We start from the raw sequence: 115343 nt of genomic DNA, 5'->3' as shown, positions 1-115343 counted from the left end.
TGCCGCCGAACATGTCCGTCAGGATAAGCACGCCCGCACCGGTGTCGGTCCGCTGGACGGCCTCTCGAAGATTCTTGAGAATCTCGTCCATCTCCTGGGCGACGTCCACACCGATGGCCTCACAGGCCTTCTGCGGGCCGAGGATAACCTCGGCAGCCTTAAGCAGATGGGTGCCGTAATCGGTATGCGTGACGATAATGACGCCGACGTTCTTTGTCTTCTTGTCCGTGTTCATGTTCCTGCTGGGAGTGTGTGCGGGACCGGACGGCCCGGTTCTGCGGTGCTCTAATCCAAATCGAGATGCCTGTGTTCCAGAAAGACTGCATAGTCCGACTCGCGCAAGGAGTCAAAGACAGCCTCAGCCACGGCCACGGAGCGATGCCGCCCGCCGGTGCAGCCGATGGCCACAGTCAGCCGATAGCGGCCCTCCCGCGCGTAGCACGGCAGGACATAATGCAGGAATTCCAATTGCTTTTCCAGATATTCCCGCCCCGCTGGCGAGCCAAGGACGAAATCGGCCACGGCCTTGTCGCGCCCCGTAAATGGCCGAAGCGCCTTCTCGAAGTACGGATTCGGCAGAAACCGCAGATCGAAAACGAGGTCCGCATCCGTGGGAACGCCGTGCTTGAACCCGAAGGTGACGAGATAGACATGCAGGCCGTAGCGCTTGTCCTGCAGAAAATTCCACTTTTCTTGCAAGGTGCGGCGCAGGTCATGGATGGAATAGTCGGAGGTGTCGACCACGATCTCCGCAACATCACGCACGGGAAACAGAAGCGCCCGCTCTTCCACAAGCGCCCGATCAAGGCCGATGCCCTGCTCCAGCGGATGGGGACGGCGCGTCGCCGCGTAACGCCTGCGCAGAACCTCTTCCGAGGCTTCCACGAAGACCACTCGCGGTTCGACGCCGCTATTGCGCATGGTGGCAAGCGCCCCGGTCCATTTCTCGCGAAAGTCGGAGTGGCGGACATCGAGGCCCAGCGTGAGACCACGGTGATAGACCTCGCGCTGGCGCTGGAAAAGGTCCACGAGTTCGGGGATGAGATTCGGCGGCAATCCATCCACCGTAACGAATCCGAGGTCCTCGAAAACCTTAAGAGCCGTCGATTTCCCCGCACCGGACAGGCCGGAGAGGATGATCACCGGGAAGCTGTTTTCCGCTCCGGATGCATCACGGCCCAACATGGCTCACGCTCCCTCAAGTAGCTTGGCCAATCCCTCGCGCCCCTCGGCACAAAGGAAGGCCTTGCGAAATGCGTCATCCTTGAGCATACGCGAAATGTGGGCGAGGATGCGCAGATGCATTCCGGCCACCTTCTCTGGCGCGAGCACGAGGAAGAAGATGTGGCAGGGGCGGAAATCCAGCGCATCGAATTCCACACCCTCGGCGGAGCGCCCGACCACGAGGACGATGTCCTCCAGCGCGTCGAGCTTGCCGTGGGGGATGGCGATGCCCTCGCCGATGCCGGTGGTGCCGAGCGCCTCGCGCTCCAAGAGCACCTTGTGCGCGGCCTCCACATCGATTTCCGGCCGCCTTTCAGCCACGGCTGCCACAAGTTCGGCCAGGACCCGAGATTTGGTCCTGGCCGAAAGTTCAGGCAAAATCAGTTCGTTATCCAGGAAATCACCCAGCTTCATTCGTACATCCCGGGATCAATGAGACCATAGTCTCCCGTCTTGCGGCGGTAGATCACGTTGACCCGCTCGGTTTCGGCGTTGAGGAAAACGAGAAATTCGTAATTGAGGGTATCGAGCTGCATGGCAGCCTCGTCCACCAGCATGGGCTTGGGCTTGTAGGTCTGCGCCTCGACAATGGTCGCCTCGCGTCCGGCTTCGCCTTCTTCGAAGCTGATGACTTCGTCGCGGACGGTGCCACGGGAACGACGACGGTCCTTGCCCTTTTCGCGGAGCTTGCGGACCTGCGACGTCATCTTGTCGTACACGAGGTCGATGGAGGAGTACATGTCCTCGGACTCCTCCACGGCGGACATGTTCATGTTGTCACCGGAAAGCGTGACCTCGGCGATATGGCGGAACTTCTCCACCCCGAGATTTATCTTCAGCTCCGTATTGCCGGTGTTGGCATACTTGATCAGCTTTTCGAAGCGCTTTTGCGCGTACTTCCTCAGATGATCCGACGGTTCGAAATTCTTGAACGTCAAGCTGATGTTCATCGACGATCCTCCTTGTGATGCTGTTGGATCGATATCACTCCGTAATTTGGAGTGTACGTGCATTCAGCCCGAAAATAAAGAGTTCCGTCACGCCACCTCTAGAAAATCTCCTTGCGTTTCGAAGAGGAGAGTATGCCGAGCGCGCCGCGATACTTGGCAACGGTTCTTCTGGCAATGTTGACCTGAAGCCGTTCCTTCAGAATTTCCGCGATGCGCTCGTCCGACAGTGGATGGTGGGGGTCCTCCTCACCTATCAGGCTCTTGATCTGCGCCTTGACGCTCTCGGAGCCGACCTGACTTCCGTCGTCCAGCCCAAGGGCGCTGTTGAAGAAGAACTTCAGTTCGAACAGGCCGTGCGGCGTCGCCACATACTTGCTGGTGGTGATGCGGCTGATGGTGGATTCGTGCATCTCGATGTCGTCGGCCACATCCTTGAGAATGAGCGGCCGAAGACTGGTCACGCCGTTCTCGAAGAAGCCGCGCTGGAAGCGCACGATGCTCTCCATGACCTTATAGAGCGTGCGCTGACGCTGATAGAGGCTCTTCATCAGCCACTGTGCGGAGCGCAACCGCTCGTGGACGTAGTCCTTTTCCGGTGCGCCGCGGCCGCTCTTGAGGGAATCGAGATAGAAATCGTTGAGCGTGAGGCGAGGAAGACCGTCCTCGTTGAGCACGATGATGAAATCGTCCTCGTACTTGTAGACGTAGACGTCCGGGCTCACGTACTGCGGCTCGCTGCTGCCGTAGGCGGCACCGGGCATTGGATCGAGGGATTGGATGAGATCGAGATACTCGCGAAGTTCCTCCATCGAGATGCGGAACTTGCGGGCAAGCGGCTTATAGCGCTTGGTTTCGAGATCTTCGAGGTGCTCGCTGACGAGTTCGATGAGGATGGGGTCCTCGTAGCCGTAGGACTCGATCTGGACGAGCAGACACTCGCGCGGGTCACGCGCGGCAACGCCGACTGGATCGAAATTCTGAATGCGACGCAGCACCACCTCGACCTCTTCGGAAGTACACCCGGCGTCGGCGGCAATTTCCTCGGCGGTAGCCTGCAAATAGCCCTGCGAGCCGATGTTGCCGATGATGACCTCGCCGATGTCCATCTGGCGGGGCGTCATGTCCGACAGCCGGAGCTGCCACTCAAGGTGGCCCTCCAGCGAGGGCTTGGACGACAGCCGGGCCTCGAAGGACATCCCCTCCTCGGGGATTTCGGCCTCGCGGGCGGCGGAATTGCGGGATGTGCTCGAAAACTCGCCGAGGTAATTTTCCCAGTCCGCGCCCTGAACGGCGTCGTTCTCGCGAACGCCCTCGTCCATGACCTCGGCCGTCTGCGCAGCCTCTACGGCGCGGGCATTTTCCTCGGCCTCGGCCTTCTCCTGAGCCTGTTCGGGAACGGCCTCCTCGAGAAGCGGGTTTTCGAGGAGTTCCTGCTGGACCATATCAACCAGTTCAAACCGGGAAAGCTGCAGCAGTTTGATGGCCTGCTGCAACTGCGGGGTCATGACCAGTTGCTGGGAAAGCTTGAGCTGTTGTCTGAGTTCGAGTGCCATCGGGGCTGTTCGTCTTCTTGCGAAATGTTGGCGGTTGGGATTCCGGCGAACGGGGCACGGTCAAACATGTGTCTGAACCAACGAAAATGCCCGTCGCTCAAGGTGAAATCCATGCGGCATGAGAATGTTTTCTCAACCGCATTTGCAACATGCCACATCCGGAACAAGCTTGCAACCGAGGATGGCAAGGATTTTGAATATCGAAATTGATATAGTGATTTCGGGATGTTAGAGACTGAAGCTCTCTCCCAGATACACCCGGCGGGCCTTCGGATCGGCACAAATTTCATCCGGAGTGCCACTCAGGATGATTCGTCCCTCGTAGACGAGATAGGCTCTGTCGCAGATTCTCAACGTCTCTCGAACGTTGTGATCGGAAATGAGTACTCCGATACCTTTTTCACGAAGTCCGCTCACGATGCCCTGAATATCATCCACGGCGATGGGGTCGATGCCCGCGAAGGGCTCGTCGAGCAGCATGAACTTGGGATTGAGGATGAGGGCACGGGCGATCTCCAGCCGACGGCGCTCGCCGCCCGAAAGATGCATGGCCTTCTGGTCCGAAAGTCGGGTGATGCCCAGTTCGTCCAGAAGCTGATCCGCCCTCGCCTGCTGGGTTGCGCGGTCGAGACCGCTCTGCTCCAGCACGATCTCCAGATTCTGCCGCACGGTGAGCTTCTTGAACACCGAGCTTTCCTGCGGGAGGTAGCTCATGCCCAGCCGCGCCCGCTCGTGCAGGGGCAGCATGGTGATCTCCTCGTCGTCCAGCCGGACTGAGCCGCCTGTCGGCTTCACGATGCCCGCCAGCATGTAGAACGTGGTGGTCTTGCCCGCGCCGTTGGGGCCGAGCAGGCCGACCACTTCGCCCTGCGCGACGTTGACGCCGATGTCGTGCACGACCTTTCGCTGGCCGTACACCTTGCACAGATCGGAAGCGGAAATGACGGACATGCTACTTTCCCGCCTCGGCACCGGGGGTGAAGAATATGGCTTCCACGGGCTTGTCGCCGCCCTCGACCTCGCTGCGGTTGTCCTTGAGCCACAGGCGGATGACCTTACCGGAGATGCTGTTGTCGCCATCGGCGAGGCGCGGGTCTCCGCTGAGGGTCAAAAGGCCCTTGGCGGCATCGTACACGGCCTTGGCGCACTGGCCCTTCTTGCCCTCGCGCTCAAGGCGCACATTGCCGGTGGCCTCGATACGGGAGATGGTGCCCGGCTGCCCCTGCTTCGCGGAGGCGTCGAGGCGCACGGTCATAACGTCCGCCCATATCTTCATGTCGGGGCGCACCACCAACACGTCGCCACGGAAGACGACGGTCCGGCCGTCCTGATCGTAGACGGTCTTCTGAGAGGTGATCTTCGTCGGAACGGACGTGGACTGCGCGACCGCAAGAGGTGCGGTCATAAGCGTGGCGGCGATGGCGAACGCGGCGATACGGGGGAAGGTCTTCACGGCTTGTCCTCCATGGTCGGCTCCGCATGGCCCGTCAGTTCGGCCCGGACGCCGCCGGTGGCTGTAATCACATTGGTATCGAGATCGAAAACGACTTCCGGCGCGTCGAGAGCAAGCCCTCCGCGCACGATGCGGACGTCCTCGCGCAGGTGGATGGATCGCTTCTGCTCGCTGTATTCGAGGCGTCCGGCGTGCACTGTGGTGTCACCGGAGACGATGACCACGTCGGGCCAGAGCTGGGCGTTGCCGCTGCTCTGATCCACGGTTCCGCTCGCGGACGTGACCGTCACGGAATCATGGTCGGCGCGCTCCCACTCGATGCGCGGGGAACGGACGCTGACCACGCCGTCCTCCTGCTGATATTCGGCACCCTCGGCCTTGAGCGTCCAGCGCGAACCGTCGCCGGAACTGCGCGTCAACTCCACCCCCTGCATGGACATGTCCACCGGGGGTGCGGTGATGACGTCGTCGCCGTCCGGCCCGCCGCTGCCGATCCACACGAGATACGCCGCGCCCAAAATGGCAATCAACGAAACCGTGATGACAAGGACGAGACGCGAACGGTTCATCGGATTTTCCATTCCTCCCAGAGGATGCCCAGCTTGTCCTGCGCTTCGAGGATGAAGCGGATGCACTCGCGTACGGCACCATGTCCGCCGGGAACGGTGGACACCCACGCGGCCATGTCGCGAATCTCGGGCTGGGCGTTACACACGGCCATGGGCAGACCAACGCTGCGCAAAGGCCCGGCGTCAACCCAGTCGTCGCCAAGATAGGCGACCTGCGACATCTGCACGCCATGGGCGTCGCAAATCTGTTGCAGCAGGGGAATCTTGGCCGTGTGTCCAGCGTGGTAGTCCTTGATGCCGAGTTCGCGCACGCGCTTCTCCACAGCCTTGGACTTCAGTCCGGTGATGACGGCCACGACGAGACCGGCGGCCTGGGCGAGCTTGATGCCCAGCCCATCCTGCACGTTGAAGCGCTTGGAGACATCTCCCGCCGCGTCGTAGTACAGCCCGCCATCGGTGAGCACACCGTCCACGTCGAGCACGAGCACCCGCACCTGACGAGCTGCGGCAATGGCGGCTTCGCTAGCACTCATGGCCGACATTCCACAGGGCGACGAGATCGCGCAGCAGCGCGTCGAGCCGATCGAGGGGCCAGGAGTTGGGACCGTCGCACAGAGCCTTGTCCGGATCAGGATGCGTTTCGAGGAACACGCCGTTGGCACCGGCGGCAACGGCCGCACGAGCCAGCACGGGCACGAACTCGCGCTGCCCGCCAGAACATCCACCCTGCCCGCCCGGCAACTGCACGGAATGCGTGGCGTCGAACACCACGGGGCAGCCGAACCCGGCCATGATGGACAAAGCGCGGAAATCCACGACGAGATTGTTGTATCCGAAGGATGCGCCGCGCTCGGTGAGCCATATCTTGCCGTTGCCGGTGGAGCGAATCTTCTCCACCGCGTGGCGCATGTCCCACGGAGCGAGGAACTGACCCTTCTTCACGCTGATGATCCGCCCGGTCTCGCCCGCGGCGACCAGAAGGTCGGTCTGCCGGCAGAGGAAGGCGGGAATCTGGATGACGTCCGCCACTTCGGCCACAACGGCGGCCTGCTCGGGGGCGTGAATGTCGGTGATGACGGGAAGGCCGGTGGCCTCCTTGACGCGGGCCAGCATTCGGAGTCCCTCCTCCATGCCGGGGCCACGGAAGCTGGTCACCGAGGTGCGGTTGGCCTTGTCGAAGGAACTCTTGAAGACGGCCGTCAGCCCAAGCGCACGGGCGGCCTCGGCCACCCGCTCGCCGGTACGCAGTGCGATATCGAGACTTTCGAGGGCGCACGGGCCCGCTATGACAAACGGACCCGTGCAGGAAAGCTCGTAGAGTTCAGTGGAATTCATTCCCTACTTGCCCTTCCTCTGCTCCTTGGCGGCCTTGATGAAGTCCCGGAACAGGGGATGGGGCCGCATGGGGTTGGACTGGAATTCGGGATGGAACTGGCAGCCGAGGAACCACGGATGGTCCTTGACCTCGACGATTTCCATCAGCTCGCCATCCGGAGAGGTGCCGGAGAACACGAGACCCTTCTCGCGCAGGCGCTCGATGTAGGCGTTGTTGAACTCATAGCGGTGGCGGTGACGCTCGCTGATGTTCTCCTCGCCGTAGGCGCGGCTGGCATTGGTGTCCGGCACGATCTTGCAGGGGTACGCGCCAAGGCGCATGGTGCCGCCCTTGTTGCTGGACTCGTCGCGGCGCTCCACGCGGCCGGTCTGGAAGTCGTACCACTCCTTCATCAGGTAAATGACCGGATCGGGAGTGTTCTGATCGAATTCCTCGGAGTTGGCGGCCTCAAAGCCAGCGACGTTGCGGGCGAACTCGATCACGGAGCACTGCATGCCGAGGCAGATGCCGAAGAAGGGCACCTTGTTCACGCGGGCGTACTCGATGGCCTTGATCTTGCCCTCGACACCACGGGAACCGAAGCCACCGGGAACCAGAATGCCATCAAGGCCGGTCAGGCGCTCGGCAACGTTGTCGGCGGTGATTTCCTCGGAATTGATGTACTTGAGGTTCACGGTCACGCGGTTGGCGAAACCGCCGTGCACCAGCGCCTCGTGCAGGCTCTTGTAGGCTTCCTTGAGGTCCACGTACTTGCCCACGATGCCGATGGTCACATCACCCTTGGGATTGTCGATGTTGTGCTCAAGGTCATACCACGGGGTGAGGTCCGGGTTCTTGGCGGGCAGACGCAGCATGATGGCGATCTTCTGGTCGATACCCTCCTCGTAGAAGGCCAGCGGGAGCTTGTAAATATTGTCGATATCCTTGGCGCAGAAGACGGCGTCGGGATCGACGTTGCAGAACAGCGCAATCTTGCCCTTGATGTGCTCGTCCAGCGGCACTTCGCTGCGGCAGATCATGATGTCGGGCTGGATGCCGATGGAGCGCAGCTCCTTCACGGAGTGCTGGGTCGGCTTGGTCTTCACCTCGCCAGCGGCCTGCAGGTAGGGCACCAGCGTCAGGTGGATGTAGAGGCAGTTTTCCTTGCCGAGGTCGATGCGCAGCTGGCGAATGGCTTCGAGGAAGGGCTGGCCTTCAATGTCGCCGACGGTGCCGCCGATCTCAATGAGGGCCACGTCCAGATCATCGCTGGCGAGGCTCAGCACGGCGCTCTTGATTTCGTCGGTGATGTGCGGAATCACCTGCACAGTGCCGCCGAGGTAGTCGCCGCGGCGCTCCTTGGTGATGACGCTGTAGTAGATGCTGCCAGAGGTGTAGTTGTTGCGCTGACTCATGGGCACATCGAGAAAACGCTCGTAGTGCCCCATATCCAGGTCCGTCTCGGCTCCGTCGTTGGTCACGTACACCTCGCCGTGCTGGAACGGATTCATGGTGCCGGGGTCAACGTTGATATAGGGGTCAAGCTTCTGAATGGTGCAGGTGAGGCCCCTGGCCTTGAGCAATGCGCCGATGGAGGCGGCGGAAAGCCCCTTCCCGAGGGAAGACAACACGCCACCAGTGACAAAGATGAACTTCGTTTTCATTCGCCGGACCTGTCCTCTTTTAGTCTTGATTGAATTATCGAAAAGATGCGGGCCGGGGCCGTTTTTCCCCGGACCCGTCTCGCGGAGCATACATCAAATGTCGACCCGCCGAAACTGGTGAGATCCGGCGGGTCGAAACGAGGCACTACTGCCGTAGTTGGCTAATACTGCATATTTTTTCGATAGGTTGGGTCCCATAGTCAGGCCATTTGAGCGGTTGACGGCACATGTGAGTGTCATTATGGTCCCACAGACCTTGGACACGCTAGTCGACACCCCCCTGGGTGTCAAGACAATGGGAGGAATTTATGGCGGAGGTCAGAACCCTCGTCATCACCGGCAACGGTACGAATTGCGAGAAGGAATCGGCCTATGCGGCCGAGTTGGCCGGTGCCGACAGCGCCACTATCGTCTACTTTTCGGATCTCATCGCCGGGCGCTGCCGCGTTGAGGACTACAACTTCCTGATCTTCCCCGGAGGATTTCTGGACGGCGACGACCTCGGCGCGGCGCAGGCCGCTGCGCTACGGTGGAAGTTCGCCGAAACCCGCGAGGGCACGCCCCTTGTCGATCAGCTCCGGTCGTTCTTCAATGCCGGGGGTCTCATCCTCGGCATCTGCAACGGCTTCCAGCTTCTGGTGAAGCTCGGCCTGCTGCCCGCCGTGGGCGGCAAGTACTTCGAGCGACAGGTTTCCCTGTCGCACAACGACTCCGCCAAGTTCGAGGACCGCTGGGTCCACCTCAAGGCCAATCCCAAAAGCCCCTGTGTCTTCACCAAGGGGCTGGACATCCTCGAAATGCCCATTCGCCACGGCGAGGGCAAGCTCACCGCGAAGGACGAAGCCACGCTGACCGCCCTCATGGACGACGAACTCGTGGCCCTGCAATACGCGCACCCCGCCACCGGTGAGCCGACGCAGGAGTACCCCTTCAATCCCAACGGTTCGCCCTTCGGCATCGCCGGACTGACCGACCCGACCGGTCGCATCCTCGGCCTCATGCCGCACCCCGAAGCGTTCAACCATCCCACCAACCATCCCGCATGGACCCGCGGCGCGCGGCCCACGCTGGGAACGGTGCTCATCGAGAACGCCGTCAAGTACATCAAGAGCCGATAGGTTTTTCCGGAGGCACCCCGATCCACTACGCGAATACGTCCCGGCGGACGACTCGGACAGGGGTGCCTCCGGCGATCGGACACAGAGCAGACATCATGAAGACCTCAAGCACGTTCCCGGACGTCCCCCAAGGTTGGGAAAGCTGGGAACAGCTCATGGAACGCGCCCTCGTGCTGGCTCACCACGCCGCCGACTCGGGCGAAGTTCCCGTTGGCGCACTCATCATCGGCCCGGATGGCGACATTCTTGCCGAGGCGTCCAACGCCCCCATCACCCGCAACGATCCCAGCGCCCACGCGGAAATGCAGGCGCTGCGCATCGCCGCCGAAAAAATCGGCAACTATCGGCTAAACGGCTGCACCGTGGTCGTCACGCTCGAACCGTGCCTCATGTGCCTCGGCGCGTTCATCCACGCCCGCATCGCAGGCCTCGTCTTCGGCGCTGCGGACCCGAAGTCCGGCGCGGTCATGTCCTGTATGGACGGAGCGCACCTCGATTTCGTCAACCACCACTTCCCCGTGCTCGACGGCATTCTGGCCGAGGAGTGCGGCAACATCCTGCGCGACTTCTTCCGCGCCAGACGCGGCAAGAAATAGCCCGACACAGCCACGGAAACGACACGGGGCGAGCCACGGCCCGCCCCCTTCATCACCTGCACATCCCCCCGCGCTTTCCTACCCATTCCCCGCCAAGTGTGCCATGATGGCTCTCCGGCATCAGCCGCTCCGTCACCGCCACAAGCGAGGAACCGCCATGCGCACACCGCGTGCCCTATACGCAATCCTTGTCGCCCTGTTGACTGTCCTTCCCTGCGCCACACAAACCGCCGCACAGGAAGCGACCTGCTCCGACATCTACGAAATCTATATGACCTGCTACAACGGCGGGAAGCAGATGGACCAGTCCGGATGCGACTACCTCGTGCAGGCACTCGGTCCCCGCCTCATTGGCGAGGACGGCATCAGCGGCTTTTCCGCAGCCCTCTCCACAGCCATCTGCAAGCGCGGATGCGAGGACGGAGCCAAGCGCAAGCCCCCCATGACCATGAACCAATTCCGCCGCGAATTCTGCGGGAAAATGCTCAAATAGCCCGACCATCCGCAGGCAAACGCCCCCACGCTGCCCGCCTTGGCACCACACCTTGCGACGTTTTTGTGGCAAACATGTCGCAATGCGTGGACACTCCTGTTCTTTTTGTTGTATTACTCATGCCAATACTCGAATTGCGATAGCATCAACGGGATGTTTTCGCTGCACTTTCGGCGTATCGTTCAACATGAGCCGACCATCCCATTGACATCAGCATGCGGCAACCAGCAACAAGACCATCGGGACTTCACGCGACATGACAATGAAGAGATTTCGCACGACCATGGCGCTCGCGATCATCGCCTTCTGCGCCCTCCTTGCCCAGGGCTGCGAGCAAAAGGACCTGCTTCCGGCCAACCTGCTGCAAAACGGCTCCTTCGAGCACGGATTCGACGGCTGGACGCTTCGCGAAGGGTTGAGGCCCGCATTTGCGAAATCCTTCCCCGGTGATCCCTGTGCCACAAAGATGCGCCCCATCACTTTCGCCCTCAAGCCAAAGCATTTCGATAGTCCCATCGCCTTCGACTACTTCATTGAGGAAATGAAGGGGAATCTCGCCAAGCTCGTCGTCCGCTTCAAGGTGAAGACGAAGGACGACAAGGAAATCATCCTATCCTATCTCCTCTATGGCACCAACGACTTCTGGGCAGCAGAAAACGTCGTCAACCACGGCGTGCTCTGCATCACCCACCACGTTCAGGGCGCACCGAGGCAGGCCAACACGCTGTCCATCGACGGCATTCAGACCGAGATTGCCCGCTTCATCGCCAAAAACCACCCGCCGGGATTCTCGCCGCCACAGATCAAATCCGCTTCGGTTTCCATTGAGATATGGTCGGAAAAGGGCGAGGAGCCGCTTCGGGCCTACTTCTCGGGATTGCGTCCATACATGGGGCCGCAATGGAAGGCGCTCACACAGCGCTCCATTACAGCCCCCCTCTTCGACATCGCGGACCACAGCCCCGCGAACGCCACCGCGCTAGACACGTTCTTCTTCCAGCCAACGGACGGCGCACGCTGCTTCAACTCGAACATCACCGTCGCCCGCCTCGACCAACGTGTCGAAACCACCCCCGGCGCGCAGTATCTGCTCGTCTTCGACACCAAATCGCTGCTTGGCATCAACGGCCCGTACGTCGAAATCCGGACGCCTGACGACGAGCTTGCGGCATGGACCAAGCTCCCCATATCCATCACCCAGCATGGCTGGACACGCGGCGGACTGCTCTTCACCGCCCCCGGTGAATCCGTCACCATTTCCATTCCAACCACAGCGGCGGCCCACCGCCAATCCCGCTTCGCCAACCTCTACGACAACATGCGCCTGTATGGCGTCTCCGACGAAACCATCGACCCACTGCTCCAGCACTTCGGACTCACGCGCTCGCCGAGCGGCCTGGCCTGCCACCCCATCCCGTTCGAGGAGTTTTTGTCGCCTGAATTCATCACGGCCATGAACACCGAGATCGAAACCCTCGGCCTGCCCGTGTACGACATCATCGTCGATGAAAACGCCCTGTGGGACGAAAGCCGCATCGCCCAGCGCCATCAAGACGCCGTGACGAAAATGCAGCCCGGCTACGCCAACATGCAGCCCGCGCAACTCGTCATCGACGGCGGACCACCGGTGGACGTGCGCATCAAAACGCGCGGATTCGGCATTGGGCACCACATCGCACGCACCCGGTCATGGCGGGTGAACTTCAGCAAGAATTCGCGCATCGACCTGATCCGTCCCCTGTGCCGCTCCTTCATCGGCGAGGCGTGGGCACAGCGGGTGGCAGGCGAAATCGGCCTCGCGCCAATGCTCAACTCCTTCGTCTACCTGAGGATGAACCACAAGCCCGTGGGCCTCATGTGGCGCATAGACCGCTCCCGAAAGAGCCTCGAAGTGGCCTGTCGCCCGGACGGCAGCGTGACCGACCTCACCGTGCTTTTATCCGATGACCTGACGTACGTCGCTGAGCCCTACCCCATCGACACCATCGCCTCGTTCGACATCAAGGCGTCGAAAGACTTCCGCAACCGCTACGACACGGGTCAACTCATCGACGCGATGAGCCAGACCGTCACCAATCACGACTTCGAAGCATTCTCGCTACTCGTCGACACCGACAACCTCGTCGATATCGACGTGCTCTCGACTCTGCTTTCAAGCTCGCATATCGACTGGATGCACAACGATGTACTCTACTGGAACACGGCCTGCGGACGCTTCGAACTGCTGCCCTACGACGTACGCATCCAGAACATCAAGGTTCCGGAGATGTTCCTCCGCCACAACCCGTTCATCGACTTCGTCACCCTGCGCCCGGAAGGCTACCTCGCCAAGACGCGCAAGCTGTGGAATCTCGTTTCGTCCGAGGCCTTCCTGAACTCCGCGCTGGCCGAGCTGGACACCCTGCACGCCGCCACGGCCCCGGCGCACGACAAGTCCGTCACCTACGGCTACCGCGGTATGGAATTCATGGAGCCCAAACTCCTCACCCGCACCTACGGCAACCAGAAAGCCCTCTTCAGCAAACGGACACAGACGATTCGCCATGCGCTTGAGACCACCCAACCCCACGGATACACGCTCCGTCACATCGGCAGGGACGAACAGGGCCGCCTTCGCCATCTGCTGACGGTGACGCCACGCGCCCCGCTCACGCTACCCACGCAGGGCCAGATCAACGTCTACTATCAGGACGCGTTCATCCTCTCGGACGCGGATGGCATGAGTCCGTCCATCATCAGCGAAATCCGCACTCCCTCGGGCAGCCGTTGCACCGTCGCCCCTGCCTCGCGAACGCTCCCCACAGCAGATGAGGCAAGCGCGCGGCCCATGGTCGACGGCATCGCCCGCCCCAATGCCCTCCTCCTGCCGGATCTGCACCGCCAGCTCGGCATGATCATCCTCTGGAAATACCAATACGAGCACATCCTGCGAACCATCACCGACCCGCAGGACAAGGACCTTTTCAACACCTGCTACACGCGGAAGGGTTTCCCCTATCATCCGAAGCCCATGCCCTTCCTCTGGATGCTGACGGATGAAGTCAGAAACGACCCGACCCGCCTACGCAGACTGAACACGCTGCTGGAGCGTTACGGCATTCTGCCGCCGCGCGCGGCGTCGTTCATCATCACCAGCGACACGCCACTCTCGCCCCGCGACGTGAGCGTCGCCATGGTCAACGCCGTCAACGGAAACGCCGTCCCCTGCCCAACGCTAACGACTCCGGCCATAGCAGTTGCGCAGGACTCACCAGAAGCCGAAACCAGCAGTTCCCGCAAAGGCGACACAGCCCACGTCTACAGAACGCCGCTGAAGCACTTCGCGGACATCACGCTCAATGTGAACGCGTTCGTGGCGCGGCATCCCACCTTCACCATGATTGACGAGCGCACGGTGACTCTGGACGCTGGCATCCATCGTCTCGGCGGCGTGATCGTCGTCCCCACGGGCATCGAGCTGGTCATCGCACCCGGCGCGACGCTGGAGATGGACGAAGGCGCATCTCTGGTCGCCTATGGTCCCATCACGGCGAAGGGTACGGCGCAGCGCCCCATCGTCATCCGCAGGCTCGACCCCACGCGCCCATGGGGCACGCTGGCCATGCTGCGGAAAGCGTCCGGAGGAGCGTTCGAACACTGCCACATTTCCGGCGGAACAGAGGCCTACGTCAACGGAACCTACTTTTCGGCGATGGTGGCCGCCCACTACGCAGACGCCACCTTCCGCCACTGCACCTTCGAGGACGCCAGCAAGGGCGGCGGCGACGACTCCCTCAACGTGAAATTCGGACACGCCGTCGTGGAATCGTGCACCTTCGCCAACAACGGTGCGGATGCCGTGGATCTCGACCTCGTGCGAGCAGGATCGGTCATCTCCGGCTGCACGTTCAGGGACAACGCCAACGATGGCGCGGACATTTCCGGTTCCCACGTGCGCATAGCGGACACGCTCATCGAAGGGCACGGCGACAAGGGCATAAGCGGCGGCGAGGCATCGACGCTCACCGTGGAGAACTGCGTCATCCGCAACTGCTCGCAAGGCATGGCCGCAAAGGACCGAACCCGACTGACGGCGACGGGCACAACGATCGCGGACTGCAAGACGGGTGCGACGGCCTACCAGAAAAAGGCCATCTTCGGCGGCGGCACGCTCGTGCTAGAGGACTGCACGCTTGCCGGCAACCGGATGGACATCGGCGTGCAGGACTTCAAGAGCGACAACGCCAAGCCGTCCCATGCCTACCTCGTGGAGACGGACTTCCGCCGCACCGGCCGCTCCACAACGGAAATCATCCGCGAACCGAAGCGCAAGCTCAGCAAGAAGAAGTTCATTCTGGCCAGCGCCGAGGGGACGCTCGGCGAGTACGGCTACCGCTTTGCCACACTCACCGACCGCGTCAACATCACCAGTGCGGCCAGCCGTTCGGACATTCCGGACCTCGAAACCATGCATGCGGATGGCGCATGGCGCACGCGGAGCACGCCATGATCGACAGAATTGAATACAAATACTACGTCCCGGCATGGATGATCCCCGCCATCATCGCCGATCTGGAGAAATTCTGCATCCACGACGAGCACGCCACCCGCGAGGACCACGCCTATCGCGTCGCGTCCGTCTATTTTGATGACATGGGCATGCGGGCCTACCATCAGAAGTTGTCCGGCCTGCCGCACCGGACGAAGGTACGCGTGCGGTTCTATCCGGACTGTGGCTCCGACGCCTGCTTTCTGGAGTTCAAGCACAAGGTCGCGGACCGAATCCGCAAGCGCAAGACACGCGTCGACGGCATCGAGGACGTCCTTGATGCCGTGCAAGGCGGCACCAAGGACTGGTTGCTGGAAAACGTGCACGCGCTCGCGCGGCACTCGGGCCTGAAGCCCATCGTCCGCATCGACTACGACCGCATCGCCATGGCATCAAAAACGGACTCGCAGGTCCGCATCACGCTGGACACAGCGATCCGCTGCGCACGGGTGGACAACGAACTGCGCGAAACACCGCGCATCCCTGTCACGCCGGAGGATGTGGGCATCCTCGAAATCAAGTCGCCATCCTACATCCCCTTCTTCGCGTCGATGATCATTGGCAAGTATCGTCTGCAAAGGCGTGCGATAAGCAAATACGGCAATGCCATTCAGAATCTCTCTCTCAACAGCGCATTCACTTTTTAAGGAGGCGACATGCTGGACTCATTGCAAGATCTCGTACTGGTTCCCGGCGGAATCACCCTCGAGCAAATACTCGCACGGCTTGCCGCCTCGCTGCTGCTCGGGCTGGCGATCAGCTACATCTACAGGCTCAACTCGCGCTCGCTTAGCGTGGAGCATCAATTCGGCTTCACACTCGTTTCCGTGACGATGGTCGTGGCGACGGTCATGTCCGTCATCGGCTCGAACATCACGCTGTCCCTCGGTCTCATCGGCGCACTGTCGATCATCCGCTTCCGCGCGGTCATCAAGAACACCGCAGACATGGCCTACCTGTTCTGGGCCATCGCGGAAGGCCTCGCCGTCGGGTCGGAGAACTTCACCGTGGGCTGGGTAAGCACCATCGTCATCGGACTGGTGATGATCCTCATGACGCGCTACGGAGCCTTCAACCTGTCGAATCGGAACTTCATCGTGACCTTCACGCTCCCGCGCGACACCATCGGCCTCGAAGAACTGAAGACTCGCCTCGGCTCCTACAAGGACCTGCGGATGGAGCTCAAGTCGTCGCACTCTCACTGCCGCAATGGCCTGTGCGAATACACGTTCGAGGCAAAGGGCCGGAAGCCGGAAAGCCTCCAGACGATGCTGGCCGACCTCGAAAAGGAAACTGCCATCGCGAGCATCTCTGTGCTGAGTCCGGAGACGAACCTGTATGTCTAGCAGCCAAAGGCTGGGGAATTGCGGCAGGATGAAAATTTTCCTTGCATCCCCCCACGTTTTTCCCTAGATATCCCTCGTCCCTGCTTGGAACTACACCATTTCCAAGCACCAAACGGCGCGGAGAGGTAGCGAAGCCCGGTCGTAACGCGCTCGACTCGAAATCGAGTTACGGGTTAATAGCCCGTACGTGGGTTCGAATCCCACCCTCTCCGCCAGCGCACACAAGCAGCTGCAATAGCTGAATTTTTAGCAGGCTTATATCCCAAAGCACCGTCTGATACACAGCGGTGGCACACAAGGGGTATAAGTCTGTGTCGTTTTGTTCTCCTGCCATTGGTTCAAATTCGGCTTCAAACGCAGCCGCACCTGCCTACTTGCTTCCTCGTCCAAGCGGATTATATTTCCGCATACGTATTCCAGCCGACCTTCAGCCGACACTGGGAAGGACTGAGTCTCGTCTTTCCCTTGGCACTTCGCACCTGAAGGAAGCCCGTCCAAAGGCTATGCGGCTGGCATCCAAGGCGCATGACATCTTTTCGGAAATCCGACGACTGAAAACGAAATCGACCACTTTTGAAAACAGAAACCGAAAGGCCATGACTGAAGCGAATGAAACACTCCAAAACCATCTTACCGACGAAAAGATTCGGGAACTTGTAGACAGGGAAATGAAGGAGACGCTCAACTATGAATTTGAGTTGCGCGTCAATCGGGAAAGACCTTGGCAGGACAATGAGCTTGAAAAGCACTTAGCTTCCCGCCAGCGCATTGCCTCGGACATTCGCGAACAGGCGGCACATGCCGATTATCGCGGCGTGAAAAATCTTGTCAGCGGGATTCTGGAGCAGGAAGGCATCAAGGTCTCGGAGAAGTCCACGGACTACAAGAAGCTGTGCGACGCCCTTATGAAAGGCATTGCCAAGGCATATGACGAAGCTGGCTCCATTGACTTTTCACCACTCGCCAGCAAGCTCTCGGAAGCTGAAACTGGCAAGACGGTTGTCGTTACGCAGCAACCTGCCGTTCCTTCCCGCAAATCGCCCACCATCACCGAAGCCGTTGAGAAGTACATCAAGACCAAGACGGAAAGCGGTGAATGGAAAGTCACCAGCGTGAAGGACTTGGCTCCGCAGCTTCGGCAGTTCGCGGAAATGGTTTCCAATGGCAAGAAACTGCCGACACACGAGATCACCCGCGACCACATGCGGAAATACCGCGAGAAACTGGTCAAGCTGCCCTCGCTTCGCTACCGCTCCCATTACAAGGGCAAGAGCAAGGCTCAGCTCCTGAAAATGGATATCCCTGAGAACCACCGTCTCAAGCCAAAATCCATCAAGACGCGATTTGACAATGTGCGCTCATTCATCAACTGGGCAGAGCTCGAGGGCTACGTGGACAAGGCAAAGCCTCTCAACGTGGCGTTGGCCTTCAAGAAAAACACCCTCAAGGCGAAGCAGGCCAAACGTCGCGCCTTCACCAGCGATGAACTGAAAGCCCTGTTCCACAGCGCACCTTACCAAGGCACAGCCACGGGCAAGCAGAAGGTCACGAAAGCATGGCAGTTCTGGGCACCGCTTATCGCCCTGTTTACAGGCGCACGTGTTGAAGAAATATGCCAGCTCCATCTGGACGACATCTGCGAAATCGACGGCGTTCCCTGCATCGACATCAATAACGAAGGCGACAAGGAACTCAAGACAGCCGCAGGCAAACGCATTGTCCCGGTCCATCCGTTCCTTATCAGGCTCGGCCTGCTTGAGCGCGTGAAAACACTTAGGTCAAAAGGCGAACAACACTTGTTCTCCCGCAAAACTTTGAGCAAGCGTGAAGGAAACGTCTCCGCCAACGTGACGCAGTGGTTCACGCGCTTCCGTCGTGATTGCGGTGTTGGCGCGGGTGAAGGCGAAGTCAGCAACGTCACCTTCCATTCCTTCCGGCACACGTTCATCACATGGGCAAAGCTCCACGACATTGACCGCCGCAAGCTAAAGGAAGTCGTAGGCCATGAGAAAGGCGAGTTCGACGACATCACGTCAATCTATGAAGGTAGCTACCCCGCATCCACGCTCTTCCGCGATGTCATCCAGCCTGTGGACTGGGATAGGGAAATCACGCTTGACGCCCTTGTGCCGCATGGAAAGCAATGGATTAAAGGCCGTTAGAGTGCCTTTTTGAGGCCGTCATGATGGATTCCCTATGGACGAGGCGAAACGTGCCTTAGAAACGAAATATGCAGAAAAAGCTCTGAAATCTTTAGGGGGTTGGCTTTGGTCTCACGGTCGGAGCCTGTTCCCCTAGCTTTTTCTGCATCATTTGCAATGATGAGCCTCGTTTTCCCTTGACCTTCTTAGGTAATTCGATACTGTCTTCATCATGCCCAATGGAGACAAAATCATGAAGCTGTCCGATGCTGTCAACATACTCCCAGCCCACCCCTTTCGGGGAAGCATTGAGGAAGTTGCCGACGGCACGGCCAGAGCTGTCCAGATGAAGGACATTGAGGACGACGGAGCCGTTGCGTGGCATTCGCTGGTCCGGACCGAGGTCGCCGGACGGCGTGAACCGAACTGGCTCCAGCCACAGGATATTCTGTTTCTGGTCCGTGGCAGCAGGAACATTGCCGTGTTCCTCGACTCCGTCCCATTCCCCGCCGTCATCTCTCCCCATTTTCTGCTTCTGAGAGTCGCGCCCGGTGCGGGCGTCCTGCCTGCGTTTGTGGCGTGGCAGATGAATCAGCTTCCCGCACAGCGCTACTTTGAGGCGTCGGCAGAAGGTTCCGTACAGCGAAGCATCCGCAAGGCGGTACTCGCGGACCTGCCCCTTGTTATCCCGTCCCCAAGCACACAGCAAGCCGTTGTCCGCCTTGCCGCCGCAGCGCGGCAGGAAGCCGAGACCTACAGGAAACTCATTGCCAACCGCGAGCAGGAGCTTCGCGCCGTGGCATCAACGATACTTAACCGATAAGCCCTTTAATGAGGTAACAACGTGACACCCCGCATAAGTCAAAAAGAAGTCAACGACGCCGTATGGAACGCCTGTAATACGTTCCGTGGCGTGGTCGATGCCAGTACATATAAGGATTATGTGCTGACCATGCTCTTCCTGAAATACATCAGCGACGTATGGCAGGATAATTACGACACCTACAAGGCTGAATACGGCGACGCGCCCGAACTCATCGAAGAAATGATGAAGAACGAGCGCTTCGTGCTGCCAAAGGATGCCAACTTCTATGCCTTGTATGACCGCCGCTTCGAGGCAGGCAACGGCGAGCGTATCGACAAAGCTCTGCACGCCATTGAAGAAGCCAACATGGGCAAGCTGAACGACGTCTTTCAGGACATCAGCTTCAACTCCACCAAGCTCGGCGACGACAAGCAGAAGAACGACATCCTGCGCCACATGCTGGAGGACTTCAGCAAGCCGGAACTGAACCTGCGTCCCTCGCGTATCGGCAATCTGGACATCATCGGCAACGCCTACGAATTCCTCATCAAGCACTTTGCCGCTTCTTCCGGCAAGAAAGCTGGCGAATTCTACACCCCGCCCGAGGTCTCCCAGCTCATCGCGGAGCTTGTGAATCCGCAGGAAGGCGATGAAATCTGCGACCCTGCGTGCGGCTCCGCATCCCTTTTGATGAAATGCGCCAAGCTCATCAAGGATCGCTTCGGCAACCGGAAATATGCCCTGTACGGACAGGAAGCCATCGGCTCGACATGGTCGCTCGCCAAGATGAACATGTTTCTGCACAGCGAGGACAACCACCGCATCGAATGGGGCGACACCCTGCGCAACCCGATGCTTCTGGACGGTGACGACCATCTTAAGCACTTTGACATAGTGGTGGCCAACCCGCCTTTTTCGTTGGACAAGTGGGGATATGAGTCAGCAGAGGCCGACCGTTTCGGGCGTTTTCGTCGCGGCATTCCGCCCAAGACCAAGGGCGACTATGCATTCATCCTGCACATGATTGAGACCCTGAAGCCGGGAACCGGACGCATGGGCGTTGTTGTTCCGCATGGCGTCCTGTTCCGCGCATCCTCCGAAGGGCAAATCCGCAAGCAGCTCATCGAGGAAAACCTGCTGGATATGGTCATCGGCCTGCCGGAAAAGCTCTTCTACGGTACAGGCATCCCCGCCGTCATCCTCGTGTTCCGCAAGAATAAGAAGGACAACAACGTTCTCTTCATCGACGCCTCGCGCGAGTATCAGGACGGCAAGAACCAGAACTTCCTTCGTGACGAAGACATCAAGAAGATTCTGGATACCGCCAAAGCACGCGAAAGCGTGGACAAATACGCCTACCTCGCAACCCTTGAGGAAATCCGCGAAAACGATTTCAACCTGAACATCCCCCGCTACGTGGACACCTTTGAGGAAGAAGAGGAAATCGACCTTGAGGCCGTTCTGAAAGAGCGCAAGGAACTGAAAGCAGACCTCGCCAAGCTCGAAGTGGAGATGGAAGGCTACCTGAAGGAACTGGGCTACGAACTGCCGTAGCTGGGAAATAGAAGGCGTTACAACGGCTATTCCTATGAATACATGGAACGTAAACACACGCCGGAACAGAGAGGCCAGACCATGAGCAACGAGCAAGGCCTGCCGCCTTCGGTCCGGGAATCGGAATTGCTGCTCTACACCGCGCCCAGTGGCAAGGTGAAGGTGGAGTGCCTCTTTCACGGCGAAACCATCTGGTTGCCGCAAAAGAAGATCGCCGAGCTGTTCGGTGTTGGCGTTCCCGCCATCTCCAAGCATCTGAGCAACATCTTCGAGAGCGGTGAACTTGTTGAGGATTCAGTTGTTTCCATTTTGGAAATAACTGCCGCTGACGGGAAAACCTATCAGGTAAAGCACTTCAACCTCGATGCCATTATCTCCGTGGGCTATCGCGTGAACTCTTCCCGCGCCACGCAATTTCGCATTTGGGCGACGCAGCGGCTGAGAGAGTTCATCATCAAGGGCTTTGTGCTGGATGATGAACGCCTGAAAAACGGGCAGCACTTCGGCAAGGACTTCTTCCGCGAACTGCTGGAACGCGTCCGCTCCATCAGAGCCAGCGAGCGCCGCATCTATCAGCAGATTACGGACATCTTCGCGGAGTGCAGTATCGACTACGATCCGCAGTCCGAAACCACACGCAAGTTCTACGCTCACGTGCAGGACAAGTTCCATTTTGCCATCACCGGACAAACCGCTTCGGAAATCATTCATGACCGAGCAGGCGCGACCAAGCCACAGATGGGGCTGACCACCTACAAGAATGCCCCGAACGACCGCGTGCTGAAGTCTGATGTCGTGATTGGCAAGAACTACCTGAGCGAAGAGGAAATCAAACGGCTGGAGCGCACTGTCTCCGGCTTCTTCGACTATATTGAAAACATACTTGAAAACCGTACCAGCTTCACTATGGAGTCATTTGCCGACAGCGTGAACCGCTTTCTGGAATTCAACGAATACCGAGTTCTCGAAGGCTACGGCTCCATCTCGCGCAAGCAGGCCGAAGCCAAGGCGTATGCCGAATACGAAAAATTCAATCGCACGCAACACATCGAGTCGGACTTTGACCGACAGGTGAAGGCGCTGAAACGCGCCGGAAAGTAGCGGACAGGATATACAACGATGATGAAATATATTGTGATGGGGTGGGGTTATGGTGCCTGAGGGATGGAAAGAGAGAACAATTAAGCAATCAGAGATAGAGCTTATTGACGGAGATAGAGGCAAAAACTACCCCAATTCTAAAGAATTTTTCAATAAGCAATATTGTCTTTTTCTAAGTGCAAAAAACGTAACAAGACAAGGCTTTAAATTCGAAGAATGCCAATTTATTACTCAGAAAAAATCAGAATCCTTACGAAAAGGGAAGCTAAGGAGAAAAGATATCATCATCACTACACGAGGAACTGTTGGCAACTGTGCCCTGTATTCTGATGATATTTTATTTGAGCATATTCGAATTAATTCAGGAATGCTAATTGTACGAAATAAGGACAAGGGTATTGACACAGAATTTCTTTATATAATTTTTAAATCGCCACTTATTGAAAAACAAATTGATAAATTCACATTTGGCAGCGCACAGCCTCAGCTAACAGTGAAGACAGTTGGCTCGATTAAGGCACTTCTCCCCCCTCTCCCCGAACAAAAGAAAATCGCCCGCATCCTGTCCACGTGGGACAAGGCGATAGAGACCGTGGACAAGCTGATAGAAAACAGCAAGCAGCAGAAAAAGGCACTCATGCAGCAACTGCTGACAGGCAAAAAACGCCTGCCGGGGTTCAGTGGGGAGTGGAAAGAGGTGCGGCTGGGGGATCTGTTGTCTAAAGCAAGCAACGGCATGACTTATGATGCTAATGCAACTGAAGGGCTTCCGATTTCACGTATTGAGACAATCTCAGATTGGAAAATAAACCACAAGAAGGTGGGATACGCACCTAACTGCGTTGAAACTCAAAAATTCAAACTGAAAACAGGTGATATTCTCTATAGCCACATCAACAGCTTGTCTCACATCGGCAAAGTTGCAATATACAATGGTGACAGAGATTTATATCATGGAATGAACCTGCTACTACTCAGATGCAAACCTGAGGCAGCAGACCCTTCGTACATATACTTTTTTTTGAATTCTTATCATGGGAAAAAACTCGCCCTGCGATTTGCAAAAAGAGCGATTAATCAAGCAAGTATTAGTTCTACTGATCTGAAATCATTCAAAATGATAGTTCCTCCAAAGGAGGAGCAAAAACAAATTTCTCAAGTCTTGAAAGCGGTAAGCGGTTCGCTATCCAAGCAAAACGAAATCAGGACAGTGCTTATTAATGAAAAGCAAGCCCTCATGCAACAACTGCTAACAGGAAAACGCCGCGTGGAGGCGTAGAAAAAATGGAAGACCACTTCTCCGTCAGATATTACCAGGTAACAAGCGGCTCGCGAGGAGATATTTATGCGAATTAAAAGCTTAGAACTAGAAAATTTTAGGTTGTTTGAAAAAGTCAGCATCCCATTCGTCAGCTCAGATTCAGATAATGGAAACGTTGTTGTTTTTGTCGGCAATAATGGAAGTGGCAAAACCACCATTCTTGAAGCTCTTTCTCTCAGTTTAAGCTGGCTTGTTGCTCGCATTAGTAGGGGGAGTGGCGGTCAAGGGACTGGGATAAAAGATTTGGCGATCACGAATAAAAAGAATTTTTCTACAATCACCATTGATGGAAATTATAAAGAATTCGACTTTTCTTGGAGAATAGCCAAAAACCTAAAAGGACGAAAAAAAGTTGCTGAAAGCGATTACACCCGTTTGTCAGAACTTGCAGAATTTTTCCGCGAAAAACTCACCGAGGATGAAAACGCTTCCTTACCTTTACTTGCCTACTATCCTGTCGAGCGTACCATTCTTGATATTCCTTTAAAAATAAAAACTAAACACTCCTTTGGACAACTGGATGGCCTTGACGGTTCACTTGTTCAAGGAGTTGATTTCCGACGTTTTTTTGAGTGGTTCAGAGAACGTGAAGACAGTGAAAGTGAGTTGCGTTCACGTCATAGTGATGATGTTCTTGCTAAGCTTAAAGCGTTACTTAGTGAAGACAGAGAACTCGACACGATCAGCAGAGAAGATATTGATAACATCGTAGGAAAACCTTTACGCGATAGACAGCTTGATGCTGTTAGAAATGCAATATCAACTTTTATGCCAGGCTTTGAGAATTTGAAAATCAAGCGCAAGCCAAGATTGCGAATGATGGTTGATAAAGATGGCGTCCCACTCAATGTTGAACAACTCTCTCAAGGTGAAAAATCACTGATGGCCCTTGTTGGAAGTATTTCCAGTAGACTTTCAATGATGAATCCTATTCTTCCTGACCCACTCAAAGGGCGAGGAATAGTGATGGTCGACGAAATCGACTTGCATCTACACCCCAAATGGCAAAGAGATATCATCGACAGGTTGCGCAACACATTCCCGAACTGCCAATTTATATTGACAACCCATTCTCCGCTTGTGATTAGCAACTCGCCCAATACACTAACATACATCCTTAACAATGGAGAAATCGAGCGAGTTGGGAACTTGTACGGTATGGATGCTAACCAAGTCTTATTGCAAGAAATGGGTGTTGAAATTCGCAATTCTGAAATTCAAAACAAACTTGATGACTTGATGGACTTAATTCAGGAACGGAAATTTTCCGAAGCCAAATCGATTACTTCCGAGTTGGAGCAAATTCTTCCTGCGGACCACTGGGAACTCAACAAGGTGAAGATTCTCCTTCTTCGAAAGGAGGCGCAGTGTGCGAAAAATAGTTAAGGGGCAAGAGCCGGATGAGCTGTCAACATGGAAACGAGCGAATCCAAACAGACGCTATGAGCATACGACTGGAATTGTTAAGCAAGCAATTAGACACGCCTGCATAGATGAACAATTTGGACTCTGTGCTTATTGTTGTAAGCCGATAACTCCGAACAGCGATAGCAGCCATAACGAGCACGTCGAGGCGCAACACATCGCACCAAATCGAACAGTTGATTTTGGAAACATTGTGGCCAGTTGTGAAACAAGAGGACAATGCGGAAAGGCGCATGGAAATCAACAATTACCACTAACGCCATTAATGGACGAGTGTGAGACTGAATTTAAGTTCAAATACTCAGGCAGAATAGAAGGTGTAACTCCACGAGCTAAGACATCAATAGATGTCCTTAAATTAGACAACAAAGTTCTAAAAGAGGCTCGAAGGGGGGCTATCGAGGCTCTCCTTTATGAGTTTGGGTGCCCCCCCAAAGAAACAGCAGATCTTGAAGCTGATACAATAAGCATACTACTTGACGACCTTGCTCCCAGCGACGGCTGCGAGCTAAAGCCATATTCCCCTGTGCTTACCAACATTCTACAACACGAATTGAGAATATTACAGGCTATGTGTGATTAGTATGCACCACCTACCGGAAACCAAGGAAGAATACAGCGCCAAGATTCCGGCCTTGCAGGTTCTCATGAATCTCGGCTGGACGTATATATCGCCCTCGCAGTGCCTGACCAAGCGCGGCACGAACCGTGACGTTTTGCTGAAGGATGAACTCATCCGTTCGCTCCAGGCACGGCGCTTTGAATGGGACGGCAGGGAGCACGCGCTTTCGCCCAATGCCATCGAGCATATTGTGCGCGAACTGTCATCGCCGGGACTGCACGAGGGGCTACGCACCGCCAACGAGCGCATCTACGACAAGCTGACCCTCGGCATCACGGTCAAGGAATTCATCGACGGCAAGCCCGTTCAGCCGACCATCCCCATCATCGACTGGGAACACCCCGAAAACAACCTGTTCCACGTCACCGAAGAGATGGACGTGCTGTCTTCGGCTGGCACGCATAGGCGCATCCCTGACATTGTGTGCTTCGTCAACGGCATCCCTTTTGTGGTCATCGAGGCAAAGCGGCCTGAATCCGGCAATCCGAACAAGTCCATGCTGGAGGAAGGCGTCAGCCAGTCCATCCGCAATCAGAAGAACGACGAAATTCCGCACCTCTTCTGCTATGCGCAACTGCTCATGGCCATCAGCAACACCGAAGGACGCTACGCCACCACCAAGACGCCTAAGAAGTTCTGGGCCACGTGGCGCGAGGAAATCTTCGACGACGCTACCTTCCACGCCATCAAGAACACGCCGCTTTCAGCGGATGCCAAGGACTCGCTTTTTCAGGGCCGCCCCAAGGCCATGCGGAACTACTTCGAATCGCTGTGGTCCGGCGACGTTCTGCCCACACAGCAGGACAAGCTGCTTGTCAGCCTATTGCGAAAGGACCGCCTGCTGAAGCTGGTGCAGTATTACATCCTCTTCGATAAGCGCGTCGGCAAGATTGTGGCGCGGTATCAGCAGGCATTCGGCATCAGAGCCATGCTGGAGCGCGTGAAGCGACTGGACAAGGCCGGAAGCCGCGAGGGCGGCGTTATCTGGCACACCACAGGTTCCGGCAAGTCCTTCACCATGGTCTTCCTCAGCAAGGCGCTTCTGCTTGAGCCGGACCTCAGGGACTGCCGCGTCATCATCGTCACGGACCGCGTTGACCTTGAAAAACAGCTCTCCAGAACGTTCCTCACGGGTGGCGCGTTCGGCTCCGCCGTTGCCACCAAGAAGGAAGGCGAACGGGCAAGAGCGGGTTCCGGTCGTGACCTCGCCCAGCGCATCGGCAAGGGCGACGACCGCATCATCTTTTCCATCATCGACAAGTTCAACACCGCGTCCAAGTTGCCGGAGTGCTACAACCCCAGCGACAAGATCATCGTGCTGGTGGACGAGGGCCACCGCAGCCACGGCGGTGAAACCCACGAGCGTATGCGCAAGGCGCTGCCGAATGCGGCGTACATCGCCTTCACCGGAACGCCGCTCCTCAAGGACGACAAGACGCAGAACAAGTTCGGCCCCATCATTCACGCCTACACCATGCAGCGCGCCGTGGAGGATGGAACGGTCACGCCACTGCTCTACGAGGAGCGCCGGCCAGAGCTGGCCGTGAACGAGGCCGCCATTGACAACTGGTTCGACAAGATAACGGCGCGACTGACCGAAGAGCAGAAGACCGACCTCAAAAAGAAATTCGCAAACAAGGGCGCGGTGTATGGCTCCGAGAACCGCATTGAACTCATCGCGTGGGACATTGCCACCCATTTCTCGGACCATATCAAAACCCTCGGCATGGGACTCAAGGGCCAGCTCGCCGCAGATTCCAAGCTCTCCGCAGTCCGCTACAAGAAATATCTCGACGCCACGGGGCTGGTCACGAGTGCGGTGGTCATCTCGCCGCCGGATTCCCGCGAAGGCCATTCGGACGTGGACGAATCCGCGCTGCCGGAGGTGCAGCAGTGGGCCGAGAAAACCGTGGGCAAGAGCGCCAGCGCCGAACAGTACAAGCAATACGAGCAAGGCGTCATCGAGGACTTTGCCACCGACGACGGCGTGGACATCCTTATAGTGGTGGACAAACTGCTAACGGGCTTTGACGAACCGAGGAACACGGTTCTGTACATCGACAAGCCGCTGAAGGAGCACAACCTGCTTCAGGCCATCGCACGCGTAAACCGCCTGCACGAGGCCAAGGAATACGGCCTGCTCATCGATTATCGCGGCATCCTCAAGGAACTGGATACGACACTCAAGGAGTATCAGGACCTTCAGGAGCGCACGCAAAGCGGCTTTGACGTGGATGACATCGATGGGCTGTATCATCAGGTCGGCACCGAATACAAACGGCTGCCGGAGCTGCACAAACGCCTGTGGGGAATATTCAGGGACGTCCAGAACAGGCAGGACCTTGAGCAGTACAGGCAAATCCTCATGCCGCAGTACACGGAGGACGACGACGGAACCAGCATCGACCTGCGTCAAAAGGTGCGAGAGGACTTCTATCAGGCGCTCACGGAGTTCGGCCTGTGCCTCAAGGTGGCGCTTTCGTCGCGCTCGTTCTTCGAGGATGGCAGCTTCAGCGAAAAGGACATCGCCAAGTACAAAAGCGATCTGCGATTCTTCACGAACCTGCGCAAGATAGCGCGTCAGGACGCACAGGAAACGGTTGACTACAGCGCCTACGAGGAGCAGATACGCCGACTCGTGGACAAGCACGTGGTCGGAGAATCCATCGAAGATCCTGAGGGCGTTGTGCTGGTGGACGAGATCGGCAAGGAAGATCCGGAAGACTGGTCAAAGGAAAAGACGCGCAACGAGACGGACATCATCCGCACGCGCGTCCGAAAGACCATCGAGCAGGAACTCAGTGATGACCCGTATGCGCAGAAGGTCTTTTCTGAACTGCTGAAGGACGCCATTTCGCAAGCCGAAAAGATGTTCGAACATCCTTTCAAGCAATACACTCTCTTCAAGGAATTCGAGGACCAGCTGAACAACCGCGCCGTGTCAGGAATACCGGACGAGCTTGATGGCAACGAGACTGCCAAGGCGTACTACGGCACATTCCGGCTGGTGCTGGGCGAAGACCACTTCAAAGCCATCCCGCCGGATGAAGAAAAGAAGCTCATTGAGGAAGCCAAGGCCATCGACTCCATCGTCGGCACCGCCGTTGTGGAGCACTCATTGAGTCCGCAGGCGATGGAATCCACCATTCACAAGGGCATCCTGCCGCGCCTGTTCAAGCTCATCGGGCTTGAAAAAGCAAAGGATGTCATCGAACACGTTATTCAGATTACCAGAGTGCGTCTGGCTCATGGAAACAGATAAGACAATCATGCAAACACTCACCTATGGCGATGAATGCATTCGCTATCAAGTGTGCCACGTGCCGGGGCGGAAGGCGAAAGTCGCCATCCATGTGCATCCGGACGGTTCCGTTCAGGTCGATGCGCCGCAGGACGCCGACCTCGTGAAAATAAAAGAGGCCGTGCAGAAACGCGCCAGATGGGTTCTCGACCACATGCTCCGCGCGCGGGAGCTTCGCAGGTACGTACTGCCACGTGAATACGTGAGCGGCGAAAGCTACTTCTATCAAGGCCGCCGCCACCAGCTCAAAGTCATCACGATACAGGAACAAAAGGCGCAGGTGCGGCTCTATCGCGGAAGGCTGGAAGTGAGCACGGAAGACAGCTCACCGGAACGCGTCAGGAGCCTCTTGAAGGACTGGTACAGGCAACGCGCCAAGGAATACTTTGCGCAGCGTCTGGAATCCATTGTGGAGAGAACCCCGTGGAAGGATGATGTGCCACAGTGGCGACTCCTGACCATGAAAAAACAATGGGGAAGCTGCTCGCCAAACGGCACTCTCTCCATAAATCCGCACCTTATCAAAGCGCCGCGAGAGTGTATCGATTACGTGCTGACGCATGAGCTGTGCCACCTTCAGGAACACAACCATAGCCCCCGCTTCTACCGCCTGCTGGCGGACCGGATGCCAGACTGGAAGTCCGTCAAGGCAAAGCTGGACGGTATGTCGGAGCTGCTGCTGAATGAATAGCTGAGGCGCGAGCCGCTCATATAGTAAAGCTCATAAAAGGCTGGTTGAGGAATATTCCTTAGCCAGCCTTTTTTGCGTTTAGAGAGGCGAAAGCAGAGAGATTAAATCTCAATAAAAATCGGAATGTTATCATTTAGGTTGCACTAACAACCGGAACAACCCCCAAACTCAAGGAGGACATAATCATGGGTGAAATCAGCACACTTACCCTCAACGGCATAGCCGATGCCCGAACCATCGTGGATGATGACGGTGAACTCTGGTTTATCGCAATGGATGTTTGCAAGCACCTTGGTCTCAAGCCGAGGGATTCAGTGCGCTACTTGGACGACGACATGAAAAAGCATCTTCCAAGAACCGCCCTCGGAATAAAGCCCGGAAAGCCGCTACTGATTATCAACGAACCTGGTCTGTACCCGCTCATATTCCAAAGCCGAAAACCTGAAGCCATGGCTTTTCAAAGATGGGTGCGGAAGGAAGTCCTGCCCTCGATCCGGAAGCATGGTGCGTACTTCATGATGAAGCCCACGGACACGGATGAAAGCATAATCCAGAAGGCAAAACAAATCATTGAGCTGGCGCGTGAAGATGACGGCATTGAATGCCCCGACATCTTGCGAGAGTTGGCAGACAAGCTTGAAGCCGCCCTGCAAGGTCAATTCATGCCGACATTCACGACCAGCACGTGCAAGGCTTATCCGAATGACGCCAACGACTTAGGCCCCATCATTGACGTCTAACCCAAAGGAGAAAAGTATGACACGCAGTCAATTACGCATCAAAGCTAAGTGTTTTTAAAACGGACTATCACCGCCGCATGACGCCCCAAGGCAAACGGCACTGCGGAAACACTTAGGAAAACCCAAAACATGAAGGCTGGTTGAGAGAAATCTCGCCAGCCTTTTCTTATTTCAACATTCCATTCGAAAGGAGAAGTTAAGATGGCTAACGAAACCCTCATCCCTGTCCGTCATGAAGAAGTAGCTGTATGCGGTGAATACGTCCTTGCCGCTGTCACCGAGGATGGCAAGGCGTACTTCTCGCCGCGCCATGTGTGTGATGCGCTCGGTATCGACTGGCCTACCCAGTTCAGAAAGATCATGGCTGATGAAGTCTCGAAATCAACCGTTGGCGAAATGACAACGGTTGCCGCTGACGGCAAGAAACGTGTCCAGACCATGCTCCCCATTGAGTTCGCCAATGGATGGCTGTTCACAATCAAGAAGGTCCGCCCTGAACTCCAAGCCAAGCTGAACCTGTTCCGCGCTGAAGCGTTTCTCGCGCTCGACGCATGGTTCCGTCAGGGACACTTCGTAAGGACGACGAATACGTTCAAAGGCGTGTAGCCTCTCCTGTATTCCTGCGGGAGATGGCTGACGTGATCGAGAAGAAGGACCGTGAGCTTGCAGAGGCGCGTCCATCGCCTTCCACGAACGCCGCACCCACAAGAAAACCCTGTGGACTATCAGCATGGCGGCGAAGGAACTGGGTGTAACCCTCAGTCGCCTTCAGGTCGTCCTGCTTAGTGTCGTATTCCCAATTTCAAGTAGTGGGACTGCGTTTTAGGTTGGTGCTTTAGGCGGCCTCAATGTCAGCTTCTTATTGTTTATCTTCATGCATCATCATTCGATAATGCTCCCCGTGCTCATTTTTGATAAATATTTCTCTAAATACCCTTAAATAGTTGTCGCGAACTTCAACACTTGGCGTAACGAAAAGGTCGTCAAAGACACAGTGTGAACCGTCGTTTGTCCACTGCAACAAAGAATGACATATCACTTTATCATCACCGTCAAATTTTTCTGCAAGTTTCCATTTTTTGATATTCCCAAACAGTTCGAAATAATTTTCGATAATCCTGCGAAGGGTATTTCGTACATCCATTGTAGGATTATCTTTTGCTTGAATAACCTCTTCCCACAACATTTGATAACTTGTGCGAACTGGATTTTTTTCATGCCGTTCGAGCTGTGAACAACCACCAATTTTTCGAATAATCCAGAACAGAGAGCGCGCTGTCTCTGCATCTTGTTGATTAGTAACTTCCTTAAAAAAATAAACGTTGTGAGTTAAAATAAATAATTGATGGATTTTGTATTCTTTTCGTTCTTTAGCAAGGCTTTTTATGAGAGTGCTAACCACATAAAGTACCTTACTATCGAGACTAGAAACAGGGTCGTCAAAGATAACTATTTTGTCTTCAACCGTGCTTTGGCTTTCCGAAATTCCTTTTACCTTCTGGTAAAAGTACAAAAAGGCGATGAACGTTTTTTCCCCTTCACTTAGTGTCTCATTTGCTTTTTGCCCGTCTTCACGAATTATTGAGTAGTGCGCTTGGTCATCTTCTTTTTTAAGGGAAAAGTTTGTAAAGCCAAAAGAACACAATACCTTGTTGATGTCGTCTACAGGTTTTGCAGCGTTTTTAAGACTTGCCCCTATTTCTGCAACTTTTGCCCGATGTTCTCGAAGTTCTCCATGTAATGTGGCCCGTTGTTTATTAATGTTGTCGATGCCACTATTAGACCCGTCTATGCTTTTCTTGTAGGCTTGGTACTGAGGGGATATTTCATCGCCCAAGAATGTCCAAATGTCATTCGTGAGTTCTATTTTTCCTCTATCGAATTCTTCAATTTTTTTGTTATAGTCAATAACGGATTGTCGCGATTCAGATATGACACCTTCTATCTTCTTTAGGAGATCATCAATTGAGTCAATTTCTACGCGTTCACTCAGCTCTTTTTGTTTTCTAGACAATTCCAACTTGTTCTTTTTTAATACAGCTTCGAGAGCATCGAGGTAATTTTTTACGTTTTCATACCGTAAACATTTACTGCTGTATGTTTTATACTCATTTATACGCTCTACTAGTTGCTCAGCTTGAGTGTTGTACTTGGCAATGTATTCAGCAAGCGAATCTTTTTTGTCTTGATACGTAGCATCGAAGTAGTGTTCCAAGTTCATCTTAAAATCTACAGGCGCGTCCTGTTGACAAAACGGACACTTCTTGCCGTCAAAGAATGCTCTTCCTTGGTCAACCCAATCATTATTCCCTAACTTCTCGATTAACTCAGCAACAGTCGTCTCTTCTTTCCCTTTAATTGATTCCCCCAAAAGATGAGAAGGTTCTAAGCCTGTTAAATCTGCCCAAGCAAATTGAGGTGGAAGGATCAGCTTCTCTGGTTTTCCTTCGGGGTTGAAGTAAAGAGAGGCTGATTGTTCAATCTCTTCCAAAGATTTTGCCGGCATTCCTTTTTTGTGCGATTCTATACACTTGTCTCTAAATTTTGCGCGTGATTTTTTGAAACCAGTATATGCTGGATCAAAAGTATCGGAGTGTTTTTTACCTACCTGCCAACATTGCTCTGCTAGTTCTGTTTTGGCTTTTTCAATATCACTTTTGAGACGTTCTAGCGTGTTGTCATGTTTTTGTATTAGTTCTTTTTTTCTCGCTATTTCAGCTTCGTGTCGCTTAAGTTCTGCTTCTAATTCAGGGGCATCTTCGCCCATGACAAACACCCCTTCAAGAGAGGATTGGCTTATCGTTCTTCTCACAAAATCAGCATCATACACGAATAGCTTTCGCTGCTCATTTTCTTTCCACCCTGTTTCAAACGAGCAGTCTGAAAACCGTTCGCTACTTTCGGCGCAATTCATTTTGCAATTAAGGAATTTGGCGATGGTGCTCTTCCCACAGCCGTTTTCTCCGTAAATAAAGTTCAATTCCTTTAATGGCTCTAGAGTCTGTTCGCCTTTGTAGCTGGCCGTATTTTTGAGCTTGATTGAGGTAAGCACAATAGTTCTCCAGATGTAATAACGGTTTTCAATATCAGAATATGAAAATAAATATTGGAACAATATTTGTTGAAGCGGGAGAGGTCAAGAGGGGGGGGGGAGGGAAAGCATTCAGACTGAAAGGCAGAAGGAATTTATTCACAAAAATCTGCGCGGGTTTACAACGTTATGAAAAGCGACCCCCCCCATGCCCTTTGGTGTGCGCTGAATGGGCGAGGCGTTTCAACCGCTGAAGACTGCAAGGCGTACTTCTCGCCGCTCCATGTGTGTGATGCGCTTGGTATCGGATGGAAGTCTCAGTATGTGAAGATCAAGGCTGATCCGGTGCTTCCGTCAACTGCGGTGGAAATCACCACGGTTGCCCGTGATGGCAAGAACTACAAAATTTCCATGCTCCCCGTTGAGTTCGCCAATGGTTGGCTGTTCATCAAGATCAGGAACGATCCGGTCCACTCTCAAGTCGTCACGGAAATCGTGACACCTTCGGCGGGAGGCGATCAGAAGACCGCCGTAACCGAAATGGTGACGATGCGTCTTGACAGTTGGCAGGTGCATTCGACCTGTGTGGGCGAAATGACCACGCAGCTTTCCGGCTCCGGTTAGTCTACAGAAAACAAAGAAGAGGAAGTGCTCTCAACCTGCGTAGTGGAAATGGCAACGCAGCTTCCGTTTTTCTTCTCAAAAGGTATACCTTGTGGAACACACATGCCATTGCCTGAAAAGCCGCTTTGTTCCGTGTCTCAAAACCTCGCAATCATATTTCTTGACACGCCTTCTCGAAATGTCTAATCCTTCTGTTACACGATGGGCACAGAAGGAGGAAACAGGAATATGGCTCATGTTGGATACATCCGTGTTAGCTCAATCGACCAGAACACTGACCGCCAGCTTGCTGACCTTGATTGCAACTTGGTGGAAGTATTTGAAGAGAAGGCGAGTGCCGCAACGTCTAAGCGGCCTAAGCTGGAAGAGTGCATGAGGTTTGTCCGCAAGGGCGATACGCTCCACGTTCATTCAATAGATCGCCTTGCCCGTAACCTTGACGACCTGCTCTCGCTCCTAAAGAAGTTCATAGGCAAGGGCGTCGCCGTTCAGTTCCACAAAGAGGGGTTAACCTTCACAGGCGAAGACAACCCATTCCAAACGCTCCAGCTTCAAATTATCGGAGCCGTCGCCCAGTTTGAACGCTCCATCATCAAGGAGCGGCAAAGGGAAGGTATTGCCAAGGCACAAGCCAAGGAAAAACACTGTGGCAGAAGGGCCAAATTGACGCCAGAACAGGCCGAAGAGCTTCGACATAGGGCAACAGTCATGGGCGAAGAAAAAAAGGCGTTAGCGGCTGAATATGGCATAAGCAGGCAGACCTTATACCGCGTCATCGCTGAACCCAATTAACATACCGAAATATATAACTTTAATTAGGTTGCACTAACAAGGGGAAAGCGGTCTAGCTGCACCCCTCAATTCTTCACATCCCTGCGACAAATAGACGACCTCTCTCCTACACTTTCTTTCTTGGTAAGGCCGGAGAACACTTGCACGACAAAGCAGTGTTCTTCGGCTTTTCATATTGTGACGGCTTGTGACAACGACAAGAAGGAAAGAGCTGAACTTAAGATCAACTATAGTGACAGCTAAGGTGCAAGGGGAAGTAGGCAGACAAAGAAGAAGAGGAAAGAAGATACCTAAGTCATACAGCAGTGAACATAACGTGAACTGAAGTGACGACAGTGTAACCTAGGTTTCAACCTACCCAATGGACCTACCCACTCCAACAAGTAAGGCATCTTAAGTATAACTTAAGAAGCAACCTAAGTGTGCAGACAGGATTGATGGAAGTAGTAGGATAGGAAGAAGAAGAAAGAGTGAAGACTTAAGTTAATCCTAAGACAGCTATAGTACATATAGGGGAGTGGTCAGATATCAAAAATGAAGAAATTTGTCAAGACAAAACGTAGTAGTTTTGAATTTTTGTGCACGTCTTCACAGCTACCTACATTATAGCAACCTTTTAACAGTGTATCAAGATTGAATAGGAGACAGGTCTATGTGTGAACCAGCTTCAGTAACTGCCGGAACAGCCGCAGTAGGTGGAACCACAGCAGGCACTACTGCCGCAGCGTCTACGATTACAGCGTCGCAGATGTTCATGTACTCCCTAGCCATTGCCGCCGCTTCTACAGCCGCCAACATGGTCGCTCAAAGTGAACAGGCGAATGCCATGAATTCATATCAAAGCGAAATGGCAGACAATTACAACAAGACAGCGGTCAAGAACGCCGAACTCGCCAACAAGGATTACATTGAACAGACAGCCGCTGAAAGCATCGCGCTCATGCAGAAGCAAGAGGCGGCAGCACAGGAGGTGCAACGGATTCAAAGGGAACGTCTTGAAAAGCAAGGGACGGCTTTGGCTTCAAGTGAGGCGGCTGGTCAGTCACTCCAGTTCCTCATGGACGACTATCACAGACAAGAAGCCCTCTAATGGATAAATCCAGACATCTTCCAACCACCTGCAACAGGACAAATTCAACGTCTCTTTGCAATTTCCATCTTCGACATGCGATTGGGATTTCGGTTCGAATTCCGGCAAGGAAGACATGAGCTAATTATGCCTAACGCAGTGGAATCAATTTCAACTATGCAAAATCTTGACCAAGCGTGATTCATTAGCTACAAAGGCATGGTACACACTCTTTCACTGAAAACAGGATATAACCCTGTATTTTCAGCATGTTGGAGATTTTGGGATTCCCACCAGTGAAATCCCACCCTCTCCGCCATTGAGATCATACCCCCCTGATTCGTCAGGGGGTTCTTTGTTTTCAAGGGCTTTCGGCTTCCCAACTGTTACACCAAGGTGCTACACTGGGAGCTATGAAAGACATGCCGAAACACACCCACCTTCACCGCCGCAAGGGGTCGAACAGCTACTACTTCCGGGCCAAGGTTCCCGTCGATTTGCAGGAGCACTACCGGAAGCAGGAGATCACCTATAGCCTGCGGACCAGTGATCACAAGAAAGCCCTCGAACTGGTCAGGGGCGCCGCCGTGAAGCTGGATCAGGAGTTTGCCGAAATACGCCGCCAACGCGACGCAAAGCCTATCCAGACCTTGAGCAAGATGGAGATGGACCGCCTTGTCTTGATGCTCGAACATAGCGTTCTGTCTGCGGACGATGAGTTACGCATGGCAGGGAGCTATGCCCCGAATGGCTGGCTTAAAGACCATGCCGTCGCTTCGCCCGAAACAGCAGTTCCGCCACTTCCTCGCCGGTCATTGCCCGCCAGTCCATCTTGTCCAGTTGCGTCTGCGGTCGGCCCATGGTCGTTCTCCTCACGATGTCTATCTGGCGCTCAACCCAATTAAACACGGCACCTGATGAATTTTTACGAAACCGCATAAGCTCTCAGCGCGACTTGGACACTTAGTTAGTCTACAGCAACGCAAAACGTTCACACTGAGGACATAGAAACAAACGACGTCATCCCATAGGCATAATTTACGAGCATCTCATACGCCATCAAAGGAGAACACAGCTAAACAAAGCAAAAACCGCAGCGACACCATTGACAACATCACAACATTTAACAATAATATACAACTTAAGGTCAGAAAAACAGCAACAAGACCTCTCCACCAACTGAAAAATTATGACATATAATCATGCGACAATCTGTCTCATCACTTTCGGAAATGCTTTAACAACAACGCACAAGAAACCTAGTCAATAATTTTGCTTAACAACACTCTGCAACAAAACTATACACAAACACCATGCTTTCACCCACTGAACAGCAAGCAATATGGGAAAAGTTATTACATCCACACCGTTTTTCTCGTAAAGAAAACAGTGTTTTTGAATTTAACCCGCAACGCAACCCTTTCATTATAGACTACGACCGAATCATTTTCTCGAGTTCTTTCAGACGACTTTCAAAGAAAACGCAAGTTCATCCACTAACTCGAAACGACCACATCCATAATCGCCTAACACACTCTTTGGAAGTCAGCTGTGTTGGCAAAACCCTCGGCACTCGCGTGGGTTATTTTTTAAAAGGCATTCAAGCGCTTCCAAATCCTTTTCAACCGGAAAACATCGGTGAAATTGTACAAGCTGCATGTCTAGCACATGATATCGGCAACCCTCCGTTTGGACACGCAGGCGAATCCGCGATCCAAGATTGGTTCAAAGACCCGATAAACTATCTATATATCGAGCCACTCACTGCCGCCCAACGAACAGATTTTCAGGCGATAGACGGAAACGCACAAGGATTTCGAGTTATAAACTCTATCGAAAACAATAAAGATTCTGGAGGGTTGAGACTAACATATCCGACGATTGCGACAATGGTTAAGTATCCCAACTCATCGCACCAAGCAGCGGGCAGAAATTCTACGAAATTCAACTACTACCAAGCCGAGCAAGATATATTCAACAATATATTTTCCAGCCTCAACCTCATATCAGGCAACGATACTTTTCGCCATCCCCTTTCATACCTGAGCGAAGCAGCTGATGACATATGTTACAGAATTATTGACATGGAAGACGCAAGAGAACTTAACATTATCAATTTAGACGACATCATCAAAATTACAGAACCATTATGTGGCAAAAACAACATCGACAAAGGGAAATTATCATCTATGGACTCTGACAGGCGACGGACCAGCATGGTCAGAACGCTAACGATTGGAGCCCTTATGGACTCAACCATTGAGGCCTTCAAAGAGCAGTACGAGTCCATAATTTCCAACACCCACAAAGGGCCAATCACCAAATACGCAGATGATGATACGAAGAAATACATGTCAGATGCCAAGGATATTTTTTATACAAAAATAATTAAAAACCCCCAAAAGACAGCCCTCGAAATTGGATCTTATACTCTGTATAAACGGCTCCTTGATGTCTTCATTCCTGCGTGCTACAATCAAGTCTTCAACAAGACTCTTACCTACAGACAATCGCAGGCTCTTTCCCTCATGGGCGTTAATGCCCCCACGGATCAAGACAAAATTTACAACTCTTACCTAAGAGTCATCGATTTTATTACGGGCATGACAGACTCATATGCCACATTCATATCTAAGCAATTTTCTGGAACTGCACAGAATTAAGCTTTCAATCCCCCCGCAAATACCTGTCCAACTAACCATATACAATTGATTCCAGCCTGCCGACAACTTACCGAAGAATAATTATCAAACACCCAAAAACTGACAATGATTCCAGTCTGTCAACGTCAAAGCTCAGACCATCCATCGCCATTCGCCAATAAGAACGGGCCTTTAGATGAAAATCTGAAGGCCCGTTTTTCGTTGGGTTACGACTCGGCAAGAATTCGTGACTCGATTTGTGACTCGATTCCGGAAGCCCCGCCGCTACGCCCCCGCCTCGGCCAGCGTGTTCTGCTCGGGCACGTTCTCCGGCTTCGGCCACGCGGCCTTGACCGCCTCCATATGGGCCTGCCATGTGCCGTGGTATTGCATGTCGAGCTGCTGCTCCCACGTGCCGTAGGCTCCCTCGCGGAACATGGCGTAGTGGGCGCGCTTGAAGGCCTCCACCTCGGTGGTGGCAAGCTCCGGCGGCGCGAAGGTTTCGCCCTGCATGCGTTCGGCCAGCCATGCGCGAAAGGCCGCCTCGTCGATTGACGCGACGGCATCCGGGCCTGCACCGCGCACGCCTTCGGCACCAGCCGTCTCGCCTGTAGCCCCCACGCCGTCGGCACCGGCCGTCTCGCCCGCGCCGCCCGCGTCGCCAGTCTCCACCTCGCCCTCGACCAGCGTCACGCGATAGAGCGCGCGCAGGGCTTCGCCGCGTAGGTATGATTCCACAAACATATCCAGAACATGCTCGGGCTTTCCGGCCCGCGCCACGCGCTCCACATCCTCGAATGTCTTGAACATCCTATCCTCCTAGGCCACGGCGATGCCGGTGTCGTAGCTCATGTATCCACACAGGACGGTGTTGCCGTTGTCGTCGATCTTGGTGATGACGTTACTGATTGCGGACAGCAGACCGCCGAACCCGAGGCGGGTATTATCAATAACTAGCTCGCTAAACAGGACGCCCACACGATATGTCCCGCCCTGCGCATAAAGATGTACGTGTAACAAAACGGCGTTGTCGTTAGCCGCCCCATCGCGGACGATTCCATCAACATACACCTTACCCACATACTGTGTAGGTTCACGAACATCAATTCGCTTTGCTGCATACCGCCGGGTTGCATTACTGTTGAACGTCTGCACGGAATTAATGAGGTTCCATGCGAACTGCGCCACGGTAGGTTCGGCGCTGCCATTAACGTACAGCGCGTGCCACGGAACAACGACAGGGGTGTATGGGTAATGTATTGGTTGTAGCACCCGTGCTCTCGTCTTGTACCGTACGCGCACAGCGCTATTGAGGCGCATATCCTCGGCGGATGCATACCCGAGAGCGGCGTACACCTGCCCGGCATCAAAGAATATCTTGTTCTGGACGTCGTCCTCGGTGTGGCCCACGCCGCTAGGCGGCCACACGCACTTCGGGGATGCCAGCCACGTTCTATCGGCGGTGAGAAACTCCACCGCCATGGCGTTCCCGAATTTCTTCCGTGCCAATTTCAGACCGACGATGCTGGCACTAAAAATAGCATCCCCCAGCAACTGGCTTTTCCACGTCTTGCCCTCCCAGTAGGCCGGGTTCAGCACTGCGTCGTCCCCGACGGCGAGCAGACTCAAATCTGGCGCGTCAACAAGCCGGAATTCGATCCTGTCGATGCGGAGATGATCAACGACGCTTTTGATATTCGAGAACAGGTAGAAATATTCAAAAACAATCGCGGTAGGCAGCGTAATCTCAACCGTGGTTGTGGAGCCTTTTGACCACCCTGTAACGCCGTATCCGCAGTGCAGATCAGGCCCGTTTCCGATTATGTTGATAGACCCGGCCCCGGAGGTCGCGAGGAGTTCACCCGTGATGCGGACCCGGTTTGCCGTCACTGGTGTGGCGAGTCTGTAAATGAACGTCTTTCCGGAGTCCTCGTCGGACGCAGTTGGATCGGTCGTGACAACGTTCGTCGCGCTGTCATATGTGTTGTTGTATGCGGTTCCGCCAACGGCCCAACCGCTGCAGCCGGATGCATACACGCCCGCGACGTACTCATCATTGTACAGCGACTCGATCCGCCCACCGAGGAAAATGTCTGCGACATCAAGGTCTCCTGACTGCTGATCATCGGGAGCGGATGACGAGCGGAAAATCATGACGGTGTATTGCTTTCCAGCGGTGAAATCCGAGGCCACGTCCCCGTGCTTTGGGTGAATGTGGAAGGTTGTGGGTAATGCACGGAACACTTCATACATAGCCCCACTGTCCGATGTTACATACCCAACAGCAACACCGAACGAATCCAAGTAGTCGAGCACCTTACCCATTGTTAAATCGGGGTGAGTTCCAACGATCCTCATAGATGTGAATGGCCCCACCGAGTAATGATCAATCCATGCCATAAAGTCGCATACCACCGTCTCCATCGCCACCAGCCGCCACTTTCCTTCCGTGCCCACCGCTCGCCCCGCGATGAGGTCGGCGAGGGCGGTGTTGAGGATGGTCTGGCGGTCCTGACAGGCGGATTCGGCGTTGGCGATGGCCCGTTGCGCGGCGGTGGACTCGGCCTTCACCTGCCCCACCTGCGCCGTGCCTTCAGCCCTCACCTGTGCCGCCGTCTGATTCCCGGTCTCGGTCACATCCGCCTTGGCCGCATCGCGCGTGGCCTTCACGGCATTCTCGGCCTGCGTACGCAGCGTGGCCACCGCGTTCTCTGCCTCGCCCCGCGCGGCGAAGATGTCGCCCACGGCCTGCCCGCGCAGGGTCGAAACGGCATGTTCCGCCTGCGAGCGCGCATCCGTAATCGCCGCCTTGCCCGCATCGGCCACGCTCTTCGTCTCGGCAAGGGCCGCCTGCGCGGCCGTGCGGTGTGCGCCCGCCGCATTTCGCGCGCTCACGGCCTCCGCGCTCGCGCTCTGCGCCGCAATGCGTGCCGCCACAGCCTCGCCGCGCGCCGCCCATGCATCCGTGGCGGAAGCCTGCGCGCTGCCGCTGGCATTTCGCACCTCGTCGAGATAGTCGGCGGGGGCGGTGTCCGAGGTCACGGCAACCTTCACGCATCGGCCGACTTCCTCCTTCAGCTGCTGGCAGATGCGCGTCAGCTTGTCGTCCGCCTTCTCGATCTCGCGCACGTCGATGGCGTCGGCGTTGGACCAGCTCCGTTCCTGCGTCAGCGGCACGTTCTGCACGATGGTCAGCGTCCAGCCCTCGGGCATGGGCGCGCCGGAACGCGGATAGCGCACCATACCCTCGCCCGCCGCGCCGTCACCGGTGAGCAGGAAATCCACGTCAGGCACGAGGTCCACATCCTCCATGGTTCCCGGCACCGTGGCCGAAGGCCGACGCAGCACCACCCGCACATGCGCCGGGTCGTCAAAGGAAAACCCCACGGGAAACCCCGTGGCACTGCCGTTCCCCTCATACCGGGTCCGGCCCACTGTCGATTCAACACTCATCCGTCACTCCTTGCGTTTGGGATCGCTCATCACGAAACGGGATAGAGACACAGCGTTACGCAATGCGCGGCACGCACGAATGGCAGGGATGCAGAATGCGCGTAAAATTACATAGCGCTAGCGATTACCGACTTTATCCTTGATAAGCAGAAAATGGAAAAGCATGCGGCGTTGGACTCATGCCTTGATCTAACGATTGACCACGCAGTTCAAGAGAGACTAGATTGACCTCACGAAGCCTTGACGTCGGCCAGGACGGTCCGACCCTCTTTGAGGGAACCCCCCGGAGATACCGTTGAGGCTTCCTCTCGCGGAATGTGCTCGATGTGAAGCCCGTGGCGTTCTCACCAACGAATGGTACGAACGAATTCCATCGGGCACATTCCTTTCATCACACGTGACACACGCAAGTAGCATTCACTTTCAATGCGTTCACCGACGCTACAGACAAAAAAAAGGAGGGGCACGCCCTCCTCTCTCTTTGGTTCACCATCGAACCCCTTTGCACCGCCTAGCCTTGAGTCTGCGCCAGCGTCTCAAGTGAAGCCAATGCCCGCGTCGCCTGTTCGCGAAAGCGCCCGGTGTTCGCGGCAATGCGGAAGTTCTCTCGCGCGGCGTCCCAATTGCGACGCTCCCATTCCACGAGCCCGAGCAGATAATGGGCCTGTCCGGACCTCTCACCGTGGACCGCAGCACGGGTCAGCGCGTCGGCAGCGGCATCGTAGCGCCTCGCCGCGTAGAGGATGCGCCCCTTCTCCAGCCAGCGCCTGCCGCAGGGCTTCTGCCGCAATCCGACATCGAGCATCCTCAAGGCCTCATTGCGTCGTCCGGCACACAGATAGGCCCGGGCCATGCGGTCGCAAAGCTCCGGCGACGGCGCATCCGAAAACGCGCCCTCCAGCGCACGCGCGGCCATAAGCGGCGCCCCCACGTACATGTAAAGCTGGGAAAGCGTCTCGCGCTCCTTCTGGGTGGGGGGCTTGAGACGATAGGCAATTTCCAGCGCGGCGGCCGCCTGCCGATAGCGCTGACGTTCCGAGCGCACATTGGCGAGTAACTTCCAGTAGCACGCGTCATCAGGGTGCATGCGCAAAAAGCGCAGCAGCACCCCTTCGGCCCTGTCCCAGCGTTCGAGCTGAACAAGGCAGTGGACCATGAGTCGCACCCACGGAGCCTTCGCACCCGGCAGATCGACCAGCGGAGCGAGCACGTCCACTGCGCGTGCCGCATCGCCCCCCTGAAACAGACATGCGGCCGCCTGATGCCGCAGGCCAAGGCGCGGCCTATCGCTCTGGTCCGCAGCCCGCAGAAACAACTCCCCAGCCTCCGCGAAGCGCTTCTGCCGATAGCGTGCCACGCCGAGGTTCATGAGGATGTCCGCACTACCGGGTTCGTCAGCCAGCGCAGCCTCGTAGACGGCGGCGGCATCGTCCACGCGCCTCGCCTCCATGAGCCAGTTCCCGTAGATGAGACTCCCAAGCGGATGCGGGCGCTCGCGACCCTCCACATACCCGGCCAGAATCCGCCCGGCACGCTCAGTCTCTCCGCGTTGCATCAATTGCTGCGCCTCGTGCAGAATGCGGCCCGCAGCGGGCGCAAGCGGACGCGACCAGTCCGCCATGGCCTGCCCAACGCAGACAAGGCAGACCATCATCGTGATCAGAAAAACGCGCATAGGCCTACTCCCTGTCGAAAGTCACAGGCACAATGGCCGTCCAGCACACGGGACGACCATCCTTGCTGCCGGGACGAAAGCGCCAACGCTCAAGCGTGATTCTAACGCTCTGCGCGAAGACGTCCGAATTCTCTCCATCCACGATCTCCACACGCGCCACGTTGCCCCGCTCGTCCACCAGAAGCCGCGCACGAACGCATCCGGCCAGCCCGCGCCGTTTGGCCTGCATGGGGTACGGCGGTTCCGGCGCGAAGAGTAGCGCCGGACGCTCGTCCAATTCGCCGATGGCCAGCGCTCCCCCGGCGGGAAGCGCCGCAGGCGCGGCAAGCTCCGCTCCGGCGGACACGGCGGGAACGGCCATGCCCTCGGCCAACGCGGGATTGATGTCGAACTCCACCTGCGGCAGATCGAAATCGAGCTTCGGCTGCTCCACGGCCTCGGCCGTGTCGAAGGTCTCGCGGGGCATGATCTCTTGGAGCGTTTCCGGACGAGGCGTATCGGCGGCGTTCTGCTCGCTGGTCTCGGTCCGTGGCGTCGTCAGGGCCGAAAGCCGCACAGCGCCCAGATTGTCCGGAGCTTCATCAGGAAGTTCCGGATTCGCCACCAGAAGCGGCAGGATGAACAGCGCCGCGTTCACCAGCAGAGCGCACAGCCCGCAGGTCGCCCAGCGCATTCCTTTTGCAGCGGTCAACTCGGCCTCCGCGCGGCAACGCTCACGTTCTTCACTCCGGCCTCGCGACAGGCGTCCAGCACACGGATGAGCACGCCGGACTCCGCATGCGCGTCCGCAGCCACCATCACCGCGCCCTCGGGAGTCTGCGCGAGGAAATGCTCCATCCACGGACGCACGGAGCGAATGTCCATGCTCTTCCCGTCCAGCCAGACCACGCCCTGCGCATCCACGCCCACCACCACGCTGACGTTCTCCTTGCGAACGGCGGTGTTGGCCACGGGGCGCTCCACGTCCACACCGGATTCCTTCACGAAACTCGTGGTCACGATGAAGAAGATGAGCAGGATGAACACCATGTCGATGAGCGGGGTCATGTCGATCCCGGACGGCTTTCCGCGCCGTCTACGATAGGGGGAGCAGTAGGCGCTCATGCCGTCACCTCCCGCGCGCAACCGCGCTCCACGGCACCGAGGAAAAGTTCCATGCGCCGCCGCAGCCGTACGGACATGCGATACAGCAACCCGCCCGCCACCATGCCCGGCACGGCCACCATGAGCCCGCTCTGGGTGGTGATGAGCGCCTGCGAGATGCCGCTTGCAAGCCCTCTGGCGTTGCCGGTGCCGAACTCCGCGATGACATCGAAGGTACCGATCATGCCGGAGACTGTCCCCAGAAGCCCCAGAAGCGGAGCCACCGCGGCAAGCACGAGGATCGTGGGAATGCCCTTCTCCGCACGCGCGGCGTGGCGGGAAACCAGCACCCGACACAGTTCGACGTCCAGCTCCTCGCAGCCGGAGCGGCTACGGAGATAGTCGCGTGCGATGGCCTTTTTCCAGCCCGCGCCACCATACCCGCACCCGCCGCGCGACGTGCAGCGCGGCCGCAGAAACCCGAACAGTTCACGCGCCTTGAGGAAGATGAGCCACCACATGACGAGGGAGAGCGCCACAATGGGCACCATGACCACACCGCCGCTCGCGAGGTGTGCCTGAACCAGGCCGACGAGGCTCATCGTCCACCTCCGGCGGAAACGAGACGCGCCACCAGCGTGGTGCCCTTCTCCTCCATGTCCGCGACGATGCGGTCCACCTTGCGTTCGAGGAAATGATGCACCAGCGTCAGCGGCACGGCCACGGCAAGGCCAAGCTGCGTGGTGATGAGCGCCTCGGAGATGCCACCGGACATCATCCGCGCATCGCCCGCGCCGAACACGGTGATGACCTGAAAGGTGTCGATCATGCCGGTCACCGTACCCAGAAGGCCCAGAAGCGGAGCCACGGCGGCAAGAATGCTCATGGTCGGCAGGAAGCGTTCGAGCTTGGGCAGTTCCTGAAGGATGGCCTCCTGAAGGCCCTTCTCCATGCTGACGAGGGTTCCGCCAGAATGCAGGATGACGTGGCTGAGCACCCGGCAGGTGGGCGTGCTGCCCTTGGTGCCGAGGCACGACGCGCACTTCTCGATGTCGCCGCGTCCCGCCCAGACGAAGGCCTTGTTCATGCGGCATTCCCGACACACGCGAATGCGCCACAGCGTCCAGAAGCGTTCGCAGGCCAACCCCAGCCCCAACACGCCGACGAGCAGGATGGGCCAGACGAGGAATCCGCCGCTCCCAAGCATGGCAAGGATGCCGTTGCCGGTCTCGAAGCGTCGAAAGACCTCGCCACCGGAGAAATCGAGCGGCGCGTCCGGGCGCTCACCTTCGGCGAAGCGCCGCATGGCTCGCACCGCGCCGTCGAGGTCGCCGGGTACGGCCTCAAGCGCGCCGTCCGCGGCGGGACGCAGAAAGCCCGCGCCGTCCTCGCCGAGATAGGCCGCGCCAAGCGCGCCCAGCCGGACCACGGTTCCGGTTCGCTCGCTGCCGTCCTCGGCTATCCACGCACCCTGCCGCTTGGTCACCTCGCCGGCGGCCTTCATCTCGTCCAGAAACATATCCGCGAGGCTCCGGATACCGGCAAGGCCGGGAAAGCGCCCGGTCTCAAGCAGGGAATCCAGAGTGGGCAGGCGCTCGGGCCGCTCGGCGGTAACCGGGCTATTGAGCGCGCGCTCGCGCATCTGCCGCGCCGCACCACGCACCGTGCCCTCGATAAGCTGCATCTCCTGACGACGGTCCTCCAGGGCGCGACGCATGGCGTCCTCGCGCTTCACGAGAGCATCGAACTCCGCCACGAGCGCATCACAGGCCCGCTCCCGCTCGGCATGCTCCGCACGCAGACGGGCCAGTTCCGCAGAAAGAGCCTCGCGCTCCTCGCGCACGGTCCGTTTCGTCTGGTCGGCGTCGGCTCGGGATGCGTCGCGCAGGACGGTGACCTCGCGCACAGCTTCATTCCATTTTCCGGCCTGACCGGCGGAGTTCACAGGCTGAGCCATGGCGGGCAATGCCAACAGCCAAAGCGCCATGCACATGATGACAGCACGCATCAGCGCACCTCCTGAAGCGGCAACGCCACGAGTTCCGTAAAGCGGCCCGTCCCGATCATGTCGCGAAGATGCGCCACGCTACGGGCGTATCCGTCGGGAAGCGTCACAAACCCACCCTTGGCCGCGTCGTAACGACCGGCGCTTTCGCCGTCAGGCGTCAGGCAGTACAGGCCAAGGCGTCCGGCCCGGACCACCGTGACATGCGCGGGGCGACCATCGAGGCTCACGCTCTCGGTCGATACCTCGGCGCTACGGCCATAGGCGCTTTCCACTTCCAGCGCCTCGAATATGCGGCGCAGCTTCTCGCCGAGGCTCAACTCATGATCGTCGAGCGTCGCCTGAAGGAAATCCACACGCCGGGTGCGTTCCTCCCCGAGGAAGGGCAGGTCGTCCCGCACGAAGGCGGCGAAGCCGTCCACCAGATCGTAGAGATACGGTTCGAGTCCGCGCTCTATGGTGTCCAACTCCTCGCGGGTGCGCTCCAGTTCCTCCAGCCGCCCCTTGAGCTCGCCGACCTGTCGCTCGTACTTCCGCTCTTGGAAGGAAAACCACAGGTTCTCGCTTTCCAGCCGTCTGATCTCGTCAACCATGGCGGCGCGGCGCGCCTGCCAGCGTTCGTTGTCCTTCTGCGCGGCCACTTCCACGTCTATGGCCTCCCGAACCATGCCCTCCGCGGCGTCGGACGAGGCGTGCGCGAATCCGCACGCTCCCGCCACAAGCCCCGCGCACAGCGCGATGGTTCGGATGGGTCCAACTATGTCTCTCTTCATTTCGTATTCCTTGATGTCTACGCGGTGCGTCGTGATTGCAATTCGTCGAATCCCCCGCATACGGCTGCAGCGTCCACGAGGGTCCGCGTGTACTGGTGCCGCGGATTGGCGAACACCTCGCGCGTCGCTCCGGATTCGACAATCCGTCCGTCGCGCATCACGAGAACCCTGTGGCAGAACGCCTGTGTCAGATGCAGGTCATGCGTGATGAAAAGGTAGCCCAGCCCCCGCTGGCACTGAAGGTCACGCAGCAGGTCGATGACCTGAAACTGCACGCTTCTGTCCAGTGAGGACGTCGGCTCGTCCAGTACGAGCAGTTCCGGCCGCAGGACCAGCGCACGGGCAATGGCGATGCGCTGACGCTGACCGCCGGAAAACTCGTGCGGGTAGCGATGACGAAGAGCGGGATCGAGCCCCACCTCGTCCAGCGCGGTGCAGACCCTGCGCGTGGCCTCCTCGTGCGTGGGGTGACCATGGGCAAAAAGTCCCTCGGCCACGATGTCCTCCACACACATACGCGGGCTGAGCGAGCCGAAGGGGTCCTGAAAGACGACCTGAAGCCTCCGCCGCAGAGGCCGCATGTCCCGCTCGGCGAGGGCGGTCAGTTCCTCCCCGCGAAAGCGCACGCGGCCCTGACCGCGCAGCAGACGCAGCACGGCCATGCCAAGGGTGGTCTTGCCGGAACCGGACTCGCCCACCAGCCCGAGGCACTCGCCCCGGCGCAGTTGGAAGGACACTCCGTCCACAGCCTTCACATGGCCCGCCGTGCGCCGCAGAAGCCCCTTGCGCACTGGAAACCACACCTTCAGGTCGCGCACGTCGAGTATCGGCTCCGGCTCGCTGCCTAGGACGGCGGGCGCACCCTGCGCACCAGCGGATACGAGGCTTCGCGTGTACTCGTGCCGGGGCGCGGTGAAGAGGCGGTCCACGCCGCCCTCCTCCATCACGCGCCCATGGCGCATCACGTAGGCGCGGTCCGCGTAGTGATGCACCAGTCCCAAATCGTGACTGATGAGCAAGACACTCATGGACAGCCGCCGGGTCAGATCGGCCATGAGGTCCAGAATCTGGCGCTGCACGGTCACATCGAGCGCGGTTGTCGGCTCGTCGGCGATGAGGAGCTTCGGCTCCCCGGCGAGAGCGGAGGCGATCATCACACGCTGGCACTGACCGCCCGACAGTTCGTGGGGGTAGGCGGTGAGGTAGTTACGCGGCTGGTCCATGCCCACCATGTCCAACAGTTCCAGCATGCGCGAGCGCGCGGCGGCTCCGGCAAGGCCCTTCTGCCAGCGCAGGGTTTCGCCGATGAGCTTTTCCACGGTGTGCAGAGGGTTGAGGCTCGGACGCGGCTCCTGAAAGACCATGGCCGCCACTCCGCCGCGCAGCCGCCGCAACTCGGCCGCAGAAGCCGAGAGGACGTCCACGCCATCAAGGGAGACCGCCCCGGACACCACACGCGCCTGCGGAGGCAGAAGCCCCATGACCGCACGCGCGGTGACCGACTTGCCCGAGCCGGATTCGCCAACAAGGGCCATGGTTTCGCCGGGAAGGACGTCGAGGGACACGTCGTCCACGGCCACTGAGCGGCCGAAACGTACGCCAAGCCCGCGCACGCTCAATATTGAGGAATGCTTCACAGATCTGCGCTCCTGTTGGGGTCGAGGGCGTCGCGCGCGGCCTCGCCGATGAATACGAGAAGGGTCAAAAGGGTCGAGAGCACCACGAAGGCGGACAGCCCAATCCACGGCGCATGCAGGTTCGCCTTGCCCTGCGAGAGAAGTTCCCCGAGGGACGGCGAGCCGGGCGGCATGCCGAAGCCGAGGAAATCCAGCGAGGTAAGCGTGCCGATGGCCCCGTTGAGAACGAAAGGCAGGAAGGTCAGGCCCGCGACCATGGCGTTGGGCAGGATGTGGCGGAACATGATGATGGAATCGCTCACGCCCATGGCCCGCGCGGCGCGGACGTAGTCGAGATTGCGCCCGCGCAGGAACTCCGCGCGCACCACACCGACGAGGGACATCCAGCTAAACAGCAGCATGATGCCAAGGAGCCACCAGAATCCGGGACGGATCATGTCCGCGAGGATGATAAGCAGATAGAGCACCGGCATGCCGGACCATATTTCCATGAACCGCTGGCCGATCATGTCCACGCGGCCGCCGTGGTAGCCCTGCACCGCCCCGGCGCAGACGCCGATGACCGTGCTGAACAGCGTCAGCAGCAGCCCGAAAAGCACCGACACGCGAAAGCCGTACAGCAGCCGTGCCACAAGGTCGCGTCCCTGATCGTCCGTACCGAGCCAGTGCCGGGCCGACGGCGGCTGCGGCGCGGGACCGGGCAGGTCGAAATCGATGGTGTCGTCGGCGAAGCGGATAGGCGGCCACAGCATCCAGCCCTGCGCCTCAATGTTTTCGATGATGTAGGGGTCGCGGTAATCGGCGGGCACGTCGAAGTCCCCGCCGAACTGACGCTCCGAATAGTCGACGAAGACCGGCATATGCAGTTCGCCCCGGTAGGAGACGACAAACGGCCTGTCGTTGGCGACGAATTCCGCCCCAAGGGACACCGCGAAAAGCACGACGAAGACGACAAGCGACCAGAAGCCGCGCCGATTGGCCCGGAAATTCGCCAACCGCCGTCTGCACAGAGGGGAAAGCCTAGGCATGGGCACCCCCTCTGCGTTCGAAGTCGATGCGCGGGTCGATGAACATGTAGGTGAGGTCGCAGGCGAGCTTGGTCACCAGCCCGATAAGGGTGAACATGTACAGCGTCGCGAACATGACTGGATAGTCGCGCTGCATGGCGGCCTCGAAGCCGAGAAGCCCCAACCCGTTCAGTGAGAATATAACCTCGATGAGCAGTGACCCCGTGAAGAACATGTGCACGAAGGCCGCCGGGAAACCCGAAATGACGATGAGCATGGCGTTGCGGAAGATGTGCCCGTACAGCACGCGGCGCTCCGTGAGCCCTCGCGCCCGGGCGGCCACCACGTACAGCCTGCCTATCTCGTCGAGGAAGGAGTTCTTGGTCAGCATGGTCAGCGTGGCGAAGCCGCCGATGACCATGGCCGTGATGGGTAGCGCCAGATGCGATGCGTAGTCCGCGATGCGGCCCCATGTCGTCATATCCTCGAAGCCGGGCGAAACCAGCCCACGCAGCGGAAACCACTTGAAGTAGCTCCCACCGGCGAACAGCACCACCAGCGCGATGGCGAACAGAAACACCGGCACGGCGTTGCCCACCACCACGGCGATGCCCGTGACGGCGTCGAAGCGGCTGCCGTGGCGTACGGCCTTGCGGATACCAAGCGGGATGGACACGAGATAGATGATGAGCGTGCTCCACACCCCAAGCGACACGGACACGGGCAGGCTGTCCCACAACAGCCCGGTCACGCTACGGCCCTTGAAGAAGCTATCCCCGAAGTCGAAGCACGCATAGTCGCCGAGCATCTTCACGAAGCGCTCGTGCACGGGCCGGTCGAAACCATAGAGCAGTTCCACCTTGCGGATCAGCTCCGCAGACACGCCCCGCGTCACGGTGTGCACTGCACCGGAAGCGTCATCGACAGCGGTGGCGATACCATCGCCGGATTCGCCGCCAATGCGCTCCATGACGCCCGAGTCCTCCCCGGAGAGCCGTGCGAGGAACTGGTCCACCGGCCCGCCCGGTGCGGTCTGGATGATGAAGAAATTGAGGGCCATGATGCCAAGCAGCGTGGGCACCACCAGCGCCAGCCGTCGCAGCGCGTACGCGGTCACAGCGTCGCCTCCGCGCCGAATCCGGCCTCGGCGATGCGTTTCGCGCGGCCTTCGTCGTACCACCATGAGAAGATGTCCACACCGCGCGAGGGGTGGCGTTCGAGCATGCCGAACCTGTCCCAGTACGCGACACGGTCCACAGGGCAGTACCAGCCCGGCACCGCGTAGTGTTCCCACAGCAGCACGCGGTCCAGCGCGCGCACAGCGGCGACGAGGGACTGCCTGTCCCGCGCGGCGATGATGTGTTCCACGAGGTCATCGACCACGGGGCTCTTCACTCCGGCCAGATTGCGCGAACCCGGAGTGTCCGCGGCGGCGGCGGTCCACATGAAACGCTGCTCGTTGCCCGGGGAATCGGACTGGCGCATCACGGAGACGATCATGTCGAAATCGAAGGAGCGGGTGCGCCGCACATAGCGCGAGGCGTCCGCCATGGACACCTCCATGCGGATGCCGAGCGTGGCGAGGTTCTTTGCGTAGGGCAGCACCACGCGCTCCATACTCGGCGAGCGCAGAAGCATCTCGAAAACGAAAGGCCTGCCCTGCGCGTCGCGCAGCACGCCGTCCTCAAGCCGCCATCCGGCCTCGGTCAGGAGGGCCAGCGCCCGGCGCAAGCGCTCGCGGATACGGCCGGAGCCGTCGCCCGTGGGTGCCACGCACGGCTCACCGAACACCTCGGGGGCAAGGCTTCCCCGCCACGGTTCCAGAAGCGCCAGTTCGGCCCCGCTAGGCACCTCGCGCGAGGCAAAGGCGGAATTGGAGAAGTAGCTGTCGCAGCGCGTGTACTGACTGTAAAACAGTGTCCTGTTCGTCCACTCGAAGTCGAAGGCGAGGGTCAGGGCCTCGCGCACGCGGCGATCCGCGAACTGTAGCCTGCGGGTGTTGAACACCAGCCCCTGCATTCCGGCCGGGCGCTCGTGGGCGATGGTCTCGCAGCGGATAAGGCCAGCGTCGATGGCCGGACCGCGATAGTCCTGCGCCCACGCCTTGGCGCTGTTCTCCATCTGGTAGTCGAACTCGCCACCACGGAAGGCCTCGGCGGACACGGTCCTGTCACGGTAGTAGTCGTAGCGGATGCGGTCGAAGTTGTAGCGGCCGCGATTCACAGGAAGCGCTGCGCCCCACCAGTCCCCCACGCGCTCGTATTCAACGCTGTAGCCCGTGCGCGATTCCCGCACACGGTACGGACCGCAGCCCGGCGGCACATCGAGGGTGGGCGAGCCGAAGTCCCGCCCCTGCCACCAGTGACGCGGCAGAACCGGCAACTGCCCGGCGATGACGGGCAGCTCGGGATTTCCACGCTCGCGGAAGTCGAAACGCACCGCATGGGCCGAAAGCTTCGTCACCCCGGACACGCCCTCGTAGTACTTGGCGTAGGTGGGGCTGCCCTGCTTCACCAGCGCATCGAAGGTGAATATCACGTCGTCCGCGGTCACCGGCTCGCCATCGGAAAATCGCGCCGAGGGGTCGAGATGGAAGACGACATGCGAACGGTCCTCGGGCACGTCGAAACTTCTGGCGACGTAGGGATACTGGGTGAAAGGCTCATCGCGCGAGGACGTGGTAAGCGTGGCCGCAAGCAGTCCGTTCCCGGCGGCGGCAATGCCGCGTGCGATGTAAGGATGAAAGCTGTCGAAGGTCCCTATGGCCGCAAGCCGCAACGTCCCGCCCTTAGGCGCGTCCGGATTGGCATAGGGGAAATGCGTGAAATCCGCAGGGAGCGCGGGGGCACCGCCGATGGCCAGCGCGTGGAGCCCCATGCCCCACGCCGCCCTCGGCTCGGGCGCGGGCTGCGCATGGGCAATGGACGCGGCATTAGCAAGAAGCAGAATCGCAAGAAGAGGGCCGAGAGTTCTCGAAATCATGTCATGTCCCAGTGGCTGTTTGATTTTCCATCCGCAGGATGCGGCTTTAGGCCCTTTAGGCGAAATTGAAAATCAAAGTCAAGTTCAGAAAATCGTCAACCATGCCGGGGCATCACGAAACACCATCCAAAGCACCATCACAACCATCTGATTTCCCGTGAAAAATTGAAAACGTGCGCGACTCGCCAAGTCACAAATATTGAAATTGAGATTGAATTTCATTCTTGACGACTCGCACCCGGTCAACTATTGACCGCCAGATACGCTTGGGAATTCAGGAAAAAGCATCTTCAACAGGTATGGTTCATCACATGCTCCACTCCCCCACCCTCCGCGCAGGCTTGCGGCGGACTTCAGGACTGCGCCTCGCATGCGCCGCCCTCGTGGCGATGCTGACCGTCGCCGCGCTCCAGTCCCATGCCCTCGCGGCCGAGGCCCCATGGCTCGATGGCCGCTGGCCACACGAGAAGTGCGACCTCGCCCCCCATCCCGACGCCGTCTTCGGACGGCTGGACAACGGCTTTCGCTACGTGCTCCTTCGTCACGACACCCCGAAGGGGCGCACCGCCATGCACCTGGACGTTCAGGCCGGTTCGCTCATGGAGCGCGACAACGAGGCGGGCATCGCCCACTTCATGGAACACATGGTCTTCAACGGCTCGCGCCACTACGCTCCGGGAGAACTGATCAAGTACTTCCAGCAGAACGGCATGAGCTTCGGCGGAGACACCAACGCCCATACGGCGCTCACGGAAACGGTCTTCAAGCTCGACCTGCCCGAATCCTCGGACGAATCCATCACCATGGGCCTGAGCGTCCTTTCGGACTTCGCCACCGGCGCACTCATCCTCGAAGAGGAAGTGAACCGTGAACGCGGCGTCGTTCTGGAAGAAAAGACCGCGCGCGACACGGCGCGCTCCCGCGCCCGCCAGCGCGAGCTGGACGACGTCTTCGCCAGCACGCGCTTCGTCAACCCGGTCATCGGGCGCGAGGACGTGCTCATCCCGGCCAACGCGGCTCTGCTGCGCGGCTTCTATGACGCATGGTACCGCCCGGAGTTGACCATCCTCGTCGTGGTTGGCGATTTCGACCCCAAGGCCGTGGAACCCATGGTCCGCTGGGCCTTCGCGGACTTCCGCCCCCGTGCGCCGCGCCGCAATGTCCCCGCCTGGGGCGAGTTGGCGTTCACCGGAACCCGCGCCTACCACGACGCGAAAACCGGAACGACGCCCATGGTCACGGTGGAGGCCTTGCACCAGCGCCAGCACGAAGAGGACAACCGCGCCCTCCAGCGCCGGATGCTCGCCGAACAGCTTGGAATGAAGATCCTGCGCGAGAGGCTCCTTACCCTCGCCTCCAGACCGGACGCGCCATGCAGCAAGGCCTTCGCGCACATGAGCGACAGCTTCGGCCTGTTCCGACAGGCGGGCATGATGGCCCTGTGCCGCGATGGCCGCTGGAACGAATCCCTCACTCTGCTCGAAAACGAACTGCGCCGCATCCTCGACCACGGCATCACGCAGGCCGAATTCGACAGGGCCAAGGCCTTCTACGCCACCTCCATCCGCCGCAACATTAAGCGCGAGGCGGCCACGCCCTCTCGCGACATCGCCGCGGAGATCGTCATCTGCCTGAACGACGATCGCGTATACCAATCCGCGCGGCAGTCCCTCGAACTCTACGGTCCCATGCTCCAAAGCATGACCCGCTCCGAGGCCGAGGACGCGCTTCGCGAGGCATGGAACACGAAGCGCCGCGTCATCTCCGTCACCGGTATCGAAATCGACGGTCTCGGCGCAGGCCAAACCCCGCACAAGGCCATCCTTGCCGCGTGGGACGCCGCCGGAACCAAGACCGTGACCGAATGGACGCAGGATCGCGAAATCCGCTTTCCGTACCTGCCCGTTCCGGCCAAGCCCGCCACTGTCGTCAGCCGCGAACATGAAAACTCCCTGCCTGCGCCCTACGACTACGACAGGGCCCGCCTCGACAACGGCGTCACTCTGCTCATGAAGACGAGCGACGCGGAGCCGGACAGCGTGGAAATCTCCCTGTGCTTCGGCACGGGCACCGCACGTATGAGCGAGCGCGAACAGCGCGTCGCCCGGCTCGCCACCGAGGTCCTCTCCATGTCCGGAGCAGGCAGGCTGACACGGATGGAACTCGTGCAGGCGCTTGGCGGCAGGAACATCCGCACCGATTGGCAGGCCCGGACCGACTGCATGAGCATCTCCGCATCCTGCCTGAAGGAAGACGTGGAGACGGCCCTGCACATCCTGCGGGCCATGCTCCTCGACCAAAAGATCAGCGAGGCCGACTTCGCGGCAGCCATGGCCAAGCTCGAAAACGAGAACGAACGTGTCACCGGCACCGCCTCGGGCGTACTGGGCAGGGGCGGCATGCGCTTCCTCACGGGCGGCATGGGCCACCTCTCCCCGTTAGCTCTCGACGACGTGCGCGACATCACCCTCGCCGAACTGCGCGACTTCCTGCGCAGGCAAACGGCCCTCGGCCCGGTCACCATCAGCGCTACGGGCGACTTCGCTCCCGACGCCTTCGTGACGCAGGCAGCCCAGCTGTTCGCAGGCCCCGCGCGTCCGGCTTCCGAGGCCACGCCCGGCGTCGTCCTTACCTTCCCGGCTGGCCAAACTGCCCAGCAGTCCCTTGAAGGCGTGCTGGATCAGGCCGGTGTGCTCGTGGCCTATCCGCTGCCCGGAGCCATTACCGGCCCCATGGGCACAGATGACCCGCAGGTGCGGGACGAAATCCGCTACATGCTTCTCAGCCGCGTGCTGGGGGACAGACTGCGCGTACGCGTGCGCGAAGAACTCGGCGCGTCCTACTCGCCTTCCAGTTCGACGCGGCAGTACGCGGACTTCCCGGGCTACGGGCTCCTCGTCGCCACTGTCGCCACCGACGGCGGGCAGCTCGATCTCGTACAGCGGGAAGTGGAAAAGGTCTTCGCCGACCTCGCGAAGGACGGCGTGAACGCGGAGGAGCTCGAACGCGCCCGTCGGCAACTCATTGCCGGACGCGCCAAGGCGCTTCGCCGCAACATGTACTGGCGCATGCTCCTTGAGCAGGAGCATCACTCCCGCCCGGGCATCATCGCCCGCATGGCCGCCACGGACGACGTCCTGCGCGCCACCACCGCAGCGGAGCTCTCGGAGCTTGCCAGGCGGACATTCGTGACGGACAGGGCCGCCGTCTTCACGGCCACGCCCGCTGCCTCCGAAAGCAACTAACAGAACCCCCGGCATGGCTGACGGCCATGTGCCGTCCTGCCTGCCGGGGGTTCTTTCGGCCTAACTATTGAGAATGAGAATCAGCCTCACACAAGAAACAGAACGTCATGCGTTCACGATGCACAACAGGAAGGAGAGCATGAACAAGACGAAGAAGAAACAGGACAAGGCACGCTGGAAACGACGCAAGGCATTGCGTGCGGCCCTCGCCGCACTGGCGCTGGCGCTGTGCATTGGCGTCGGCCCCGCCCTCGCGCAGGACGAATCCGCCAAGACAAGCGAGCAGGACGAGCGCGTCATGGTGCTGGACAAGGTCTCGGTTCAGGCCCGCCACGACGAGCCCGGCAAAGCCACCATCACCCGCGAGCGCCTCGAACACCTGCCCTCCGCCACAGGCAGCATCACCGAAACGCTGCGCACCCAGCCAAACGTCCAGTTCGACGAGGGCTTCGGCACGTCCCTGAACGGCGGAGAAATCACCCCGCCGGACATTTCCATCTCCGGCGGCAAGGCCTACGAGAACAACTTCACCATCGACGGCCTCGGCAACAACAACCGCATCGACCCCTCGGGCTTCGACAACGGCGAACCCACGGCCTTCCCCTCCGGCGCACCGCAGTCCATCTTCCTCGACACGGAACTCGTGGACGAGGTGGAGGTCTACACCTCCAACATTCCAGCCAAGCACGGTCTCTTCACGGGCGGCGTCGTCAACGCCAAGACCAGAACCCCCGCCGACGAATTCGGCGGCAAAGTGAAGATTCGCCACTCGCGCGACAAATGGTCCAACCAACGCCCGGCGGACAACGAGGATTTCGAAGACTCCTCCAGCGCGTCCTCGCAGCCGCTCTTCAGCCGCTACGACGGCAGCGTGACGCTCGACATCCCCATCACCGACTCCACGGGGGCCATCGTGGCCTACAGCGCGCAGCACGCCACCATCCCCCTGCACTACATGGACGGCGAAAAGGACCAGATCCGCCTGAACCAGAACCTCTTCGGCAAGCTCGTACACGAGCTAGACGACAGGACCAGCATAGACCTGACCATGGTCTATGCCCCGTACACGGCGGAAAATTTCACTGCGAGCGCCAAGAACTCCGGCTTCGACATCCATGCTGGCGGCTACGACGTGAAGCTCGGCTTCACCCGTGAGATGGACCTCGGCACCCTCGAAATGCGTACGGCCTATTCCGAATCGCAGACCCATCGCGACGCCGAGGAAAACATCCACACCACCTGGACGAAAAGCGGCGCATCCACCCAGTGGGGTACCAACTCGAAATTCGCCATGGAGGGCGGTTTCGGCGACGCGAAGACAGAACAGCGAAGCCTCGCCACCATGGTGGACTTCACCACCGCCGCCGCGCAGTTCGGCCCCACCTCGCACGTCTTCAACATGGGCCTCTCGCACGAGAACGTCTTTGGCTCCTACGAGCAGTCTGACGACCAGATCGCCTTCTACAACCCCACGACCAGCACCACCGTCGTGGACAACGGACAGGGCGGCGTGATCGCGGGCGAGCAGTACGCCCGGGCCAAAAGCGTACGCGCCGCGACCTCCCGCTCGGCGAACATGAACCTGCTTGCGGCCTACCTCGATGACACCATCACCCTCGGACGGCTGACCCTCACCCCGGGGCTTCGCGTGTCCTACGACGACCTCACGCAGAACACGAACCTCGAACCGCGCTTCAGGACCACCTTCGACATCCTCGGCGATGGACAGCTCAAGCTCATTGGCGGCGCAAACCGCTACTACGGCGCACCACTTCTGAGCTACGCCCTGCGCTCGGTGGAACCTCTCGTCCGCTACAGCCGCAGCATTGACGGAGCGGGCAACCTCGGCGACTGGCAGCGCACCACCTCCAGCGGCAACAATGGCTACGACCTCTCGGGGCTCGACACCCCCTACTCCGACGAAATCTCCATCGGTGCCGAGGCGCAGGTCTTCGGCGGCGTGGCGAGCATCGAATACCTCCAGCGCGAAGGGCGCGACCAGTTCGGCACCAAGACGGTAAAGAACGGAAAAGACACCTTCTACACCCTGACCAATGACGGCCGCACGGACTACGAGGGCTACACCCTGAAATTCGAAAAGACCGTGGACGGGCACTTCTTCAGCCTCGGCGCCACCTACGCCGACCAATCGAGCAACTTCAGCAGCTTCATCGACTCCTCGAACAACGACTGGCTGCCCGGCTACAACTTCGACAAGGTCTACTACGAGGGCGAACTCATCGACCGCGCGGACATGCCGCGCAGCAACTTCAACCGTCCGTGGGTCGTCACCTTCGTCTACTCGGGCAAGGTCCTCGACAGGCTGACCTTCACCAACACCACCCGCTACGTCTCGAACACCGAGGCCATCGTCAAGAAAGGCAAATACACCGATACGGACGGCGTAAACTACTACAAGTACGAGAAGTCCCACCTCGACGACAACGTCACCTTCGACTGGCAGTTGGACTACGAGGCATGGCGGCACGAGAACCAGCTGCTGACCCTGAACCTGACCGTGAAGAACGTCTTCGACTCCACGGGCATCGTGGACAGCGAGGGCAACCGCCAGATCGGCCGCCAGTTCTGGGCGGGCGCGACCTACGAGTTCTAGCCATGGCGGAAACGGTCATCTCCTGCCGCGAATTGCGGCACAGCTACGGCGAGAAGACAGTGCTCGACGGCCTGAGCTTCTCGGTGCCCTCGGGCAGCATCTTCGGACTGCTGGGCAAGAATGGCGCGGGCAAGACCACCACCATCAACATCCTGATGGGTTTCCTGCGCCCCATGTCCGGCGAATGCCGCGTGCTCGGCGAACCGAGCAACGACATCGCGCCCCTCACCCGGCGCGACATCGGCCTGCTACATGAACGGTTCATCCAGTACGACTTCATGAGCATCGCCGAGATCGAGCGCTTCCACGCCGCGTTCTACCCGAAGTGGGAGCGCGACGTGTTCCGCGACCTCGTCGGCAGGCTCGACGTCCCACAGGATCGGCGTATCTCGCGCATGTCCTGCGGGCAGCGCTCGCAGGTGGTGCTGGGGCTGATCATGGCGCAGAACCCGCGCCTCATGCTGCTCGACGACTACTCCATGGGGCTCGACGTGGGCTATCGCCGCCTGTTCCTCGACTTCCTTCAGGAATACGTGCGCGAACGCGGCACCACGGTGCTCGTCACCTCCCACGTGGTGCAGGATCTCGACCGCCTCATCGACGAGATGGTCATCATCCAGAACGGCAAAACACTGGTGACGGGACGTAAGGACGACTTCCTGCGCGCCTTCCACCGCTTCACCCTGCCCAGAAGCGACGCCACGGACCGCCTGCGCCCCGAGGGTGCGCTGGCCAACGTGGAGCACAGCCGCAGGACGACAACCCTCCACGCCTTCATGCCCCTTGCCGAGACGACCGCGCACCTCGCGGCCCTCGGCGTGGAGACGACGGGCATGGTGGAGCAGCCCATGGACTTCGAGGACGCCTTCATCGGCATCACCGGGAAATACTGAAACCGACGGCGGGGGCGCTACGCGTCCCCGCCGCCTTCTGGAGAACGGATGCTTTCCGCATTGGCCTACAAGGAATGGCTCAAGCTCAGGCGCGTGTTCTGGGTTCCCATCGCCGCCGCGGCGGTGGGACTCGGCGACACGCTGCTGACCTACCGCCACGTCAACGAGATAATCGGTCCGGTCATGCTCTGGCTGGACGCCGTGTACTACGACAAGGTCTTCTTCTCCGGCGTCATGTTCGCCGGAGTCTTCGCCGGGGCGTGGTTCGCCCTGTTCCAATTCGTGCCCGAATGCGCTGGAAACCGCCTCCGCCTGCTCTTCCACCTTCCGGTGCCGCACAGGCGGTCCGTGTACTTCATCGCGGGGACGGGACTGTGCGCCACTGCCGCCGTGGCGGGTGGAACGCTCCTCGGCGTGGCGCTCATCGTGGGGCGCTACATGCCCGCCGAAGCCGTAGCCCGCGCCATCATCACCTGCGCGCCGTGGATGCTGGCCGCCCTGCCCGCCTACATGGGCACGGCGCTTGTCGTCATGGAATCCTCGTGGGTGCGCAGACTGTGTCTGGGCATCACCACCGCGCTTTTCATCATGCCCCTTTTCGCCTCGCAGGTTCCCGGAGCCTACGCCACGGGCCTGCCCGCCTTCGCGGCGGCAAGCCTGCTGTGGCTGCTGCCCCTCGACGTGCAGGCCCACCGCTTCAAGAGGGGGACCAGATGGTAGCCTTCGCCCGCGCCGCAACCATCGCCATCATCGTCATCGTGCTCGCCGCCACGCTGCCGGATCTGCTGCGTCGCGCCACCAGCGTAAAGTCCGGCGCGCCCGTGGTCTTCTACAGCCCGGTCCAAAACGTCTTCATGATGCAGGAAACCACCGAAACAGGCATGAAGCGCACCGACGAACACGGCAACGTTCTGGGCTACAGGGACTACTGCCGCGCCCTGCCCTTCATGTTCCACGGCAACCTCATGAAGTGGGGCGAATACCCCGAGAGCATCGCCGGTCACCACATCCCACCCGAACGCGCCAAGCGCGACGTGCAGTTCGCCCGCGTAACCCCGCGCGACGTGAACACCCCGGAGCCGCCCCTCGCGATGCTCATGGAATCCGAACCGGAGGGCGCGAACCTCGCCTACCCCACGGACATGTTCCGCCTGACGGATCGCATGGAATTCATCGACTGCGCGACCAACCGCGTGGACGAAGCCAAATCGACCCGCTTCAGCGCGGCGCTTGCCGAGGCGGGATTCACCTATCCGGCCATGCGGGTTGGCATGAACCCCACCACGCAGAAACCTTTCGACGACGGCGCATTCATCGTGGACGCCACGGGCAGGCTCTTCCACCTGCGCATGGTTCAGGGCATGCCCGTGTGCATGGATACGCGCCAACGCCTCGACTCGCCGGTACGCAAAATTCTGGTGATGGAGAACGAACGTCGCGAATTCCACGCCCTCATCGTCACGGACACGGCTATCCTCGCCCTGTCCTGCGACGGCTATCGTCTCATCCGACTGCCGCTTCCGGGCTTCTCGCCGGATACGGACTCCGTGATGCTGCTGGCCACCCCGCTCAACCGCGTGGTGCAACACCGCACGGACGACGCGCTTCTCTGCACGGCCATGGATGAGCACTGGCAGCCCGTGCGCGACTATTCGCTCACCATCGCCAACGCCAAGCGAGAACGAAACGAGAGACTCGCCGCCTTCCTGTTCCCTTTCAGGATCGAAACACGTAGCGGTACAAGCAGGTTCGTCTCGCCCGAAGTGCAGGACGCCTTTACGCGTCCGGCGCTGTCGATCGCAGGATGCCTGCTGGCAGCGCTCGGCTATCTCGCCGTGCACCATCGTCGCTTCCGCCGCCTGCCCACTGCGGTGGACGTGGCACTTCTTGGCCTCACCGGGCTTTACGGCCTCATCGCCATGATTCTGGCGGGTCCGTTGCGCGAACCAAGGGACTGACCACCCGCGCGTTCCAGACCCGCCCGACGGGTGCGCCCGTACCCGGCCAGTCGGCGCGGCCCGGCGTCAGCCTCCTTCGCCGGGCCGCGCCCAACGCGGAAAAGGCCCCGGTCGATGACCGGGGCCTTTCCACTCGAATAACGCAGACACGGAGACCGATTGGACTCACGGCGCAAAGGGCTTCACCCACCCGCCGCACCAGCCTCGGCAACGACAATTCCGACACGCTTTCCTTGCCGTTGAAAACATTCCGTGATAGCGCAGGCCTGCTTTCGACTGCGCCCGCATTGCGAGTGCAGCCATACGACAGGAATCAACCGACCAAACGCCACGGTGGAGACCATGCCTACCGACTTCAGAACTCTCTTCTCCGACGAACGGCTTTGCGCCATCTTTCCCCCGGAACGCACCAACGACTTCTTCGAAGCCCTGCTGGGCGACAGTGACGATGGCGCATACGACATCCGGCTCAAGTTCATGCACGAGCACAACGGGCTTTTCGACTTCGAATTCCAGCTGCATCAGCGCCCGGGACGATGCCTCGCCTGCAACCTCACCTACGGCCTGCCGCAGGTCTTCGCGCGGCACCCGGTGATCAACGCAAAGGGCGTCGCGCGCGACATCGCCACCGCTCTGGGCAAAGATCCGGAACGCGCCAACTGGGACATCGGTTCCACCCGCGAATACTCCGCCGCCCTGCACGCGGTGCCCTTCACCGTCACCCTGAGCTAATCATTCACGCTTGAGACACAACAGTCCGGCAACGGACTGGAGCCATAAAATAGAAGCGGGACCACAGCATTGCTGTGGTCCCGCTTTTCCTTTGCCGCGCCGACCGCCTCGGAACGGCACCGCCAAAGGTTCTGCGCACCGCCCGCGAAGGACTGGCACGTCTTATCTGCTCATGGTTCAGCCGTGGGCATCCCACGGGAAATGGGCACGCGGCAGAAACCATCCACTGGCCCTGTCGATGCGGGAGAAATATGTCTCCCCAAGCACCCACTTGTAAAGATTTATCTCTTCATTGGGGAAGATACGCAGACCAGCGCCGCCCACAAGGCCAGCCTTGTTGCGCAGCAGGAGCGGCTTCACTTCCTGGAACAGGCGATTCGTATCGCCGATGACACCAGCGACCTCGCAGGCTGTCACACCGACGACGATGCCCGCCAACTGCAACAGGCGCACGTATTCGAAACGCGCGGCCAGCGCGTCGAGCAGGATGCGCTCCGGATGGGAGCAGCCCTCGCCGTCCCGAGCAGCACGGAAACAGGTACGCAGTGCGCCGTCCTCGGCTTCCGGACCTTCGGCTCCACCGGCAACGACCAGCCCGTAATGCTGACGCTCGTCCAGCGAACGCGCCACGAGATCAAGCGCACAGGTGGCGCACTCGTTGCGGGCTTCGCAAGCATCGGTCTTGGCGTGTCCGCCGTCCCAGAGGGCGACCACGCCACGCACGCCATGTTCCGCCGCATGGGCAAGAATCTGCGAGCAACAGACGTCGATGTCCCACGACATGCCACCCTGCGGAGGCCACAGGTCACGCTGCCCCGTCACACCGTGCGACTCGCACACGGCCTTGATGTTCTTCTCCAACGCACCGAGGGATTCCTCGGGCACAAGGACGCCGCCGACACACGTCAGCTGGCCCATGCCTTCGCGCAGTCCGTCAATGCACATGTCGGACGCAAAAAAGATATCCATTTCCATTCACTCCCAGACCTTTTGCCTACGCGATGCAATCGCGAAAACGACTCCACGCATTCGGCGCGGCCTGTTCAACTTCTGTTAAAACGCAAACGGCCGAACGTTACTCCTGCCGGACGGCTTTGGCAACAATCCTCCCAGTTGCGATGCGTATGCAATTTCTTGATAATCAAACATCATCCATGCAACGGACTGCCCACGCTGCAGAATCCCACCCATGCGTCGCCTCGCCGTCGTCCAAACGACACGGCGCGAAGCCCTCCAAAGCGCACAGCCAAAAGAATTCCGCATCTGCATTCCAGACGAACACAAAGGGAACGTTGCGACGAACGCCGACAGCCGAGCCCTGCGTTCTGTCTATCCTACAGGCGGCAGTATCGCTGCGAAAATGCCGCACAAAAGTTACTTCAGACGAAAATTCCATACGCAGAGCATCTTGCCTCATGCACGACGAATGGCTAGCTGTATTCGAAAGGAGTTTCGCCATGAACGAAACCGTCACGGTTCCCTGTCCGAACTGTCTCGCCACGAACCGAGTCATCGTTGCGAAGCTGCGCAATACGCCTGAATGCGGCCGTTGCGGCTCCCCTCTCCTCCCCAGCGTCCCCGTGCGCCTTGGGAGTGCCACCTTCCGCGCCTTCATGGAACGTAGCGGACTTCCCGTCATCGTAAATTTTCAGGCACCGTGGTGTCCGCACTGCCGCCGCATGGCTCCGGAATTCGAACGAGCCGCCCGCGTGCTCGGGCCCGCCATGCTGCTCGCCGTCGTGGACACGCAGCGCGAGGAAGCCCTCGCCGCCCACCACCGCATAGAGTCCGTGCCGACAACCGTCATCTTCAGGAACTCGACGGAACTAGCCAGACTGGCCGGAGCCATGGACGCGGAACAGCTCGCGTCGTGGGCCATGCGCTTCGCCTAGGCTTGCGGGAACGCACTCCCACGGCTACCATGCCGCACTCCGCCGCTGCCGGAATCTCCGGCGGCGGCGTTCACTTCATCCTCACGCAAGGAAGCACGCCGTGGCCATCACATACGACTTCGACACCCCCGTGGACAGACGCGAAACCGGCTCCGTCAAATGGCAACTCGTGCGGGACGGCATAGACCCGGAATCGTGGCACGTGGGCAACGACTGCTTCGAGCCGAACGGCATCATTCCCATGTGGGTGGCGGACATGGACTTCCGCTGCCCCGACGAAATCGTGAATGCGCTAGTCGAGCGCGCCAGACACGGCGTATTCGGCTACACGCTGGCCACGGACGACTACCGCGCCGCCGTGTGCGACTGGATGCGCCGCCGTCAGGGCTGGGCCGCACGCCCCAAATGGATCGTGCCCACGCCGGGCATTGTCCCCGCGCTGCACTGGCTGGTCCGCGCATTCACGAAACCCGGCGAGCAGGTGCTCGTGCAGCCGCCCGTCTATTATCCGTTCTTCAACGCGGCCAAGGCGTCGGACCGCCCCCTCGCCCGCAATCCGCTGGTACGCGACGGCGATCATTATCATATGAATTACGAGGAGCTGGAGCGCATCGCCGCAGACCCGCAGGTCACGCTGGCCATTCTTTCCAATCCGCACAACCCCGTGGGCCGCGTGTGGCAGCCGGAAGAACTGCGCCGCTTCGGTGAAATCTGCACCCGTCACGGCGTGCTGGTGGTGGCGGACGAAATCCACGGCGACCTCGTGCTCCCCGGCCACACCTTCACGCCCTACGCATCCCTCGGGGACAACCTCGCCGCATTGAGCATCATCTGCACGGCTCCGAGCAAGACCTTCAACCTCGCCGGGCTCCAGACCTCCAACATTTTCATTCCCGACGAGACGCTTCGTGAGCGCTTCTCGGCGGAGGTACGCGCAAATGGCATCTTCGACCCCAACCCCTTCGGCATGGTGGCCTGCCAAACGGCCTACACGCACGGCGAGGCGTGGCTGGACCAGTTGCTGACCTACATTGAGGGCAACGTGGATTTCCTCGTGGACACCCTCGCGCGCACGGTCCCCGAAATCACGGTCATCCGGCCCGAAGGCACCTACCTCGCGTGGCTCGACTGTCGCGCCCTCGGGATTACGCGCCCCGCCCTCGAAAAGCTTTTCCTGCACGACGCCCGCGTTTTTCTGGACGAAGGCCGCATGTTCGGCCCCGAAGGCGATGGCTTTGAGCGCATCAACCTCGCCTGCCCACGAAGCGTGCTGGCCGAAGCGCTCTCGCGCATCGCCGCTGCGGCACACTGAACGCAACCCGAAATCACGCCGAACAAAAGGGGCGTCGGATACACTCCGACGCCCCTTCTTCATGGCAATCATTCTACGCTAGGAATCCCCGCTCGCCTCACACGCGGGCGCGCACCACGGCCCCCACGCCCATCTCCGGGACGGAGACGTCCGGCGTCGGCAGGCCCGGCGCGGCCTTGGGGGCGCGGGTCAGCGCCAGCAGATCCTGTCCGTGCATGTAGTGGGCAAGGCCCTTGACGATGGGGTCGTCGAGGTCCCACTCGGTGCTGAAGGTAATCCACTGCCGCAGAAGTCCCTGCACCAGTGCGTGCTGCGCCTTCCACATATCATTGATGAGAAGACTCATGCCCAAGCCTACCGCACGTGAGGCCCTGCGCGCAAGCACTCCCGCCACCAGCGAACATTCGAGCATCCGGGCGAAGGAGACAAAAAAAGGCCGCATCCCTGTCGGGACGCGGCCTTCATTGCAATCAGATGCCGTCCGAAACCTAGAGAATCTGGCTCAGGAACAGCTTGGTGCGGTCGTTCTCCGGATTAGTGAAGAAGTGCTCCGGAGTGCCGACCTCAAGGATGGTGCCCGCGTCCATGAACACGACGCGGTCGGCCACCTCGCGGGCAAAGCCCATTTCGTGGGTCACGACGACCATGGTCATGCCGGACCGGGCGAGGTCCTTCATGACGTCGAGCACTTCGCCGACCATTTCGGGGTCCAATGCGGAGGTCGGCTCGTCGAAAAGCATAACCTTGGGGTTCATGCACAGGGCACGGGCAATGGCCACGCGCTGCTGCTGACCGCCGGAGAGCTGCTCGGGGTAGACGTTCCACTTGACCTCGATGCCGACCTTGCGCAGAAGCTCCATGCCCCGCTCCTCGCACTCCTTGCGGCCCTGCTTGCGCACGGTCATGGGGGCCATGACCAGATTCTCAAGCACGGTCTTGTGCGGGAACAGGTTGAAGGACTGGAAAACCATACCGGCCTCGGCGCGGATCTTGTTGATGTCCACGGCGGGGTCGAGCACGTTGAGTCCGTCGATGGTGATCTCGCCGGAGTCGGCATATTCGAGACGGTTCAGGCAGCGCAGGAAGGTGGACTTGCCGGAGCCGGACGGCCCGATGACCACGACCACCTCGCCCGCGGCGACGTCGCAGGAGACGTCGTTGAGGGCCTGAATGCGCTCGGGAACGTAGAAATACTTGTTGATGTTTCTGACTTTGATCATTTCATTACACCGCCTTGCGTTCCATGTACTGGACGATCACGGAGAGGGTGAAGGTCATCACCAGGTACAAAAGCGCGCACACGAACCACATTTCGTAGGTCTGCAACGACGCGCTGACCACCTCTCGGGTGACCTTGGTCAACTCGCGCACGGCGATGACGCCAAGCAACGAGGAGTCCTTGATAAGGCTGATGAACTGACCGGCCAGCGCGGGCAGGATGCGGCGGATGGCCTGCGGCATCACAACCTTGCGCATGGCTTCGCTATAGTTCATGCCAAGGGACCGCGCGGCCTCCATCTGGCCGCGATGAACGCTCTGGATGCCAGCGCGCACGATCTCGGCGGTGTACGCGCCGGTGAAGGTGGCAAGGCCGATGGCACCGAACCACAGGTTCGGCACGTTGGGCAGGCCCCACGTGGCCGCAAGCTGGTTGATGAGCGTACCCACCACGTAATACCAGATCATAAGCTGCACCAGAAGCGGAGAGCCACGCACCAGCTCGATGTAGGTGATGGCAGTCCACTTGAGCAGCGGATTGTCGGATATGCGGGCCAGACCGGTTCCCAGACCGAACACCATGCCGATCACGATGGAAATGAGACTGACCTTGAGCGTAATCCACAGACCCGTCAGGAACAGGCCGGCCTTCCACTCTTTGGAGGAACCGAGCACATCGCCGGGATAGACGAAGTCACCTTCCTCGACGCGGACATTCGCACCGGGGATGGCGTACTTCTCCACGGTTCCATCCAGCGCGGCCACAGTCACTTCGGATCCCTTGGTGTCCTGCTCGACAGCGGTCACTTCGCCGTCGAGCTCCGTTCGGATTGTCACCTCTTCCTGATAGAAGAAGTACTGCGGCACCCGGTACCATCGCCAAGTGTAATCAACATACTTGGTGGCGCCATAGAGGCCCAGACACGACACAACCACGAGAACGAAGAACATGGCCGCCCAGAACTTCCGGTACAACGGACTTCTGGGACGATCCAATCCGGGATAAAGTGACATTCTGCCTTCACGCTCCTTATGCTGCCCCCTACGGGGCCGGGTATTTCTCGAACACACGCATGGCGCGCTCGCGCATGGGTCCGTCATCACGGACGCATGCGCAAGGACGCCACACCGGCCGCCCTTGCGACAATCATCGCCCCGCGTACCCCCAAAAGGAGGCACGCGGGGCGTACTTCATCGTACTTGTGCGGACCGGACTACTGGAGGTTGTTGAACCAGGTGGTCGACTTGATCCACTTGTCGTAGATGCGGTCGTAGCGGCCGTCGGACTTGATCTGCTTCATGAAGTTGTTCAGGAAGTTCAGGAAGTCCGGGTCACCGCGCTTGATGCCCATGGCGATGGGCTCATAGGTGAAGGGCTTGTCGAGAATGAAAAGGTTCTTGCCACCCTGCTGGGCCATGAAGACGACACAGAAGGGCAGGTCGTACACGAAGGCGTCGGACTGGCCGTTGGCCACGTCCATGGCGCCGTCGGGCTCCTTGTCAAAGGACTTGTAGTTGGCCTTGGGCATCATGCGCTTGGTCGCCATCTCACCAGTGGTGCCGATGCGGGAGGCAACGGTGTACTTGGGGTCGTTCAGATCGCGATAGCTCTTGACCACGCCCTCGAACTTCTTGTTCACGAGCACAGCCTGACCGGCGGCGATGTAGGGGTCGGCGAAGCTGATCTGGAGGTTGCGCTCCTGGGTCAGGGTCATGCCGGAGATGATGATGTCGAACTTGTCGGCAAGCAGCGCGGGGACGATGCCGTCGAAGTCGGTGTTCACGACTTCCAGCTTCACGCCCATGGCCTTGGCGAGTTCCTTGGCGATGTCGACGTCGAAACCGATGACCTTACCATTCTTGTCGGTCATCTCGAAGGGAGCGTAGCCGGGGTCAAGACCCACGCGCAGCACGCCGCTCTTGAGAATCGTCTCAATGGTGGACTTCTGGGACATTTCGAAATCGGCGGCCAAAGCCTGACCGGCCAGCATGCAGAAGCACACCACGGCGAGCAGCAGATTCTTCACAAAACGCATCCGCAGACCTCCTATGCGAAGTTGAACAGTGGACCCCAAACGGGGCGAAGATGGATTGTCTACAAAAAGGTCAATACTTGCCTTCGGTAAGCACTTCCTTAATGATCATCTTCTTCTTGCAGACCGGACAATCAGGCATGGTCTCCTCCGGAAGGTAGATGACCTGGGAAATCTTGTGCACCGGGCAGTGGACCTCCACGGCCTCTCGCTTATACCTGTTCTTCAGGACGTCCATGACGAGTTCTCCGTGACAATTAGCGTGAATATACCGTCACTTGCGAAATGACAAGGCATATTCGGTTTTTGCCATTTTTGTAATCTGCCTATGGTCTAGAAGCGCAGCGAAAGGCAAGTCAGACCGCCGTCCATCTTGCGCGTTTCGCTCATGTCAAGTTCGACAATATTACGGCCCAGGCCGTCAAGCATTTTCCTCGTCTTGGGGAAACCTGTGGGCGTAATGAGGGTGTCATTGATGAGAAGCGTATTGGAGGCGTACTCCTCGTCCTTGTCCACGACGAGCAGATCGAAGCCCTCAATCTCCTTGCGGTCCGCGAAATCCTTGGTCACCAGCAGCGTATTGCCGCCCACCCAGTTCACGCTGGACTTGAAATGCAGACCGGCACCGACCGGAACCGGCGTCCACGTGTAGCCATGGGAGGCCATGATCTCGCCGAGCTGGCGAGCGCCTTCGGCATTGGTCCGGTCGGACACGCCGATGAAGAAATGCTTGTTCACGAGCAGCACATCGCCGCCGTCGAGAGTGCCGGGAGCCTCGATGCGGGCGAGGGTGCGATACTTCGCGAGGGCGGAGACGATGGTCTCCTTCTCGCCGTTGCGCTCAGACGCGCCGGGGTTGGTGATGACCGCCACCTCGGGCACGACGACGGCGACGTCCTCGACGAAATGCGCATCCGGGAAGGACGATTCGGCGGGGAGAACGTCAACGGCAAGGCCGAGGCCCCTGAGAGCGTCCACGTATGCCGCATGCTGGACCAGCATCAGATCATAATCGGCAGCACCAAGATGAGTAGAGGTGGTCAGCCCCTTCGCGAAGTCGGGGCAGGGAGTGCGGACTATGGCATGCGTAAACATCTGGCAAATCCTCTTCGGTTGAGTTATCGGGAACCGACATGCTTATGCCCGAAAGTTACGGCTGTCAAAGCCCGATGCGGGTTGATACCCGCCGAGGCCCACGCCGCCCGGCTTTTCGCCAACCATCCACACCACCGTACGGCAATGCTCACCATCCGCTGCGCGCGCTGCAAGACAAAGCTCTGGAAGTACAACAAGCTCGGAAAGGGCGAGGTGCTGCGCTGTCACAAAGCGCGCATCGAGCGCATGCTCGACGCGATTGCCGAAAATGGCAAAATCTTGTGTCCCTGCGGCGAAACCATCGGTTTCGACAAGGGCACCTTCTACAGAATGGTGCGCAAGGCCTTCGTCTACTCGGGGGAGAAGGTCGCCAAGCTCTGATCGCCAAACCCTGTTTGCACGACTCGGCCACCGGATGTAGCCCACAGGCGCTCATTGCGTAGCCCGGAAGTCGGACACGCGAACATGCGCCAGTTCCCAACGCCTGCGCCTGTGAGCATTCCCACGGCGCGACGTCCGCAGACCCGCTCCAGCGCAGCGTTCCCATCGGGATTGACTCCCGCCTCGGCCGGGAGCAGTATCCCCCCGCGCGCGGAGCTTCCGCCGCACAGGCAATCACCTCCAACAGGCAACACGTATGGATACCACTTCCCTGCCCATCGGACTCTTCGACTCCGGCGTCGGCGGACTGACCGTGCTCAAGGCCCTGCGCCGCCGCATGCCCAGCGAAGACCTCATATATCTCGGAGACACGGCCCGCCTGCCCTACGGCACCAAGGGACCGGACACCATCACCCGCTACGCCCTGCAGGCCTCCGCGCGTCTCGTGGAGCGCGGCATCAAGGCCCTCGTCATCGCCTGCAACACGGCGACCTCCGTGGCGCTCGACGCGCTGCGTGCCGAGTATCCGGATATCCCGGTCATCGGCGTGGTCGAGCCGGGTGCCCGCGCTGGCGTGGCCGCATCGACCAACGGCTCCATCGCCGTGGTCGCCACGGAGCGCACCATTCGCGGCGGAGCCTATCAGCAGGCCATCACCCGCCTGCGCCCGGACGCGACGGTGACCGGCGTCCCCTGCTCGCTCTTCGTGGCTCTGGCAGAAGAGGGTTGGACGGACGGCCCGCTGGTCGAGGGCATCGCCGCGCGCTACCTCGACCCCGTCTTCGCTCCCGATCCGGACGGCCTGCCTACGCCGGACTGTCTGGTCCTCGGCTGTACGCACTTTCCGGTTCTCGCCCCGGCCATCGCCAATGTCGTCGGCCCCGGCGTGGCCATCGTGGACTCCGCCAAGACCACGGCCGACGCAGTGGCCGAGGAGCTGGACCGCCTCGGCGTGGCCCGCACCAGCGACACCGGCGGTAGCACCTTCCTCTCCACGGACGACGTGAAACGCTTCGCCCGCACGGGCAGCCTGTTCCTCGGGCGCGAACTCCGCCCGGACGACGTGGAACTCGTCGATCTCTAGAAACGCAAAAGGGGCGGCCTTGGGCCGCCCCTTCTCTTTTCGGAACGTGCGGGCATCGCCCGCGCCATCCCGCCTAGACCAGAAAATTCCTTTCCACCGCCACTACGGCCATTCCGGCGAGCATGGCAACGAACACGTTGCCCGTGCGCCACGCCACGAGAACGGTCAACGCGGCACCAGCCATTCCTCCCGCACCGGCGGCAAACACCGACGGAGCGACCAGCGACACCATGATCGTCCCCGGCAGGGCGTCCATGGCCTTACGGATGCGGCCCGACTGCGGCAACCGCTCGGCAAGCAGCAGCCCCCCGGCCCGGAGCGAATAGGTCACCAGCGCGCACAGGGCAATGGCACCGAACATCATGGACTCAGTCAGTTGCATGTGCGCCTTCCTCCTTCTCCGGCATCAGCATGGCGACCAGCGCACCAGCCACGGCACCGACGACGATGTACCACTTTCCCGGCAGCGCCTGCGCGCTGATGATGGACACCGCAAGCGCCACGATCCACGGCAGGGCGTCGCTACGCCCGCGCCACAGGCTGACGGCCAGCGCGGTAAACACCGCCGTGAATGCAAAGTCGAGTGCCAGCGCCTCGGGATTGTCCACGATGGACCCGAAGGCCTCGCCGACCATGGTCCCGGCGCACCACGCCGTCAGCACACAAAGGCCGCCCCCAACGAGATAAGGCACCGTCGCCTCGCCGCGCTTCCACGCGACCATGGTCACGGCCCAGCTCTCGTCGGTGACGAGATGCGCGGACATGAGCTTGCGCGCCACGGACGACTCCCGAAACAGCGGCTCCAGCGAGGCTCCGGCCAGAAGATAGCGCATGTTGACCACCAGCACGGCCAGCGCCATTTCCGCATACGGAAGCGGCGCGTTCCACATATCGAGCATGACGAACTGCGACGACCCCGCAAAGACCATCACGTTCATCAGCATGAGCACACCCCACGCGACGCCCTTGTGCGCGGCCAAAACGCCAAGCACGCTTCCATAGGCCGCAACGCTGGCGGACACGGGCAATGTCGCGCGGATGCCATCCACGAAACCTTTCTTCATCATTTCCTCCTTGAGGAACGTGATAGGCTGGTCGGTCGGAAATTTCTTGAACGAAATTGCTACGGGCGCACGATCTGTCGTCGATACGCACCAGGAGTGACGCCATGCATGGCCTTGAAGCGCCGCGTCATGTGGCTCTGATCGGCAAAGCCCGAGGCAAGGGCGGCCTCGGCGGGGGTGGCTCCGTCCTCCATGGCGCGCCGCGCGAGTTCCACGCGCCGCTGGACGAGATAGGCATGCGGCGACAGACCCGTCGCCGCCTTGAACACGCGCAGGGCATGATACTTGGACAGCCCGGCCACAGCGGCGAGATCATCGAGGCTCACACCCTCGGCGGCATGGGTCCGCAGATATTCGACAAGACGCCCCGCCTGCGCGGCCCCGCCGCGAATCAGACCGTCTGCGGCTGCGGCGCGGGCATGGCGGGCGAAAAGATCACGCAAGGTCAGGATGAAGGCGGACTGCGCCGCCAGCAGGTCAGATCCCGGCGCTTCCAGAAGCGTCAAGGCCCGGTCGAAGCGCCCAGCCAATTCAAGGTCGCGCACATCGGGTGCCGCGAAAAGCAGCGGCGCATCGGCCAGCGGATGCCCGGCGAAGGCCTCGCGCAGGAAATCCGCACTCACGTACGCGGCGCGATAGGCGTAGCCGCTTTCCATCTCGGCACGCCCGGCATGCACGTCGCCGGGATTGATGGTGTACAGGGTTCCGGCCGAGGCGAAGCGCGTATCGTCGCGATGCAGGAAACGCTGCACGCCCCACTCCACGACGCCGAGCACGTACTCGTCGTGCACATGCGGCTCATAGGCGTACGAGGTGAAACTCGCAGCCAACAGCCGAACATCGGCGAAACCCGGAGCGGTCCACAGCCGCGCGACGTTTGTCCCTGTTGTCCGTGTCATACGCACCACCACGCCCATCCACGCATGCCGCACGCCGGGTTCCGACGGAAAGGGCAACACGGGGGATGGCGCGTGCAATCCATGTCGGCGCGGGCAGACCGCGCCGCGAAAAAGGGGGCCGCATCCGCATTGGGACGCGGCCCCCGCCACATTTGGTGATTGGAGCGAAGGGCCGTGGCCCGTTTGCTACTTCTTGAGCCAGGACATCATGCCGCGCAGCTGCGCGCCGACCTGCTCGATCTTGTGCTCGGCGGTCTGCTTGCGCATGGCGTGCATCTGGGGCTGACCGGCGAGGTTCTCAAGGATGAACTCCTTGGCGAAGCGGCCGTCCTGAATCTCGGCCAGGCACTTCTTCATCTCCTTCTTGGTCTCCTCGGTCACGATGCGCGGACCGCGGGTGAAGTCGCCGTATTCGGCGGTGTCGGAGATGGAGTAGCGCATGTTGGCGAGGCCGCCCTCGTAGATGAGGTCAACGATGAGCTTCACCTCGTGCAGGCATTCAAAGTAGGCGATCTCGGGCTGGTATCCGGCCTCGACCAGCGTCTCGAAGCCGCGCTGGATGAGCTGGGACAGGCCACCGCACAGCACCACCTGCTCGCCGAAGAGGTCAGTTTCGGTCTCTTCCTTGAAGGTGGTCTCGATAACGCCGGAACGCGCGCCGCCGATGCCCTTGGCGTAGGCAAGCGCGATGTCGCGAGCCTTGCCGGAGGCGTCCTGATGCACGGCGAACAGGCAGGGCACGCCGCCGCCCTCGGTGTACACGCGGCGCACGAGGTGGCCGGGACCCTTGGGGGCGACCATGACCACGTCCACATCCGCGGGCGGCACGATCTGGCCATAGTGGATGTTGAAGCCGTGGGCGAAGAAAATGACGTTGCCGGGCTTGAGGTTCGGCAGGATGTCCTCGCGGTAGACCTTCGCCTGCACCTGATCGGGCAGCAGGATCATGATCACGTCGGCCTTGGCGGCGGCCTCGGCGGCGCTCACAGGCTCGAAGCCATGCTCGCGGGCGAGCTCGTAGTTACGGCCGCCGGGACGCTGACCAATGATGACCTCAAGGCCGGAATCGCGCAGGTTCTGCGCGTGGGCATGGCCCTGGCTTCCGTAACCGATGACGGCAATGGTCTTGCCCTTGAGCAGTTCGAGGTTGGCGTCCTTCTCGTAATAAATCTGCATTGGTATCCTCTTTTCGTGTTGCTGTTGTGTCCCCATGTCGAGACGAAAAATCAGCCACCGGCACCCCCCGGCGACTGATTTCCGTAAAATCGGGATGTCTTCGCCGGGTCCACTGCCCGGCGACTCATCCAAGGTTACTGCATGCTTCTGCGCATGGCAACCGTACCGGTCCGGGCAATTTCCTTGATGCCGAAACGCTGTAGCATGGCTACTACCGCCCCTACCTTGTCCTTGTCGCCAGTGGCCTCGATGGTCATCTCGTCGTGGCTCACGTCCACGACCTTGCAACGGAAGATGTCGGAAATACGCAAGATTTCCGCACGGTTCGTCTCCGTCGCGTTGACCTTCACCAGCACCATTTCACGCTCCACGGCCTTGCAGTCGAGCATATCCACCACCTTGATCACCGTGACCACCTTGCGCAACTGCTTGATGATCTGCTCGATGATGGCGTTTTCGCCCACAGTGGTAATGGTCATGAGAGAAACGCCCGGCTCCAGAGTGGGGCCGACGTTGAGCGACTCGATGTTGAAGCCACGGCCGCTGAACAGACCGGACACCCTCGAAAGAACGCCGGGCTCGTTTTCAACCAGAATGCTGAGTACGTGTCGCATCGATTCTCCCTACACCAGAAGCATTTCGTTGAGCGATGCGCCTGCGGGCACCATCGGATACACGTTCTCCTCGGGGGCGACATGCACGTCCACGATGACCGTGCGGGGAAGCTCGATGGCCTCCTTGAGCACGGGGCGCAGCTCCTCCGGACGGGTGATGCGGAAGCCGGACGCGCCGTAGGCCTCGGCCAGCTTCACGAAGTCCGGAGCGAAATCCATGCAGGTGGCGCAGTAGTTCCGGGCGTAGAACAGTTCCTGCCACTGGCGGACCATGCCCAGATAGCCGTTGTTCAGGATGATGATCTTGACCGGCAGGCCATAGCACACGGCCGTGGCCAGCTCCTGAATGTTCATTTGGATGGAGCCGTCCCCGGCGATGTCTATGACCAGTTCGCCGGGAAAGGCGACCTGAGCGCCGATGGCCGCCGGAAAACCGAAGCCCATCGTGCCCAGGCCGCCTGATGTGAGAAGCGTACGCGGACGGCGATATCTGAAGAACTGCGCCGCCCACATCTGGTTCTGCCCCACCTCGGTGGAGATGATGGCGTTTCCGCCCGTGAGGTCATAGAGGGTCTCCACGACCTGCTGGGGCTTGATTATCGTACCATTTGCGCCGTTGTAGGTGAGCGGATGGCGCTGCCCCCACTCGGCGAGGCGTTCGAGCCACGGGGTGTGATCCCGGACGAATCCCTCCTGTGAAAGACCCTCGGCCACGTCCTGCTTCAAGGCTTTGAGCGTTGCTGCGCAGTCGGCGACGATGGGCACGTCCACGGAAACGTTCTTGCGGATGGATGTGGGGTCCACGTCGATGTGGACCACCTTCGCATTGGGCGCGAAGGACGAGACTCTGCCGGTGACGCGGTCATCGAAACGGGCACCGACGGCAATGAGCAGATCGCATTCCTGCACCGCGCGATTGGCGGCATATGTCCCATGCATGCCGAGCATGCCGAGGAACAGCGGGTCGTCACCGGGAAAGGCTCCAAGCCCCATGAGTGTCGTGGTCACCGGAATGCGCAGATTGTGGGCCAGCCACGTCAGTTCCGCATGAGCATCGGAACTGATGACTCCCCCACCCGCGTAGAACAGCGGTTTTTCGGCGGCACGGACGAGGTCCAACGCCTTGGAAAGCTGCTTGCGGTTGGGTTCGACGGTGGGCCGGTAACTGCGCAGCTTGCACGAGCGAGGGTAGCGGTATTCGGTTCTGGCCTGCGCGACGTCCTTGGGCAGATCCACCAGCACGGGACCGGGACGCCCGGTCCGCGCGAGGTAGAATGCTTCCTTGATGACGCGGGCCAAATCCTCGACGTCCTTCACGAGGTAGTTGTGCTTGGTGCATGGGCGGGTGATGCCCACGATGTCCACTTCCTGGAAGGCGTCGTTTCCGATGAGGCTGGAAGGGACCTGCCCGGTGAAGATGACCACCGGAATGGAATCCATGTAGGCATTGGCGATGCCCGTAACGGTGTTGGTGGCTCCGGGGCCAGAGGTGACGAGACACACGCCCACCTTGCCGGTGGCGCGGGCGTATCCGTCTGCGGCGTGAATGGCGCCCTGCTCGTGTCTGACGAGATAGTGGGTAATCTCGGGATGCTTGGGGATTTCGTCGTAGATGTCGATGACGGCACCCCCCGGAAAACCGAAGATGCTGTCCACCCCTTCCTTCTTCAGACTCTCAAGCAGTATCTGTGCCCCGGTCAGCTCCATATCATGCCTCCGCCTGAAGCCTGTCGAGAATAGTCTGGAGTCTGGTCTTGCCCGAAAGCTTCTTCTTCTTGAGGTCCTTTATGACGCGATCTTCCTCGGGTGTCCGGTAGGCCTTCTTCTCAAGCTTATCGAGCTGCTTCTCGTAAAGCTGGTGCTCCTCCCAAAGAATCTTAATCTCGGGATTCTTGTCGGAAAGCTGAGCGATGATTTCAAGATCCTTCTTTTCCATGAGCCTACTCCTTTTGACTTATGGTTCCTATCGTCTCACCCCGGGCGTCACACGGGCCACTGGGGTTCGGATCCTGTTTCAAGCACTATCGTCTTCCGGCGGCTTTTCTCGCCTTTGGCTATCCGGATGTTACCCTTTCTTACGCCGAACGTGGATGCCAGAAATTCCGTCAACGCCTTGTTGGCCTTGTTCTCCACTGCCGGGGCCATGAGCCGGACCTTCAGGCAGCCATCGTGGATGCCATCCACCTCGCTGCGCTTGGCTCCGGGCTGGACCCACACGTCCAGCTCCCAGCAATCGTCGTTCTTTCTGCGCACATACTCGGGCTGCGTCATTCGATCATCTATTGGCGGAAAACAAAAAGGCGGACTAAGCGCCCGCCTTCTGTATGAATTTCAGTTTCTGCTCGGCGGCGTCGAGCGTCTCCTCCTCCTCCTTGTCGAGCTCCATCATGCGAAGATGGGCCTCGACTATGGAGCGCAGCTTCACTTCGAATTGCGTCCGCTGCTTCTTCAGCTCCGAGATGTCGCCGTGTATCTGCGCCAGCCGATTGTGCGCCTGATTGAGCAGGGCCTCGGCCTTGGCGTTGGCGGCGTCGATGATGAGCTGCGCCTCGCGCTGGGCGGTGGCCTTCAACTCGTCCACCATCCGCTGCGTCGTGACGAGGGTGTCCCGCAGGGTCTGCTCCCTTCCGCGATGCTCGGCCAGAGCCTGATCAAGCATCGCGATGCGGTCCTCCAGCGCCTTGTTGGTTTCGGACAACTCGCCCAGGGAGTCCGCGATCTCCTGCAGGAAGGCATCGACCTCCGCGCAGGTGTAGCCGCGAAACGACCGCCCGAACGCCTTGTTGAGAATATCAATTTTCGAAACCGACATGCAGGTCTCCTTTGCCTACATCATGGCCATGGGAACGTAGCCCTTGATGACGATCTCAAGGAAGATTATGGCGAAAATAACCACGATGGGGGAGAGATCCACCCCGCCCACGAACACGAAGGGCAGCCAACGGCGCACGCGGTAGAAAACCGGCTCCGTGGCGCCGCGCAGGAAGCGCACGACGGGGTTGTAGGGATCGGGGCGCACCCAGGACACCAAAGCCGAAATGATGACGATCCACTTGTAGAGATTCAGCGCCATCAGGATAACGAAAATCAATCCGTTGAAGATCGGACCCATCATTCCTCCAGGAATTTCAAACGCTCTCCAGAAAAATCAATGGAGTCGCGGGTAAAAAATTGTTCGCATATCCCCACTGAAGTATCAAGGGTTAATTTCCCTACGCGAAGAAGTGGGGGCGCTTTCCGTTTTTTCCCAGCACGCCGCCGTTCCCGGCCGCACGCATCACGCAGCGGCGAAGGCTCCAGAAATCGTTCAGAAACATGTCCGCCTTGAGCAGTTCGTTCCTGTACGCCCAGAACGGCACGCCCGCGGACTCCGCGACCTCGGCATCAATGGAGGTGTCGCCGACGTAGGCGATCTCGGTCGGCTGCACGTTCCACGAGCCGAGGATGTGGTACATGCCTTCCGGATGGGGCTTGGGCGTCACGTTACCCGCGGTGACGACCAGTTCGAAGTACTGGGCGAGGTCGAAGCGGTCCAGAACCATCTCCATGGTGTTGGTGCGATTGGTGTAGACGGCCATGCGCAGGCCGGCGGAACGCAGCGTGGGCAGCAGCTCATAAAGCCCCGGCGAGGGCACCATGGCGGGAATCAGCTCGCGATAGTCGATGCTCTTCCACACCTCGCGGACCTCTTCCTCGCGCTCGGCCGGAGTGATGTAGGCAATGGATTCGCGCACGGCATGGGCGTGGACGTAGTTCTCCTCGTCCTCGTTCATCGGGGGCATACCCAGCCGCTCGCGGATGAGATTATAGAAGCGGCGGTTCAGGCCCATCGTATCGAAAAGCACGCCATCGCAATCGAAGACGATGCCCTTGAGGCCCTTGAGGAAATCCAGTCCACAGAAGTCGTTGCACAGAAACATGTGTCCATCCTGTCGTTCATGCCGCCCGAAGGCGGCGGTCAATCATCAATCGCCAAGCGCAACGAGAACCGTGCGTTCAGCGGCAAGCCAAGGCATGTCCGCAGGCTCGGAAGTCCTGCCCGCAAGACGGTAGCCGGGGCACGTCACCATGGCGAGGCTGTCGCCGTCGCCAAGCCCCATGGCCTGCGCGGCGGCGGCCAGTTCGGGCGTGGCGGGGGCAAGCTCTATGCCCATCTCACCCCACATGGCAAGGACGTTCGGCTCCCGCACAAGCAGGACATCGTCCGTGCCAAGGAAGAACAGCATGGATTCGAGCACGCCCTTCCACGAATCATCCTCACCGTAGGGCGACACGTCGCCAAGGGCGGTGAAATCGTCGGCGTCGATGTGCTCAAGTTCATCGCGATCCTCGGGGTCCAGCCCCACGGTCATGTCGAACTTCTCCCACGCGCTGTCGAGACCGGTGTCGAGCGAGCCAAGCTCGCGCAGGCGCTGTTCGCGCACCCACGCCAAAAGCAGCACGGCCTGCGCCTTGAGCGCGGCCTTGCGGCCCTCCTCGGCCTTGCGACCATTCGTGGCGGCGTCCATGGCGAACAGTTCGCTGGCGATGTCCATGGTGGAGCCGGAAAAGAAATCCTCGCTGCTGGCGGCAAAGGCGCGCATATCTCCGGGCGTGCGGAACATCTCGGCGTAGCCGGTGGCCTGTCCCAGCCACTGCCCGGCGGTTTGCCTGTCCAGCGGAAGGGCCTCGGGTGCGTAGCGGAACTCCGGCTCAGGGCGGCCGATGCCGGGATCGAACAGAACAGCCCCGGCGGGCACGCCCTGCGGGCCTTCCGGCGAATGCATCTCGGGAAAACAGATGAACCTGCGTTTCGTGTTCATATCGGAGTCACCTTGAGTGTTCAGATGTTGTCGTCGTTTCGACCATCGCGCACCCCGCGCGACGGGGTGCGAAAACGGGAGCACTGGCCCTCGCACTCGGGCAGCGCCTTGAGACACAGAAAGCCCAGCGCCAACGCGCAGCCGGCCACGCCTTCCCATTCGCCGGGGACGTAGTCCGGGCAGTCGATGCCGGTGCGGACGAAGCGTTCGAGAAATGTCTGCCAGATGCGTCCGGCAAGTTCCTCGTCAAGGTTGAAGGCCTCGGCCCTGTCGAGAAAATCGTCGTAGGCGTTTTCCAGATTGGAAAGCATGGAACACCGGAAGCGTTCGTGATAGCCGGGATTGGCCATCTCCTCGTACAGGCAGCGCCCCATGCGAAAGTACATGCAGCGGTCACCCGGCAACCGCCGAATGTTGTTGTTCTCGTCCACGGCAATCTCCCGTTGCGGCATGGGACATGAGATCCCGCCCCAACAGGGCGGATCGATGGGCAAAATCTTTCAGGGATCGCCCGAAATTTCAAGCCATTTTCGGTGCCATCTCCAGCCCGGCGCTGCCTTGACCTCGCATTTTGCCAAGTGTATAGGCACAGACAATACTCACACGGAGGCATTGCAATGATCGGCGGATTAGGAATCTGGGAGCTCCTGATTATTCTCGTTATCGTGCTGGTGATCTTCGGTGCCAAGAAGCTGCCCGAAATCGGCGGCGGCATCGGCCAGGCCATCTCGAACTTCAAGAAGGCCACCACCGAACCCAGCGAAATCGACGTAACCCCCAAGAAGGAAAAGGAAGAAGACAAGGACAACGCCTAGCGTTTCCTTCGTTTTTCCAGCGATAAACAGGCCCGGCCACCTTGCGGCGACCGGGCCTGTTTGCTTTTCGCATATCGTGCCGAACGCCGACCGTCCAAAAATCCGTCGCCACCCCACTGCGACCTTCGCGCCGCATCAATCTACGCCGCCCCACTCTCACCGTCCCCGTTACTCGGAAACAGCGCCAGCCCGCGCATCACGTAATCGATGCCGGTCAGGGCGGTCATGATCGCCACCGCGTAAACCAGAAACTCCACGACGTAGGGCAAGGAGAACAGCCCCACCTGTCGCACGAGAATCAGGAAGGTCAGGCCGATCTGCCCGGTGGTGTTGAACTTGCTGAGCCACGAGGGATGAATCTCGCGCCGGATGTCCACGCCCCAGAAAGTCAGAAGCGCCAGCCCGCCGACGATGATGAGGTCACGGCTTATGACCATCACCACCAGCCACGCCGGCACCCAGCCGGAGATGCCGAGGCAGAGAAACGCCGAGCTGATGAGCACCTTGTCGGCGAGTGGATCGAGCATGGCCCCAAGCCGCGTCCGCTGATGCAGCACGCGCGCCAGCAGGCCGTCCGCCGCGTCAGTCACCCCGGCAAGGGTGAACAGCGCCAGCGCCATGTCCACCTGCCCGCCGATGAAGGACATCACGAAGCCCGGTGTGAGCAGTATCCTCGTCACAGTGAGGATATTGGGAATGGTCCAGTTGTTCTCTCGGAACTGCATTGCCTTCCCCGCATGAAACATGAAGGAGGAAAGGTGGATGTTCCGCCGTTGCGGAAGCATCCACGCGATTCACTCCATTCATTATACAGGAAAAGGCGTCAAGGCAAGGCTTCGAAGGAATAGGAAAGTCCGCGCGAAGGGAGATACGCATCAAGACGCGCAACGAGTGCGTCACGGTCAAGGGTGGTCACCTTCCACATGGCGGCGATACCATCGGGCAGCATGTCCACCCTGACGAGTTCGGCGGACTCGCGCGCCTTCTCCCACGTGGAGAGTTCCGCATCGAACCCCTTCACTCCATCAGCGGCATACCATCCGCGCACCGTCAGCGTCAGCGAGGTCAGCATTCCGGCATCGGCGCCGGGCCGGGTGAAGTGGTGCGCCCACAGGCGAATCCACAGCGCATCAAGCTCCTTGTCCACCTCGGTCCACGATTCGTCGGCAGACGAAATGGTTCCGCTCCACAGGCCGTCCTCGCCAAAAACGAGACTCACCAGCGGCTCCGCCCCGGTTCGCGCATACACGCCGGTAAGGCTCTGCAAACGTCCCAACTCAGCCCATGCGCCGGACGCGTCGCCGGACAGGCGCAGCTCGAAGGGACGGGTGCCACGCACGGTGTAGAACACGCCGAGGCGCTTGAGTTCCTTCTTGAGGGCGGGCCGATTCACAGTCACGTCGAGACGCAGGGTCTTCAGACGGCCCTCGCCATCCTCGGACTCCTCGAAGCCGAGTTCGGAATAGCTCTGCACGTAGTCGCGCGCCGTCACGGCGAGACGCTCGCGCAGGAGGGCGCTACGCTCCTCGGACAGCTCGCCCGGCAGAAGCGCCAGCGCATCGGCATGCACGGCGCGGACGAAACCGGCACCGAGCGCGTCTGCGCGCCCGCGAATGGTGGACTGTTCGTCATCCGGCCGCCAGGAGACGGCGACCTCCGCCGCAAACGCGGAGGAAACACAGGGAAACGCGGCAGCGACAAGCGCCAGCCCAACGATCAACAGAACGAATGTGCGATGTCTCATGGCCCAGCGAACTACACTTTTTCGGTTTGAATGAAAAGCGGTGCGGCATCCGGAGTCCCGTCGCCGCACCGCGCAATGTCTGCCCTTACGCCGCTAGAACAGCGCGAGATCACGCTTGAGCCGCTGCACGGCAAGCAGCGCATCCACGCCGGACACGCCGTCGAGTGGCCTAAACGCCCCGGAGCGAAGGTCCGTCCCCATCACGCCGCGCGTGGTGCACAGCATGATGGCATTAAAGGCGGGATGATCGCCGCGCACGTCGGCGATGGTGCTCTTGATGCCGATGAACTCCGTGGCCAGCCTGTCGCGCCCGGTGGCCCGAACGATGACGTCCTCGAAGACCATGGCCGCCTCGGCGCGGGTAACGATGTCATTGGGGCGGAAACTGCGGTCCGGGTAGAGATCGAGTCCCTTGACCCCGAAATTAAGCACCTTGTCGATGTCGGAGCGCAGCGGGTGTCCGGCGATGTCCGTCACCGCGTTGGCCGTGTCGAGGGCCAGCTTCGCGCGCTTCTGGTCCGGAGTGGCGAACGGCTCGACACGCGGCTGCCCCGTGACGCTGTAGAAACGCGCCACGTCAAGCTCCTCCACCAACAGCGCCGCAAGATCGGCGCGGGAAATAGCACGAACCAGCGCCACGCGCTTGCCTACCACGGTCCCCGGCTCGGCGCGGTTCACGTCCTGCACCACGCGCCAGCGCTCGCGCGCGCGGTCCATGTAGCCCCTATCGAGCTGGAGCACACGGGCGAACATCCGCTCTGCCTCGGGAAATTCCAGCGCCTGCACATAGGCCTCGCCAGCCCAGAAATGCAGCGCCGGGGACAGTGCGTCGATTTCGAGACCACGGTCGAGAATCTCCGCGACCTCGTCCATGTAGTCATCGCGGTCAAGGGCTCCTGCCGCGCGCATGGCGGCGAGGGTGCGGATGTCCATGATCTCCGGCCACATCCGGACGTCGGTGGGCAGATCGTCGTCATCGGCGGCGTCACGGGCGTCGTCGATAAGGTCGCGCGCCTCGTCAAAGTCCCCGGCGAGGGCGAATACATAGCCCTTTCCGGCCAGCGCGGGGGGATATTCCTCCTCCATCTGCAAGGCCAGATCGAACTGCGCACCGGCACCGGCGGCATCGCCCTCATCCAGAAGGCGCAGACCGTTGTTGAAGTGATGAGCCGGGCTATCAAGCAGCCCGGACGGAGTCCTCGGTCCCTGTCCGCCGCAACCGGCCAGCACGAGCACCGCACCAAGAGCAACGAAAACGAGAATCGACCTGACTGCGTGCATGCGTACTCCTCCAGAGTTTCGCCGCATGGGTGAAAACTAGTCCAGAACGATGACGACGCGGCACTCCGCGAGATACTGCGGGCTTTCGGCAGCCGCGCGAATCATCTCCGCCGCGTCGTTTGAAATAACAAGATCAGTCGAGGCCGCGCCCTCGGCCCGAAGCGCCATGACGCGCATGGGATTGCGCCCCACTCGGTCACTGGCGGCGGCGCGGTCGAGTTCCTTGGCGTATCCGGCCATGCCCTGTTGAATCGCGTACTCGCGGCCAACCACGGCGGTGCCGTAGACCTCCACGCCGTTCTCGTCGAGAATGCGCGGACTCATGGCCGGACGCACGCCAAGGCCCCGGGCATCCACCACGAGGCCCGTGAACGGCCCCGCCGGAACCACGGGCGCGGCAGGAGCAGCATCGGCAGCAGGCAGCCCGTCGACGGCGGCGGAATCCTGCACGGCCGGGGCCTGCGGCGCTGCGGGCGCGGGAACGGCGGGCCGGGCGACCATAGTCGCCCGCGGCAGGAACCGGGATTGCGTGGGAAGCAACACATCGGCCAGCGGACCACGCAGGCTCAACCCCACCGTGACCTCGACGGAACCGTCGGACATGTAGGCGGTGTCGAGTATCTGGGAATTCTGGAGCGCCCCGCGAATGCGCGAGACGACGACGTCGCTCGACACCATGAAGTTCTCAACCGTGGACGTGGAATCAATGTGCACGCCCATCAGCAGTTCCAGCAGATTCCTGCGGGCGATGACCGTGGCGGCGCGCTTGGCCATGCCCCTCGCCTGCGCGAGATTCGCGGGATTGGCTGGCGGCGCGCCGATGCCGGTGGCGGTCACCAGTCCGCTCTGCCAGTCCACGGAGCCGGGCGCGGCCTGCACGGGCATGGTCTGTTCGGGAATCGTCTGACCAAAGGTCTCCTGCGCGGGGAGAGTCGCCTCGGGCGCGGCCTCCTGCGCGGCGGCCGGTCCAGCCAGCGCCCACAGCCCAAGCGTGACGACCATCGTGGCCGTTGCCAACCATTTCATATTCGTTCTCCTCGATTGATGCAGCATCCGTACGGACATCGGGGCAGTCCGCCTCGGCGCAAGGTTCAACGAAACGAGTACCTTGTGGAGCCGCTCAACGCAAGTGGTGCAAGGCCGCGCGATTGTTCGGCTCCCACCGCAGCACCTCTCGCCACAGTCCGTCGGCCCTTTGGAAATTCCCTTCGGCGGCCGCACGCTGCGCGTCCTGCGCCACAATGGCAGCCATGCTCGCCCTCGCCTCCTCTCCGGCAGGTCCGGGCAAATTCGCCGCGCGCATCCAAGCCTCCATGGCGGCGTCACCCCGCCCAGCCGCATGCCGTACCCAGCCCAGTTCCACAAGCGCCAGCCCGTAATCGGGCCGCAGCTCCACGGCCCGCTCAAGCTCCAGTTCCGCGTTGGCGGGCATGCCCATCCGACGATAGGCCAACCCGAGACGGTAATGCAGGTCCGGATCGCCACCCCGCAGGCGCACGGCCTGTGCGGACCGTCGCAACAGGTCCACGGCGCGGGGCATGTCGTTGGCCGCCGCCCGCACCACGCCGAGCAGATACAACGCATTGGCGTTGCCGGGGTCCGCCGTGAGCACTTGTGCGAAAGCGACCTCTCCGGCCCGCGCGTCACCGCGCTCAAGGGCGAGGATGCCCGTCCACGTCAACGCGAAGAGATTGTCCGGATCACTCCGGAGCACACGGGCGAAAAGCTCCCCGGCCTCGGCGAAGCGTTCCTGACGCGCCACAGCCACCGCCCACTGGTTGAGCACGAAGACGTCACCAACATTGTGCTGCGCGGCCTGCGAAAACAATTTCTCGGCCCGCTCCAGCTCGCCGTGGTACAGCGCGTCCGAACCGGAAAAAACAAGAGGATCGACGCCGTCCGCAGCGCTCGCCCCATGAAGGGATACGACACACGCCAGCAGGACTGCGCCAAGCGCCCCCGCCGCGCACCAAACGAAACGCCACACGCTCATGCCCCTATCCCCGAGCCATGCATGGCAAACAGACCATCGGCCACGGCCTGCGCAATGCGCTGACGTACGGCGGAGTCCCGCAGCAGTCGTTCCTCGTCCGGGTTGGAAATGAACCCCGTCTCCAGCAGCAGCGCAGGCATACGCACCTTGCGCAGCACGAAAAAATCCGCGCTGTGCGTCCCACGGTCCGGCCACGGTAGCGCCTCGGCGAGCGTCATTTGCATGCGGGACGCGGCGGCGGCGCTCACGGCCCAATACCGCCGCCGTTCGAAGCGAAACAGGATGTCCTCCAGTTCGAGAAATCGACGCGGCCCGTCCTCCTCCTCGAAACGCACCACGGAATTCTCGTACAGGGCAAGCCGCGCGGCCTCGCGCCCGGACGCCGCCTCCGAACAGGAATAGGTTTCCACGCCCCGTGCCCCACGGCGCTCACCCGCGTTGACGTGCAACGACACGAAGATATCCGCGCCAACCCGATTGGCGGCGGCGGTCCGTGCCGAAAGCGGCAGAAAATGATCGGCCGAACGCGTCAGAAGCACCTCGGGGCCGGAAGCGTCATGCATCATGATGGAGCGAATGCGCAGGGCCACATCCAAAGCAACATCCTTTTCCTTCAGCCCACCGGGACCGACAGCCCCGGAATCGAAGCCGCCGTGTCCGGGATCAAGCATGATGCGATTCACGCGGAACGCGCCGCGCCCCGTGCCCTCATGCGTTCGCGACGATTCGAGGAATTCGCGACGCTCGGCCTGCGCCCGCAGCTCCAGTTCCGATAGCGGGGCGTCGCCCGGCGTGCCCGGCATATCGCCCTGTACACCGGCAGGCCGCTGCGAGAGCATATCGAGCATCATCCGGGAGTAGGTGTCCGTCGGCTCAAGGGTCAGCGCACGGCGAAAAGCCTGCCCTGCCCTCGCGAAGTCATCACCCGCCATGTGCGCCCGGCCCAGAAGTCCCCACAGCCACGGCTCGTTCGGCGCGGCGCGAACGGCCTGTTCGAGGATGTCCACGGCGGCCACTACGTCTCCGGACTCCAGCGCATCCTGCGCACGAAGCCCCATATCGAGCGGTGTCGGCACAGACGAAGCGCCCCACGAGGCGGCAATCGGACGCGAAAATGCCCACATGCCCGCTACGGCCAGCCCGCGCAGCACCCTGCGTCTATCGTCGCGCATGTCGAGTCCACACACCGCGTCCTCCCTACAATGCGGCAGAATATCCCCGCCAACGACACTTCATGCAAAATCCATGAAAGGAACTGGAGCAATCCCTTTCTTCTCATGAAGCGCAGGCCTTGCACAACATCCTGTTGCCCGGAAACAGGGCGTCTGCTACTGCTTGGGCATCGTGTCGCAAAGCACGGGCGCAGGCCCGAGCCAAGCGCACACGACGATACGGCAAAATCGCCAAGGAGGCATGATGCTTCTCTATCTCATGCAACACGGAGCCAGCCTGCCAAGCGAGGCCGCGCCCGAGGAACCGCTCAGTCCCATGGGCCTTGAGCAGGTGGAAAAGAGCGCGGCGGCCACGGCCCGCATGGCCATCACCTTCGACGCCATCATCGCCAGCCCCAAACTCCGCTCCCGCGAAACAGCCGAACTGATGGCCCGTGCCACGGGCTTTCCCGTGTCCGAGATTCGAACCGCGACGGAAGTCAAGGCCATGACGCCCGCCCACCAGACGCTCGAACTGCTGGACGCCCTCGCCGACGCGCAATCCGTGCTCGTGGCCGGACACATGCCCAACCTCGCCAGACTGGCCAGCCTGCTCCTCACCGGAGACGACCGCCCCCGCGTGGCCGTGCACAACGCAGGCCTCATGTGCATCGAAATTCCCGGCCCGCGCTCGCGCAGGGGCACCCTCGCCTTCAGCCTCACACCGCAGCAGCTCGTGCTCATCGCGGGCAACCGCAGGGTCTTCGACAGCGGCTCCCTCGGCTGAACACTTTCCTGAAAGCGAAAGGCTCCGGACGCATCATCGCATCCAGAGCCTCTTCATTTCGAAATCCAGCCAGCCTCACGCGCCGAAGAACTCCGACGCGGCGTGGATCATCGCCTCGTGTTCGCCGGGGCGGAACCATCGTATCTGCGGGTCCGCGTTGAACCACGTCAACTGGCGCTTCGCATAGGCGCGGGTATTGCGGCCCCACAGCGCCTTGGCCTCTTCGAGGTCTATCTCGCCATGCAGATGAGCCAGCAGCTCCGCACAGCCAATGCCGGACCAACCCGGAGCCTTGGGATCGTCGTTGCGCCCCATGGCGCAGCGCGCCTCCTCGATGGCCCCGGCCTCCAGCATGAGGTCGATGCGCCGATACAGGAAGGGCGTCAACTCGGGAAGCGGCATGCCCACACCGAGCTTGAGGCACTTGAAATCACGCGCGGCGGCCGTATCGGCCTGCCACAGCGAAAGCGGCCTGCCCGTGGCCTCGAAGACCTCCAGCCCACGCATGATGCGCTGGCGGTCGTTGGGGTGCAGGCGCTCGGCCAGCACAGGATCGACCCTGCGCAACTCGGCATGCAGCGGATTGGGACCGCGCACCTCGCAGGCCTCGCGAATACGCTCGCGAATGTCCTCCGGGATGGGCGGCACATCGGCCAGCGGCCGCAAGAGCGCACCGAGATACAGCCCCGTCCCACCGACGAGAATGGGCAGATGCCCACGGGAGCGGACCTCGGCAATGGTCGCTAGCGCCATGTCCGCATAGGCGGACGCGCTCATCTTGGCATCCGTGGACAGGAATCCGTACAGCAGATGCGGACACTGCGCGCGCTCCTCGGCCGAGGGCTGCGCCGTGATGATGGGAAAATCCTCGTAGACCTGACGGGAATCGAAGTTGACGACCTCGCCGCCAAGCGCCAGCGCAAGGGCGATGGCCGCACTCGTCTTGCCCGCGCCGGTTGGGCCGGGAATGCACAAAATGGGTGTGGACATGGCGGCTACTCTTCGGATTCCCTGCGTTCACGCTCCAACTGGGCGAACTTCGCATAGACGCGCGGAACGATGAGGTTCGGCACCAGCCCCTGAATGTTGCCATCAAGGGACGCGGCCTGCCGGATGATGGACGAACTGATGTACATCCACTTGTAGTCGGTCATAAGGAACACGGTCTGGATGGTGCGGGCCAGACGGCGATTCATGAGCGCCATCTGGAACTCGTACTCGAAATCGCTCACCGCGCGAAGGCCGCGCAGGATGACCGAGGCTCCCCGCCGCATGACGTAGTTGACCAGAAGACCGGTGAAGCCCTCCACGTCGACCCGTGGCGTATCGGCAAACACGGTGCGCGCCATCTCCACCCGCTCGTCGAAGGAGAAGAGCGAGTTCTTGCCCGTATCCTGCGCCACGGCCACAACGACCCTATCGAAGATGGTCAGCCCGCGCTTAACGAGACTCACGTGACCGTTGGTCAGCGGATCGAAGGTGCCGGGGTAGACGGCAATCACTTCACGTTTCTTTTCTTCCATACGATTATCCTGGTCTGTCCGTAGAGTCGGTCCGTAACCGTCTCGAGTCGGGGATTGACTGCCTCGGGGTCGATGCCGAGACCGGCCTCCACCTCGGCCAGCACGTAGCCGTCGTCCGCCAGCCAACCGTGACGCAGCGCCAGTTCCAGTGCGGGAGCGAGCAGGTCCTTGCCATAGGGCGGGTCGATGAACACGAGGTCGTAGGGAACGTCCGGCGCGGTGGGAAGCACCGTGAAGAGGTCCTTGGCCAGCACGCGCGCACGCCTGCCATCCACGCCAAGTTCCTTCAGGTTGTCCGCGATGCAGTTCGCGGCCTTGCGGCTCTTCTCGATGAACAGCGCCTGCCGCGCCCCGCGCGACAGAGCCTCGATGGTCAGACTTCCGCTTCCGGCAAAGAGATCGAGGACGCGGAGCCGTTCCCATTCGATACCCCGCGCCTCAAGCATGGAAAAGATGGCGCCCCGGACCTTGGCAGTGGCCGGGCGATAGCCCGGCCCCTCCACGGAGCGAATGGAGCGCCCTCCGAATTCACCACTGATGATTCTCATTCACTACACTTCCGAAACGAACTCGATGAGTTCCTTGTTGATGGCGAGCAATCTGTCGCGCAGTTCGGTCTGGTCCACCCAGGGCTTGTCCCGGATGACATCCGTGCGCGCGCGAACGTCGGCCAGCTTGGCCTCGGCTTCGGCGAGCAGGTAGTCCCAGTTGATGGCAGGACGGGCGCGTTCCTCGTCCCGCGAGTATTCCAGCGGACGCCCGGCAACCATGGAGCACTCCTCCAGATAATCCGGAATGTGCACCTCAAGGCCGAAACGCTGCGTGATGAGCTCGGCAAGGGTATGCTGGGCGCTGTTTTCACCGTGTACCAGAAACACCTTCATGTCCTGCGTGCGGAAGTGCTCCAGCCATTCGAGTATCTGGCTCTGTCCGGCATGCGCCGAAAAGCCGCCGATGGTGAACACTTTCGCCTTCACGGCGATTTCCTCGCCGAGGATACGAATCTTTTTCGCGCCGTCAACGATTTTACGCCCCGGGGTACCCTTGCCCTGAAATCCCACGAAGACCACGCTGGCCCCCGGACGCCACAAATTGTGCCGCAGATGGTGCTTGATGCGCCCCGCGTTGCACATGCCGCTGGCGGAAATGACGATGGCCGAGCCAGAGGACTGGTTGATGGCCATGGACTGCTGCGTGTCCGAGGTGAAGCGCAGATTGCGAAGCGAGAGCGGGTCCTCGCCAGCCTCGTAGATGGCGCGGGTTTCCTCATCGAAGTAGTCGGCATACTTGCGGAAGACCTCCGTGGCCCTGATAGCCATGGGGCTATCCACATAGACGGGCATGTCGGCGGGCAGGCGACCTTCCTTCTCCAGCAGATGCAGGGTGTAGAGCACCTCCTGCGTGCGCTCCACGGCAAAGGCGGGAATGATGACCTTCTCGCCGTGGCGGTGGCTCCACTCGATGGCGGCGGCCAGTTCGTCGCGGCTTGCGCCCTCGTCCTTGTGGTTGCGGTCGCCGTATGTGGATTCGAGGAAAAGATAATGCGCGTCCTGAATGATGGAGGGATCGCTCATGAGCAACTGGTCCGGACGGCCAAGGTCGCCGGAAAACACGGCCTTGAACTCGCCGCCCTCCTCGGTGACACACAGTTCGATGAACGAGGAGCCGAGGATGTGCCCGGCATCCTTGTAGCGCACGGAGAGTTCGGGGAAGGGATGGAACGGGACGTCGTACTCGACGGTTTCGAGAAGTCCGATGACCTTCTCGGCGTCGGCCATGCCGTAAAGCGGCTCCTCGGTCTTGTTGCCGCGGCGGCTGTACTTGCGGCTTTTCCACTCGGCTTCCATTTCCTGAATGTGCGCGCTGTCGCGCAGCATGATCTCAAGCAGGTCCCGCGTGGGCGGCGTGCAGTATATCCTGCCGGAGAAGCCCTCCCGGGCCATCTTCGGCAACAGGCCGGAATGGTCGATATGCGCATGGGTGATGAGGAAGAACTCGATGTCGCGCGGGCGGTAGTGCTCCACGGACTGATTTCTTTTCTCGATCTCCGTATTGCCCTGATGCATGCCGCAATCCACGGCGAAACGGTGACCTCCGGTCTCCATCATGTGACAGGAGCCTGTGACGGTCTGCGCGGCTCCGAGAAACTGGATCTTCATGCGTACTCCCCGCACCCCGTCCCACCCGGGACGGAATGGATTTTATTGTTTCAAAACGGGCAGAAACGATATATCCACATTTTCAAACGGACCTTCCACATACCCGACGGCATCCCGTCATGTAAAGAACGGACCATCGAAGGAGTTATCGTGACCGATCACAGACAATTTCTCATCGACGAACTTTCCATGCGCGAATCGTGGCGCCTGTTCCGCATTATGGCCGAGATCGTGGACGGCTTCGACACAATGAGCGAAATCAAAAACGGCGTTTCCATCTTCGGCTCGGCACGCGTGAAGCCCGGCGATGCCATCTACACCGAAACCGAAGAACTCGCCGGCAAGCTCGCCCGCGAAGGATACAGCATCATCTCCGGCGGCGGTCCCGGCCTCATGGAAGCCGCCAACAAGGGCGCGAAAGAAGCAGGCGGCGTTTCCGTGGGTCTGCATATCGAACTCCCCATGGAGCAGGACCCGAACCCCTTCTGCACCACACGCGTCGACTTCCGCTATTTCTTCGTGCGCAAGCTCATGTTCATCAAATACGCCACGGCCTACGTGGCCATGCCCGGCGGATTCGGAACGCTGGACGAGCTTTCCGAGGCGCTGGTGCTCATTCAAACCCAGCGCATCAAGCGTTTCCCCATCGTACTCTACAAGTCCGACTACTGGAACGGACTCTTCGACTGGTTCAAGGGGAGCCTCATCGCAGGCGGCTTCGCCAAGGAGAAGGATCTGGACCTCATGACCATCTGCGATACCCCGGACGAGGTGGTGAGCTTCATCCGCCAACACGTCGTCATCTAGGACCGCCGGAATGCACCGGCAGAAGATTGCCTACTGCTACGGACTGGCCACGGTGCTCTTGTGGAGCACCGTGGCCTCCGCTTTCAAAATATCGCTTCGCCATCTGGACCATCTCCAGCTCCTGTTCCTCGCCAGCCTATTCTCCACGGCCACGCTCCTAAGCCTCCTGGCTGCCTCGGGCGGGCTGGGTACGCTCCAAGCCTTCACATGGCGGCAGTGGATGACCTCCGCGCTCTACGGGGCCATGAATCCCTTCCTGTACTACGTCATCCTGTTCAAGGCCTACGCCCTGCTCCCGGCGCAGGAGGCCCAGCCGCTCAACTACACCTGGGCCGTCACGCTGGCGCTCCTGTCCGTGCCGCTTCTGGGCCAGCGCCTCGGGCTGAAGGACTTCGCCGCCATTCTCGTCAGCTATGCGGGCGTGCTCGTCATCTCGACCCACGGCAGACTGGACGGCCTCGCCTTCTCCAACCCGCAAGGCGTGGCGCTGGCGCTGGGAAGCACCGTAATCTGGGCACTGTACTGGATACTCAACACGCGGGACACGCGCCCCCCGGTGGCGGGGCTAGCGGCCAACTTCCTGTTCGGCACCTGCTATGTGACCATCGCCACCATCGCCTTCAGCACTCCCGTCGTCACCGACATCCGCGGCATCGCCGCCGCGGCCTACGTGGGCGTCTTCGAGATGGGCGTCACCTTCGTGCTGTGGCTCAAGGCGCTCAAGCTCTCGGACTCCACGGCGAAGATCGGCAATCTCATCTTCATCTCGCCCTTTCTTTCGCTCGTGTTCATCCACTTTCTCGTGGGAGAGGACATCCTTCCATCGACAATTTCCGGGCTGGGGTTCATCATGGCGGGCATCGCCCTCTCACAATGGACACCCAAGGGAACGCGCAAGCGCTAACCGCACCGAGCGGAGGAGCAAAACCGGCGTTGTCCATGGCCGACCTTTCTGATACCAAGGCCGGGACCAAACAACCGAAACCTTCAAGGCTACATCCCACTACTCGAATGAACATCGTATTCGTCAACGCCACCCGGCGTTTCGGCGGCGTCAAGGCCTGGACTCTCGACCTTGCCTCGCGCCTCAACGCCATGGGTCATACGACAACAATATTCTGCCGCAGAGGCCCCTTTCTGGACAAGGCACGCGAAGCCGGGCTCGACGCCCGACACTTCGTGTTCGGATTCGACTACAACCCGCTTTCCATCTGGCGCTTCATGCGCTTCTTCCGGCAAAACGCCACGGATGTCGTGGTTGTGAACATCGGCAAGGATCTGCGCACCGCAGGCGTGGCCGCACGGCTGGCGGGCATTCCCGTGGTACACCGCGTGGGCCTGCCCGGCGACATGCGCGACACACCAAAGGTGCGAAACACCCACCGGTTCATCGGTCCGCGCGTGCTCGTGCCCTGTGAGGACATGCGCAGACGCCTCGCCTCGGGCATGTCCTTCCTGCGCGAGAGCGAAATCACCGTCATCCCCACCGGAAAGGTCCCCGCGCCAGAAGCGCCCTCCGTGGTGCGCAAGCCGCGTCAACTGGCCGTCACCAGCCAGCTCAATCCCGACAAGGGACACGCGGACCTCCTGCAGGCGCTGAAAATCCTGCGCGACAAGGGCCACGCATTTCATCTCCACATCGCGGGAACCGGCAGTGAGGAACGCAACCTCAAGCGCCTTGCCGAGTCTCTCGGCATCGCGGACTGCGTGACGTGGCACGGTTTCGTGCGCGACGTGCGCCGCGTGCTGCGTCAGGCGGACATCTTCGTCCTGCCCTCGACCTCCGAAGGCCTGCCCAACACCCTGCTCGAAGCCATGGCCGAAGGTCTCGTCCCGGTGGCGCGCAGGGTCGGCGGCATCCCCGAGGCATGGCCAAACGACATCCATCCGCTGGACTCGACGCTCCTCGACCCCGCACCGGGGCCGGAAAACCTCGTTCGCGGCCTTGAAGCCGTGCTCGCGCTCGACAACGAATACATGTTCGACCTGCGCACCCGCGTCTGGGAATGGTTCAGCCGCGAGCACAGCCTCGACCGACGCGCCGAACAATTCCTCGAATTCATGAAAGAGGTCGCCGGACGATGAACGCAGCACCCTGCCCCACCATCGATATCGATCCCGCATCGGTGCGCCGGATTCTCGTCTGCCAGCTCCGCCAGATCGGCGACGTGGTGCTGACCACGCCGTCCATTTCGCTTTTGCGCAAGCGCTTCCCAGACGCACAGATCCACGTGCTGACCATGAAGGTCAACGAAGCGGTGCTGGCCCAGAATCCGGACGTGGACAAGCTGTGGCTCATCGACCGCAACGCCCACCGCAACATCTTCACCCAGTTCCGGTTCTACCTACGCGTCGTGCAGCAGCGCTTCGACATCATCGTCGATTTTCAGCAGCTTCCGCGCATCCGCAACGTCGTGGCGCTGGCGAGATTCTTCAAGCCCTACTCGGAGCGGCAGATTCGCCTGTCCTTCACTCCCCCGTGGTACAACCGCCCGTTCTACACGCACTGGTGCAAGATGATCAACGGGTACGCGGCCAAGGCCAAGGCCAGCGTGCTGCGCCCGCTGGGCATCGAATGGAACGGCGAACGTCCGAGCATGCGCTTCACCACCGAGGAACGGGCGCAGGCGGACGCCACCCTCTACGAACTGGGCATTGGCCGCCACGACTTCCTCGTCACCGTGGACCCGACCCACCGCCGCGAAACGCGTTGCTGGCCCGCAGAGTACTACGGACGCCTCGCCGCCATGGCCGCCGAGGCCAACCCGAGAATCAAATTCCTCGTCTTCCACGGGCCAGGCGAAGAGGAAGAAGTCCAGAAGGTCGAGCAGGCGGCAAACTCCCCCGCTGTCATCGTGCCCAAGCGCCTGTTCTCCATTCGCGAGATGTCGACGCTCATCGCGCGGGCCAACATGCATTTCGGCAACTGCTCGGCACCGCGCCACATTGCCGTGGCCGTGGGCACGCCGACCTTCACCGTGCTCGGTTCGACCAGCAGCGCATGGACCTTCCCCGCGCCGGAACACGAGCACTTCTCACTGGGTCTCGACTGTCAGCCCTGCAACGACAACGCCTGCCGCCTCGGCGACATCCGCTGCCTGCGCAACCTTACGCCCGAACGCCTCCTGCCCGAATTCATGGAGCGCGTGGCCCGCTACGACAGGGAGGCCTGATCCGTGCGCTTCATCTTCATTACCTCAAGCTCGAACCTCTCGGGCGGAACACGACAGGCCATGTACCTTGCCAGCGGACTCATCGCCCGTGGGCACAGCCTGACCTTCTTCGTCCCGCACGACGCACAAATCACTGGGCTCGACGCCGGAATCGACTGGCAGCACCTTCCCGCCGAACGAAACGAATGGCGGCAGTGCGTCGAATCGGCCCTGCCAGCTCCCGGCGAACCGTGCATCGTCCACGCCTTCCACAACAAGGCCAACAAGCGGCTGGCATGGTGGAGCATCACATGGCGCAAACGCGGCGCGGTCTGCGTGGGGTATCGCGGCGTCGTCTATCGCCCCCACAATCCGCTGCCCTACTGGTCGCCGGGCATGGACTGCTTCGTCGTGAATTCCAGCGCCTGTGGCCGCGTGCTGCGAACCGTGGGCTGCCCCAGCCGCAAGATCGAAGTGATCTACAACGGCATTCCTGACACCCGGACCACGCCCACCATGTCCCCTGCGGACATGCGACAGGCTCTCGGCATCCCCGATGGCGTGCCGGTGCTCGGAACGGTGGCCGGCAACAAGCCGGTCAAGGGCGTGGACTATCTGCTGAAAGCCTTCGCCGCCTCCGGCGTGGACGCGCACCTCGTGGCCGTCGGCGCCAACGAGAACATCTGGGCCAACACCCGCGCAGGTCTCGGCCTGAATGGCCGGGTCCACTTCCCGGGACGCGTCGAAAACGTGGCGGACTATCTCCAGACCTTCGACGCCTTCATCCTGCCCTCACTCTCCGAAAGCCTGCCCAACGTGCTCATCGAGGCCTTCGGATTCGGCCTGCCGATCATTGCCACCACCGTCGGCGGCGTGCCGGAAATCGTGACCGACAACGGTCTGCTGGTGCCGCCCAAGCGCGTGGAGCCGCTGACCGGGGCCATCCGCCGCATCTGCGAGGACACGCATGCCCGCGAGCAGTGGGGGCGCGCCAGTCTGCGCCATGCCGCCGAATTCACCATCGACCGCAAGGTGGAGCGCAGCATCGAGGTCTACGACCGCCTGCTGCGCCGCCGTGGCTTCGACGGCATCGCCTGACCGACCATCGAAAACGACAAAAGGGCCGCCCTCCCAAGGAGAGCGGCCCTTCTTCATGCATGATATCCAAAAACGCTGGGCTAAATCAGTTCCAGTTCGCGCCACAGCCTCTCGGCCGCTGCGGAAAGACCGAAACGCGCCACCACGGTCTCGCGGGCATGACGCGCCATTTCGGCACGCAGGTCATGCTCGCGGGCGAGAAGCCCCACATACTCGGCGAAATCGCGCGGGGTCTGAGCAAGGAAGCCGTCCCGGCCATGGGTGATGATCTCCCGATTGAAGCCAACGTCCGAAGCCACGGGCACGACCCCGCAGGCCATGTACTGCAGGAGCTTGAACCCGCATTTGCCGCGCGTGTACTCATCGTCGGTCAAGGGCATGAGGCCGATGTCCATGGCCTGAAGCTGTCCCACCTCCCGCTCGGAATCCCAGAAATCAAAAATGCCGTCGAAGACCTCGGGCAGGGCGTATTCCCTGTCCGAAACCACGTAGACACGCACGGCGTCGGCCACGGACTCCAGACTGTCGAATATCTCCGGCAGAAAGAAATGGTTGCAGGACGTGCCCATCCAGCCGACCACGGGCTGACCCGGCCGGACATGGGCATCGGCGGGAGGGGCATACGCATCCGTGTCGAGGGGCGTGGGCAGGACAAGCTGCTTGCGCGACACATGGCGCACCTTCTCGGCAAGGAAGGAGTTCCCCGCGATGACGAGGTCCACGGCGGAGCACATGCGCTCAAGCCGTCGAAGCGCCTTGGCGTCGGCGGAGGCATCCCTCGCGCCCTGATTCGGGTGACGGGTCCACAAGGCGTCGTCGAAATCGAAGACCAAGCGCTCGCACCGACTACGGAGCAGACGGACGAACAGCGGCGAAAGCAGAGCCTTCTGAACCACAAGCGTCTTCACGCGCGGCAGGCGGAAAAGCAGTGCCATGCGAGCGATGGCGGTCTTGGGCAGGCGAACCCAATCCGCGTCGATACCGCGCTCCCGCGCATCGGCCACAAACGGCAGCACACGAAAACGCACACTCGGGAGTGTCGCTCCCGAGTGGGCAAGCCAAAGCATATCGGACATATATTCTTCTGTTTCTGAAGCTACGCGAAATCGGGGTCGATGCACGCCCGACCGTTGTTGGTGACGACCTTGAAATAGCGCTGGGCGCGCTCGTCGACGGGGATGATGGGAAAACGCCGCGAGCAAGCGTCACAGCGCACGGTTGCGGGCTGGACGGGTGCGACCAGCGGCACGCTGTGCCCACAGTGCGGGCAAGGATAGAAAAAGACCAACTCCACGCCATTGGGGCCGACCGGATCGATCGGCCTGTTCCGTTCACTCACCTAAAAATCCTCCACCAGTGTCCGCCCGGTCATCTCCGCAGGCGGCGTCACCCCCCACAGGGACAGAATCGTGGGCGCGATGTCGCCAAGCCTACCGGGAACGAGCCGCCTCTTAGCAGCGCCATTCTCGATGAGTACGAGCGGAACCTGATTCTTGCTGTGTGCGGTCTGCGGACCGCCGGACGCGTCGATCATCTCCTCGGCGTTGCCGTGGTCGGCGGTCAGAAGCACCCTGCCGCCCCGGGCGAGCACGGCGGGCACGATGCGGGCCACGCACTCGTCAACGGTCTTCACGGCCTTGCACGCGGCGGGAATGATGCCGGTATGCCCCACCATGTCGAGATTGGCCAGATTGAGCACGGCGAAATCGTATCCGCCCTCGCTCCACAGCCGCTCGAACTCGGAGGTCACCTCGTTGGCGCTCATCTCGGGCTTCTGGTCGTAGGTGGCCACCTCGCGCGGGGAGGGAACGAGCTTTCGATCCTCTCCGGAGAAGGGTTCCTCGCGTCCGCAGTTGAAAAAGTACGTCACATGCGCATATTTCTCGGTTTCGGCGATGCGCAACTGCCGAAGGCCCAGCGACGAAACGACCTCCCCCATGCAGCCGGTGAGCGGCACGGGCGGAAAAGCAACGGGCAGCGGAAAAGCCGCCTCGTACATAGTCATGGTCGCCAGACCGCACAGACGGGGACGTCGCGCGCGCTCGAACTCCGCGAATCCGTCATCGAACAGGGTGCGCACGATCTGGCGCGCGCGGTCCGCACGGAAGTTGAAGAAGAACACGGCGTCGCCATCCGCGATGGTCCCGACAGGCTCGCCGTCCGGACCGACCACGATGCGCGGCTTGATGAACTCGTCGAACTCCCCGGCGGCGTAGGCATCACGCACGGCGGCCAGCGGATCGGTCACCTGCTTGCCCTCGCCGCTGGTCATGGCGGCGTAGGCAAGGGCGTTGCGCTCGAAGCGCCGGTCGCGATCCATGGCGTAGTAGCGCCCGGTGATGGTTGCCACGCGGCCCCACCCGATGCGCGCCATCTCAGCGAGCAAACGCTCCATGTAGCCCGCGCCGCTATCGGGAGCGGTATCGCGGCCATCCATGAATGCGTGCACGATCACCTCCACGCCAGCGGCCTTGGCGGCTGCGAGGAGCGCAAAGAGATGATTGATGTGGCTGTGCACGCCGCCGTCGGACAACAGGCCCATCAGATGCAGACGCCCGCCCGTCGCCTTCGCGGAAGCGAGAAGCTCCACCAGAGCGGGACGTTCGGCGAACGTTCCGTCCTCGATGGACATGTCGATGCGGGTCATGTCCTGATAGACGACGCGCCCCGCGCCGATGTTCATGTGTCCGACCTCGGAGTTGCCCATGAATCCGTCCGGCAGTCCCACGGCCCTGCCCGAGCAGTCGAGCGCCGTCGATGGATACTCGCTCTTCAGCCTGTCGAGGGTCGGCGTACCGGCCAGACAGACGGCGTTGCCCTCTCCGGCGGGCGCAATGCCCCAGCCGTCGAGGATGAGCAGAAGTGTGGGAGTGTAATCGGACATGGCTTGCTCCTTTCGGTGATGCCGACGGTTCGGACGCGGATTCGCAGTCTATCGGCTAGTCCGCGTGCTCGGGAAGCTCCAGCTCCACGCGCTCGGCCTCGGCCCACAGGCCTTCGAGGTTGTAGAACGTGCGGCTGTCCTCCTGGAAGATGTGCACGAGCACATCGTTGAGATCGACGAGAATCCATCCGCCGGACTGGTAACCTTCCATGCCGAGGTACTCCCAGCGCACCTCGCCGCAGCGGTCCAGCAGGGTGTCGGCGAGGGCCTGACCGTGCTTCACGCTGCCCGCGCTGACAACCACCAGTCCCTCGGTGATGCTGCACAGTCCGGACACATTCATGGCCATGATGTCACGGCCCTTCTTCTCATCAAGCCACTCGGCAACGATCTTCATCTTCTCGACGGTGCCGGGGGTCTTTTTTACGGTTTCACTCATGTCTTGCAGTTGCTCCTTTTGCTCGCGCATCCAGCGAGGCTCCCCCCGCCGACAGACGCTTCCCGAAGGCAAGCGCCTTGCACACGAAATATTGTGTCCACCCGCATCCAGCCTGCCCCGCCACGGACGAGACGTCCATCGACGATGCGCGACGGTGCGCACAGGCCCGGCCGAAACGACGCGGACGCGACATCACATAAAGCATTTCACACCGGGCCGCAATCACGGTCTGCGCACGCCTTGCACCATTTCCGCCCGTAGCCATCGGAATGCGCCAACCAGCGAATCACCGCGAAACCTGCCGTCCATCTTCGCGAAAGGGGTTGACGCGCAAGCGCAAGATTGTGCAGAGTCGCCGGTACGTCGGGGTATTGTGCGCCAAAACGGCGAAAACTGCACGCCGACGATACGCCGCGCCCGAGCCATTTCCGCCGGGGCGGCATGTTCAATCCTGCTTACGGTACGTTACGATCAACAAGAAGAGGAGATTCGGTAATGCTGTACGATGTCGAAACGGAAACAATGCCACGAGAGGACTTGGAAAAACTCCAGTTGAGGCGACTTCAAAGCCTCGTCGAAAGAGTTTATGCCAACGTTCCCTTCTACCGCAAGAAACTGGATGAGAAAGGCGTAAAGCCCGCCGACATCCGTAGCCTTTCCGACGTCCAGTACCTACCGTTTACCGAAAAGCAGGATCTCCGGAACAACTATCCCTTCGGCCTGTTTGCTGTGCCGAGGGAAAACGTGGTGCGCATCCACTCCTCAAGCGGCACCACGGGCAAGGCCACCGTCGTCGGCTACACCCGGCGCGACGTGCGCACCTGGGCCAGCCTCATGGCGCGCTCCTTCGTCGCCGCCGGAGCCAACTCGGCGGACATCGTGCACAATGCGTACGGCTACGGCCTGTTCACGGGCGGGCTTGGCGTGCACTACGGCGCGGAGGAACTGGGGGCGACCATCGTACCCGTCTCCGGCGGTAGCACGCGCCGTCAGGTGCAGTTGCTCAAGGACTTCGGCCCCACGGTCATCTGCAGCACGCCGTCCTACATGCAGTACCTTTATGAAGCCGCCGTGGATGCGGGCATCGACATCAAGGAACTTCCGCTGCGCATCGGCATCTTCGGCGCGGAGCCGTGGACCGAGGAAATGCGCCGCGATCTGGAAAACAAGCTCGGCATCACAGCCGTGGACATCTACGGTCTGTCCGAGATCATGGGCCCCGGCGTGGCCATCGAGTGCCGCGAGGCGCAAAACGGCCTGCACATGGCCGAGGACCACTTCCTGCCCGAGATCATCGACCCCGTCACCGGCGAGCCCCTGCCCGCAGGCTCCGTGGGCGAGCTGGTCATCACCACGCTGACCAAGGAGGCCCTGCCGCTTCTGCGCTACAGAACGCGCGACCTCACCCGCCTCGACTACGTGCCCTGCAAGTGCGGCCGCACCCACGTGCGCATGCACCGCATCATGGGCCGCAGCGACGACATGCTCATCATTCGCGGCGTCAACGTGTTCCCCTCGCAGATCGAGAGCATCATCCTCGAAACCGAGGGCACCGCGCCGCACTACCAGATCATCGTCAAGCGCGAAGCCTCCCTCGATACCATGGAAATCCGCGTGGAAGTGGACGAGAAGTTCCTCAGCCACGAAATCCGCGGCCTGCAGATGCTCGAAGGCAAAATCCAGAAGAGCATCAAGGAATTCCTCGGCGTCACGGCCAAGGTCAAGCTGGTGGAGCCCAAGACCATCGAGCGCTCCGAGGGCAAGGCCAAGCGCATCATCGACCTGCGCAACAGCTAGCATCACGAGCGGCGGGCCATGCGGTCCGCCGCTTGCCAACACGACCGTTTATCGGATAGAAAATCGGCAACCGTTCCTCCTTGTTGGAGAATGACGGCACCAGAACGCTGAAACGGGAGACGCTATACAATGAAATCCGAACAGATTTCCATTTTCCTGGAGAACAGAGCGGGCCGCCTTGCGGAGGTCACCCGAGTGCTGAGCGAAAACAAGGTGAACATCCGGGCGCTGTCCCTGGCCGACACCTCGGACTTCGGCATCCTCAGGCTCATCGTGGACGACTTCGAGAAGGCCAAGACCGTTCTCAAGGACAACGGCTTCACCGTGGGGCGGACCACCGTGGTCGCGGCGGAAGTCGCCGACCAGCCCGGCGGCCTGCATGCCATCCTCGGCATGCTGTCCGAACACGGCGTGAACGTGGAATACATGTATGCCTTCGTGCAGCAGAGCGGCAAGAACGCCGTCATGATCTTCCGCTTCGACCGCACCGATCAGGCCATCGAAATCCTTCAGAAGAACAACATCAAGATCATTCCCGGCGATCAGCTGTACAAGATGTAATCTCTTGCACGGTTCGAGTCGGCAAGAAAAAGGGCCGGTCCCCGCGAGGGGGCCGGCCCTTGTCCGTTTGTGCGAAATGCAGTGCGCGTCTAGCCCTGCGCGCCTGCGACGATGTGCACATCGCGCTGGGGGAAGGGAATGCTAATGCCCTCGGCGTCGAAGGCCTTCTTGATGCGCTCGGTGAGCGCCCAGTAGACGTCCCAGTAGTCGGTGCTCTTCACCCACGGACGCACCACGATGTTCACGCTGGACTCGCCGAGTTCGTTCACCGCGACAACGGGTGCCGGATCGGCCAGAAGGCGGCTTTCCTCACCAAGGATGCGCAGGATGACCTCGCGCGCCTTGTCGATGTCGTCCCCGTAGCCAATGCCGAAGACGAGGTCCACGCGCCGGGTGGAGTTAGCAGTCACGTTGGTGATGACTCCGCCGGTCAGCATCGAGTTCGGCACGATGACCTTCTGGTTGTCCGGCGTACGCAGCTCCGTATTGAAGATGCTCAGCCGTTCGACGGTTCCGGCCACTCCCGCGCCAAGCACGTAGTCACCCACCTTGAACGGCCTGAAGATGACAAGCATGACGCCCGCCGCGAAGTTCGACAGCGAATCCTTGAGGGCGAGGCCTACGGCCAGACCGGCAGCGCCGAACACAGCAATGAGCGACGTGACGTTCACGCCCAGATGCGACAGCGCGGCAATGGCCACGGCGGCAAGCATGGTATAGTAGATGATGGCCTTTACAAAGCTCGCCAGCAACTCATCGGAACTCTGCCGCAGCAGCACACGCCCGGCAAAACGCGACAGAATGCGGGCAATCCACCGTCCGGCATAGAATATGAGCAAGGCAAAGGGAATGCGCAATCCGTTCGCCATCAGCCAGTTCACTGAGAACTCCGTCCACTGGACCACGGCTTGCGCGGATGCGATATCTTCCGGATTCATCTGATCTCCTCCGATTTCTGATGGAATGGGTAACCATCCAAGCATATAGCCCAAGCCCGACGCCAAGGAAAGCCTGTTTCGCCAAGCGCCGCTGACGCCGTTGCAGTCCATCTGCCGCGTGGGCCACAACGCTTTTCCGCTGGACACCGCCGCGCCCCCGTGAGGTATCATCGTCCAACACCGCTCCAAGGAGGCCCGCGCCATGAAGCTCTCGCAATTCAAACAGCTCACGGATTTCCGCTGGGAAATCGAACCATACGGCGACATGCGAGTGCCGGGCATCATCTTCGCCTCGGCGGACCTGCTGCGGCAGATGGAGGACGACGTGGGGCGTCAGTTGCGCGCCGTAGCCTCGCTTCCGGGCATTCGCGGCGCGGCGCTGGCCATGCCGGACGCCCACGTGGGCTACGGCTTCCCCATCGGCGGCATCGGCGTCTTCGACCCGGCCGAGGGCGGCGTAATCAGCGCGGGCGGCGTGGGCTTTGACATCGCCTGCGGCGTGCGCTGCCTGCGCACGGGCCTGCACAGGGACGACATCCTTACCGTGCAGGAGGAACTGGCGGATACCCTTTTCGCACATGTGCCCTGCGGCGTCGGCTCCACGGGCGGCATCCGCCTCTCGACGTCTGAAATCGACGACATGCTAAAGGACGGCGCGAAATGGGCCGTCCGCAATGGCTACGGCACGCAGGCCGACCTCGACCACACGGAGGAAGGCGGCAGAATGCCCGGAGCGGACCCGTCCCAAGTGTCGGACACTGCCAAAAAGCGCCAGCGCGACGAGATGGGCACCCTCGGTTCCGGCAATCACTATCTTGAAATCCAGTACGTGGAGGAGGTCTTCGACGAAAAGGCCGCGACGGCCTACGGACTTGCGGAAGGCGACGCCGTGGTGTGCATCCACTGCGGATCGCGCGGGCTGGGGCACCAGATCGGCACGGACTACCTCGCGCGGATGCTCAAGGCCATGCCGCGCCACGGCATCCCGGTGACGGACAGGGAACTGGCCTGCGCCCCGGCTGCGTCGGAACTGGGGCAGGACTATCTCGGTGCCATGCGAAGCGGCATCAACTGCGCGCTGGCCAACCGCCAGATCATCACCCACCTCGTGCGCGAAGCCTTTGCAGAGGTGCTACCCGAGGCGCGGCTCTCGCTCATCTACGACGTCTCGCACAACACCTGCAAGGAAGAGACGCACCGCGTGGACGGACGCGAACGACGGCTTCTGGTGCACCGCAAGGGTGCCACACGCGCCCTACCGCCCGGCCACCCTTCCCTGCCACACGAATACGCCAAGGCAGGCCAGCCCGCCTTCATCGGCGGCAGCATGGGCACGGCGTCGTACATCCTCACCGGCACGCAAACCGGAATGGACGACGCCTTCGGCTCCATCTGCCACGGCGCGGGCCGCGCCATGAGCCGCAAGAAGGCCAAGGCCTCCTTCCGGGGCCGTGAGGTCATCGAAAAACTCCACCGCCACGGCATCCACATCCGCACGTCATCCTACAAGGGCGCGGCGGAAGAGGCCCCGGAGGCCTACAAGGACATCGACATGGTCATCGACGCCACCACCGGAGCGGACATCGCCAGCAAGGTCACGCGAATGCGCCCGCTGGTGTGTGTGAAAGGGTGAAACGATCCGCCGAACCATGCTACACTGGCCCGATGCTGCATACCCTCGTGCGCAACCAGATGCTGCCCGTCGGGATTGACGAGGCGTGGGCGTTTTTCTCGAATCCGGCCAATCTGCGGAGCATAACGCCCGATTGGCTGTGCTTCGACATGACGTGCCCACCGCCCAGCACCATCCATCCCGGGCAGATATTCACCTACACCATCACGCCATTCGCGGGCATAGCCGTGGATTGGGTCACTGAGATCACCCACGTTGTAGAGCCAAAACTCTTCGTGGACGAGCAGCGTTTCGGGCCCTACCGCTTCTGGCACCATCAGCACCATTTCGAGCGGAAAAACGGCGGAACGCACATGATGGACATCGTCAACTACGCCCTGCCCCTCGGCTGGCTGGGCGACATCATCGAAAGCCTGATCGTGCGCCCACGGCTTCGCGCCATCTTCGAATTCCGCAAGGACGCGCTGGAATGCACATTCAAAACGAACGGCACCCACGGCCCGAAGCCACTCGGCAAAGTGGGATAAGCCCCACACATAAAAGAAAGGAGAGCCTCTCGACTCCCCTTTCCCGCGAACATTTTCCGAAACGGACTAGCCCGCCACCACGTCGGCCATGGCGTAGAGCTTGCCAGCCGAGCGCCCGGTCATCCACTTGGCGGCGCGGATGGAGCCCTGCGCGAAGGTATCGCGCGAATGGGCCTGATGCGTCACCTCGATGCGCTCGCCGGGGCCCATGAAATACATGGTGTGCACACCCACCACATCGCCACCGCGAATGGTCTGCACGCCGATTTCCTTCTTCGGGCGCGCGCCGATGATGCCTTCGCGGCAGTAGGTGCCAACTTCCTTGAGGTCCCACTCGCGGGCATCGGCAAGGCACTCCGCCAGCTTCAGGGCCGTGCCGCTCGGCGCGTCCTTCTTCTGGTTGTGGTGCAGCTCCACCATCTCGATGTCGTAATCGAGGCCAAGCTTCTTCACGAGTTCGGGCAGCACCTGCAACAACACGTTCACGCCCACGCTCATGTTCGGTGCCCAGAAGGTGGGATTTTCCGCCGCGATGGAGCGAAGTTCGTCCAGTTCCTCGGGAGCGAAGCCCGTGGTGCCGATGACGATGGGATTGCCGTTGGCCGCGCAGGCGCGGGCATTGGCAAGGCTCGCCTGCGGAGCGGTGAAGTCGATGACCACGGCTCCGGGATGCATGGGCAGCACCTCCGCGAGGTCGGTCCCCACGGTGCAGCCCAGAAGCTCAAGGCCACTCTCGTTGCCGGGCCGTTCGATAACGGCGGCGAGTTCGGCGTCAGGATCGTTGCGAATAAGGCCCACAATGGTGGAGCCCATGCGCCCCTTGGCGCCCATGACGATAATCCGGGTGCCCGTGCTCTCCTCGGCGGAAATGGGGGCGGATTCGGTAATGAAAATCGGGGTGCTCATGTTCTCCTCCGAAAAGGTTCCTGTGTGATCAGTAATCAAAAAAGCTTCAACTGCGTCGGTGAACCGGAGCCCTTCCCGGGCTTCGACGTCTCCTTGCCCTTGGACTCGGCCTCGGCGGGTTCCCCATCCGGAGCGGACGCCACGGCAGGCGCATCCCCGGCGGAAGGCTCCACCGGCGCTTCAACAGCGGCATCGGATGGCGGCACAGCTTCAGCGACAGGCTCGGCTTCAAGCGGCACATCCTCGTTGCCACGCGCCACATCGGCCTGCGCGGCAATCGGCGCGGATTCGGGCATCGCGGCGTCCACCGCGTCCGAAGCGGCCGACTCGTCGAGCAGACGCAGGAAACCATCGAGATCGAGGACCGTCAAACCAAGGGACTCGGCCTTGGCGAGCTTGCTTCCGGCCTTCTCGCCCACAACCACGTAGTCCACGTTCTTCGAGATGGTCTTGACCACCTTGCCGCCAGCGGCCTCGGCCATGCGCGCCGCATCGGGCCGCGACATGCCGGGCAGCGTGCCGGTAAAGATGAAGGTCCGGCCCGAGAGCGGGCCCTCGGCCTCTTCACCCGCCGTGTCCGCAGGCACGTTTTCTGGCCACAACTTCAACTCGCGAAATTCCCGCACCAGACGCTGATTGTCGGCGTTATGGAAGAAGGCGCGGATGCTGCCCGCCACCTCCGGCCCGATGTCGGGCAGTGCGGTCAGCTCCTCCTGCGTGGCCCCGGCTATGGCGTCGAGGTCCGCGAAGGTGCGCCCGAGGGTCCGGGCGGTCTGCTCGCCCACGTGGCGAATGCCCATGGCCGCGACAAGGCGCTCCAACGCTGCGCCGGTGCGGGCGGCGTCGATGGCGGCCTTGACGTTGGCGGCGGACTTCGGTCCCATGCGCTCAAGGAACAGGATATCCGAAATGTTCAGGCGGAACAGGTCAGACGGGCTTTTCACGATGCCCTTGTCCACCAACTGCTCCACGAACTTCACGCCCACGCCGGACATGTCCAGCCCGGCCTTGGACACGAAATGCGCTATCCTGCGCCGCAGCACAGACGGACAGGAAACGTTGAGGCACCGGATGGCGACCTCTCCGGGCAACCTGTCCACGGGTGACCCGCACGAGGGGCAGGTCTCGGGAAATTCGAAGGGATGTTCCTCCCCGGTGCGCTTCTCCACCACCGGACCGACGACCTCGGGGATGACGTCGCCCGCGCGCTGGACCTTGACGGTATCACCCACCAGCAGCCCCTTGGCGCGAATCTCATCCTCATTGTGCAGCGTCGCGCGGGAGACGACCACGCCGCCCACCTCCACGGGCCGCAGCATGGCCACAGGCGTCAGCACGCCGGTGCGGCCCACCTGCACCTCAATGGCTTCGAGCACGGTCTCGGCCTGCCGGGCCGGAAACTTGAGGGCCATGGCGAAACGCGGCGCGCGGCCGGTGAATCCCAGTGCCTCCTGCGCCGCGAGGTCGTCCACCTTGGCCACCACGCCGTCGATCTCCACGGGCAAGTCGTCGCGCTGTTCCCCCAGCCGCTCGTAGTAGGCGGCCACCTCGGCGGCATTGGCGCACACCTGCGCCTGCGGCGGCACGGTGAAGCCTGCGGCGGCGAGATAGTTCATCATGCCGCCATGCGTACTCCACGGCAGGGAGCCGGACGCGAAGCGCGCCTCGCCCACGCCATAGGCGATGAAGCTGAGCCGCCGCGACGCCGTGATGCGCGAATCGAGCAGACGCAGGGAACCGGCGGCCGCGTTTCGCGGGTTGGCAAAGGGCTTGCCGCCGTCCTCCTCCTGCTGGCGATTGAGGTTCTGGAAATCCTTCTTGAGCATGACCACTTCGCCGCGCACTTCCAGAAGCTCCGGCGTATCGGAGACATCAAGCGTCAGCGGCAGATTGCGCACGGTACGCATATTGTCCGTGACCACCTCGCCCCGTACGCCGTCGCCACGGGTCAGCGCCAGCGTGAACGCGCCGTTCTCGTAGACGACCTCGCAGGCCAGTCCGTCGAGCTTGGGGTCCGCCCAGAAGGCTATGGACTCTTCGGTCTCAAGGCCCTTGCGCACACGCAGGGCAAACTCCGCCCACTCGTCCGTGTTGAACACGTTGTCGAGGCTGTACATGGGGCGGCGATGGTCGCGCTGCACAAATCCGGGCGCGGGCGCGCCACCCACTCGACGGGAGGGAGAATTGGGGTCATCCAGTTCGGGATGAAGCTTCTCAAGGTCCTTCAGTTCACGGAAAAGCGCGTCGTACTCGGAGTCCGGAATTTCTGGATCGTCGAGGACGTAATAGCGTCGATTGTGATATTCAAGCAGGCGGCGAAGTTCCGCCACCCGCTGGCGTGCCTGTGCGAGGTCGCTCATGCGGCGGCCTCCTGCGGAAATATGGGGTGCATGTCGGTCATGATCTCTGGTTATTCGTTCATTCTGTAGCGCTTGCGAGCCAAAAGCGTCTCATTTCGCGAGCGCAGCTTGTCCCGCCGTTCGGCGGTCTCGGGGGAAAGGAAATACAGACCCAGCACCTCGGGAATCAAGCGGAAATTCTCCCTACGAGCGATGCGCAGCCAGAATTCGTAATCCCCGCAGACCTCGAAGTCACGGTCGAAATATCCGTAGGTCCCATGCAGGGACCGCCGCCACATGGGGTGCGGCCCCACGAAGTTGTAGCGAAAGAACTCGCGCCGGTCGAACTCCGGCCAGTCGGTCGCACCAATGGGCGTGCAGTCCGCAAAGGTCTGGTTCGGCGTGGCCGTGATGCGCGAATTGGCATACACCAGCGCCACGTCGGGGTTCTCGTCGAGGGTCCGCGCCATGACCTCGAAGGCGTCGCTGCGGTGGCGATCATCGGCATTGGCATTGGTGAGGTAGCGCCCGGTGGCGGCACGCGCCCCGCGCGTCCACGCCGCATAGATGGTCTCCCGCTCCTCGGTGCGGATGAGCCTGACGTTCGGATGCGAACGCCGATACTCCTCCACAATGGCGCTTTCGTTCTCGGGCGAGCCGGAATCAATGACGATGATCTCCAACCTCTCGCCGATGGTCTGCCCCAGCAGATCGTCGAGACAGCCGCGCAGAAACCGCTCGCAGCGGTACGCGGACACGATGGCGGTGACGATGATCTCCCGCCCGGTTCCCTTCATCCCGGATTCGCTCACAACTCCCCCCAAAAGGACGAAAAGGCCCGCCTCGCACCATGCGCGAAACGGGCTTCGGCTAGCGACGACGCGGAAACATCCCCGCCGCTAGATGATTTCCCAAAGTTCGCGCAGGTTTTCCTTGTTGCCGACAATGACGATGGTGTCGCCCTCCTCCAGCACTGTCTGCGCGGAAGGATTGAAGATCATTTTGCCATCGGCCTTCTTGATGCTGATGACGATGATGTTGAAACGCTGGCGCAACTTGGACTCGATGAGATTCTTGCCCTTGAACTCGCTGCGTTCGGTAATCTCCAGCTCTTCCATGTTGAGGTCCAGCTCGTGCTTGGACAGGGTCAGTTCGAGGAAGCTGGTCACCGTGGGCCGCAGCACGGACTGCGCCATGCGCACACCACCAAGGGTGTGCGGCAGCATCACGCGGTCCGCCCCCGCGCGTTCGAGGCGCGAGATGTGCGTCTCGTGGTCGGCACGGGCCACGATGTACAGATCAGGATTGATCTGACGCGCCGTGAGCGCCACGTAGACGTTGTCCGCCTCCTGCGACAGGGCGGTGATGAGTGCCTTGGCGCGGGAAATGCCCGCGCGGTCGAGCACCTCGTCGTCCGTGGCATCGCCGGATATGTAGAGGACATCGTCCTCCTCCATCTTCGCCAGCAAATCCGGAGCCTTCTCGATGGAGACGACGGGAATGCCCTCGCGCAGTATCTCGCGCACGGCGATGCTACCGATGCGGCCATACCCGCAGACGATGATGTGATTCGAAAGACCGTCAATCGCCTTCTGCACTCTGAGTCTCCCCCATACGGTTTGCAGCCGCCCTTCAACGAGAATCTGGGTGAACGATCCGACGAGAAACGCGAAGTTGCCCACGCCGAGCAAAATGAGAATGCTCGTGAGAATCATCCCCTTCTCGGACAGGGGATGCACTTCCTCGAATCCCACGGTGGACAGTGCGATAAGCACCATGAAGAAACTGTCGAGGTAGTTCCAGCCCTCGATCTCCATATAGGCGTACACGCCGCCGAAAAAGATGAGGAACAGCGTCACCGTCCCCATGAGGAGAGGAAAGAAGCTGCCGTACCTCCGGCGGAGATTCGAAACCCGAACCTGACTGAACATCCTGCCCAGTTTGGGCATGACGAAACGACGGGCCGGAATCCGGCGCAAGCTGATGCTCATGAATGGTTTCAATCCAGGGTCTGAAGCACACCCCGCAACAGGGAGATGCGGTCACGCAGTTCCGCGGCGCGCTCGAATTCCAGATCCTTTGCCGCAGCCCGCATGTCACGCTCCAGAGTCTTGATCTGATGCGCAATGGCCTTGGGATCACTCCCCAGTGCATCAACCTCGCGTGCGGCGGCGGCCTTCTTCCCCTCGGCAACGGCCTCACCGTACAGGGAATCGAGCACATTATCCATTTTTTTCAGCACGGTTCGCGGGGTTATCCCGTGCTCGGCGTTGTGGCGAAGCTGCCTCTCGCGACGGCGCTGCGTCTCCTCCATGGCCTCGCGCATGGAGCGGGTGACCGTGTCCGCATAGATGATGACCCGGCCATTGGCATTGCGCGCGGCGCGGCCCACGGTCTGCACCAGCGAGCGCGTGGAGCGCAGAAATCCTTCCTTGTCGCCATCGAGAATGGCCACCAGCGAGACCTCGGGGATATCCAGTCCCTCGCGCAGGAGGTTGATGCCCACCAGCACGTCGAATTCGCCCTTGCGCAGGGCCTGAATGATGGCCACGCGTTCGAGTGTGTCGATGTCCGAATGCAAATAGCGCGTCTCCACGCCCATGCTCCGGATGTACTCCGTGAGGTCCTCGGCCATGCGCTTGGTGAGCGTCGTCACCAGCACGCGCTCGTTTTTGTCCCTGCGCGCGCGGCATTCGGCCAGCAGGTTATCCACCTGCCCATCCACGGGACGCACCTCGATCTCGGGGTCCACCAGACCTGTGGGGCGGATGATCTGTTCCGCCACGATGCCCTGCGAGCGCTCGATCTCCCACGGTCCGGGCGTGGCGGAGACGTACACCGTCTGCCCCTTGCGTTCGAGGAACTCCTCGAATGCGAGGGGGCGGTTGTCCAGCGCCGAGGGCAGCCGGAAACCGAAGTCCACGAGGGTCTTCTTACGTGAGCGGTCGCCGTTGAACATGCCACCTATCTGCGGCACCGTGACGTGCGATTCGTCGATGAACATGACGAAGTCGTCCGGGAAATAGTCGAGTAGCGTGGCGGGCGGATCGCCTGCCGTACGGCCGTCCAGATGGCGGGAGTAGTTCTCGATGCCGTTGCAGTAGCCCAGCTCCTCGATCATCTCCAGATCGAGCTGGGTCCGCTGCTCCAGCCGCTGGCGCTCCACCAACTGGTTGCCGTCCTGAAACTCGCGCAGCCGCTCGCCAAGCTCCACGCGGATGTCGGCCATGGCGCGCTGGAGGTTCGGCCTATCCGAAACGTAGTGGCTGGCCGGGAAGATGATCGTCTTGCGGACCTCGGAGAGCACCTTGCCCGTCACGGGGTCCGTCTCGGTGATCATGTCGATCTCGTCGCCGAAGAATTCAATGCGTAGCGCCTGCTGGTTCGAGTAGGCGGGCAGGATTTCGAGCACGTCGCCCCGGATGCGGAAGGTGCCACGGTGGAAGTCGTAGTCGTTGCGCTCGTACTGCACCTCCACCAGCCTATCCACCAGCCGATCGCGCGACATGGGCTGCCCCGGCTCCAGCGGGATGACCATGCGCGAATAGTATTCCGGCGAACCGAGGCCGTAGATGCAGCTCACCGAGGCCACGATGAGCACGTCGCGCCGGGTGAGCAGCGCATGCGTCGCCGCGTGGCGAAGCTTGTCTATCTCGTCATTGATGGACGAGTCCTTCTCGATGTAGGTGTCCGAGTGCGGGAGATAGGCTTCCGGCTGGTAATAGTCGTAATAGCTGACGAAATACTCGACGGCGTTGTGCGGAAACAACTGGCGGAACTCGTTGTAGAGCTGGGCTGCAAGCGTCTTGTTGGGCGCAAGCACCAGCGCGGGGCGCTGCACGGCCTCCACCACCTTGGCCATGGTGAAGGTCTTTCCCGATCCCGTCACGCCAAGTAGCACCTGATCCGTCACGCCCTGCCGGATGTTTTCGGACAGGGCGGCAATGGCCTCGGGCTGGTCCCCGGTCGGCTCGAATGGACTTTCGATGCGAAAGGCAATGTCTGCTGAAACATTCTCGTGTGATGGCATAGCCGTGTGTATACGCACCCGCGCGACAACCGTAAAGGACAGTCGGACCGCGGCCGACGCCGCCCCTTCCGCCCCACCCGCATCCCACGTGAGATTCGACCTTGTGCAACCCTTCACAAAGACGGGAGAATGGCGTAGAACCTTGCCCGAAACGCCGGACATCGCGGCGCGAAGCCAGATTATCACAACGACACGCAAAGGAGCGAGCCATGCAGATACACAGCCAGACCTCTCAGCAACCCCTTCCCACCGATCGCGCCTATGTCATGTCCATGACGATCAAGACCTTCAAGGGCCGCCGGGACGTGGTCGTCCACCTGTTCCGCACCGGATACGACGCCGCGACGGAAGACCACGCCTACCCGTGGCAGCACCTGCTCGGCCAGCCGCTCGACATGCACCACACCGACGACAAGGGCAGCCGCAAGGTGCTGCTCGAAGCCTTCACCAAGGAAGAGCGCGACCAGATTCTCGACTACCTCGCCAAACGCTACGAGGACCGCGTCAGCGAAATCGCCGCGCGTCCCATGGACTTCCCCATCCCGCTCGGGCTGGTGCCGCTGTCCGACATCCCGGAGGGGCAGACCATCGGGTTCATCCGCTTCGACCGCACCCCGAACTATTCCCTGCCCTTCGCCTTCCACGGCCTCTACGACCTCTCGCAGCACGAGCCGGTGGTCGAAGAGCAGGACTAGACTCCCATCGAAACATATCGGCAGGGCCGGGCGGCGCATCGCGCTACCCGGCCCCTTTTCGTGGAGAATCCCGAACAAGCCAGTGCCAGCCGGGCCGGAACGGAATTTAAGACTGGCCTACCGACGCCGCCTCGGGTAATGTCCCGCCCCGTTCTTCACATGCAAAACGAAGTACCGGACATGAACGCACGTACCCCACTGACCCTTCTCCTCGAAGGCCCACAGGCCTGGAACCGCTGGCGCAAGGAAAATCCCGGCGTCCGCATCGACCTGCCCGGCGCGAACCTCTCGGGAGCCGACATTCCCGGCGTGAACCTCGAAGGCGCGACCCTGCGCGGAGCCAATCTCGCAGGGGCGAACCTCGCCGGAGCCAACCTCGCCTCGGCGGACCTCAAGGACGCGGACCTCTCCGGCACCAACGCAAGCGGTGCGGATTTCGAGGACGCCCACATGGCACGGGCGAACCTCACCTGCGCCAATCTCGCCTCGGCCCGGATGCCCGGCGTCAATCTGGATGAAGCTGTGCTGGACAAGGCCGTCCTCGAACGGGCGAACCTTGAGGAAGCCTACATGCAGGGCGCGAAACTGGCCGGACAGAACCTGCGCAGCGCACGGCTGGCCGGAACGGTCCTCGACGGGGCCGACCTCTCGCAGGCCGATCTTTCAGAAGCGGACCTTTCGCAGGCCGATCTGGACGGAACGAACCTCGCGGGAGCGAACCTCGCCGACGCGCTGCTGTGCGACGCGGACTGCGACCGTGCGGACTTTTCCGGCGCAAACCTCACCGGGGCGGACCTTTCCGGCGCGTCCCTGTGCGGAGCACGCTTCGCCCTCGCCACAGGCCTTTCCGCCGCATCACTCGCACAGGCAGGTTCGCTGCACGGGGCGGACATCCCCATGGACATCGAAAGGGAACTGGCAAAGAGCCACCCCGAACTTTTCGAATCGCCCTACGCCTAGCCCGGCCGCAGTGCCGGGCATACGCACCCGTCGCCCCCTCAACGCAGGGGATCGAAGCCCTCGGGCATGATCCACGCCGACGGAGCCGGGCGCTCCTCGCGCAGCCGAACCAACCGCTCCAGAAACTCCGCGCGCGAAATTTCGTACGCGCCAAAGCGCAGAAGATGGTGCGTGGTCTGCTGGCAATCCACGAGACCATAGTCCCAGCGCTCAAGTAGCCGCGCAAGATGCACGAAGGCCACCTTGGACGCGTCCGGGCGCAGGTGAAACATGGATTCGCCGAAAAACACGCGCCCCACGGCCACGCCGTACAGCCCTCCGACCAACTCATCCCCATCCCACGCCTCCACCGAATGCGCCACGCCGAGCGCGTGCAAACGGTTGTAGGCCTCGATCATCTCCGGCACCAGCCACGTCCCGACGTCGTCGCCCCGGCAGACATGGGCGCAGCCGCCAATGACGGCGGGAAAGGCCTCGTCCAGAGTGATTCTGAAGCGCCGCGCATTGATGACGCGCCGCAACGAGCGTGGAATGTGCAATTCCGAGGGCTCAAGCACCAATCGCGGATCGGGGCACCACCACAGGATCGGTTCCCCCGGTCCATACCACGGGAAAATGCCGTTGGCATAGGCTGCGACGAGCCGCTCCGGCGACAGGTCGCCACCGAAGGCCAGAAGCCCGTCCGGCCCGGCTTCCTCGGGATCGGGAAACCACATGTTCATCGTACGCAGATACTCAATCGACATGATGCTCCAAACGGAAACGAGCGCGGACACCACTGGCCCGCGCTCGGTCACGATCATTTCCGCCGACGCGGCGGTCTAGGAGA

General features: G+C 60.5%; 111 protein-coding genes and 1 tRNA gene (2 of these 112 running past the window's edge). 46 read left to right on the top strand and 66 right to left on the bottom strand.

Annotated elements, in window-relative coordinates:
- From GGQ74_RS01795 to GGQ74_RS01745, 11 genes are all read right to left on the bottom strand, one after another.
- On the bottom strand, positions 1–235 hold the 5' portion of the coding sequence (locus tag GGQ74_RS01795; RefSeq protein WP_167939832.1) for a PTS sugar transporter subunit IIA. The gene continues 200 nt to the left of window position 1, outside the view; the window shows 235 of its 435 coding nt (coding positions 1–235); it begins with the start codon at positions 233–235; its stop codon lies off the left edge, out of view.
- Positions 236–285: 50 nt separating this feature from the next.
- Entirely contained in the window at positions 286–1185 is a 900-nt protein-coding gene (gene rapZ, locus GGQ74_RS01790; protein WP_167939831.1) for an RNase adapter RapZ, read from the bottom strand.
- Positions 1186–1188: 3 nt separating this feature from the next.
- Positions 1189–1638, bottom strand: coding sequence for a PTS sugar transporter subunit IIA (locus tag GGQ74_RS01785; protein ID WP_167939830.1), 450 nt, complete (start codon positions 1636–1638; stop codon positions 1189–1191).
- Positions 1635–2174 (bottom strand): ribosome hibernation-promoting factor, HPF/YfiA family, encoded by a 540-nt coding sequence (gene hpf, locus GGQ74_RS01780; RefSeq protein WP_167939829.1) that lies wholly within the window; start codon positions 2172–2174, stop codon positions 1635–1637. Before hpf ends, GGQ74_RS01785 begins: the two co-directional genes overlap by 4 nt.
- A 98-nt stretch (positions 2175–2272) precedes the next feature.
- The gene (gene rpoN / locus GGQ74_RS01775; protein ID WP_167939828.1) at positions 2273–3727 is read right to left on the bottom strand and encodes an RNA polymerase factor sigma-54; all 1455 of its coding nucleotides are present in this window, start codon (positions 3725–3727) and stop codon (positions 2273–2275) included.
- A gap of 228 nt (positions 3728–3955) precedes the next feature.
- Positions 3956–4678: an LPS export ABC transporter ATP-binding protein gene (gene lptB / locus GGQ74_RS01770; RefSeq protein WP_167939827.1), complete on the bottom strand. Its 723-nt coding sequence runs from the start codon at positions 4676–4678 to the stop codon at positions 3956–3958.
- Position 4679: 1 nt separating this feature from the next.
- Positions 4680–5180, bottom strand: a complete 501-nt coding sequence (locus GGQ74_RS01765) for an LptA/OstA family protein (RefSeq protein WP_342448568.1) — start codon at positions 5178–5180, stop codon at positions 4680–4682.
- Positions 5177–5749, bottom strand: a complete 573-nt coding sequence (gene lptC / locus GGQ74_RS01760) for an LPS export ABC transporter periplasmic protein LptC (RefSeq protein WP_167939826.1) — start codon at positions 5747–5749, stop codon at positions 5177–5179. The genes GGQ74_RS01765 and lptC overlap by 4 nt, the downstream gene beginning before the upstream one ends.
- A complete protein-coding gene (locus GGQ74_RS01755) occupies positions 5746–6282 on the bottom strand; it encodes a KdsC family phosphatase (protein WP_167939825.1) in 537 nt (178 codons plus the stop codon). The genes lptC and GGQ74_RS01755 overlap by 4 nt, the downstream gene beginning before the upstream one ends.
- Positions 6272–7084 carry a 3-deoxy-8-phosphooctulonate synthase gene (gene kdsA, locus GGQ74_RS01750; protein WP_167939824.1) on the bottom strand — a complete coding sequence of 271 codons (813 nt, stop codon included), beginning with the start codon at positions 7082–7084 and terminating at the stop codon, positions 6272–6274. Before kdsA ends, GGQ74_RS01755 begins: the two co-directional genes overlap by 11 nt.
- 3 nt (positions 7085–7087) lie before the next feature.
- Positions 7088–8728, bottom strand: a complete 1641-nt coding sequence (locus tag GGQ74_RS01745) for a CTP synthase (protein ID WP_167939823.1) — start codon at positions 8726–8728, stop codon at positions 7088–7090.
- A gap of 308 nt (positions 8729–9036) precedes the next feature.
- Between GGQ74_RS01745 and GGQ74_RS01740 the strand changes: the two genes are divergently transcribed.
- The 18 genes from GGQ74_RS01740 to GGQ74_RS01655 all read left to right on the top strand — a co-directional run bounded on the left by GGQ74_RS01740 (position 9037) and on the right by GGQ74_RS01655 (position 31116).
- Positions 9037–9846 carry a phosphoribosylformylglycinamidine synthase subunit PurQ gene (locus GGQ74_RS01740; RefSeq protein ID WP_167939822.1) on the top strand — a complete coding sequence of 270 codons (810 nt, stop codon included), beginning with the start codon at positions 9037–9039 and terminating at the stop codon, positions 9844–9846.
- Between the two features lie 95 nt (positions 9847–9941).
- Positions 9942–10442 (top strand): tRNA adenosine(34) deaminase TadA, encoded by a 501-nt coding sequence (tadA, locus tag GGQ74_RS01735; RefSeq protein WP_167939821.1) that lies wholly within the window; start codon positions 9942–9944, stop codon positions 10440–10442.
- Between the two features lie 157 nt (positions 10443–10599).
- The gene (locus GGQ74_RS01730) at positions 10600–10935 is read left to right on the top strand and encodes a hypothetical protein (protein WP_167939820.1); all 336 of its coding nucleotides are present in this window, start codon (positions 10600–10602) and stop codon (positions 10933–10935) included.
- Between the two features lie 262 nt (positions 10936–11197).
- Positions 11198–15424, top strand: a complete 4227-nt coding sequence (locus GGQ74_RS01725) for a right-handed parallel beta-helix repeat-containing protein (RefSeq protein ID WP_167939819.1) — start codon at positions 11198–11200, stop codon at positions 15422–15424.
- Positions 15421–16110 carry a polyphosphate polymerase domain-containing protein gene (locus GGQ74_RS01720; RefSeq protein ID WP_167939818.1) on the top strand — a complete coding sequence of 230 codons (690 nt, stop codon included), beginning with the start codon at positions 15421–15423 and terminating at the stop codon, positions 16108–16110. Before GGQ74_RS01725 ends, GGQ74_RS01720 begins: the two co-directional genes overlap by 4 nt.
- A 9-nt stretch (positions 16111–16119) precedes the next feature.
- On the top strand, positions 16120–16809 hold the full coding sequence (locus tag GGQ74_RS01715; protein ID WP_167939817.1) for a DUF4956 domain-containing protein: 690 nt from the start codon (positions 16120–16122) through the stop codon (positions 16807–16809).
- A gap of 119 nt (positions 16810–16928) precedes the next feature.
- Positions 16929–17024, top strand: a tRNA-Ser gene (locus tag GGQ74_RS01710).
- Positions 17025–17096: 72 nt separating this feature from the next.
- Complete coding sequence (locus tag GGQ74_RS01705) at positions 17097–18971, top strand: DUF6538 domain-containing protein (protein WP_342448567.1); 1875 nt, start codon at positions 17097–17099, stop codon at positions 18969–18971.
- Between the two features lie 232 nt (positions 18972–19203).
- Positions 19204–19773, top strand: a complete 570-nt coding sequence (locus tag GGQ74_RS01700) for a restriction endonuclease subunit S domain-containing protein (RefSeq protein ID WP_167939815.1) — start codon at positions 19204–19206, stop codon at positions 19771–19773.
- A 21-nt stretch (positions 19774–19794) separates the two neighbouring features.
- The gene (locus tag GGQ74_RS01695) at positions 19795–21309 is read left to right on the top strand and encodes a type I restriction-modification system subunit M (RefSeq protein WP_167939814.1); all 1515 of its coding nucleotides are present in this window, start codon (positions 19795–19797) and stop codon (positions 21307–21309) included.
- Positions 21310–21390: 81 nt separating this feature from the next.
- The gene (locus GGQ74_RS01690; protein ID WP_167939813.1) at positions 21391–22410 is read left to right on the top strand and encodes a virulence RhuM family protein; all 1020 of its coding nucleotides are present in this window, start codon (positions 21391–21393) and stop codon (positions 22408–22410) included.
- Between the two features lie 49 nt (positions 22411–22459).
- Entirely contained in the window at positions 22460–23689 is a 1230-nt protein-coding gene (locus GGQ74_RS01685) for a restriction endonuclease subunit S (RefSeq protein ID WP_167939812.1), read from the top strand.
- A 66-nt stretch (positions 23690–23755) separates the two neighbouring features.
- The gene (locus tag GGQ74_RS01680) at positions 23756–25117 is read left to right on the top strand and encodes an AAA family ATPase (protein ID WP_167939811.1); all 1362 of its coding nucleotides are present in this window, start codon (positions 23756–23758) and stop codon (positions 25115–25117) included.
- Entirely contained in the window at positions 25101–25739 is a 639-nt protein-coding gene (locus GGQ74_RS01675; protein WP_167939810.1) for a retron system putative HNH endonuclease, read from the top strand. The genes GGQ74_RS01680 and GGQ74_RS01675 overlap by 17 nt, the downstream gene beginning before the upstream one ends.
- Before the next feature lies 1 nt (position 25740).
- Entirely contained in the window at positions 25741–29040 is a 3300-nt protein-coding gene (locus tag GGQ74_RS01670) for a type I restriction endonuclease subunit R (RefSeq protein WP_167939809.1), read from the top strand.
- On the top strand, positions 29027–29770 hold the full coding sequence (locus tag GGQ74_RS01665; protein ID WP_167939808.1) for a M48 family metallopeptidase: 744 nt from the start codon (positions 29027–29029) through the stop codon (positions 29768–29770). Before GGQ74_RS01670 ends, GGQ74_RS01665 begins: the two co-directional genes overlap by 14 nt.
- Positions 29771–29955: 185 nt before the next feature.
- Positions 29956–30510 (top strand): BRO-N domain-containing protein, encoded by a 555-nt coding sequence (locus GGQ74_RS01660; protein WP_167939807.1) that lies wholly within the window; start codon positions 29956–29958, stop codon positions 30508–30510.
- 201 nt (positions 30511–30711) lie between these two features.
- Positions 30712–31116 (top strand): phage antirepressor N-terminal domain-containing protein, encoded by a 405-nt coding sequence (locus GGQ74_RS01655; protein ID WP_167939806.1) that lies wholly within the window; start codon positions 30712–30714, stop codon positions 31114–31116.
- Positions 31117–31369: 253 nt separating this feature from the next.
- Here GGQ74_RS01655 and GGQ74_RS01650 read toward each other — a convergent pair whose 3' ends face one another.
- Positions 31370–33562, bottom strand: a complete 2193-nt coding sequence (locus tag GGQ74_RS01650) for an AAA family ATPase (protein ID WP_167939805.1) — start codon at positions 33560–33562, stop codon at positions 31370–31372.
- Between the two features lie 168 nt (positions 33563–33730).
- On the opposite strand from GGQ74_RS01650, the gene GGQ74_RS01645 reads away from it, so the two are divergent.
- The 5 genes from GGQ74_RS01645 to GGQ74_RS01625 all read left to right on the top strand — a co-directional run bounded on the left by GGQ74_RS01645 (position 33731) and on the right by GGQ74_RS01625 (position 38689).
- Complete coding sequence (locus GGQ74_RS01645) at positions 33731–34165, top strand: phage antirepressor N-terminal domain-containing protein (RefSeq protein WP_167939804.1); 435 nt, start codon at positions 33731–33733, stop codon at positions 34163–34165.
- Positions 34166–34393: 228 nt separating this feature from the next.
- A complete protein-coding gene (locus GGQ74_RS01640; RefSeq protein WP_167939803.1) occupies positions 34394–34957 on the top strand; it encodes a recombinase family protein in 564 nt (187 codons plus the stop codon).
- A gap of 652 nt (positions 34958–35609) precedes the next feature.
- Positions 35610–36047: a virion core protein, T7 gp14 family gene (locus tag GGQ74_RS01635; RefSeq protein WP_245168071.1), complete on the top strand. Its 438-nt coding sequence runs from the start codon at positions 35610–35612 to the stop codon at positions 36045–36047.
- Between the two features lie 401 nt (positions 36048–36448).
- Positions 36449–36931, top strand: a complete 483-nt coding sequence (locus tag GGQ74_RS01630) for a DUF6538 domain-containing protein (RefSeq protein ID WP_167939802.1) — start codon at positions 36449–36451, stop codon at positions 36929–36931.
- A 408-nt stretch (positions 36932–37339) separates the two neighbouring features.
- Entirely contained in the window at positions 37340–38689 is a 1350-nt protein-coding gene (locus tag GGQ74_RS01625) for a deoxyguanosinetriphosphate triphosphohydrolase (protein ID WP_167939801.1), read from the top strand.
- Positions 38690–38953: 264 nt separating this feature from the next.
- On the opposite strand, the gene GGQ74_RS01620 is transcribed toward GGQ74_RS01625, so the two are convergent.
- The 12 genes from GGQ74_RS01620 to GGQ74_RS01565 form a co-directional block, all read right to left on the bottom strand.
- The gene (locus GGQ74_RS01620; protein WP_167939800.1) at positions 38954–39478 is read right to left on the bottom strand and encodes a hypothetical protein; all 525 of its coding nucleotides are present in this window, start codon (positions 39476–39478) and stop codon (positions 38954–38956) included.
- 9 nt (positions 39479–39487) lie between these two features.
- Entirely contained in the window at positions 39488–42121 is a 2634-nt protein-coding gene (locus GGQ74_RS01615) for a hypothetical protein (protein WP_167939799.1), read from the bottom strand.
- Positions 42122–42632: 511 nt separating this feature from the next.
- On the bottom strand, positions 42633–43796 hold the full coding sequence (locus GGQ74_RS01610) for a tetratricopeptide repeat protein (RefSeq protein WP_167939798.1): 1164 nt from the start codon (positions 43794–43796) through the stop codon (positions 42633–42635).
- Between the two features lie 4 nt (positions 43797–43800).
- Complete coding sequence (locus tag GGQ74_RS01605; protein ID WP_167939797.1) at positions 43801–44487, bottom strand: energy transducer TonB; 687 nt, start codon at positions 44485–44487, stop codon at positions 43801–43803.
- Positions 44484–44900: an ExbD/TolR family protein gene (locus GGQ74_RS01600; RefSeq protein WP_167939796.1), complete on the bottom strand. Its 417-nt coding sequence runs from the start codon at positions 44898–44900 to the stop codon at positions 44484–44486. Before GGQ74_RS01600 ends, GGQ74_RS01605 begins: the two co-directional genes overlap by 4 nt.
- Positions 44897–45481, bottom strand: a complete 585-nt coding sequence (locus GGQ74_RS01595) for a MotA/TolQ/ExbB proton channel family protein (protein WP_167939795.1) — start codon at positions 45479–45481, stop codon at positions 44897–44899. The genes GGQ74_RS01600 and GGQ74_RS01595 overlap by 4 nt, the downstream gene beginning before the upstream one ends.
- Positions 45478–46887: a MotA/TolQ/ExbB proton channel family protein gene (locus tag GGQ74_RS01590; protein WP_167939794.1), complete on the bottom strand. Its 1410-nt coding sequence runs from the start codon at positions 46885–46887 to the stop codon at positions 45478–45480. Before GGQ74_RS01590 ends, GGQ74_RS01595 begins: the two co-directional genes overlap by 4 nt.
- The gene (locus tag GGQ74_RS01585) at positions 46887–47657 is read right to left on the bottom strand and encodes a DUF3450 domain-containing protein (protein ID WP_167939793.1); all 771 of its coding nucleotides are present in this window, start codon (positions 47655–47657) and stop codon (positions 46887–46889) included. The genes GGQ74_RS01590 and GGQ74_RS01585 overlap by 1 nt, the downstream gene beginning before the upstream one ends.
- A gap of 17 nt (positions 47658–47674) precedes the next feature.
- Complete coding sequence (locus GGQ74_RS01580; protein ID WP_167939792.1) at positions 47675–49294, bottom strand: dipeptide ABC transporter ATP-binding protein; 1620 nt, start codon at positions 49292–49294, stop codon at positions 47675–47677.
- The gene (locus GGQ74_RS01575) at positions 49291–50322 is read right to left on the bottom strand and encodes an ABC transporter permease (RefSeq protein ID WP_167939791.1); all 1032 of its coding nucleotides are present in this window, start codon (positions 50320–50322) and stop codon (positions 49291–49293) included. The genes GGQ74_RS01580 and GGQ74_RS01575 overlap by 4 nt, the downstream gene beginning before the upstream one ends.
- Entirely contained in the window at positions 50315–51418 is a 1104-nt protein-coding gene (locus tag GGQ74_RS01570; RefSeq protein WP_167939790.1) for a microcin C ABC transporter permease YejB, read from the bottom strand. The genes GGQ74_RS01575 and GGQ74_RS01570 overlap by 8 nt, the downstream gene beginning before the upstream one ends.
- Complete coding sequence (locus GGQ74_RS01565) at positions 51415–53283, bottom strand: extracellular solute-binding protein (RefSeq protein WP_167939789.1); 1869 nt, start codon at positions 53281–53283, stop codon at positions 51415–51417. The genes GGQ74_RS01570 and GGQ74_RS01565 overlap by 4 nt, the downstream gene beginning before the upstream one ends.
- 311 nt (positions 53284–53594) lie before the next feature.
- Here GGQ74_RS01565 and GGQ74_RS01560 point away from each other — a divergent pair, with 311 nt between their 5' ends.
- From GGQ74_RS01560 to GGQ74_RS01535, 6 genes are all read left to right on the top strand, one after another.
- The gene (locus GGQ74_RS01560) at positions 53595–56528 is read left to right on the top strand and encodes a M16 family metallopeptidase (RefSeq protein WP_167939788.1); all 2934 of its coding nucleotides are present in this window, start codon (positions 53595–53597) and stop codon (positions 56526–56528) included.
- Positions 56529–56667: 139 nt separating this feature from the next.
- On the top strand, positions 56668–59142 hold the full coding sequence (locus GGQ74_RS01555; RefSeq protein ID WP_167939787.1) for a TonB-dependent receptor plug domain-containing protein: 2475 nt from the start codon (positions 56668–56670) through the stop codon (positions 59140–59142).
- Positions 59143–59144: 2 nt separating this feature from the next.
- Positions 59145–60035 carry an ABC transporter ATP-binding protein gene (locus GGQ74_RS01550; protein WP_167939786.1) on the top strand — a complete coding sequence of 297 codons (891 nt, stop codon included), beginning with the start codon at positions 59145–59147 and terminating at the stop codon, positions 60033–60035.
- 48 nt (positions 60036–60083) lie between these two features.
- Positions 60084–60755 (top strand): hypothetical protein, encoded by a 672-nt coding sequence (locus tag GGQ74_RS01545; protein WP_167939785.1) that lies wholly within the window; start codon positions 60084–60086, stop codon positions 60753–60755.
- Positions 60749–61993 carry a DUF4857 domain-containing protein gene (locus tag GGQ74_RS01540; RefSeq protein WP_167939784.1) on the top strand — a complete coding sequence of 415 codons (1245 nt, stop codon included), beginning with the start codon at positions 60749–60751 and terminating at the stop codon, positions 61991–61993. Before GGQ74_RS01545 ends, GGQ74_RS01540 begins: the two co-directional genes overlap by 7 nt.
- Before the next feature lie 342 nt (positions 61994–62335).
- The gene (locus GGQ74_RS01535; protein WP_167939783.1) at positions 62336–62725 is read left to right on the top strand and encodes a pancreas/duodenum homeobox protein 1; all 390 of its coding nucleotides are present in this window, start codon (positions 62336–62338) and stop codon (positions 62723–62725) included.
- Positions 62726–62902: 177 nt separating this feature from the next.
- Here the strand turns inward: GGQ74_RS01535 and GGQ74_RS01530 are convergent, their stop codons facing one another.
- Positions 62903–63694, bottom strand: coding sequence for a hypothetical protein (locus tag GGQ74_RS01530; RefSeq protein ID WP_167939782.1), 792 nt, complete (start codon positions 63692–63694; stop codon positions 62903–62905).
- Between the two features lie 488 nt (positions 63695–64182).
- On the opposite strand from GGQ74_RS01530, the gene GGQ74_RS01525 reads away from it, so the two are divergent.
- Both GGQ74_RS01525 and GGQ74_RS01520 read left to right on the top strand, forming a co-directional pair.
- Positions 64183–64617: a thioredoxin domain-containing protein gene (locus tag GGQ74_RS01525; RefSeq protein WP_167939781.1), complete on the top strand. Its 435-nt coding sequence runs from the start codon at positions 64183–64185 to the stop codon at positions 64615–64617.
- Between the two features lie 100 nt (positions 64618–64717).
- On the top strand, positions 64718–65929 hold the full coding sequence (locus tag GGQ74_RS01520; protein WP_209280049.1) for a PatB family C-S lyase: 1212 nt from the start codon (positions 64718–64720) through the stop codon (positions 65927–65929).
- Between the two features lie 97 nt (positions 65930–66026).
- Here the strand turns inward: GGQ74_RS01520 and GGQ74_RS01515 are convergent, their stop codons facing one another.
- The 6 genes from GGQ74_RS01515 to GGQ74_RS01490 form a co-directional block, all read right to left on the bottom strand.
- On the bottom strand, positions 66027–66275 hold the full coding sequence (locus GGQ74_RS01515; RefSeq protein ID WP_167939780.1) for a hypothetical protein: 249 nt from the start codon (positions 66273–66275) through the stop codon (positions 66027–66029).
- A 142-nt stretch (positions 66276–66417) separates the two neighbouring features.
- The gene (locus tag GGQ74_RS01510; RefSeq protein ID WP_167939779.1) at positions 66418–67149 is read right to left on the bottom strand and encodes an amino acid ABC transporter ATP-binding protein; all 732 of its coding nucleotides are present in this window, start codon (positions 67147–67149) and stop codon (positions 66418–66420) included.
- A 4-nt stretch (positions 67150–67153) separates the two neighbouring features.
- Positions 67154–68161, bottom strand: coding sequence for an amino acid ABC transporter permease (locus tag GGQ74_RS01505; RefSeq protein WP_167939778.1), 1008 nt, complete (start codon positions 68159–68161; stop codon positions 67154–67156).
- A gap of 200 nt (positions 68162–68361) precedes the next feature.
- On the bottom strand, positions 68362–69183 hold the full coding sequence (locus GGQ74_RS01500) for a transporter substrate-binding domain-containing protein (protein WP_167939777.1): 822 nt from the start codon (positions 69181–69183) through the stop codon (positions 68362–68364).
- A gap of 70 nt (positions 69184–69253) precedes the next feature.
- Positions 69254–69418 (bottom strand): hypothetical protein, encoded by a 165-nt coding sequence (locus GGQ74_RS01495; protein WP_167939776.1) that lies wholly within the window; start codon positions 69416–69418, stop codon positions 69254–69256.
- Positions 69419–69513: 95 nt separating this feature from the next.
- The gene (locus GGQ74_RS01490) at positions 69514–70275 is read right to left on the bottom strand and encodes an amidinotransferase (protein ID WP_167939775.1); all 762 of its coding nucleotides are present in this window, start codon (positions 70273–70275) and stop codon (positions 69514–69516) included.
- A gap of 81 nt (positions 70276–70356) precedes the next feature.
- Between GGQ74_RS01490 and GGQ74_RS01485 the strand changes: the two genes are divergently transcribed.
- Both GGQ74_RS01485 and murI read left to right on the top strand, forming a co-directional pair.
- Positions 70357–70656, top strand: a complete 300-nt coding sequence (locus GGQ74_RS01485) for a hypothetical protein (protein WP_342448566.1) — start codon at positions 70357–70359, stop codon at positions 70654–70656.
- Positions 70657–70912: 256 nt separating this feature from the next.
- Positions 70913–71740 carry a glutamate racemase gene (murI, locus tag GGQ74_RS01480; protein WP_167939774.1) on the top strand — a complete coding sequence of 276 codons (828 nt, stop codon included), beginning with the start codon at positions 70913–70915 and terminating at the stop codon, positions 71738–71740.
- Positions 71741–71813: 73 nt separating this feature from the next.
- Here the strand turns inward: murI and GGQ74_RS01475 are convergent, their stop codons facing one another.
- From GGQ74_RS01475 to GGQ74_RS01415, 13 genes are all read right to left on the bottom strand, one after another.
- Positions 71814–72122 (bottom strand): AzlD family protein, encoded by a 309-nt coding sequence (locus GGQ74_RS01475; RefSeq protein WP_167939773.1) that lies wholly within the window; start codon positions 72120–72122, stop codon positions 71814–71816.
- Positions 72109–72807 (bottom strand): AzlC family ABC transporter permease, encoded by a 699-nt coding sequence (locus GGQ74_RS01470; RefSeq protein ID WP_209280048.1) that lies wholly within the window; start codon positions 72805–72807, stop codon positions 72109–72111. Before GGQ74_RS01470 ends, GGQ74_RS01475 begins: the two co-directional genes overlap by 14 nt.
- Before the next feature lie 56 nt (positions 72808–72863).
- Positions 72864–73703: an AraC family transcriptional regulator gene (locus tag GGQ74_RS01465; RefSeq protein WP_167939772.1), complete on the bottom strand. Its 840-nt coding sequence runs from the start codon at positions 73701–73703 to the stop codon at positions 72864–72866.
- 186 nt (positions 73704–73889) lie between these two features.
- Entirely contained in the window at positions 73890–74915 is a 1026-nt protein-coding gene (gene ilvC / locus GGQ74_RS01460) for a ketol-acid reductoisomerase (RefSeq protein ID WP_167939771.1), read from the bottom strand.
- Between the two features lie 98 nt (positions 74916–75013).
- Entirely contained in the window at positions 75014–75493 is a 480-nt protein-coding gene (gene ilvN, locus GGQ74_RS01455) for an acetolactate synthase small subunit (protein WP_167939770.1), read from the bottom strand.
- A gap of 9 nt (positions 75494–75502) precedes the next feature.
- On the bottom strand, positions 75503–77200 hold the full coding sequence (gene ilvB / locus GGQ74_RS01450) for a biosynthetic-type acetolactate synthase large subunit (protein ID WP_167939769.1): 1698 nt from the start codon (positions 77198–77200) through the stop codon (positions 75503–75505).
- A gap of 1 nt (position 77201) precedes the next feature.
- Positions 77202–77429, bottom strand: a complete 228-nt coding sequence (locus tag GGQ74_RS01445) for a DUF465 domain-containing protein (RefSeq protein ID WP_167939768.1) — start codon at positions 77427–77429, stop codon at positions 77202–77204.
- 47 nt (positions 77430–77476) lie between these two features.
- Positions 77477–77764: a DUF167 domain-containing protein gene (locus GGQ74_RS01440; RefSeq protein ID WP_167939767.1), complete on the bottom strand. Its 288-nt coding sequence runs from the start codon at positions 77762–77764 to the stop codon at positions 77477–77479.
- A gap of 34 nt (positions 77765–77798) precedes the next feature.
- Positions 77799–78305, bottom strand: a complete 507-nt coding sequence (locus GGQ74_RS01435; RefSeq protein WP_167939766.1) for a DivIVA domain-containing protein — start codon at positions 78303–78305, stop codon at positions 77799–77801.
- Positions 78306–78320: 15 nt separating this feature from the next.
- The gene (locus tag GGQ74_RS01430) at positions 78321–78605 is read right to left on the bottom strand and encodes a YggT family protein (RefSeq protein WP_209280047.1); all 285 of its coding nucleotides are present in this window, start codon (positions 78603–78605) and stop codon (positions 78321–78323) included.
- Positions 78606–78705: 100 nt separating this feature from the next.
- Positions 78706–79413 (bottom strand): HAD family hydrolase, encoded by a 708-nt coding sequence (locus tag GGQ74_RS01425; protein WP_167939764.1) that lies wholly within the window; start codon positions 79411–79413, stop codon positions 78706–78708.
- Between the two features lie 45 nt (positions 79414–79458).
- A complete protein-coding gene (locus GGQ74_RS01420; protein ID WP_167939763.1) occupies positions 79459–80295 on the bottom strand; it encodes a hypothetical protein in 837 nt (278 codons plus the stop codon).
- A gap of 20 nt (positions 80296–80315) precedes the next feature.
- Entirely contained in the window at positions 80316–80726 is a 411-nt protein-coding gene (locus GGQ74_RS01415) for a hypothetical protein (RefSeq protein ID WP_342448565.1), read from the bottom strand.
- A gap of 186 nt (positions 80727–80912) precedes the next feature.
- Between GGQ74_RS01415 and tatA the strand changes: the two genes are divergently transcribed.
- Positions 80913–81110 carry a twin-arginine translocase TatA/TatE family subunit gene (gene tatA, locus GGQ74_RS01410; RefSeq protein ID WP_209280046.1) on the top strand — a complete coding sequence of 66 codons (198 nt, stop codon included), beginning with the start codon at positions 80913–80915 and terminating at the stop codon, positions 81108–81110.
- A 140-nt stretch (positions 81111–81250) separates the two neighbouring features.
- Here the strand turns inward: tatA and GGQ74_RS01405 are convergent, their stop codons facing one another.
- The 6 genes from GGQ74_RS01405 to GGQ74_RS01380 all read right to left on the bottom strand — a co-directional run bounded on the left by GGQ74_RS01405 (position 81251) and on the right by GGQ74_RS01380 (position 87300).
- Complete coding sequence (locus GGQ74_RS01405; RefSeq protein WP_167939762.1) at positions 81251–81835, bottom strand: CDP-alcohol phosphatidyltransferase family protein; 585 nt, start codon at positions 81833–81835, stop codon at positions 81251–81253.
- 98 nt (positions 81836–81933) lie between these two features.
- Positions 81934–82854 carry a hypothetical protein gene (locus GGQ74_RS01400; RefSeq protein WP_167939761.1) on the bottom strand — a complete coding sequence of 307 codons (921 nt, stop codon included), beginning with the start codon at positions 82852–82854 and terminating at the stop codon, positions 81934–81936.
- A 93-nt stretch (positions 82855–82947) separates the two neighbouring features.
- Positions 82948–84135 carry an S-layer homology domain-containing protein gene (locus GGQ74_RS01395; RefSeq protein WP_209280045.1) on the bottom strand — a complete coding sequence of 396 codons (1188 nt, stop codon included), beginning with the start codon at positions 84133–84135 and terminating at the stop codon, positions 82948–82950.
- 36 nt (positions 84136–84171) lie between these two features.
- Complete coding sequence (locus GGQ74_RS01390) at positions 84172–85161, bottom strand: hypothetical protein (RefSeq protein WP_167939759.1); 990 nt, start codon at positions 85159–85161, stop codon at positions 84172–84174.
- Positions 85162–85255: 94 nt separating this feature from the next.
- Entirely contained in the window at positions 85256–86128 is an 873-nt protein-coding gene (locus tag GGQ74_RS01385; protein ID WP_167939758.1) for a tetratricopeptide repeat protein, read from the bottom strand.
- Positions 86125–87300: an N-acetylmuramoyl-L-alanine amidase gene (locus GGQ74_RS01380; protein WP_167939757.1), complete on the bottom strand. Its 1176-nt coding sequence runs from the start codon at positions 87298–87300 to the stop codon at positions 86125–86127. Before GGQ74_RS01380 ends, GGQ74_RS01385 begins: the two co-directional genes overlap by 4 nt.
- Positions 87301–87541: 241 nt before the next feature.
- Here GGQ74_RS01380 and GGQ74_RS01375 point away from each other — a divergent pair, with 241 nt between their 5' ends.
- Positions 87542–88066 carry a SixA phosphatase family protein gene (locus GGQ74_RS01375; RefSeq protein ID WP_167939756.1) on the top strand — a complete coding sequence of 175 codons (525 nt, stop codon included), beginning with the start codon at positions 87542–87544 and terminating at the stop codon, positions 88064–88066.
- Between the two features lie 75 nt (positions 88067–88141).
- On the opposite strand, the gene miaA is transcribed toward GGQ74_RS01375, so the two are convergent.
- The 4 genes from miaA to GGQ74_RS01355 are packed head-to-tail and all read right to left on the bottom strand — an operon-like array spanning position 88142 to position 91748.
- Positions 88142–89056 (bottom strand): tRNA (adenosine(37)-N6)-dimethylallyltransferase MiaA, encoded by a 915-nt coding sequence (miaA, locus tag GGQ74_RS01370; RefSeq protein ID WP_167939755.1) that lies wholly within the window; start codon positions 89054–89056, stop codon positions 88142–88144.
- A 5-nt stretch (positions 89057–89061) separates the two neighbouring features.
- Entirely contained in the window at positions 89062–89589 is a 528-nt protein-coding gene (coaD, locus tag GGQ74_RS01365; protein ID WP_167939754.1) for a pantetheine-phosphate adenylyltransferase, read from the bottom strand.
- Positions 89565–90137, bottom strand: a complete 573-nt coding sequence (rsmD, locus tag GGQ74_RS01360; protein ID WP_167939753.1) for a 16S rRNA (guanine(966)-N(2))-methyltransferase RsmD — start codon at positions 90135–90137, stop codon at positions 89565–89567. Before rsmD ends, coaD begins: the two co-directional genes overlap by 25 nt.
- Before the next feature lie 3 nt (positions 90138–90140).
- A complete protein-coding gene (locus tag GGQ74_RS01355; protein WP_167939752.1) occupies positions 90141–91748 on the bottom strand; it encodes an MBL fold metallo-hydrolase RNA specificity domain-containing protein in 1608 nt (535 codons plus the stop codon).
- Between the two features lie 150 nt (positions 91749–91898).
- On the opposite strand from GGQ74_RS01355, the gene GGQ74_RS01350 reads away from it, so the two are divergent.
- The 5 genes from GGQ74_RS01350 (at position 91899) to GGQ74_RS16450 (ending at position 96805) form a co-directional block, all read left to right on the top strand.
- Entirely contained in the window at positions 91899–92555 is a 657-nt protein-coding gene (locus tag GGQ74_RS01350; RefSeq protein WP_167939751.1) for a TIGR00730 family Rossman fold protein, read from the top strand.
- Between the two features lie 10 nt (positions 92556–92565).
- Entirely contained in the window at positions 92566–93459 is an 894-nt protein-coding gene (locus GGQ74_RS01345) for a DMT family transporter (RefSeq protein WP_167939750.1), read from the top strand.
- 107 nt (positions 93460–93566) lie between these two features.
- Positions 93567–94640: a glycosyltransferase gene (locus GGQ74_RS01340; protein WP_167939749.1), complete on the top strand. Its 1074-nt coding sequence runs from the start codon at positions 93567–93569 to the stop codon at positions 94638–94640.
- Positions 94637–95728 (top strand): glycosyltransferase family 9 protein, encoded by a 1092-nt coding sequence (locus GGQ74_RS01335; RefSeq protein WP_167939748.1) that lies wholly within the window; start codon positions 94637–94639, stop codon positions 95726–95728. Before GGQ74_RS01340 ends, GGQ74_RS01335 begins: the two co-directional genes overlap by 4 nt.
- Before the next feature lie 3 nt (positions 95729–95731).
- Positions 95732–96805, top strand: a complete 1074-nt coding sequence (locus GGQ74_RS16450) for a glycosyltransferase (protein WP_167939747.1) — start codon at positions 95732–95734, stop codon at positions 96803–96805.
- A gap of 80 nt (positions 96806–96885) precedes the next feature.
- On the opposite strand, the gene GGQ74_RS01325 is transcribed toward GGQ74_RS16450, so the two are convergent.
- The 4 genes from GGQ74_RS01325 to rsfS are packed head-to-tail and all read right to left on the bottom strand — an operon-like array spanning position 96886 to position 100128.
- Positions 96886–97881: a glycosyltransferase family 4 protein gene (locus GGQ74_RS01325; protein WP_167939746.1), complete on the bottom strand. Its 996-nt coding sequence runs from the start codon at positions 97879–97881 to the stop codon at positions 96886–96888.
- Positions 97882–97901: 20 nt separating this feature from the next.
- Positions 97902–98144, bottom strand: coding sequence for a hypothetical protein (locus GGQ74_RS01320; protein ID WP_167939745.1), 243 nt, complete (start codon positions 98142–98144; stop codon positions 97902–97904).
- Positions 98145–99689, bottom strand: coding sequence for a 2,3-bisphosphoglycerate-independent phosphoglycerate mutase (gene gpmI, locus GGQ74_RS01315; RefSeq protein WP_167939744.1), 1545 nt, complete (start codon positions 99687–99689; stop codon positions 98145–98147).
- 55 nt (positions 99690–99744) lie between these two features.
- Complete coding sequence (gene rsfS, locus GGQ74_RS01310) at positions 99745–100128, bottom strand: ribosome silencing factor (protein WP_245168065.1); 384 nt, start codon at positions 100126–100128, stop codon at positions 99745–99747.
- Positions 100129–100623: 495 nt separating this feature from the next.
- On the opposite strand from rsfS, the gene GGQ74_RS01305 reads away from it, so the two are divergent.
- Complete coding sequence (locus GGQ74_RS01305; RefSeq protein ID WP_167939742.1) at positions 100624–101925, top strand: phenylacetate--CoA ligase family protein; 1302 nt, start codon at positions 100624–100626, stop codon at positions 101923–101925.
- A 129-nt stretch (positions 101926–102054) separates the two neighbouring features.
- Positions 102055–102486, top strand: a complete 432-nt coding sequence (locus tag GGQ74_RS01300; protein ID WP_167939741.1) for an ACT domain-containing protein — start codon at positions 102055–102057, stop codon at positions 102484–102486.
- 89 nt (positions 102487–102575) lie between these two features.
- Here the strand turns inward: GGQ74_RS01300 and GGQ74_RS01295 are convergent, their stop codons facing one another.
- Positions 102576–103424, bottom strand: a complete 849-nt coding sequence (locus GGQ74_RS01295) for a mechanosensitive ion channel family protein (protein WP_167939740.1) — start codon at positions 103422–103424, stop codon at positions 102576–102578.
- Between the two features lie 202 nt (positions 103425–103626).
- On the opposite strand from GGQ74_RS01295, the gene GGQ74_RS01290 reads away from it, so the two are divergent.
- Both GGQ74_RS01290 and GGQ74_RS01285 read left to right on the top strand, forming a co-directional pair.
- Positions 103627–105057, top strand: a complete 1431-nt coding sequence (locus GGQ74_RS01290; RefSeq protein ID WP_167939739.1) for an RtcB family protein — start codon at positions 103627–103629, stop codon at positions 105055–105057.
- Positions 105058–105089: 32 nt separating this feature from the next.
- Entirely contained in the window at positions 105090–105584 is a 495-nt protein-coding gene (locus GGQ74_RS01285) for an SRPBCC family protein (RefSeq protein ID WP_167939738.1), read from the top strand.
- A 66-nt stretch (positions 105585–105650) separates the two neighbouring features.
- Here GGQ74_RS01285 and dapB read toward each other — a convergent pair whose 3' ends face one another.
- The 5 genes from dapB to uvrB all read right to left on the bottom strand — a co-directional run bounded on the left by dapB (position 105651) and on the right by uvrB (position 112859).
- Positions 105651–106490 carry a 4-hydroxy-tetrahydrodipicolinate reductase gene (gene dapB / locus GGQ74_RS01280; RefSeq protein WP_167939737.1) on the bottom strand — a complete coding sequence of 280 codons (840 nt, stop codon included), beginning with the start codon at positions 106488–106490 and terminating at the stop codon, positions 105651–105653.
- A 35-nt stretch (positions 106491–106525) separates the two neighbouring features.
- Positions 106526–108850 (bottom strand): NAD-dependent DNA ligase LigA, encoded by a 2325-nt coding sequence (gene ligA / locus GGQ74_RS01275; protein WP_167939736.1) that lies wholly within the window; start codon positions 108848–108850, stop codon positions 106526–106528.
- 50 nt (positions 108851–108900) lie between these two features.
- A complete protein-coding gene (locus GGQ74_RS01270) occupies positions 108901–109641 on the bottom strand; it encodes a glycosyltransferase (RefSeq protein ID WP_342448564.1) in 741 nt (246 codons plus the stop codon).
- 87 nt (positions 109642–109728) lie between these two features.
- Entirely contained in the window at positions 109729–110760 is a 1032-nt protein-coding gene (locus GGQ74_RS01265; RefSeq protein ID WP_167940962.1) for a potassium channel family protein, read from the bottom strand.
- A 68-nt stretch (positions 110761–110828) separates the two neighbouring features.
- The gene (uvrB, locus tag GGQ74_RS01260; protein ID WP_167939735.1) at positions 110829–112859 is read right to left on the bottom strand and encodes an excinuclease ABC subunit UvrB; all 2031 of its coding nucleotides are present in this window, start codon (positions 112857–112859) and stop codon (positions 110829–110831) included.
- A 209-nt stretch (positions 112860–113068) separates the two neighbouring features.
- Here uvrB and GGQ74_RS01255 point away from each other — a divergent pair, with 209 nt between their 5' ends.
- Together GGQ74_RS01255 and GGQ74_RS01250 are read left to right on the top strand one after the other, a co-directional pair.
- Positions 113069–113554 carry a hypothetical protein gene (locus tag GGQ74_RS01255; RefSeq protein WP_167939734.1) on the top strand — a complete coding sequence of 162 codons (486 nt, stop codon included), beginning with the start codon at positions 113069–113071 and terminating at the stop codon, positions 113552–113554.
- Positions 113555–113734: 180 nt separating this feature from the next.
- Positions 113735–114514 carry a pentapeptide repeat-containing protein gene (locus GGQ74_RS01250; RefSeq protein WP_167939733.1) on the top strand — a complete coding sequence of 260 codons (780 nt, stop codon included), beginning with the start codon at positions 113735–113737 and terminating at the stop codon, positions 114512–114514.
- Positions 114515–114552: 38 nt separating this feature from the next.
- On the opposite strand, the gene aat is transcribed toward GGQ74_RS01250, so the two are convergent.
- Both aat and clpA read right to left on the bottom strand, forming a co-directional pair.
- Positions 114553–115260 carry a leucyl/phenylalanyl-tRNA--protein transferase gene (aat, locus tag GGQ74_RS01245; RefSeq protein ID WP_167939732.1) on the bottom strand — a complete coding sequence of 236 codons (708 nt, stop codon included), beginning with the start codon at positions 115258–115260 and terminating at the stop codon, positions 114553–114555.
- Between the two features lie 75 nt (positions 115261–115335).
- Positions 115336–115343, bottom strand: partial view of an ATP-dependent Clp protease ATP-binding subunit ClpA gene (clpA, locus tag GGQ74_RS01240; protein ID WP_167939731.1) — the 3' portion only. 2272 nt of this gene lie beyond the right edge of the window; only the last 8 of its 2280 coding nucleotides appear in the window; the start codon falls outside the window, past its right edge; its stop codon occupies positions 115336–115338.

Origin of the sequence: Desulfobaculum xiamenense (assembly GCF_011927665.1) — a bacterium.
GTDB lineage: Bacteria > Desulfobacterota > Desulfovibrionia > Desulfovibrionales > Desulfovibrionaceae > Desulfobaculum > Desulfobaculum xiamenense.
Note: the sequence above shows the minus strand (reverse complement) of the source record. Positions and strands in the feature narration are given on the sequence as shown.

Coding starts and splice junctions, on each gene's coding strand:
- rapZ (WP_167939831.1), bottom strand. CDS start 1,185: ATGTTGGGCCGTGATGCATCCGGAGCGGAAAACAGCTTCCCGGTGATC.
- GGQ74_RS01785 (WP_167939830.1), bottom strand. CDS start 1,638: ATGAAGCTGGGTGATTTCCTGGATAACGAACTGATTTTGCCTGAACTT.
- hpf (WP_167939829.1), bottom strand. CDS start 2,174: ATGAACATCAGCTTGACGTTCAAGAATTTCGAACCGTCGGATCATCTG.
- rpoN (WP_167939828.1), bottom strand. CDS start 3,727: ATGGCACTCGAACTCAGACAACAGCTCAAGCTTTCCCAGCAACTGGTC.
- lptB (WP_167939827.1), bottom strand. CDS start 4,678: ATGTCCGTCATTTCCGCTTCCGATCTGTGCAAGGTGTACGGCCAGCGA.
- lptC (WP_167939826.1), bottom strand. CDS start 5,749: ATGAACCGTTCGCGTCTCGTCCTTGTCATCACGGTTTCGTTGATTGCC.
- GGQ74_RS01755 (WP_167939825.1), bottom strand. CDS start 6,282: ATGAGTGCTAGCGAAGCCGCCATTGCCGCAGCTCGTCAGGTGCGGGTG.
- kdsA (WP_167939824.1), bottom strand. CDS start 7,084: ATGAATTCCACTGAACTCTACGAGCTTTCCTGCACGGGTCCGTTTGTC.
- GGQ74_RS01745 (WP_167939823.1), bottom strand. CDS start 8,728: ATGAAAACGAAGTTCATCTTTGTCACTGGTGGCGTGTTGTCTTCCCTC.
- GGQ74_RS01740 (WP_167939822.1), top strand. CDS start 9,037: ATGGCGGAGGTCAGAACCCTCGTCATCACCGGCAACGGTACGAATTGC.
- tadA (WP_167939821.1), top strand. CDS start 9,942: ATGAAGACCTCAAGCACGTTCCCGGACGTCCCCCAAGGTTGGGAAAGC.
- GGQ74_RS01730 (WP_167939820.1), top strand. CDS start 10,600: ATGCGCACACCGCGTGCCCTATACGCAATCCTTGTCGCCCTGTTGACT.
- GGQ74_RS01725 (WP_167939819.1), top strand. CDS start 11,198: ATGAAGAGATTTCGCACGACCATGGCGCTCGCGATCATCGCCTTCTGC.
- GGQ74_RS01720 (WP_167939818.1), top strand. CDS start 15,421: ATGATCGACAGAATTGAATACAAATACTACGTCCCGGCATGGATGATC.
- GGQ74_RS01715 (WP_167939817.1), top strand. CDS start 16,120: ATGCTGGACTCATTGCAAGATCTCGTACTGGTTCCCGGCGGAATCACC.
- GGQ74_RS01700 (WP_167939815.1), top strand. CDS start 19,204: ATGAAGCTGTCCGATGCTGTCAACATACTCCCAGCCCACCCCTTTCGG.
- GGQ74_RS01690 (WP_167939813.1), top strand. CDS start 21,391: ATGAGCAACGAGCAAGGCCTGCCGCCTTCGGTCCGGGAATCGGAATTG.
- GGQ74_RS01685 (WP_167939812.1), top strand. CDS start 22,460: ATGGTGCCTGAGGGATGGAAAGAGAGAACAATTAAGCAATCAGAGATA.
- GGQ74_RS01680 (WP_167939811.1), top strand. CDS start 23,756: ATGCGAATTAAAAGCTTAGAACTAGAAAATTTTAGGTTGTTTGAAAAA.
- GGQ74_RS01670 (WP_167939809.1), top strand. CDS start 25,741: ATGCACCACCTACCGGAAACCAAGGAAGAATACAGCGCCAAGATTCCG.
- GGQ74_RS01665 (WP_167939808.1), top strand. CDS start 29,027: ATGGAAACAGATAAGACAATCATGCAAACACTCACCTATGGCGATGAA.
- GGQ74_RS01660 (WP_167939807.1), top strand. CDS start 29,956: ATGGGTGAAATCAGCACACTTACCCTCAACGGCATAGCCGATGCCCGA.
- GGQ74_RS01655 (WP_167939806.1), top strand. CDS start 30,712: ATGGCTAACGAAACCCTCATCCCTGTCCGTCATGAAGAAGTAGCTGTA.
- GGQ74_RS01645 (WP_167939804.1), top strand. CDS start 33,731: ATGAAAAGCGACCCCCCCCATGCCCTTTGGTGTGCGCTGAATGGGCGA.
- GGQ74_RS01640 (WP_167939803.1), top strand. CDS start 34,394: ATGGCTCATGTTGGATACATCCGTGTTAGCTCAATCGACCAGAACACT.
- GGQ74_RS01635 (WP_245168071.1), top strand. CDS start 35,610: ATGTGTGAACCAGCTTCAGTAACTGCCGGAACAGCCGCAGTAGGTGGA.
- GGQ74_RS01630 (WP_167939802.1), top strand. CDS start 36,449: ATGCCGAAACACACCCACCTTCACCGCCGCAAGGGGTCGAACAGCTAC.
- GGQ74_RS01625 (WP_167939801.1), top strand. CDS start 37,340: ATGCTTTCACCCACTGAACAGCAAGCAATATGGGAAAAGTTATTACAT.
- GGQ74_RS01620 (WP_167939800.1), bottom strand. CDS start 39,478: ATGTTCAAGACATTCGAGGATGTGGAGCGCGTGGCGCGGGCCGGAAAG.
- GGQ74_RS01615 (WP_167939799.1), bottom strand. CDS start 42,121: ATGAGTGTTGAATCGACAGTGGGCCGGACCCGGTATGAGGGGAACGGC.
- GGQ74_RS01610 (WP_167939798.1), bottom strand. CDS start 43,796: ATGCGCGTTTTTCTGATCACGATGATGGTCTGCCTTGTCTGCGTTGGG.
- GGQ74_RS01600 (WP_167939796.1), bottom strand. CDS start 44,900: ATGAGCGCCTACTGCTCCCCCTATCGTAGACGGCGCGGAAAGCCGTCC.
- GGQ74_RS01595 (WP_167939795.1), bottom strand. CDS start 45,481: ATGAGCCTCGTCGGCCTGGTTCAGGCACACCTCGCGAGCGGCGGTGTG.
- GGQ74_RS01590 (WP_167939794.1), bottom strand. CDS start 46,887: ATGCGTGCTGTCATCATGTGCATGGCGCTTTGGCTGTTGGCATTGCCC.
- GGQ74_RS01585 (WP_167939793.1), bottom strand. CDS start 47,657: ATGAAGAGAGACATAGTTGGACCCATCCGAACCATCGCGCTGTGCGCG.
- GGQ74_RS01575 (WP_167939791.1), bottom strand. CDS start 50,322: ATGCCTAGGCTTTCCCCTCTGTGCAGACGGCGGTTGGCGAATTTCCGG.
- GGQ74_RS01565 (WP_167939789.1), bottom strand. CDS start 53,283: ATGATTTCGAGAACTCTCGGCCCTCTTCTTGCGATTCTGCTTCTTGCT.
- GGQ74_RS01560 (WP_167939788.1), top strand. CDS start 53,595: ATGCTCCACTCCCCCACCCTCCGCGCAGGCTTGCGGCGGACTTCAGGA.
- GGQ74_RS01555 (WP_167939787.1), top strand. CDS start 56,668: ATGAACAAGACGAAGAAGAAACAGGACAAGGCACGCTGGAAACGACGC.
- GGQ74_RS01550 (WP_167939786.1), top strand. CDS start 59,145: ATGGCGGAAACGGTCATCTCCTGCCGCGAATTGCGGCACAGCTACGGC.
- GGQ74_RS01545 (WP_167939785.1), top strand. CDS start 60,084: ATGCTTTCCGCATTGGCCTACAAGGAATGGCTCAAGCTCAGGCGCGTG.
- GGQ74_RS01540 (WP_167939784.1), top strand. CDS start 60,749: ATGGTAGCCTTCGCCCGCGCCGCAACCATCGCCATCATCGTCATCGTG.
- GGQ74_RS01535 (WP_167939783.1), top strand. CDS start 62,336: ATGCCTACCGACTTCAGAACTCTCTTCTCCGACGAACGGCTTTGCGCC.
- GGQ74_RS01530 (WP_167939782.1), bottom strand. CDS start 63,694: ATGGATATCTTTTTTGCGTCCGACATGTGCATTGACGGACTGCGCGAA.
- GGQ74_RS01525 (WP_167939781.1), top strand. CDS start 64,183: ATGAACGAAACCGTCACGGTTCCCTGTCCGAACTGTCTCGCCACGAAC.
- GGQ74_RS01515 (WP_167939780.1), bottom strand. CDS start 66,275: ATGAGTCTTCTCATCAATGATATGTGGAAGGCGCAGCACGCACTGGTG.
- GGQ74_RS01510 (WP_167939779.1), bottom strand. CDS start 67,149: ATGATCAAAGTCAGAAACATCAACAAGTATTTCTACGTTCCCGAGCGC.
- GGQ74_RS01505 (WP_167939778.1), bottom strand. CDS start 68,161: ATGTCACTTTATCCCGGATTGGATCGTCCCAGAAGTCCGTTGTACCGG.
- GGQ74_RS01500 (WP_167939777.1), bottom strand. CDS start 69,183: ATGCGTTTTGTGAAGAATCTGCTGCTCGCCGTGGTGTGCTTCTGCATG.
- GGQ74_RS01495 (WP_167939776.1), bottom strand. CDS start 69,418: ATGGACGTCCTGAAGAACAGGTATAAGCGAGAGGCCGTGGAGGTCCAC.
- GGQ74_RS01490 (WP_167939775.1), bottom strand. CDS start 70,275: ATGTTTACGCATGCCATAGTCCGCACTCCCTGCCCCGACTTCGCGAAG.
- murI (WP_167939774.1), top strand. CDS start 70,913: ATGGATACCACTTCCCTGCCCATCGGACTCTTCGACTCCGGCGTCGGC.
- GGQ74_RS01475 (WP_167939773.1), bottom strand. CDS start 72,122: ATGCAACTGACTGAGTCCATGATGTTCGGTGCCATTGCCCTGTGCGCG.
- GGQ74_RS01470 (WP_209280048.1), bottom strand. CDS start 72,807: ATGATGAAGAAAGGTTTCGTGGATGGCATCCGCGCGACATTGCCCGTG.
- GGQ74_RS01465 (WP_167939772.1), bottom strand. CDS start 73,703: ATGACACGGACAACAGGGACAAACGTCGCGCGGCTGTGGACCGCTCCG.
- ilvC (WP_167939771.1), bottom strand. CDS start 74,915: ATGGGGACACAACAGCAACACGAAAAGAGGATACCAATGCAGATTTAT.
- ilvN (WP_167939770.1), bottom strand. CDS start 75,493: ATGCGACACGTACTCAGCATTCTGGTTGAAAACGAGCCCGGCGTTCTT.
- ilvB (WP_167939769.1), bottom strand. CDS start 77,200: ATGGAGCTGACCGGGGCACAGATACTGCTTGAGAGTCTGAAGAAGGAA.
- GGQ74_RS01445 (WP_167939768.1), bottom strand. CDS start 77,429: ATGGAAAAGAAGGATCTTGAAATCATCGCTCAGCTTTCCGACAAGAAT.
- GGQ74_RS01440 (WP_167939767.1), bottom strand. CDS start 77,764: ATGACGCAGCCCGAGTATGTGCGCAGAAAGAACGACGATTGCTGGGAG.
- GGQ74_RS01435 (WP_167939766.1), bottom strand. CDS start 78,305: ATGTCGGTTTCGAAAATTGATATTCTCAACAAGGCGTTCGGGCGGTCG.
- GGQ74_RS01430 (WP_209280047.1), bottom strand. CDS start 78,605: ATGGGTCCGATCTTCAACGGATTGATTTTCGTTATCCTGATGGCGCTG.
- GGQ74_RS01425 (WP_167939764.1), bottom strand. CDS start 79,413: ATGTTTCTGTGCAACGACTTCTGTGGACTGGATTTCCTCAAGGGCCTC.
- GGQ74_RS01420 (WP_167939763.1), bottom strand. CDS start 80,295: ATGAACACGAAACGCAGGTTCATCTGTTTTCCCGAGATGCATTCGCCG.
- tatA (WP_209280046.1), top strand. CDS start 80,913: ATGATCGGCGGATTAGGAATCTGGGAGCTCCTGATTATTCTCGTTATC.
- GGQ74_RS01405 (WP_167939762.1), bottom strand. CDS start 81,835: ATGCAGTTCCGAGAGAACAACTGGACCATTCCCAATATCCTCACTGTG.
- GGQ74_RS01400 (WP_167939761.1), bottom strand. CDS start 82,854: ATGAGACATCGCACATTCGTTCTGTTGATCGTTGGGCTGGCGCTTGTC.
- GGQ74_RS01395 (WP_209280045.1), bottom strand. CDS start 84,135: ATGCACGCAGTCAGGTCGATTCTCGTTTTCGTTGCTCTTGGTGCGGTG.
- GGQ74_RS01390 (WP_167939759.1), bottom strand. CDS start 85,161: ATGAAATGGTTGGCAACGGCCACGATGGTCGTCACGCTTGGGCTGTGG.
- GGQ74_RS01385 (WP_167939758.1), bottom strand. CDS start 86,128: ATGAGCGTGTGGCGTTTCGTTTGGTGCGCGGCGGGGGCGCTTGGCGCA.
- GGQ74_RS01380 (WP_167939757.1), bottom strand. CDS start 87,300: ATGCGCGACGATAGACGCAGGGTGCTGCGCGGGCTGGCCGTAGCGGGC.
- GGQ74_RS01375 (WP_167939756.1), top strand. CDS start 87,542: ATGATGCTTCTCTATCTCATGCAACACGGAGCCAGCCTGCCAAGCGAG.
- miaA (WP_167939755.1), bottom strand. CDS start 89,056: ATGTCCACACCCATTTTGTGCATTCCCGGCCCAACCGGCGCGGGCAAG.
- coaD (WP_167939754.1), bottom strand. CDS start 89,589: ATGGAAGAAAAGAAACGTGAAGTGATTGCCGTCTACCCCGGCACCTTC.
- rsmD (WP_167939753.1), bottom strand. CDS start 90,137: ATGAGAATCATCAGTGGTGAATTCGGAGGGCGCTCCATTCGCTCCGTG.
- GGQ74_RS01355 (WP_167939752.1), bottom strand. CDS start 91,748: ATGAAGATCCAGTTTCTCGGAGCCGCGCAGACCGTCACAGGCTCCTGT.
- GGQ74_RS01345 (WP_167939750.1), top strand. CDS start 92,566: ATGCACCGGCAGAAGATTGCCTACTGCTACGGACTGGCCACGGTGCTC.
- GGQ74_RS01340 (WP_167939749.1), top strand. CDS start 93,567: ATGAACATCGTATTCGTCAACGCCACCCGGCGTTTCGGCGGCGTCAAG.
- GGQ74_RS01335 (WP_167939748.1), top strand. CDS start 94,637: ATGAACGCAGCACCCTGCCCCACCATCGATATCGATCCCGCATCGGTG.
- GGQ74_RS01325 (WP_167939746.1), bottom strand. CDS start 97,881: ATGTCCGATATGCTTTGGCTTGCCCACTCGGGAGCGACACTCCCGAGT.
- gpmI (WP_167939744.1), bottom strand. CDS start 99,689: ATGTCCGATTACACTCCCACACTTCTGCTCATCCTCGACGGCTGGGGC.
- rsfS (WP_245168065.1), bottom strand. CDS start 100,128: ATGAGTGAAACCGTAAAAAAGACCCCCGGCACCGTCGAGAAGATGAAG.
- GGQ74_RS01305 (WP_167939742.1), top strand. CDS start 100,624: ATGCTGTACGATGTCGAAACGGAAACAATGCCACGAGAGGACTTGGAA.
- GGQ74_RS01300 (WP_167939741.1), top strand. CDS start 102,055: ATGAAATCCGAACAGATTTCCATTTTCCTGGAGAACAGAGCGGGCCGC.
- GGQ74_RS01295 (WP_167939740.1), bottom strand. CDS start 103,424: ATGAATCCGGAAGATATCGCATCCGCGCAAGCCGTGGTCCAGTGGACG.
- GGQ74_RS01290 (WP_167939739.1), top strand. CDS start 103,627: ATGAAGCTCTCGCAATTCAAACAGCTCACGGATTTCCGCTGGGAAATC.
- GGQ74_RS01285 (WP_167939738.1), top strand. CDS start 105,090: ATGCTGCATACCCTCGTGCGCAACCAGATGCTGCCCGTCGGGATTGAC.
- dapB (WP_167939737.1), bottom strand. CDS start 106,490: ATGAGCACCCCGATTTTCATTACCGAATCCGCCCCCATTTCCGCCGAG.
- ligA (WP_167939736.1), bottom strand. CDS start 108,850: ATGAGCGACCTCGCACAGGCACGCCAGCGGGTGGCGGAACTTCGCCGC.
- GGQ74_RS01265 (WP_167940962.1), bottom strand. CDS start 110,760: ATGTTCAGTCAGGTTCGGGTTTCGAATCTCCGCCGGAGGTACGGCAGC.
- uvrB (WP_167939735.1), bottom strand. CDS start 112,859: ATGCCATCACACGAGAATGTTTCAGCAGACATTGCCTTTCGCATCGAA.
- GGQ74_RS01255 (WP_167939734.1), top strand. CDS start 113,069: ATGCAGATACACAGCCAGACCTCTCAGCAACCCCTTCCCACCGATCGC.
- GGQ74_RS01250 (WP_167939733.1), top strand. CDS start 113,735: ATGAACGCACGTACCCCACTGACCCTTCTCCTCGAAGGCCCACAGGCC.
- aat (WP_167939732.1), bottom strand. CDS start 115,260: ATGTCGATTGAGTATCTGCGTACGATGAACATGTGGTTTCCCGATCCC.